Origin of the sequence: Pseudomonas sp. R11-23-07 (assembly GCF_003852295.1) — a bacterium.
GTDB lineage: Bacteria > Pseudomonadota > Gammaproteobacteria > Pseudomonadales > Pseudomonadaceae > Aquipseudomonas.
Map to the genome: position 1 here is coordinate 2162309 of NZ_CP027761.1, position 115343 is coordinate 2277651.

A 115343-nucleotide genomic window follows, 5' to 3' on the forward strand; every position below is an offset into this window, starting at 1 on the left:
CGATGAAATGCTGAAACAGTCCATGTTATATAAATCCGTACTTCCCAAGGGTGAAACAGGTCCTCAAGAGCGGGAGGTTTATCAACATGCAGCGTCGTCGGCCACGAAACTCGCAAGCATGGTAGATGCTCTTATGGACCCAGGGTGGACAGATATAAGTAGTCAGGCGTCGTCCGCTTTTGTTGATGCTAATATAGTGCCTGTTGCAGAGGAGCTGCAATCTGCCGCAGATTGACTGGTCAATATAAACGAGGATCAAGTAACCGTTTAGATGAGGCATCGTAAAACTCGTACCAAAGCGGCTTTATATTTATTGCGCTGATTATTCTCGCATCGGTTATTGCTACCGTTATTCTGGCGGTGCTGTTGACCAAGAGCAATCTTCGCCCTCGCTCTGAGTTTATTCTTTTAAATAACTGGATCGCCAGCGGGCTAGTTACTCTTTCAGGGAAAGACACTGGCTACCAAGTCGATGCAGGAAAGTTGCGATGGGGCCAAACACACCCTGAGCGCTGCGGCATCTGAGGAGCAAGCACAAGCCACCCGTTCCATAGACCACAATCTGGTCAGTATTCGGGATTTGTCCGTGCATAGTACCGACGGCGCCAATCAGACATCCGTCGCCAGTAACGGGCTTTCACGTCTTGCTGTAGAAATGAATGCGGTCGTTATACGGTTCAAGATGTGAGATAGCAGGGCAGGCATCGCAAGATCAGTCTACCGACGTTTGCAGCATCTCAATCCATAACGCACCCTTGCCCTACGGCGCTTCGCCGACACGTTTCAAGGCGCCGTTGTTGCTGACTGCGTAAGTGCCGACTGTGGCGCTTTTCTCGCCCGTCACCAGCAACCAGCGCCCGTTGGGTGAAAAAGCGATATTGCGTGGCTGTTGCTCTTGCACCGGATCGTTCGCAAGAAAGCTCAAGCCGCCTGTTGAAGGGTCAACCGCGAAAGCCGATACCGAGCTGCTGGTACGCTCGGGAGATTGCCCGCGTGGGCAAAACGGTTGTGGTGGGTAGGTCATCCTATGACTGTGCCTTAGCGACAGCAATCGCTGTTTGCTCAGAATTGAAAAATATGCCTTGGCTCAGGTGCAGCGTTTGCAGGACGTTGGCCGGGTTCAATGTTATCCATACAGCCCGACGCCCCACGTTCCGCTGGTGAAACATTTCTAAACACTCTCGTTCAAGAATTGTTGTACGACGTCGTATCTATCGTGTTCGACTGCGCTCGTTCTCACAAAAAAAATAAATGGAGATACCCTCTATGACGAGCATTCGTTCCGTCGAAGGCCAGGCCGCGGCGCCCGCGCAAAATCGATTTTCCCGAATACTCAAACTGCTGGGCCCCGGAATCATCGCTGTACTGTCATGGCTGGGCGCAGGTGACCTGATCACGTCGTCCGTGGCCGGTGCCAATTACGGTTACGCCATGATGTGGGTACTGGCGGTCTCGCTGCTCCTGAGATACCTGATCGTAAACATCATCGCGCGCTTCCAGCTGTGCAATAACCAGGGCATGACCATCCTGCAGGGCTATGCGCAACTGAATCCCTTTTTTGCCTGGTTCATGCTCGTGTACGCCCTGCTGATGGGGCACTTGATGAACGCCTACATGATCAAAGGGGCGGGTGAGTCGCTGGCAATGCTGTTTAAAAGCGACCAGCCACTGCTGTGTTCATTGGCGGTGGTACTCGCTGTGTGGATGCTGGTGGGGCGTAATATCTATTCGATGATCGAAGGCGTGATGAAAGTGCTGTTGGCGATCATGACCCTGGCCTTCATTGCCTTGGCCGTGATGTCGGGTCCTGATGTGGTCGGCATCGTCAAGGGCACCATCGGCTTCAGCATCCCGCCGGATGAAGGCGTGCACGGCGCGCTGCTGGTGGCGGTATCGGTTATCGGCGCGGTTGCAGGCTCCATCGCCAACTTCGTGCATCCGTATGTCATGCGCCAAAAGGGCTGGGTCGGGCCGCAGCACAAGCGTGTTCAGCGTAACGATTTGCTGTTTGCAGTGTTCGTCGGGATCGTCATCAATTTGGCCATCTGGATCGTCGGCGCGGAAATCCTGCGGCCCAACGGCATCGAGGTGAAGACCTTGGGCGATCTGGGCAAGGCCCTGGAAATGTTCTTCGGCCCGGTGGGTTGGTATGTGTTCTTCATCGGCGTGTTCGCCACCTTGTTTGCCAGCATTTCCGGCAAGACCACGGCGTTCCCGATGCTGATTACCGATGCCTTCCAGCACGTTCGTCCTGAACGTCGCGAAAAGTTCGGCAAGGAATTTCATCATGACCCGATGCATAAGTGGTTCATGCTGTTCATCCTGGTGACGCCGTTGATCTGGTCGCTGCCAGGCATGCCGGATTTCGTGACCCTGACCATTGGCGTCAGCGCGTTGAACATCATTGGCTTGCCGGTTATTTCCCTGGGCCTGCTGATCATGTCCAACCAGAAGTCGCTGCTGGACAAGCAATATCGCAACAACCTGTTTGAAAACATCGCGTTGCTCTTCGCTACAGGCCTTGCGCTGTGGGTTGCCTTCCAGTTGAGCGTCGATCTGTTTACCTGACAACGCGCCACCGGGGGGCGCAATGTCCCTCGGTGGCTAACCTACGCGCGCATGTGTGTAGCGAGCCAGGTAGCTACCCAACGCAGCCGCCTGATCGTTGGTAAAGAACCCTGCCAGATAGCCATCCGGCCTGATCAACACGGCGCAGCCTTCACCGAGGCCGTAGAACCGGGCGAACTGACCCAGGTGATCTTCGATCTCCAACCCGGGCCCGACGCTGTGAATGTGCAAGCCAGCCCTTGGCGCGAAGTTCGAGGGGCCATTGACCAGCAAGGTCCAATGGGTGCCTTGGAACAGGTTGAACAAACGCGTTGGGCTGCCGCTTGCGCCTCGCACGATGGCATCAGGTGCACGATCGCCTGGCGCGAGCGCGCTTTTGGCAACTTGCGACGCGAGCGATAACGGCGAGTGCGGATAACCGATATCCAACTGCTGAGCTTCACGGGGCCGTCGGTTGTCGCCAGTCTTGAAACCTGCAAGCAGCCGTGTGGACAGGCCGAGCACATCCGCCGCCACTGGCCGGCGCTCAGCTTCGTAGGTGTCGAGTAGCGTCTCTGGTGCGCCGGCCAAGACGGCGGCCAGCTTCCAGCCCAGGTTGTAGGCGTCCTGGATGCTGGTGTTGAGCCCTTGGCCGCCCGTTGGCGGATGGACATGCGCCGCATCGCCGACCAGGAACACCGGCCCATCCCGGTAACGCTCGGCGAGCCTGGCATTCATGCTGTAGGTGGAGGACCAGGCGACTGAACGGACCGTGATGTCTGTACGTCCGGTGTGCAGGGCAACGCGTTCGGTCAGCGCGGCCGCGCAGAGGTCAATCTCGCCCTCCAGGGGAACAGGTGCCTGGATCTGGAACAGGTCGGTACCGGCCAACGGGCAGATCGCCAATGGGCCTGAGCCCCCATCCCCAAACTGGTGCCACACGTCGCGCGACAGTCCAGCCAATTCCACATCGGCCACGATCGCTCGCACGCCCAGGGTCTTGCCCGCAAAGTCAATCCCCAAGGTACTGCGTACGAAGCTGCGCCCACCATCGGCGCCCACCAGGTATCGGGTCTGGAGTGTCTGCTCGCCATCCGGGGTTGCGAGTACGGCATTGACCCCATCGGTCCCGACCACCATTGCGGTCAGCTCGACCCCAAACGCTGGGGCATGCCCCAGTTCAATCAAGCGCTCGCGCAAGATCGCTTCGGTCTTGAACTGGGGAATCATCAACGCAAGGCAATACGGCTCTGCAGGTGTGGGCTCGGCAACGCTTGTTACCGGCTGGTCAGCGTGACTGCCATCGGGCGCGTATTTGCGAATAGCCGGGTAAATACCCCCTGCGGCCCTGACCCGGTCCAGGATCCCGAGATCTTCGAAGACCTCCTGGGTGCGAGGCTGTATGCCTTTGCCGCGGGAGCCCGAAAAGGGGGAGGGGCGCTTTTCGATGAGGGCAAAGTTCACCCCGCGCCGGGCCAAGTCGATTGCCAGGGTCAGGCCAGCGGCACCGGCACCACAAATCAGGACGTCAACAGAGTCACGCATTTCACTTCCCCTAAGAATGTGTAAGATGCACATAACAGGGAGCAGCTTATGACTACGAAAAATAAAGTGCAAGATACACATATATCAGTGCAAATGAAGGATCTGCACCGGTCCTTGATCTCGATCGTGAGCGTGATGAACCGCCCTCGCAACGACGAGCGACTGATCGCAGAAGCGGGTGTCCATCTGGATCAGGCGCTCTTTCGCCTGCTGGTGGTCATCGAGCGGGTAGGGCCGATTGGCGTCGTGGATCTGGCAGGTCGCCTGGGCCGGGACTACACGACCATCAGCCGCCAGGTCTCCAAGCTTGAACGCATGGAGTTGGTAATTCGGCATGAGAACTCTGAAGATCGCCGGATGCGCGAGGCTGTGGTGTCTGAGAAAGGCAAGGCAGTCACCGACAAGATCGACCAGGCGCGTGAGCGCCTGGCCCGGGAAATTTTTCAGGACTGGGCTGCCGAAGACATCACCTCCCTGGTGCGCCTGATGCGTCAATTCGCGCAGGCCCTGGAGCAGGGCACGGAAGCTGGCTAGCTTCGGCAGCTTACGACGTGCGTTGCCTCATGCGCTGCCGGTCTCACACGCCAGCGCTTGCTCCTGATGTGAAATCGGCAGCACCGCCAGGTGCGGCGATTCGCCGAAGTACTCGATCAGCAGTTCGGTGAGGACGCGTATTTTGCGGGCGGGATGCTCGCCCGGCGGGCGGATGAGGTAAGCACCGGCCGGGGGCGGGGGATGGTTGGTCATGATCGGCACCAGTGCGCCGATTGCGATGTGTTCATGGGTGAGGCAATCGGGCAGGTAGGCGACGCCAAGGCCTGCGGTCGCGGCGGCGAGGGCGGTGCCGTTGTGACGATCGACTTCGACACGCCGAGCCGCAGCGCCGCCTGTGAAATACCCCCCGCATCAGCCACTTCCACAAAAGTCTGCAGCTCTTCGATATCCATAGGTGCGTTCCCCTTTGCGCGACACAGCTCGCCTCGGGATGCTACTACTGCATCGAACATGGGAACAGCACAATGAATTTCCAGGCACGCATCCTTCGCGTGTGTTCTGGCATTCATACCCGCACGGGCTCCGTCGCGTTCACACACCAGCGTCACCCATAAAAAGGATTTACCCATGACAAGCGAGACTCTGCGCAACCCCGACACCGATCAGCTACTGACCTCGGAAAATTCGGCGTTGATCATCATCGATTATCAGCCTGTCCAGGTGTCCTCGATCCGCTCGATGCCGCGTGACGAACTCGTCTTCAACATCACCAGCGTCGCCAGGGCGGCGGTCAACTACAACGTTCCGATCATCCACTCTACCGTCAATGTCGCGACCGGCCGCAACAAGCCGCCGATCCAGGAACTGCAAGAGGTGCTCGGCCACCTGCCGACCTATGACCGCACCTCAATCAACAGCTGGGAGGACACCGCATTCAAAGAGGCGGTCAAGGCGCTTGGGCGCAAGAAACTCATCATGACGGCGCTCTGGACTGAAGCCTGCCTGACCTTCCCGGTGCTCGACGCTATCCAGGAAGGCTATGAAGTGTACGTGCCGGTCGATGCGGTGGGCGGCACATCGCTCGCCGCACACGAAGCGGCGTTGCGCCGAATGGAACAGGCAGGCGCTAAGCTCATCAGCCGCGTGCAGATGTACTGCGAATTGCAGCGCGACTGGGCGCGAGAAGCGACCGTGCCGGGCTTTATGGACGTGTTTGCGAACTTCGACGGCTTCAATGCTGAAAAAGCCCTGGAGGCGGCAGGCAAGAAGGCCTGATCAGTGGGCAGTTAATGAAGGTGGCGCTCGCGAAAGCGGGCGCTAAGAGGCCCCAAAAAAAGACTGCTACGCAGTCCAGCGGGAGCAGGCTCCCTCGCCAAAGGTTCCGTAACTTGTCGTACGCGCTGTCACTCGGAATGAGCAAGGTGCGGTATCCCGATAGTGCATGGCAGCTGGTCGTCGATGAAAAGATGCGACGACAAGACATCCACAGCAGGGGAACAGATATGAGTTGCGAAGGACCGATCAACGATGCAAACGCACGTGGCATTGACGTGTCGCGCTGGCAGGGCAACATCGATTGGGCGCGCGTGGCGGGCGCGGGTGTCACCCATGGGATAGCGAAGATGACGGAGGGTGGCGATTACACCGATCCCAAGTTCGTCGAAAACTTCCAAGGGATGAAAACGAACGGCCTGAAGGCCGGTGTGTACCACTATTTTCGTGCGCTGAGCAGCACGCCGTGCGAGCAACTGGCCAATATCAAGGGCCGGCTCGCCGAAGTGGAATTCAACGTCGGGCAGGACATCCTGGCCATTGATGTCGAGACCAATCGCAACGAAGGGGCCACCCCGGATCAGATGGCTGATGCCCTGTTCCAACTGGTGACGCTTGTCAGGGTGTCGCTGCTGGAGGGTGCGTATCCGCATATTTATGCGTCGCCCAGCATCTGGAGCAACAGGGTGGCCTGGCGCAAATATGACTTCAGCGAATGCCCGCTGTGGATTGCCCATTGGGGAGTCGCTGACCCCACCGTGCCGCAAACCTGGAGCACACACGGCAAGAGCTGGCAGTGGTGGCAGCACAGCAGCAAGGGTCAGGTCGAGGGTATCCAGGGCGCGGTGGATCTGGGTTGGGTCAAGCCTTGAAGGCAAGCAGCACAACGGCCCCGATTGGGCCGTTGTTCCAGGCGCGATACCCCTGCGCTGATAAGGTCGCTGGCATATTTTGGCCGTCAGCGTCGCTGCGATAGGACCTGATCCGTTACTGGCTACATTCCTGTTGCCAGCTCCGAAGGGTGGTGACTGCGCGTTGTTCAACAGAATTTCCAAACAACATCGCAATGAGGCAGGCGTATCAGCAACGGGTTCTCATCGAACTCAAACCCGTTGCCTCAAAGCCCTGTAGCGCTTTACTTGAGCGTGACGTCAAGCATCGGTGGGATGTAACCGTAGTCATACTCGGCGACCACGAATGTCTGCTGCCCCTTGATCTTGATGCCCACCGTTGGTGCCTCGGTGCCGCCGATACGCATCGTTGTCCCGCTTTCGCCGGTAGGTACGCTGTCGATAAAGGAAGTCACCAGGCCGTTGGGCATCACGCAGTGGGAGTAGGTCTGGAAGGGCTGGGAAGACGGGTTGCCCAGGACCAGGCCGGAACCGTTCAAGGGCACGTAAGGGCCGAACAGCGAGTCTGCGACAAAACCGTACACCCCGTCCGGCCCGGTTACCCCGTCGGCATAGGTGAAGGTGTGGCTGATGGTGAACAGGTAGTACTTGCCGTCCTGGAACACGAAGTGCGGACGTTCGGTCTGGTCATTGACGCCGACTGCGGTCAGCAGCGGCGGCAGCATTTCCCAGTCGTCTCCATCCTCATCACGGGCTACGGCGATACCGACGCAGGCCGTCTGGAAGCGCGAATTGCCGACGTCTTCATAACCCGGCGGCACATCGCCGATTTCCGCTTTACCCACCGTGTGCGAGCCACGCTCGCCAGCCACGTTGCCCTCGAACAGCATGTACAGCTTGCCATCCTTCGGGTCGCGGAACGGCCACGGATCGCGGAACCCCCAGAAAGCGTTCTGCGCTTCGGTCTGGTACATCTTGCCGTCGGCCTCGAACAGCGGCTTGACCTTCTCGAAGCCCACCAGGCTGACGCCATGCTCGGTGGTCACCACGCGGCCACGCACCTTGACGATGGTCGCGCCTGGCGTGACTGCGGTGTAGTACAGGTCCACTTCACCTTGTTCGTTCAACAGGATCGGCGTGCCGGCCCATTCACGAACGGTGGGCGAAACCCCTTCAGCCATGACCCGGCCGCCGAGTTTCCAGTCCTTGCCGGTGCGGGAGAACCAGTAGTACATCTTTGCCCGACCATGGCGATCGTTCCAGTCGCGGGTGATGTCGTAGTTGCCATTCTGATCGAGGTATTGCGGATCGGTAGGGTGGCGGTCTGCGGTCAGGGTGAAGATCACCGACCAACCATCGACGGAGGTGATGTTGCCGTCGATATCACGCAGCGGCATGGTGTCCCAGATAAACACCTTGTCGCTCAGTACCGGGAAGTCGGCACTCACCAGTGGCTGGGTGGTGGTGGGGTCGTCTGCGCGGACTTTCAGCGCATCGGCGCGGGTCCACAGGCTGGGTTGATGGGGCGTTTTGCCAAATTTTGCGGTGATGCTTTTCATAAGGTAAACCTCGTCCATGAAGGTAGATAAATACTGTATTCATATACAGTGATTTGACTTTAGAAGACTCTATCCTTCGGGTCAAGGAGAAAAATGCATTTATGCATAATTAAAGCTTTTAGGTGAGCTGATACGTTTCACCTGAAGGTTTTTATGGAAGTTTGGCGCTGTGTAGGCGCCCTTACGGTCCTGGGTTTAAATGGATGACGGTAATAAGCGCCGCACTTGCCACTACCATGAGCCAACGCTCATGCTCAGCGTTTTCCAATCACTCGCCGGACACCCACCCATGAGAGACCTGCCGCCGACCGCCACACTGCGAGCGTTTGAAGTTGCCACCCGGCACCCAACCTTTACGGCGGCCGCGCAGGAACTGCATGTCACCCAGAGCGCTGTCAGCCATCAGCTCAGGCATCTGGAGGCGTTGTGGGGGCTGCCGTTGTTCGAACGTGGCAAGGCATTACGCCTTACGGCGGCAGGGGCCACGCTGGCGCCTATCGTGCGGGAGTTCTTCATGAGCCTGGAGGCGACCCTCGGCGATCTGCGCGAGCAAAAAGGCAGGGTGCGCCTGAGTGTCAGCACCACCTACTCCTTCGCGTTGAAATGGCTGCTGCCACGCTTGCCGAACCTGGCTCGCCAGCACCCCGAGCTGTTGGTGTCGCTGCACACCACGGACGACATCATCCACTTTTCCGGCAACCAGGCCGATGTTGCGATCCGGCTGGGCAAGGGTAATTACCCGGGCCTGCATACAGAGTTTCTGTTTGGCGAGCAGGTGTTTCCGGTGGCCAGCCCCGAATTGCTGCGGCGTATGGGGATACCGCGCAGCCCGGAAGAACTGTTGCAGTTTCCGCTGCTGATCCGCGACGGCGCCGAGCTGGCGCCGAAATGGGAGGTCTGGTTTGAAAGTGTCGGGCTGGCTTTTTCGCCGCTCAAGGAAAGCGTCAGGTTTGGCGACACCAACATGACGGTCGAGGCCGCCTTGCTCGGCCACGGCGTGGCGTTGGTGCGCAGTCGGCATGTGGAGAACGAAATCAGCGATGGCCGCCTGGTGCGGCTGTTCGATGTGCCGTTCCCATCGCCGCTGGCCTACTATTTCGTGTGCCCCAAGGGCATCGAAGCGCAGCCGCATATCGTCAACTTTCGCCGTTGGTTGAGCAGTGAGGCGCTGAAAGTGCAATGAGCCGGGTCTGAGGATTTGCTCATGCTGCGATGAAGAGACTTCGCTGAAGGCAGGGCGTTGGATTGCTAGGATGGCGCATGCCTATTCATTTGATCTGCCTGGTGCTTTTCGCCGCGCTGCTGCATGCCAGTTGGAACGCACTGCTGCGTGGCGGTGCCGATCGACTCTGGTCAATGACGGTGATGTGCATCGCCATCGCCATCACCTGCCTCGTCGCCGCTGCGTTCCTGGTGCCGCCCGCTATTGAAAGCTGGGGCTATGCGCTGCTGTCGGCATTGCTGCATGTGGGCTACAACCTGTTTCTGGTGCGCAGTTACCGGGTCGGTGACCTCGGGCAGATCTATCCGATATCCCGTGGCTCGTCGCCGGTGCTGATCACGCTTGGAGCTGCCGTTTTCGCCGGCGAAAGCATCACCCCCGGCGAGTTGCTCGGTATTGCGCTGGTGTCAGGCGGGATTATTTCCCTGGCGTTCCGAGGCCGCAGGCTGTCGGTGCCCAGCTTGCCCTATGCGCTGGGCACTGGCTGCTTCATCGCCGCCTATAGCGTGGTTGACGGCATTGGCGCCAGGCTCTCCGGCGCGCCGCTCGGCTACACGGTGTGGATGTGCGCGTTGTGGGGCGTGCTGATGCCAGTGGTGTACATCGGCCTGCGCGACGCCCGCAGCTTGTTCCGCGTGCGGCCCGGCACAGTGACCGCTGTGGTCGGCGGGCTGGTCTCGTTGCTAGCCTATGGGATTGTCATCTACGCCATGAACGAAGCGCCGTTGGGCGCGGTGTCGGCGTTGCGCGAAACCAGCGTGTTGTTCGCGGCGTTGATCGGCTACCTGTTCCTCGGCGAGACGCTCACGGCACGGCGGGTTCTGGCGTGCGCAGTGATCGCCAGTGGCATCCTCATTATTGGTTGATAAGGCTGACGGCTCAGGCGTTTATTTCTAGTAAGTTAGGGCTATTAGATATAAATCGTTTGAGCACGAAGAGCTAAGGAACCCTGCACCGAAATGGGGATCATTGTTAAAAGGCACTGGCAGGAAAGTTTAAACTGATCGCACTAAGTCTTCAGCGTTGTTAGCACACCGATCAGCGAATGCCTGATTTGAAGGGGCAGCGAGGCTGCCCCTCCTTCTTTCACTCAAGAGCCCGACTTCCGGCCGCCGCCATGGCTGTTCTGCCCGCCTTTACGGCCCGCCTCGGACGCTTTGTCACGGTCATTGGCGAAGTTGCCGCCCGACGATTGGCCGCCTTTTTTCCCTGCTTCGGATGCTTTTTCGCGATCGTTGGCAAAGTTGCCTGGGTTTTTATTGCCTGTAGTCATGATAGTTCTCCAGTCGCTAAGTTAGCGTTTCGTTAGTTGCCCGTTATGGCAGCGGGCATCTATTCCGATAGCGACGCCAGCAGAAATGTTTTACTGATTTTTATAACAGGCGACGAACGGCAGATAAGCCGTGAAAGTTGTACAAGTTCGCCGTCTTGACGCCGCTTCGTATAAGTTTTTTCCGTTGCTGCATGCCGGCAATAACAGCGTTCACGCCATTCGTCTTTTTCGTTGCACTTGAACTCCATGGGCCGGCTCAAACGAGGTTCCCCTCTTTGTGAACTGGAGATTTTTTGCCATGAACCATGACCTATCCAACCCACAGCACCGACCAGTAGAACCGCTCGATAAGCCGAATGACGATGGTTGCGTGATCGGCACCGCCGGACGTGACGAAGACCCAAACGCAACCACTGACTGGGACCACCCCGACAGCCATGCGACCGCTGTCGAGGCCACCGTGACGCCGCCTAACGGCACGCCCGGGATCGACACCGTTCCAGAAGCGGATGATGCCAGCTGAGCAGCAGCGCCGCCGTTTCGCTTGTTGTGCAACGGTTAACCGCTCGTCGTGATGCGCAAATTAATTTTGAAATTTTTCACGCGCCGCTCGCTTCCCATGAAAGGTAGGCGCGCATTCCCAAGATGCCGCCACTTTCAGTAAGCCTGAGGAGATTTGTTGATGTTCCTACATAACAAGCGACTTCAATACACCGTACGTGTGGCCGAGCCCAACCCGGGTCTGGCGAACCTTTTGCTCGAGCAGTTTGGCGGAGCTCAAGGTGAGTTGGCGGCCGCATCCCGTTATTTCACCCAGGCCTTGGCTGAGGACGATCCAGGGCGCAAAGACCTGTTGATGGACATCGCCACCGAAGAACTCAGCCACCTGGAGATCGTCGGCTCGATCATTGTGATGCTCAACAAGGGCGCCAAGGGCCGAATGGCCGAAGGCGTGGAAGAGGAGGGCGAGTTGTATCGCTCACTCAACGGCGCCGGCAATGACTCCCACATCACCAGCCTGTTGTACGGTGCGGGGGCGCCGCTGATCAACTCGGCCGGGGTGCCCTGGACAGCGGCTTACATCGACACCATCGGTGAGCCCACGGCGGATATGCGCTCCAATATCGCCGCCGAAGCACGCGCCAAAATCGTTTATGAACGGCTGATGAACGTCACCGACGATCCAGGCGTGAAGGATGCCCTCGGGTTCCTGATGACCCGTGAAATCGCACACCAGATCTCCTTTGAAAAAGCGCTGCATTCGATTCAGCCGAATTTCCCCCAAGGCAAGTTGCCAGGCAAGCCGGAGTTCACTCAGGTGTACTACAACATGTCCCAGGGCGCGGAAGACCTGCGTGGTCCTTGGAACCAGGGCGATGAATGGGAGTTCGTGGAGAGCCCGCAACCTGCGGTCGATGGCGGTGATGGCACGGCCAGCGTGCAGTTGGACGCCGACGACGAAGCGCTGCTGAGCGCGATGAAAATCCGCACCGCCTCCGACCCTACCAGCGACCCCACCACCGGCGCTGACCTGGGCGCGGGCCTTCAGCCCAAGCCTGATCTTTGATGCGCGGCAGCCGCACGCTTTCGGGCGTGCGGCTCTTTTATTGGCTTGAAGAGGAGTAACAAGATGGCAACCCCACAGGAAAACCTGCTCGACTGGCTACGCGACGCCCATGCCATGGAGCAACAGGCCGAAAAAATGCTCAAGGCACAATCCGAGCGCCTGGAACATTACCCTAAGCTCAAGGCCCGGATCGACGAGCATATTCAGGAAACTCTCGGCCAGCAGGCGCTCATTGATGAATGCCTGGCGCGCCTGGGCGGCAGCGCGTCGACCTTGAAAGACATGGGCGGCAAATTGATGGCGTTCGGGCAGGCGGTTGGTGGCTCACTGATGAGTGACGAGGTGATCAAGGGCGCGATGGCCGGTTATGTGTTCGAAAATATGGAGATTGCCAGCTACACGGCGCTCATAGCGGCCGCGAAAGTAGCCGGAGACGCCGAGACACAAGCGGCCTGCGAAAAGATCCTGCCCCAGGAAATTGCAATGGCCGAGTGGCTGCTCGAGCATCTGCCCGAGCTCACCCAGGCATTTCTGGAGCGCTCTGCAGCGCCCGACACAGAGGCCAAACGCTGAGATTGCGCGCGGCGCCCCGTCGGCGCCGCGCGTGATTGGGCGCAGCCTCGCACTCCGCTGCATTTTCACGGTCAATGGATCACGCACCACTTATCTGGAGGTGAACCGTGGACACAAAGAAAAAGCCCACAGTCGGCGCTGAGGCGTTGGCGGTGCTGTCTTCCGACCGTAAAGATCTGTTCTTCGCCGCCATGCAAGCCAGCCACAGTGCAATGATCGTGACCGACCCCGCGCAGCCCGACAACCCGATCATCTTCGCCAACCCGGCGTTTCTTGCGCTGACCGGGTTTGAGCATGACGAGGTCATCGGACGCAATTGCCGGTTGCTGCAAGGGCCAGAAACCGACAAGAGTGCTCTGCGGCAGGTGCAGCGTGCGCTTGAGGGCCACCATGAGGTCTGTGTCGAGGTGCTTAATTACCGCAAGGACGGCTCGACCTTCTGGAATGAGATATTCATCTCGCCGTTGTTCAACGAGCGCGGCCAACTGGTGTACTTTTTTGCCTCCCAGCTGGACGTGAGCCGGCGGCACGACGCGGAACTGCGCGTGCGCCGCGTCCAGGACCTTGAAGCGCTGGGGCAACTGACGGGTGGCATCGCTCATGACTTCAATAACCTGTTGCAGGTGATGGTCGGGTACCTGGAGCTGATCCAGCAGAGCGCCAAGCGCCCCGGCAGCGACCCGCAGCGCATCGTCAACAGTGCCAGCCGTGCCCGGGCGGCCGCTGAAAAAGCGCAAACCCTGACCCAGCAATTGCTGGCGTTTTCGCGCAAGCAGCGGCTCGACAGCCGTGTGATCAATCTGAACAGCGTGTTGAGTCGGCCCGACTTCAGGAGCGTACTGCATGACGTCGAGCTGCACATAGAACTCGCCGACGATCTGTGGAACTGCTGCATTGACCCTGCCCAGGCAGAGCTGGCGGTGCGGCACTTGCTGTCGAATGCCCAGGATGCATTGCAAGGGTGCAGCGAGCCAGCAGTGACGGTTAAAACCCTCAACATCCAGGTGCCGGGCGAGGTTGGTGCTGAACGTGATGGACTGGCTGAGGGCCGCTACGTCAGCATCTCGGTGTCGGATAATGGCAGCGGCATCGCCGAGGGTATTCAGGATAAAGTCATGCAGCCGTTCTTCACCACCAAGGAAGAAGGCAAGGGCTCGGGTCTGGGACTGTCGATGGTGTATGGCTTCGTCAAGCAATCGGGCGGCACGGCGCGGATCCATTCCTATCCCGGTGTCGGTACCACCATACGTCTGTACTTTCCGGCCGATGATAGTCAGCCCTGGGTCGAGCAAACATCCGCCACCGCCTCACTGCAGGGCCACGAGAACATCCTGATCGTGGAGGACCGGCCCGACGTGGCCGAGTTGGCCCAAGTGATCTTGTCTGACTACGGTTACCGGACCGGCATCGCGCACACCGCCGCCGAAGCATTGAGCATGCTCCAGAGCGTCCCGTATGACCTGGTGTTCAGTGACTTGATCATGCCGGGCGCGATGAATGGGGCGGTACTCGCGCGTGAAGTATCGCGCTTGTATCCGCACGTCAGGATCCTGCTCACGACCGGCTATGCAAAAGACGCATTGGAGCGCGCGGAAATACAGGTGCATGAATTCGAGCTGATTCAAAAGCCCTATCAACCCACGGATCTGCCCCGAAAAATCCGCGCGGTGCTGGATGCCGGATCTACGGGGACAGCCGACACGGTCAGCGGAGTACTGCCAGCGACAGGTTGAGTACCAGCACCAGCAGAATCGAGCATCCAAATACCCTGCGCGCCCAGCCAGGCGGGTCCGTCAGGCGCGTGGCGCTGGCAGCGAGCGCCATCCAGTAACCCCAGAACCCGAGCATCAGCGCGAAGTACACGGCGTTCATCTGCGCAACCACGCCCAGCGCCATGGTGCTGGCGAGGAATGCCAGCATGTACGCGTGTATCTGTCGGTGGGCCTCGGGCAGGCTCAGCAGGGGCAAGCGCGCGGCGCGAAAGTCCTCGCGACGCATCACGGTGATGGCATGGGAGTGAGGCATCTGCCAACAGCAGAACACCAGCACCAGCAGCATCGCCGTGGCGTCGAACCGACCGCTTACCGCGCAATACCCGATCACCGGCGGCATTGCCCCGGAAAGGCTGCCAATCAGGGTTGCCCAATGGGAGCGCCGCTTCAGCCAGTAGGTATAAACGCCTGCATAAACGACCAGCCCAACCAGTGCCAGGGTGCAGGCCAGCATGTTGCTGCCAGCCCACAGCAAACCGAAGCCGGTGACACCCAGGGCGATGGCGTAGCTGACGGCGGCGGGCACGCTGATGGCGCGCAGTGCCAACGCGCGGTGGCAGGTACGCACCATGCGTCGGTCGATATCCCGGTCGGCACAATTGTTGATGACACAGCCGCAGCCGATCACCAGTGCGGTGCCAAGCAGGGTGGCCAGCAAGTGGGCGGGATTCGCCAGATGGCCGCTGCCCGCGAGGAAGTAGCCCCCCAGCACCGACGCGAGATTGCCGAAAATAATCCCCGGCTTGGTCAGTTGAACCCCTACATTGAACAGCCCCAGCCAGTGTTTCAGTGAGCCAGCATGTTGTGATGAATACTGTTCATGATCCATAGCGAAAGTCCTACCAGCAGAAGGATGATGACCGCCGAGAAAATCAGCGCAATCAGGTTCCAGCGTTGCTCCTCGGCGGTATCCAGATGCAGGAAGAACTTCAAGTGGACCACGATTTGTATCGCGCCCAGCGCCACCACCAGCCAGGCGGTGGTGGTGCGTGGCAGTGACGGGAACATCACCATGGCGAACGGGATCAGGGTGAGCAGCACCGACACCAGGAAGCCGACCAGGTAGGAGCGGCTGCTGCCATGGCTGCTACCTGCGCTGCTGTGAACCGAACTTTGTTTGTACATGTCACACCACCCCCAACAGATAGACCACGGTAAAGACGCAGATCCACACCACGTCCAGGAAATGCCAGAACAGGCTCAGGCAACTGAGCCGGGTGGCGTTGGTGCTGGTCAGGCCACGCTGGTGCACCTGCACCATCAGCACCGCCATCCACACCAACCCCGTCAACACGTGCGCGCCGTGGGTGCCGACGAGGGTGAAGAACGCGGTCAGGAAGCCACTGCGGTCCGGCCCATAGCCCTCTTCAATCAAATGATGGAATTCGTTGATTTCCATAGCGATAAACCCGGCACCCAGCACGAAGGTGAGCCCCAGCCAGCGCAGAACCTGGGGCTGCTGGCCACGGTTCATCGCCAGCATCGCGTAGCCGTAGGTGATGCTGCTGAGCAACAGCAGCATGGTTTCAGCCAGCACATAGGGCAGCTCGAAAATGTCCGCACTGGAAGGGCCGCCCGCGACACTGTCGCGTAACACCGCATAGCCGGCGAACAAGGTCGCGAACAGGATGCAGTCGGTCATCAAGTAGATCCAGAACCCGAACAGGCTCAGGGAACCGGCGTCTTCATGCCCTTGTTCGTGGGTGTGGGCGATGTCTTTTTCGATCACGATATTGGACATAAGAGTCAAGCCTCTGCCAGGTCTTTGAGACGGGCCGTTTCGATGCGCGCCACCTCTTCTGCGGGCACGAAGTAGTCAGTGTCTTCGTCGTAACTGCGCACCACGAACGCAACCACCGACGCCACCAGCCCGAACGCCGCCAACCACCAGATATGCCACACCAGGGCGAAGCTGCAGATCAGCGCGAACACACTGATAACCAGGCCCGAGGCAGTATTGCGTGGCATATGGATGCTGCGATAGTCGGTGTGGCTCAGGGTGCTTACGCCGCGCTCCTTCATGCCCCAATAGGCGTCCAGGTCGTCGACCTTGGGTTGCTCGGCGAAGTTGTACAGCGGCGGCGGAGAGGAGGTGGCCCACTCCAGCGTGCGCCCGTCCCACGGATCGCCGGTGAGATCGCGATACTGGGGGCTGTGGCGGTTGCGGATACTGACGAACAGTTGCAGTGCTTGAGCGGCTACGCCGCAGAGGATGATCGCCACCCCGACCAACTCCAGCAGCAACCAGGGCCGCCATTCCGGGTTGTCGAAGTGGTTGAGGCGCCGGGTCATGCCCATGAAGCCCAGCACGTACGACGGCATAAAGGCGAAGTAGAAGCCGATCAACCAGCACCAGAACGCGATGCGTCCCAGCTTGTCGTTCAAGCGGAAGCCGAAAGCCTTGGGGAACCAGTAGGTCAGGCCCGCCATGTAGCCGAAGACCGCGCCGCCGATGATCACGTTGTGAAAGTGCGCGATCAGGAACAGGCTGTTGTGCAGCAGGAAGTCGGCGCCGGGAACTGCCAGCAGTACCCCGGTCATCCCGCCGATGCTGAAGGTCACGATAAAGCCCATGGTCCACAGCATCGGGGTTTCAAAGCGCACTCGGCCACGGTACATGGTGAACAGCCAGGTGAAGATCTTCACCCCGGTCGGCACGGCGATGATCATCGTCATGATGCCGAAGAACGCGTTGACGTTGGCCCCCGCGCCCATGGTGAAGAAATGGTGCAGCCACACGATGAACGACAACACGGTAATCGCGATCGTTGCCCATACCAGCGACACATAGCCGAACAGCCGTTTACTGCTGAACGTGGCGGCAACCTCCGAAAATACCCCGAACGCCGGCAGGATCAGGATGTACACCTCCGGATGCCCCCAGGCCCAGATCAGGTTGACGTACATCATCGGGTTGCCGCCGGCTTCGTTGGTAAAGAAGTGCATGCCCAGGTAACGATCCAGGCTCAGCATCAGCAGGGTGGCGGTCAGGATCGGAAACGACGCCAGGATCAACACTGAAGTGCACAGCGCATTCCAGGTGAACACCGGCATCTTGAACAGGGTCATGCCTTGGGTACGCATCTTCAAAATCGTGACGAAGAAATTCACCCCCGTCAGTAGCGTGCCGATGCCGGATATCTGCAAGGACCAGATGTAGTAATCCACCCCCACACCGGGGCTGTACGCTAACCCGGATAACGGCGGGTAGGCGACCCAACCGGTTCGCGCAAACTCACCGATCCCCAGTGAGACGTTGACCAACGCGGCACCGGCCACGAACAGCCAGAAGCTCAGCGCGTTGAGAAACGGGTAGGCCACATCGCGTGCGCCGATCTGCAACGGCACCACAACGTTCATCAAGCCGACCACGAAGGGCATGGCCACGAAAAAAATCATGATCACGCCGTGGGCGGTGAAGATCTGGTCGTAGTGTTCCGGCGGCAGATAACCCGGCCCGCCACTGGCGGCCATGGCTTGCTGGGTGCGCATCATGATCGCGTCAGAAAAACCGCGCAGCAGCATCACCAGCGCAACGATGATGTACATGCAGCCGATCTTTTTATGGTCCACCGAGGTGAACCACTCGCGCCACAGGTAACCCCATTTGCGCTTCCAGGTAATGGTCCCCACCATCGCCACACCGATCAGCCCGATAATGGCCAAGGTGTACATCACGATGGGTTCAGTGGTTGGAATCGCGTCCCACGACAGTTTTCCGAACATTGTTACCGCTCCTCAGCCAGCAGACTCGGGTGTTGATCGGCGCGCGTTTCAACGCCGCTCACGGGCGCGCGCTTGGGTTTATTGGCCTTGTTCATGCCTTCGTATTTATCGACGATGTCCAGGAACAGCCGCTCCTGAACCGCCGAGTAGTAGGTCACCGGGTGCTTGATGGTTGGCTTGGCCAATTGCGCATAGCTCGTCTGGTCCAGCGGCGTTGCCGCGCCCTTGACCTTGCTCACCCAGCTTTGGAAGTCGGCGGGGCTCAGCGACAGGGTAGAGAAATGCATGTCGGAAAAACCGGGGCCGTTGTAGTTGGCGGCGATGCCCTTGAATTCGCCGGTCTCGTTGGCGATCAGGTGCAGCTTGGTCTGCATGCCGGCCATGGCGTAGATCTGCCCGCCCAACGCCGGGATGAAGAAGGAGGTCATGGCCGCATCGGACGTGATGGTGAAACTCACCGGCGTGTGCACCGGCAGGGCCAGTTCGTTGACGCTGGCAATACCCAGGTCGGGGTAGATGAACAGCCACTTCCAGTCAGTGGCCACCACTTGCACATTGATCGGCGGCGTGTCCGAGTCGAGCGGGCGATAGGGGTCGAGGGCGTGGGTGGTTTTCCAGGTCACCCAGCCCAAGGCGATGATGATCAGCAGCGGCACGCCCCAGACGACCGCTTCGATCTTGTGGGAGCTGGCCCAGCGTGGCGAGTAACGCGCCTTTTTATTGGTGGCACGGTAGCGGTAGGCGAATACGAACATCAGCACGATCACCGGCACCACCACCAATAACATCAGGCCTGTGGCGAGGATAATCAGGTCACGTTCATCGGTTGCAACCTGCCCCTTGGGATTGAACACCACGAGGTTGCAGCCGGTTAATAAGAAAGTGCTGGCGAGATAGGCCAGGCAATAACTCATCGTTCGTTTCATGCCTTGCTCCTGTTGTGAAAACATCCGTGATTGCGCTGTCGAACAATTTGAATGGGGCCCTCAGGGGTTGGTTTAACAAAATGTTACGTCGCCTGACGAACGGTTTAACAAGCGAAACGCCAATGAGGCTTTTATAAAGTTCGCCTTGGAAAAAACACGGAATCCCTGCTAAAGAGTTCAGGTCTTAGTTGAAAGACCAACCCCTAACGGTCTTGGAGAACAGCTATGTTCATTCGCGGCAATACCTATAACGCCTGGGCCGCAAAAGCACTGGACGAAGAGTGCTTTACTCAGGAAGTGGAAAACGGCTGCCATATCGAAGTCAGGGCCCGCGAGCGGGAGGATGCCGATATCGAAGTGCTGCTGTGCGTCTACACCGCTACGGGCCAATGTGTCGCTGAGCGCACCAAGCAGTTACCGGGCGCGGAGTGGACAGTGCAGGACGCGCTCAAGCGTGGTATCGACCAGGCCGAAAGGATTGCCGGGGGCGAATCCGGTCGATTGCCCTGCGCCGACGCACACGGTCACGACGACGACTGACGAGGTGCCTGCGCTGGATTCGCACGAATAAAGGAACTTTGCTGACGCGGGCATTTTCCATTGTAGATAGCCCTGCATCAGCCGGCCCACGCCGGCTGATCGCTGATCGTAAACTGCCGCCAGAGCCGCCCCATGACCGAATCCACGCTCAGCCACGCCGAACCTTCCAAGCCGTCCTTGCGCCGCGCCGTCACCGGCCCGATGTTGTTCCTGTTCATCCTGGGCGACGTGCTCGGCGCAGGCGTGTATGCGCTGGCCGGCACCATCGCCGGCCAGGTGGGCGGGGCGATCTGGGTGCCGTTACTGGTGGCGCTATTCTTCGCCATGCTCACGGCCGGCTCCTACGCCGAGTTGGTGACCAAGTACCCGCACGCCGGCGCCGCTTCGGTGTTCGCCGAGAAGGCGTTCAAGTCACCGCTGGTCTCGTTCCTGGTGGGCTTTTGCATGCTCGCAGCGGCCGTGACCAGTGCGGCCGGGTTGTCACTGGCGTTTGCCGGGGACTACTTGGCGACGTTTATCGACGTCTCCCCCCATGTGGCGGCGCTGGTCTTCCTGGTGGTGATTGCGCTGCTGAATGCCCGCGGGATCAAGGAATCGCTGGGGGCCAATATGGTCATGACGTGCGTGGAACTGTCCGGGCTGTTGTTGGTGGTTGTCGCTGCGGCGTGGTGCTTCCAGGCCGGTGAAGCCAACCTTGGGCGGGCGTTTGAATTCAAGCCTGGCGTCAATCCCATGCTGGCGGTGCTGGGGGCTGCGTTGTTGGCGTTCTATTCGTTTGTCGGCTTTGAGACGTCGGCTAACCTGGCGGAAGAAATCCGTGGGGTGCGCAAGATTTACCCGCGTGCGTTGTTCGCTGCGTTGATCACCGCTGGCATCGTGTATATGGCGGTCGGTGTTGCTGCATCGGTGGTGTTGCCGATGGATAAGTTGACGGCCACTTCGGCGCCGTTACTCGAAGTTGTGCGGGCCTCGGGCTTGAACATTCCACCCCAGCTGTTTGCCTTCATTGCCTTGGTAGCGGTGGCTAATGGCGCTTTGCTGACGATGGTCATGGCCAGTCGCCTGACCTACGGTATGGCGCGCATGGGCCTGCTGCCGGAGCCGTTGTCGCGGGTGCTGCCCAAGCGCCGTACGCCTTGGGTGGCGATCATCGCCAGCACTGCCGTGGCGATTGCGCTGACCTTGACCGGCACGCTGGCGGCGTTGGCTGAGACGGTGGTGTTGTTGCTGCTGTTTGTGTTTCTCAGTACCAACCTGGCGGTGCTGGTGTTGCGCCGTGACCGGGTGGAAGAACGGCATTTTCGCGTGCCGAGTTGGGTGCCGGTGTTGGCGATTGTGTCGTGTTTGATCCTGCTTAGTCAGCAGAGTCTGGATACTTGGCTGCGGGGTGGGGCGCTGATGGTGCTGGGGGTGGTGTTGTATGGGTGCAATCGGTTGGTGGCGCCTGCTGTTCAGGAGCCAAAGCCTCTCTAACTGACGCGCCGCGTTCCAATCATGCTGGATCAGAACGGGTCCATATCCGTTGCTGCGGTAACGGATATGGACTCAGTCAACCCCACCTCCCATCAGGGCCTGAACACTACCCGCATACATGCATCCGACTTCTCCTTGAACATCGCGTATCCCTGCGCGCCATCTTCCAGACTCATCGGATGGGTCAACAGATAAGCAGGATCCAACTCGCCTTTCTGAATATGCTCAAACAAGGTCGTCGCATAACGCTGCCCCGGCTGCTGCCCGGCTTTCAACGTCAGGGCCTTGTTGACGATCGCCCCCATGGGAAACTTGTCGAGCAGCCCCCCATACACCCCGACTACCGACACCGTGCCGCCTTTGCGACACGCACGTATGGCCTGCCTGAGCACACTGCCGCGTTCGGTGTGCAGCCTGAGCAATTGCTTGGCCTTGTCATAGGCATAGTCGATCTCGGTACCGTGCGCCTCCATGCCCACGCAGTCGATGCAGCGGTCCGGCCCACGGCCACCGGTCAGTTCCAGTAAGGCGTCATGCACATTGGTGTGCTCGTAGTTGAGCGGGATCGCCTTGCCGCGCTCTTGTGCCAGGCGCAGCCGGTCCGGATATCGGTCGATCGCGATCACCCGTTCTGCACCCAACAGATAGGCGCTGCAAATAGCCATCTGACCCACGCCGCCGCAGCCCCACACCGCCACGGTATCGCCAGGCTGGATGCCGGCATTGTCCGCCGCAAAGTAACCGGTCGGCGCTGCGTCCGACACGAACAGCGCCTGCTCGTCGCTGACCCCGTCGGGCACCTTGAACAGGTTGACGTCGGCAAATGGCACTCGCACATAGGTGGCGTGGCTGCCGGGGTAGCCACCGAAGGCATGGCTGTAGCCGAGGATGCCGCAGCACGGCTGGCCGTACATAAGGTCCGTCGCCGAAGGGTTGGGGTTGGAGTTATCGCAACAGGAGAAATCGCTGCGTTGGCACGGTTCGCAATTGCCGCAGCCGATGATCGAAATGGTGACCACTTTGTCACCCTGGCGCAGGTCCGTGATGCCTTTGCCCACCTCGACGACTTCCCCCATGAATTCGTGGCCGATGATATCCCCGGGCTTCATGGCCGGTACGTAGCCGCCGAGCAAATGCAGGTCGGAACCGCATACGGAAGACAGCGTGACGCGAATGATTGCGTCACGCGGGTTGAGGATCGTCGGGTCGGGAACGTTGTCGACTTGCAGCGTATTCGGTGCTTGCCAAGTGAGTGCGCGCATCAGTGATTTCCCCCTTCAATGGCGACGCCGGTTTTGACTGCCGGGTGATCGGTGGTCACCTGGTCGTCGGCGGCGTGTACGTAAAAAAAGTCGTCGTCCTGTTCCGGTCTGAGGCGGTTGTTGCTGACCTCGCCGGTTTCCAGTTGCTGTTTCACCGCCTGCAATGCATTGAGCAAGGTCTTGTCACTGAACAGGCTGATTGCACGAGCGACGCCATAGCCCAATTTGCCCATGGCCGGCTTGCAGACCACCACCGCTTTGACTTGCGTGCCACGGCCGGCGGGAGCGGGGGTCAGTGAGACGGTAATGTCGTGCGCCCAGCGCGCATCGCCTGGGGTTTTCCAATGCAACACGGCCGGCTCCTGGGTTTGGGTCTGGATCAACGTGCACTGCACGCGTTTGCCGACGGGAGCGCGGAACGTCCAGCGTGTGGTATCCGGCGCCAGTTGCTCGATGCTGTCGACCCAGCGCAGCAGCGGGCCAATCTGCTCGGGCCGGGCGAGGAAAGCAGACACCTCTTCGAGCGGGCGACCTATTGTGATACTGCGCGTGATCGCCTCGCTGATCGGCCAGTGATGCTCGCGACTGAACTGCTGTTCGAAGGGGGTTGGCGTCAGTGCCTGCTTCAGCGTGCAATGGCCGGCGGTACCGCGAACCAAGGCGTAGGCGCCTGCCGCGGTCTGCAATGCGCCGCCCAATCCGCCGGTGCGCCAGCCGTTCAGCAGCAGGGCAGCGCCGGCCGTCAGCGAAAGTCTGCGTTCGGCCTTGGTCAGCGTGCCGCGTCGATGGGTGTCTTCAGAGGTATGGTGCGCTATCAGTGGATGCTCAGTCATGTTGCAGTCCTCCAACGGGTGTGTGTGCGGTAGAAAATCCGCCGCCGTTTGAGGTTCCACAACATTTTGCGTAGGGGGATGAAAGGTGTCAGCGTCTAGGGAGGGTTCAGAAGTCCGCGAGGCGGCATGCGGCGACGCGCGAAGTCGTCCCAGCGCTCAGGCTCACGCTGTTCGTCACAGCGCATGCACACATATACATCCGGCTCGAGGCCCAGATAGTAGCCCTTGCGTATATAAGGATGCTCGCACGCAACTGGCCGATAGCCTTGGCCCGTCCGACTACACTGCTTAGTCATATAAACTGCCCTGAAAAAAAGCCCGCACTGAGTACGGGCAAGACAGGAGTTTTTACCAAGAGCCTGGAGTGAACAGACTCACTATTGAGAATCCAAAAAAGCCGACGCGGTTTTATTTTTTTTCGTAACTGCCGACGAATGGTCGTTGGCTTATACAAACAAGAAAACTGTGCAGGCTGGTCAGTTAGCCAAGAAAAATTCTGAACCTTCCTTCTGATCAAACAACAAAAAGATCAGAAGGAGCGGCTATGAAAAATTCTTTATATATCATCGAGTACGACTACCACCATGAGCCGAAGTCTTTCATTATAAGAGCGGAGGTCATGAACAATACGGAGGCATGGCATTGGGCATGTTGCGATGCAGGGATCGGCATTATTCCAAGGTCGCGCAATGAAAAGATCAAACGAATGAGCAAGCCACTTGCCGAGCGTTACGGCATTGAACATGTAAGGTGGCGTCCGTCCGGCAGTGTTCCGTTTATTGCACAGCCCTACGTGCCACCTCCGCCTGAATAAAAGCGAGCTTAATGGGACATCCAGTCGCCCTTTGTTCAGAACTTACTGTTTTCCTCGGCGAGTTTGCAGGGCATATAACTTTTGCACACTGCGTTGAAGTGCATCTTTCATAAGTTCGGCCGCGTACAGTTGCCTGCACGTCGGGCAGAGCATTTCAGAGGCTGTCGCCACCAGGTACTCAGGTTCGTCCGTGGTCGGTTCATAGGTTGTCTTGCATTGAACACAACGGCGGTTCGCTTGTAGATGGGGCACATCGATTCCTCCCTGAATGGAGTGCCACCATTCATCATCGGGCGGATGTTTTCAACCGCTAAACGGGAAAATTTCAAACAAGCGATTAGTTGATATTTTAATGCCAGTATCCTGAGCCGACAGCGCATCGTGTCCAGGCGAAAGGCTAGGAGTGGATGAAGCTGCTCACGAACTCCGCCTTGATGACCGGCAGTTCGATGCCGTGGATCAAGCCGGCGGCCAGCGCCTGATGAGGGTCGAGAATGCGCGGTGCGGCGATCAGGTACTTTTCCGTTTCCAACGGTTCGCTGGCAGCGGCGGTGCGTTCGGCCACGATGCGTGCATACAGTTGCAAGTCGTAATCGAGGCTCATCGCGTATTCGGACATGCGCGAATGGTCGACCGCGCCTTGCACGTGCCAATGAAACGGGTGGAACAGGAATTTGCTGTGGGTGCAGGCGGTGCGGCGTTCACCGGCGAGAAAAATGATATTGCCCATCGATTCCACCGTGCCCAGGTTATGGGTATGCACCGGGATCGGCAGCGACATCAGGAAGTTGTACATCGTAAAACCATAGCTGCATTCGCCGCCCATGGTCGCGATGTTCAATACCAGGCCCGAAGCATCTTGCTGCACGGCCAACGAGGCTTTTTCGATCAGTTGGCTGCAGGTCGAGGCGGTGACAGGGCCGGTAAAATTAATAATGTGTAAAGGCATGGTGTCCCTCATCAATGAAAGCAGGGGAGCACTGCTCCCCTGCGTCAAGCACATTAACTATTGCGGCCGCCACCATGGCTGTTTTCGCCGCCTTTACGTCCGGCTTCCGAGGCTTTCTCCCGGTCGTTGGCGAAATTCCCGCCACTGTTCTGGCCGCCTTTGCTACCGGCTTCAGCGGCGCGCTCGGGATCATTCTTGAAGTTGCCGCCGCTGTTCTGACCGCCTTTGCTACCGGCTTCAGCGGCGCGTTCAGGATCGTTCTTGAAATTCCCGCCACTGTTTTGGCCGCCCTTGCTGCCGATCTCTTGATAGAACTCTTTATCATGAGAAGCAGACGTGGCTTCGCCACCTTTTTTACCGGCTTCGTTGACACTCATTTGGCCTTTTTTGTCTTGAGTACTCATGTTCAGTTACCTCGTCGTTATGTCGGTTATACAACGTTCATTTCGATCTTGCAGGGAACTTGCACTCAGTCTGCGAGTGCGCTGGCTATAAGTTTCTCTCGCACAACGGTGGTGTTTGCGTCGCGCCGATAGTTGCTTCGGCTAGTTCGGAAACTTGCCGGCGTTCGTAACAGGGAGTTGTGCTTGAACGCGCAACGGTCTTTGCCTCAGTTCGCACTTCCATCACCGGCTGGCGATGGAGCTCGCCACGCTGATAATCAATTGACGCTCGCATGATTGATGCCCTTCGTTATGACTTGCGTCCACCACCATGGCTGTTCTGGCCGCCTTTACGACCGGCTTCCGAGGCTTTCTCGCGGTCGTTGGCAAAGTTGCCCCCTGACGACTGGCCGCCTTTTTTCCCCGCTTCCGAAGCTTTTTCGCGGTCGTTAGCGAAGTTGCCAGGGTTTTTATTACTCGTGGTCATAACAATACTCCTAGTTCAGTTGTCGTTTCGCTAGTTGCCCATTTATGCAACGGACATCTACTCCGATAAGAGCAGGCGGGCAGTGGTTTTGAAATTTTTTAGAAACGCCGATGAACGGTAGTGAGTAGCCAGAAACTTATACAAATCGTCGCTTGGCAAGCCGCTTCGTATAACTTTTCAGAGGGGTGGTTGATATTGAAATAATGGCGTTGCTGACCATTCAGCTTAGTTTCAAGTGTGTGTTTCTAAAGGCGGAATAAGCGTGACTGATCTTTGTCGGCGTTACTTCTTGCTTGGCGCCGTCTGCGGCCAATGCTGGCCTTTTCACACGCTGTTGCTGCAGCCCCGCCAGACTGCTTGTATGCTTGCCCCCGGAACCGGTGGCCGCTGTGAGTACCGACGTTCGAATGATGGCTGGAATGGAACCGGACTTCCTTTAAGGTGCTGACGTGAAGCGTGATACCCGCCTAGTGATGCTTTTGCTGTTGGTGATCGGCTGTTCCCTGACTTCTCTGACGATCTGGAAGGTCCTGTCTTCCCGTGAGCGTGCGCTGGCGGAAGTGAACGTGCATGGCTTGAACCTCACCCAGGCGCTCACGACGTACACCGAAGGTATCGTGCGCCAAAGCGCATTGCTGTTGCTGGGTCTGGTCGAGCGCCTGGAAACCGAAGGCAGTGGCCCGGCACAGATCCAGCGCATCAGCGCGTTGATACGTCGCCAGCAACCGGTGATGCCGCAACTCAGCGGCATCACCATCTATGACCGGCAGGGTGGCTGGTTGATGTCGTCCAACCGCGCGATTCCGGCAGGCGCCAACAGCAGCGCACGCGCCTACTTCATTCATCACCGCGACGATCCAAGCCGTGAGCCCTTCATCGGTCCGCCGATTCAGAGCCATACCAACCAGGAGTGGGTGGTTACCATCAGCCGCCGCTTCGATGACGCGGCCGGCAACTTTGCCGGGGTGGTGGCCGTGACCCTGGGCGTGGAGAACTTTCTGCGCGTGTTCGGCAAGCTCGACGTCGGCCAGGACGGTGCGATCGGTTTGTCGTACACCGACGGCACCTTGCTGGTGCGCTATCCCTTCCGCGAGCAGGACATGGGCCGCAACTTTTCCACCTCGCCGATCTATTCCCAGTATCTGGTCGACCGCTCCGTGGGCACCGCTGCGTACACCTCCAGTCTGGATGGGGTAGAGCGGCTGTATGCCTTTCGCAAAAGCGAAAGCCTGCCCCTGATTACCACCGTCGCCCTGGGCAAGCACGAAGCGCTTGCGGCCTGGCGCATTGAAGCCGCGTTGTCCGCTGTGGTGGTGGCGGGGCTGCTGGGGCTGACCGGTTTGATCGGTTGGTTTCTGATCCTTGATATCCGCCGGCGAACCGAGGCCGAAGAGGCGCTGCGTATCGCCCAGCAGCAGTTGCTCGACTCTAATCGGAAGCTAGAATTACTGGCGATGAAGGACGCGCTGACCGGCCTGGCCAACCGACGCTGTTTCGATGAAACCCTGGCCCTGGAAGCGCGCCGGGCGCAACGCGACGGCACGACGCTGGCCTTGCTGATGATCGACGTCGACTATTTCAAGCGGTACAACGATGCCCTCGGCCATGTTGCGGGCGACGCCTGCCTGCAGAGGATCAGCACACTGTTGGAAACGTGCGTGCGGCGCCCTTCGGACCTGGTGGCGCGTTACGGCGGAGAAGAAATAGCGGTCATCATGCCCGCGACCGATAGCGAAGGCGCGGCGGTGGTGGCGCAATTGATCCTGGATCGGCTGTCGCAGGAGAACATCGTGCATCCTGGCAGCCCGTACGGGCGTGTGAGTGTGAGTATCGGGGTGGCCGCGGGTGCAGGTGCTGAGCTGGAGCCTGCGCTCGGCTTGATCGAGGCGGCGGACAAAGCGCTTTATAACGCGAAGTCTGCAGGGCGTAATGGATTTGCGCTGCGCTGAGGAGCCCGACGCGAATTAACGGCCCGATCGCGACCCGACAGTGGAAGGGGGCTTGCTCCCGATAGCGGTGTATCAGCTGAGGCTGAGCTGAATGACACTCTGCTATCGGGAGCAAGCCCCCTCCCACAGGGTTAACCTCAATCGGCACCGACCAGCGCAGGCCGGCGACTGCCGAGTTTGCGCAGGCGCTCAACCGGTGTGTTCGCCATCGCCTCTTCATGCAATGCGGTTTCCAGCGCTTCCAAATGCCGCGACAGGATCTTGACCGATCCGCTCGGGTTGGCAGGGTCAAACGGGATCTTGCCATTGGCGACCAATACCATGGCCAGTTCCCAGGCCCGCTGTGAATTGTTCATCACGCCACCTCCTTTTTTCAACAGGTTCAGATAAGGCTGTGACCCGCCTGCAAGGAGACGGTATCAATTTGGTTGCTTCTGAAATATTGATCAATTCAACGATTCAGTTCCGTCGGAACTATCGTTTATTTAGATTCGGCGCCTCTCAGCGCAAAAATTCTGAACCCCGCCGCCGCCCCGCCAACCTAATGCTGCATAACCGGGAGGTGCACCATGGAACTGACGTATTTCTGGATTGGCTTGATGATCATCCTGTTGTTGCTCGACCTGTGGGTCCTCAACAGCGTGTGGCGTAGCGAAAACTCTTCGGGGAGCAAGGCAGGGTGGACCGCCGTGGTCGTCTTGCTGCCATTCCTGGGTGCGGTGATATGGGCGGTATACGGCCCGCGCGGCGTGACCAAGGGCCCGTCCTCGCCGGAGCACAGCAAGGGCTGAAAGAGGGTTGGCTATGCGCGAGTCAAAGCCTGATGACCTGCACAGCCGCAACTATCCGGTACGCGAAGACATGCCTTTGCAACGCAAAGTCTGGCGCTTCGAGCGGCTGGGCTGGTACGGGCTGGTCGTGCTTATTGTACTGACGCTGGCGGGGCTGTTTTCCAAGGGGCCGTTGAGCACCACCGAGGCACGCAGCGCCGACGGGCAGCTACGCGTCGAATACCAGCGCTTCCTGCGCAATGGTTCATCCGATGCATTGGTGATCCACCTGCAAGGCGCTGTGCGCAAGCCGTTGGAAGTCGAAATCAACGGCGAGCTGTTGCAGGGCTTCAATGTGGAGATGCTCCAACCGCAGCCACTCAAGGCCAGCGCGTCGGGAGAGGGCGTAAAGCTGTGGACGCTGAGCGACGATCAGGGGCGGGCCACGCTGTATCTGAGCTTGCGCAGTGATGGCGTCGGCAATTTCGACACTCGGGTTTCGCTGGCCAACGGCGCAACCGTGGACGTATCCCAGTTCATTTATCCCTAGGGAGCAAGCATGGACTCCGTCTTGCGGGCAGCCGCGATTTACCTGGTATTGATGATCCTGTTCAAGGTCGCGGGCCGACGCTCCCTCGCGGAACTCAACACCTTTGATCTGGTGCTGCTGATGGTGATTGGTGAGGCGACCCAGCAGGCCCTGCTGGGGGATGATTTCTCGCTGACCAATGCGGTGCTGGTCATCGTCACGCTGATCGCTATCGACATCGGCCTGTCATTGCTCAAGCAGCATTCGCTGTGGTTTTCACGGGTGCTCGATGGCGGGCCGACGGTGGTGGTCGAAGAGGGCCGAGTCCTTCACGAACGCCTCAAGCGCGCCCGCCTGGATGAAGACGATATCCTCGAGGCGGCCCGGTCGGCCCAGGGTATTCTCGAGATCAAGCACATCCGCTTCGCGATCCTCGAGCGCAACGGCAAGATCTCGGTGATTCCTTACCAATAACCGCGCCTAGCGCCGTGCGCGGCACAGGCTCTGGATCAAGCTGATCAACGCATCATGGGTCACGGGTTTGCTCACGTGGGTGCTGAAGCCCGAGTCGGTGGCCTTCTTCTGGTCACTGCTGGCACCGTAACCTGTCAACGCGATGGCGGGCACCTGCTGGAGGTGGCTGATCTGGCGCAAGTGCTGCATCAGCTCATGGCCGTTCATGTTCGGCATGCCAATGTCCGAGACAATCAGGTCGAAAGGCGTGTCGCCGGCCGCTTGCAGTGCAGCGAGCGGGTCATCGAACGCACTCACCTCGGCACCTTCCATCTCCAACAGCATATTCAACACTTCCAGCACATCGGCTGAGTCGTCCACCAGCAACACTTTGACCCCGGTCAAGCGCTCATCCGAAGCGTCCGCAGCGTTAGCGGGGGGCAGTCGGTCCTGTTGCCTGGAAAGCGGCAGCGCTATCGAGAAGGTGCAGCCAAAGCCCAGCCCCGGGGACTGAACACTGACCGTGCCACCGTGGGCTTCCACCAGTTGCCGGACCAGGGACAGGCCGATACCCAGGCCTTCGCGCTGATGGGTTTGGTGTTGGTTTTCCGCCTGGCCGAACAGGTCGAAGATCTTCTCCAGGCTGTCTTCGGCGAGCCCGGCGCCGCTGTCGATCACGTCCAACCGCGCGTACCCCTCGGTACGGCTGACCAGCAACTGCACGCGGCCGTCGCTGGGGGTGAATTTCAGCGCATTGTTGACCAGGTTCCAGATCACCTGTTCGAGGCGCGTAGGGTCGGCGTCGACGAACAAGGCTGCCGGCGTCGTCGGTTTTTGCAGGGTCACCTGGCACCGATGGCCATCGGCGAGCACCACCGCGTAGATATCCTCAAGCGTGCGGATCAGGTCGATCGGTTGCTTCTTCAGCTTGAGCTTGCCGGTGCGCACCCTGGCCACGTCCAGCAGGTCGTCGATGATGCGCGCCTGGCTCGATACCGCTTCGCAGATGGTGTTCACGGCCTTGACCGCCTGGCCGGTGGCCTTGGTCGCCGGCAGGCGTCGCAGCAATTCGGCATTCAGTTGAATCAGGTTCAACGGGTGCTTGAGTTCGTGGGACATCACCGCGAAGAACTCATCCTTGAGGTGACTGTTGGTCTGGGTCTCCATCAAGCGTTGACTCTGCTCATCCTGGGTGCGCTTATGGCCGGTGAGGTCACGGGCGATCTTGACGTAGCCCTGCAGGTTATTGCTGGTCAGCAGGGTGACTTCGCCACTGCAATAAAACCGGCTGCCGTCCTTGCGTACGTGCCAGCGTTCGTCTTCGCCGCGCCCGTGTTCGCGGGCGGCGCGCAGCTCGTTTTCGGGGATGCCGGCGGTGCGGTCTTCAGGGGAGAAGATCAAGTCGTAATAGGCGCCAAGCACCTCGTCCTTGGTATAGCCGAAGATCAACTCGGCACCGGTGTTCCAGTCGGTGATGGCGCCATGGTCATCCAGAATGATGATGGCAAAATCATGGGTGCTGTCCGCGACCAGGCGCATGCGCTCTTCACCCAGGCGCAGTTCTTCTTCGGCCTGGCGCCGCTTGGTGATATCGATAAAGGTCAGCACCGTGCCATCGATATGGTCTTCGCTGGAGCGGTACGGCAGAAGGCGTGCGATGTACCAGCGGTCGTCCTTGCTGCTGATTTCGCGTTCGATCATGCTCAACGATTCGAACACTGTGGTGGCGTCTTCGGTCATTTCCGGGTAGTTGAGCCGGTGAGTGATGTCCATCAACGAGCGCCCGGTGTCCACCGGCAGCATGCTGAAAATATCCGTGGCCCGTGGCGTGAACCAGCGAATGCGCATGTTGCGGTCGACGAAGACCGTGGCGATATCGGTGGAGGCGATCAGGTTGGTCAGGTAGTCATTGACCTTGTCGGTCTCTTCAACCTTGGTCTTGAGTTCGAAATTGACCGTCAGCAGTTCTTCGTTGATCGACTGCAACTCTTCCTTGCTGGTTTCCAGCTCTTCGGTGGCCGAGCGCAACTCTTCGTTGACCGCCTGCATTTCTTCGTTGGACGCCTTGAGTTCTTCGCTGGAGACCTCGGCCTGCTCGATGGTGTCCTGCAGGTGCAACTTGGTCCGCTGCAGTTCGCGCTCCAGGTTGCTCATCATCTGGTTTTCGGCTTGGCTGATGGCGGTTTCTTCGGCGTGCCGGGGGTCGACTTCAGTTTCCTGGAAAATCACCAGGACATAATCGCTCTCGGTGAGATCGTCCTGGTAGGGCAGGGCGGTGACATCGACCACGTAGGGCACGTGATCGCGCTCGATGCGCACTTTGCGCGACGTCACCGCAAGGCCCGACTGCTGGGCCTGGAACAGCGTCGTACGAATATCCAGGCGCAGGTCCGGGTGCACCAGGGCCAGCAGGTTGCGCGTCATCTCCCCGGCCACATGGCGCAGGAAGCGCGCCGCGCCTTCACTCATGTGCAGGATGTCGGCGTGTATATCCACGATGACACTGGGCGGCGCGGCCTTTTCCAGCGCGCGCAGGTGAATGTCGGCGAACGAGACCTTGTTCGGTACCTTGACCTGGGCGGCAGCGGTGGTGGCGCTGGACCGCAGGTAGCCACCACGCGGCATGCTGGGCGCGCGGCGCATGGCCGCTGAACCGGCCCGCACGCGGAAAATGCGGTTGCGCTTGTCCACCGGCACGAACAGGTCCAGGCAGCCGTCGGCCGACTCCGAGGAGCCCAGGAACAGGTAGCCGCCGGGGCGCAGCGCAAAGTGGAACATCTGCAGGATGTCGCGCTGCACCTCGCGGTCCAGGTAGATCAACAGGTTGCGACAGACGATCAGGTCGATCTGCGAGAAGGGCGGGTCGCTCAGCAGGCTGTGCTTGGCGAACAGGACTTTTTCACGGATCTCCTTGCGCACCCGATAGTGCTGGTTTTTTTCCTTGGCAAAGTGCTGGCGCAGGCGTGAGGGCGGCACGTCGGTAATGATCGCTTCCGGGTAAACGCCGTTACGCCCATGGTTGATCGCGCGCTCGTCGATATCGGTGGCGAACACCTGCATTTTTGCATCGCTGCCATCTACCGCCAGTTGCTCGGCGACCAGCATGCCCAGGCTATAGGCCTCTTCGCCGGTGGAGCAGCCGGCCGACCAGATGCGCACCTCTTCGCGTTTGGGCACGCTGTCTTCCAGTGACTTCACCAGGTTGGGCACCACATCGCGCTCGAGCGCTTCGAAGGCCTCGCGGTCACGGAAAAAGTTGGTCACGCCGATCAGCATGTCGCCGAGCAATGCCTTGGTTTCTTCCGGGTGCGCCTGGAGATATTCGTAGTAGCTGGCCAGATCCGGTTGGGCGGTGACCTGCAGGCGGCGTTCGATGCGGCGCAGTACGGTAGCGCGCTTGTAGTGCTTGAAGTCGTGGCCGGTGGTGAGCCGCAGTTGTATCAGGATATCCAGCAGCAACTGTTCGGCGACCGCCGCGTCACGTTCAGTTGCAGGCGGCGTGGTTTTGATCTCGGGGTCATTGGCGGTAGGCAGGGTGATGGAGCGGGCGTTGCGCCATAGCTCCAGCAATTTTTGCGGCATCTCCACCACGGGCAACACCAGGTCGACCATCTGGGTTTCGATGGCCGCCAGTGGCATGCCGTCGAATTCCGCGTCTTCCGGGGTTTGCACCAGGGTGACGCCGCCCTGTTCCTTGATACGCGAAAGCCCTACCGCGCCGTCCGAACCGGTGCCGGACAATACAAGGCAAAACGCGTGCTCTTTGTGGGCATCTGCCAGGTCGCGAAAGAACAGGTCGATGGCGATATGCGAGCCGCCTTCGCGCGCCGACGGCGAGACGGCCAGGTAGCCATCATTCATTGCCAAGTGCTGCGCCGGCGAAATCACGTACACCCGGTTCTTCTCGATGGGCGTCGTCTCGGTGACCTGCAGCACCGGCAGCCGGGTCGACTCCTGGATGATCCTGTCCGCGACGCTTTGATGGTCGGGAGACAGGTGCAGGATCACCACAAAAGCCATGCCGCAGTCTTGGGGCATGTGTTCGAAAAATGCCTTCACCGCCTGCAACCCGCCCGCCGACGCGCCGATACCCACCACTGGAAAATTCAGGGTGCTGGGGATCAGATCCTTGCGTTGCGGGACATTGGGTGACCGCGGGGGGGCAGACTTCATAAACACCAACCTTGGTTATTAACTGCGCAGGGCAAGAATTCGAAACGGGATGAGGGATAAACGAATAGCGGAATATAGCTGAAAAGCGATCTGTAACAGAACGCTTCGACACCACTCGATACCCCAACGGGCGTTCACCCTTCGGTTGAGAGGCGTACTTTGCAAAGGTTTATTCCATCGGACGAGCGGCGCAGCCGTGCGGGTACGGTCATCCGATTTTCTGAAAATTGCTCTGAACTATCGGGCGCGGCCGACCCTCGCAACACTAACCACACACAGGAGGGAATCCGATGAGTAACTACCCAAAACCACCCTTCAAGCCACAGCAGCAGCCTGTACCCGGCGACCAGCGCAAGATGGAGCCGATGCCCGATTGCGGTGAGCAGACCTACAAAGGCTCGGGCCGGCTCGCCAACAAGATTGCCTTGATTACCGGCGCCGACAGCGGCATCGGGCGTGCGGTGGCGATCGCCTTTGCCCGCGAAGGTGCGGACGTTGCCGTGTCGTATCTGGACGAGCATGAGGACGCCAAGGAGACCCAGCGCTGGGTCGAGGCAGCGGGGCGTCAGTGCCTGCTGTTGCCCGGTGACCTGGGCGACGCGGCGCAGTGCACAGCCATTGTCAACGACACGGTGAAGGAGTTCGGGCGTATCGACGTGCTGGTCAACAACGCCGCGTTCCAGATGACCTACAAATCCCTGGAAGACATTCCTGACGAGGACTGGGTCAAGACCTTCAACATCAACATCACCGCTATGTTCCGGATCTGCAAGGCGGCGCTGCCACACATGGCCGAGGGCAGTTCGATCATCAATACCACCTCGGTCAATTCCGACATGCCCAATCCGTCGCTGTTGCCTTATGCGGCCACCAAGGGCGCGATCGCCAACTTCACCGCCGGCCTGGCGCAGATGCTGGGCGAGCGCGGGATTCGCGTGAACAGCGTGGCGCCGGGGCCGATCTGGACGCCGTTGATCGTGTCGACGATGACTGACGACATGGTGGAGAGCTTCGGTGGCAACACGCCGCTGGGGCGTCCTGGCCAGCCGGTGGAAGTGGCGCCTATCTATGTGCTGCTGGCGTCGGATGAGGGCAGTTATATCTCTGGCGAGCGCTACGGCGTGACGGGGGGTAAACCGATCCTTTAAACAGACGCATGCCCCTGATATTCAGGGGCATGCTTCATAACTCAGGGGCATGCCTCATAACCATGTAGGAGCGAGCTTGCTCGCGAAAAACTCAGGCTCCCCGCGCTTATCCAGAATGAACGCGTTGCCTGGGCGTTCTTCGCGAGCAAGGGCTAGCCGCCCGCCTCGCTCCTACAAGAAGCCTCAACTGACCTGCCGTTAAGATCTACCTTTTCCTGGCGCGGTGAATGCGCATCCACTCTTGATAAGCGGCGGTCCGTTGCGCGTCCGCCAGCTTCTTCGCCTCGGTGAAGCGCGCCCAGGTCGCGGCATCGCCGCTGTAGTGTTCGATGATCTTATAGGCCTGGGCATCCAATCGGTCCGCTTCGTAGAACATCTGGGTGTTCTGCGCGACTTCGTCGTCCGACGTTTGCCTGGCTGTGTAATCCAGCACCTGACTGTTCATGATGTAATGCCCTCTGCCCACTGAATCGCTGCCGCGCCGCACCAGCGCACATCCGTAATGCCGTATTTTTCCGCCATTGGCTTGGAGACGCGCTTGAGGTTGTTTTGCCCGAACCTGGGGATGACCGCCACGCCGGCATCGCAACTGGCCCAATGCCAGGCTTCAGCGTTATTCATGCGCGCTGCACGCACGATGAACGACCTGGGCTCGCCGTGAAGTTGATACTTGATGGTGAATAACTCGTTGTTTTTCATGAGGACTCCCTATGCTCATGAAGTACAGATATTTGACGTCAAAAATAATTCAAATAAGTTGTCGGACAATGCGATGGCCTGCTCGCAGGCTCAATCGTCCACCGTAAAGGTGACCCAGCCTGGCCCGTCAGCCGGGCGTTCCAAGGCCACGATCACACCGCTGACAGACGTGCCGTCGGGCACGTTGACGGTGACGAAGTTGGGGTTGCCGGGCCAGGTCAGCGGGGTATCGAAATCCAGGCGAACGATGGTGGGCTTGCCGCTGCTGGTCATTTTTATATTGGCGTTTTCGTTCAGGCATTCGTCGTCTTCGGTGCCCAGATGGCGGGAAGCGGTAATGACGCTGGCAGGGCCTTGATGGTCGTAAGACATAGTTGAACTCCTCATGCGCGGGGCAGCTGATGCGCCCCTTTCCTATGTGGCAAGCGCCGGCAAATAATCGTTCAATCCAAATGACCAGCTGCCGCTGTCAGTGCTGGTGGGCCGCCTGGGTGGGGTCTTCAATCTGGATGATAGTGCCCTGGCGCCAGGCGTCCGCACCGGGTGCTATGGCCGGAGCGGCGATGTCGGCGCGCTCCTGCTTTTTCCTGGCGCTGTCGACGCCCAGCCGCTGGTCCCGTTCGGCGACCATCTTCGGATCGGCCTGGCCATCGGCGGTAAAGCCCATCATCAATTGCGGAACACCCAGCGGCAGGCGCTTGTTGAGGTCGGTGTGCCAGGTGTGCCAAGTCTTGCCGTAGGTATGCACCAGTTTTTCCATCAAGGCGTGTTCGGCTACCGCAGGAATACCAGGCGCTACCAGTTGACCCGACTTCACCTCATGCACATGGCTGTGCCACAACGCCTTCTCGGGCGCAGGCAGGCTGTTGAACAGCTGTTCGCTGATGATGTACTCCACGCCCATCAACTTGGCGTCCTTGCGGTTGCCGTCGTAGATCACGCACTGGATCACTTCCTCGTTGAGAATGGCGCAGTAGTGATGGGCTTCCATTTGCACGTCGGGATGGCCGTTGTAGAAGTGAAAGCCGTCCAGGTAGGCATTGAGCGCATCGATGGGCGGGCGCGATTGCAGCAGGGCGGCGCCGGTGTCGAGGGTGCGGGTGGTGGGTGTTTTGGCCTCACCGGGCGCGACGACGTTGGAGGCTGAGTCGTTGCCGGCGCAGGCGGTCAGCGCGGCCATCGACATCGCCAGGCACAGCGAAGGCAGGGCGGGTTGCAGGCGGTTGATGTTCATTGGGGACTCCCTCCATGGGGTGGTGTTGGAACACATCTAGAAAGCCTGCCGGAGTGGGTGTTCAACCGGATTTCGGTGCACGACGAAGAAGATTTGTGGAACAACCGTTCGACGTGTCGGGTCATTTTCATAAGTGTTCAATAGCGCGAATGGAGACCCCCGGATGCAACCCCAGCCAAACGATGCCCGACCCGATGTCCCCCAGTTGCTTCACCAACTGCTGCTCGCCCGTGGCCCTGGCGGCCAGGAGGATGAGGTGCGCGCCATTTGCCTCGAGCATTTGCGGCCACTGTGTGACGACACCTGGGTGGACCCTGCCGGCAATGTCATCGGCCTGGTCAAAGGCGCGCAGGGCGATGGCGAGCCCCGCCGCGCGGTGCGGGTCATGGCGCATATGGATGAGATCGCCATGGTGGTCAAGCATGTGGACGCCGACGGCACGTTGCGCGTGACCGCGTTGGGCGGTGCCAACCCGGTGAATTTCGGCATGTGCCCGGTGGACATACTCGGTGATCACCAATTCATTCCGGGGGTGCTGTCCTTTGGTTCGATGCATGCCACCGCCAACGCGCCCCAGGGTGCCGATGTGTTGTCAGGCGACGTGCACTGGAATGACGTACACGTGATCACCCGTTGCTCCGTCGAGACCTTGCGTGACTACGGCGTGCGCCCCGGCAGCCGCGTCACGCTGAGCCGCCATTGGCGTGCGCCGTTCCGGGTGGGTGACGCGATTGCCGCGCACTTCCTGGATGACCGCGCGCCCATCGCTGCGGTACTTCATAGCGTGCAGCGCCTGCACCAACGCCGACAGGCGCTGACGTGCGATGTGTATTTTGTCTTCACCACCCTGGAAGAAGAGTGCAACGCCGGGGCGATGTATGCGGCGCAGACGCTGCCGGGCGATACCACCATCGCAGTGGAAGTCGGCCCGGTGATGAGCGAGTACGGCACTCGCCTGAGCGTCGATCCGATCATCAATACCGGTGACCTCAAAGGCTATTACACACGTTCCGTGGTCACCGGCCTGGCAGACGCCGCACAGCGCTGCGGTTATGCGCCTCAATATGCGCTGCTGGTGGATTTTGCCTCGGATGCCAGTGCCGTCATGAGTAACGGCACCTCGGCGCGCGGCGGTTGCCTGGCGATTCCAACGGAAAACACCCACGGCTACGAGCTGATTGTGGACGGCGCAATTGAGGCCTGTGCGCTGACATTGGCCGACTACCTTGCAACCTTTTGAACACGGGAAATTGTCATCATGGATATAGCCGCAGCCACTATTGATTACCTGAAACAACACCAGCTCACCCTCACCAGCGCCGAGTCGTGTACGGCAGGCAAGATCATCACGCTGCTGTCGGAGGTCAGGGGCGGCGGGTCATGTATTGAAAGTGGTTATGTCGTGTACTCGCCCGAGGCCAAACAGCGCTTGCTGGGCGTACGCGCGTATACGATCGATACCTTCAACCTCACCAGTTGTGAAGTCGCTCGCGAGATGGCCGAAGGCGCGTTGCGTGACAGCCCGGCCGGGGTTGCCGTCGCCACCACCGGCCTGCTTGGCCCGGATGACATGGACGGCATTCCGGCTGGGACCATTTGTTTTGCCTGGGCTTATCGAATCGAAAACCGGCTGAGTATCTTCAGCCGAAAGGAGCGCTTCATGGGCTCCCGTGAGCAGGTGCAGCTGGATGCGACGCTGCATGCCTTGAAGTGGCTGGCGCATTTTCACCAGCGTGCGTTGGCGGGTGAACGGGGTTAATGACCAGCTGCGCCCGGCCGTTCCGGCTGAAGTTGAATGTTCAACACCAACTCATCGGTGCCCGATGCCTGGGCATCCACGAGGACGCCATGATAAGTGCGGTTCTCAACCTTGATCGATACGGTATGTGCCTTCGGCAGCTCCTTCGGCCACGGCCCCGGGATGTGCAGCGAGATGCGCTCGCCGGCCTGGGTAATCCGCGCCATGCATGCATGGGAGAGCGGGTTGACGCCGAGCAGTGTGTCTTGAAGGTAATCGATGGTGCAGCGTTGCGACGGTGCAGCGGTGGAATCCGGCATGGAAAGCCTCGTTCTGTTTTTAAGCGTATTTACCCCACGGAGGAAAGACGGGAGGTTTTCCGGGAAACCACCATGTCTTCCATGATTTCCCGTACGAGCCGGTTGATACCTGACTCGCCGTGGTAGCGGGCGCGGTTGATATTGGCGATGGTGAACTGATTGGCGTCAGGCGCGAGCACCGTGACTGACAGGCTGCTGTCTGGATTGATCGTGCAGGTAACACGGCAATTGCGCAGTCGCTGTGCAAGAGCGTGCTCGATTTGCGCTTTGGTCAACGTGTCCATGGGATCACCGGCTAACAGGCTTTAACGGGTCAAGGTTAGCCCAAATATGCCGTACGTAAATGCTAGCTAATTAATGGCAAACCATTCGTCAGCCTCACGGCCTGTGCAGGGAACGTTCGTGTCCGGAAACTGGCCACATGCAGCACAGGCTGACGAATCGGTTTAACAGGAGATCTTATGAAAAAGCTGTCTATGTGCTTGGGTTTTTGCAGTGTATTCCTGCTGCACGGCTGTTTCGACAACTCCGATAACACGACCAAAGACAACACCAGCGGCAGCAAGTCTTCGGTGCAGATGCAGGAAGGCAAGGGCGACGAGAGCAAGTAGGCCTAGCCTCGCCAAGTCGAGCAGGATTGGAAATGTGGGAGGGGGCTTGCCCCCGATGAGGGTGTGTCAGTAAACGCATGTTTAACTGATTCGCCGCCATCGGGAGCAAGCCCCCTCCCACATGTGATCACCTATACCAAAGAGACCGCGTTCCAGCCTCACCGCATATGCAAAATGATCGGGCTGCTGCTCGCCGGGTCGGTATGCCCGCGCAGTTTGCCCACTGCCTGTGCGTCCACCGCGCCACCCTGGTTGCCCCAGGTACTGCGCACGTAGGTCAGCACCTGAGCGATGTCCTGGTCGGACAATTGCTCACGGAACGCCGGCATACGGTAGGCATCCGGTATGCCTGCGGCCACCACCCGTTGCGAGCCGTTGAGGGTGATGTTGATCGCCGAGGCGCTTTCCTTGGCCAGTGCCGAGGTGGCGCCGGCCAGTGGCGGCATCCACTCCGGCTGGCCCTTGCCGTCCAGGCCATGGCAGGAGGCGCAGCGGGTCGCGTAGGTGTGGGCGCCGGGGGAATCCGCACGCGCGTCGGCGGCCACGGCCTGATACTGCCAAGGCGTGCCATCGCGCTGCGGGTCGCCGGGCAGGGACTTGAGGTAACGGGCGATGGCGGCCAAGTCGTCGTCAGCCATGAACTGTGTGGAGTTGTTGAACGCTTCGGTCATCGAGCCGTAGACCACCGCATGCTGGTTGCGCCCGGTCTTGAGGAACTGCACGATCTGCGCCTCGCTCCAGCGGCCCAGGCCAGTGTTGGGGTCTTGGCGCAGGCTCGGTGCGTACCAGCCGTCGAGCAGCGCACCGGCCAGGAACGGCGCGCCGGATTGGTCCAGGGCTTTCTCGTTGAAGGCCAGGCCGCGCGGCGTATGGCAACTGCCGCAGTGGCCAGGACCTTGCACGATGTAAGCGCCACGGTTCCACAGGGCATCCTGGCTCGGGTTGGCGGCGTAGGCGGCGGTGGGCGCAAATACACCATTCCACAGGGCGATGGGCCAGCGCAGGTTCAGCGGCCAGGGAATATCACTGGGAATGTTCGGCTGGTTGGCCGGCTGCACGCCCTTCATGAAGAACGCATACAGCGCCTTGATGTCGTCGTCGCTGAGTTTTACGTAAGACGGGTAGGGCATCGCCGGGTACAGCCGCCGCCCACCCGGCGCCACGCCGTGGCGTACGGCGCGGTCGAAGTCGGCAAGGCTGTAGTTGCCAATGCCATGCTCGCGGTCGGGGGTGATGTTGGTGGCATAAATCGCCCCCAGAGGCGTGGCCATTTCCAGGCCACCGGCAAACGGCGCCTTGCCCGCCAGGCTGTGACAGGCCACGCAGTCGCTCAGACGCGCGACATACTCGCCGCGACTGACCAGTGCCGGGTCGACACTGGCGGTGTTTTGTTCTGCGAACGGCGAGGCGGGCTCGCGGGTGACGTACCAGGCCAGCAGGCCTGCCACGACCAGGCAGGGCAGCGCCAGCCAGCCTGCGGTTCTTGCGAATCGGCGGTTGTTCATGGGCGTTCCCTGTGGGTTAACTGAAGGTGTAGCGGCTCAACGGCAAGCTGCGGATGCGCTGGCCGGTCAACTGTGCCACCGCGTTGGCCACTGCTGGCGCCACGGCGGGCAACGGTGGTTCGCCAATACCGCCCATTTTTTCGCCGCTCTCGACGATCTTCACGTGTACCCGTGCCATCCGCGAGGGCGGCAGGATCGGGTACAAATCGTAGTTGCGCGCCCGTGGCTTACCGTCCACGTAGACCGCTTCCTCCAGCAAGGTTTGCGACAGGCCCAAGGCCACGGCGCCGTTGACCTGGGCTTCAATGATCGCCGGGTTGACGATGCTGCCCGGGTCGATGGCTTGCCAGATGTCATGCACCTTGACCTGGCCGTTGTCGATCGACACTTCGGCGATCACCGCCGCGTGGGAGCCAAACGGTGAGGCCATGGCCACGCCACGCGCCCGTCGGCTGCCGTCTTCGGCGGTGAACGGCCCGCGCTTCCAGCCGCCGGACAGCTCGCCCACCGCTTGCAGCAGAGTGGTCAGCCGCGCATTGTCGCGCAGCAGGTGCAGGCGCAGTTCGTACGGGTCATGGCCGCCCTTGTCGGCCAGTTCATCGAGGAACGCTTCATAGAAGAAGTCGTTCAACGAATTGCCCACCGAACGCCAGTAACCGAGCATGGCCGGGCCCTTGACGTAAATCTGAGCGATGCGCTTGTTGGGGATCGCATAACTTTTGCCGGACAGGCCTTCCAGGGCCGTGGGGTCGAGGGCATCGCCTTGCTTGCCGGCAATCGCTTCGGTGGGGCCTTCGGTGGCGCTCACCGCTTCAATGGCCAGCGGCAGGCCCTTGTCATCCAGCGCGGCGCGGAACTTGACCACCGCCACCGGGCGCAGCACATCGCGCACGAACTCTTCCTCGCGACTCCAGATCAGCTTGATCGGCCGGCCGACAGCCTTGGCCAGGGCGATAGCCTGCGGGTAGGGGTTGGCCGAGTCATACAAAAAATGCCGCCCGAAAAAGCCGCCGAGCAGCGGCGAGTGCAGGGTGATTTGCTCAACGGCCAGGCCGGTGCGCTTGGCGATGTCGGCGCGGAACATATCCGGCGCCTGGTTCGGCAGCCACACCTCCAGCGTGCCGTCGCGGTTATAGCGCGCCAGCGCCGAGGGCGGCTCGAGCTGAGCGTGGTTGAGGTATTGGTTGTGATAGGTGGCGTCGACGCGGGTCTTGGCGTTGGCCAGCGTGGCGGCCACGTCACCCTGGTTTTCGTCGTCGCGGGCCGGGCCTTGCTGGGCGGCGAGAAAGTCGCGGTATTTATCGCTGGAAAAGTCCGCCGGCATTGCGCGCACAGTGGAGTCGGCGGCAGCTTCGAGCCATTCCACCTGGATCGCTTCCACGGCCCGCTTGGCGTGCCACCAGCGTTCGGCCACCACCGCCACGGCGCCGGGCAAGGTGTGCACCGAATGCACGCCCTTCATGGCCTCGACCTGGGCCTGGTTGCGCAGGCTGCCCACCGTCATGCCCAGGCGCGGTGCGTGCTGCACTGCGGCGTGGAGCATGCCGTCGACTTTCAGGTCGATGCTGTACTGCGCTTTGCCGGTGGATTTGTCATAGGCATCCAGGCGTTTGACCGGCTTGCCGATCCAGCGGAACTGGCTCGGGTCGCGCAGGGTGATGCTGGCCGGGTCGGGCACGGGCATGTCCAGGGCGCGGCCGGCCAACTCGCCGTAACCCAGCGAGCGGCCCGACGCGGCATGCACCACCCGGCCCGGTTGCGTGGTCAGTTGCGCCACGGGCACACCGAGCTGTTCGGCGCCAGCCTGCATCAACATGGCGCGGGCGAGGGCGCCGAGGCGGCGCATGGTCGGGTAGCTCATGCGCACCGACATGCTGCCGCCGGTGATGCGCAGGCCATTTTCCATCACCACGTAGGCTTCACCGGGCGGTGCCGCTTCGACCACGAAGGTTGCAGGGTCGGCATCCAGCTCCTCGCCGATGATCTGCGCCATGGCGGTGTGCGTGCCCTGGCCGCCTTCCATGAAGGGGCTGAGCAGGCGCACGCTGCCGTCCGGGCGAATCTCCAGGAACGCCGGCACCTGGGTGCCGCGTTCAGCGGCGTTGCCCGTGGCAGCCTGCACCCTGGAAGCGCCGAGGGGCAGGCCGAAGCCGATGACCAATGCACCGACGGCGGTGCTCGCCAGAAAGCGTCGACGCGACAGGTTGATCGGTGCGTCCAGGGTCACGCCGGGCAGAATCTCGGACGTCTTCATCATGCGGTCTCCTTGCCGGCGGCCAGGTCATCCATGGCGGCGTAGATGGCATTGTAGGTGCCGCAGCGGCACAGGTTGATCATGGCCGCGTTGATCTGCTCTTTCGACGGTGCAGGGGTGTGCTTGAGCAGCGCCGTGGCCGCCATCACCTGCCCGGACTGGCAGTAACCGCATTGCGCCACCTGGCGCTCGACCCAGGCCGCGACCACGCGCTTGCCCACGTCATCGGCTTCAATCGCCTCGATGGTGGTGATCTCGCGGCCGACCAGCGCCGCCACCGGCGTGACGCACGAGCGCACCACGTTGCCGTCCACCAGCACCGAACACGCGCCGCACTGGGCCAGGCCGCAGCCGTACTTGGTGCCGGTCAGGCCCAGGTCGTCGCGGATCACCCACAGCAACGGCGTGTCGGCGTCGGCATCGACCTGATAGGCCTGTTGGTTAATACGTAATTCCATGGCGGCTCACCTGCTGATCATCGGTTGGTGGTGCTGAGTTCTTAGAGTTCTTATAAGAGAGGTGCGACCGCAGGTCGCCCATCGTCGAACTCTAGACCAGCGCGCAAGGGCCATCTATGCAATAGCCCACAAGTTCAGAGGATCAGGCAAGTATTCAACAGGATTGGGTCAATGGGGCGCCAGCAAGCTCGCTCCCGCAGCGCTGCGGATACCTTCCAGGAGCATGGTGAACGCCGGGTTGTCGTTGTGCTCGCGCCAGATCAGGTGCAGCTCGCTCTGCGCGCCTTCGCCCAGGTCGATATCGCGGAACACCACATTCTTGAACACCACGCTGCTGGCGCAACGCGGCACCAGGGCCAGGCCCATGCCGGCGTTGACCAGGGCGAGGATGGTCAGGGACGAGCCGAGCCACTGCACATACTCCGGCGCGACACGGGCCGAGCGCAGCAGGCCGGTGAGCAATTCGTTGAACGGCGGGTAGGCGGAATGGGCGTACATCAGGAACGGCTGCGCATCCAGGTCTTGCACGCTGACGGTCTCTGCCTGGGCCAGCCGATGGCTGCTCGGCACCGCCAGCACAAACGGCTCGCGCACCAGGCATTCAGTGGCGTAGCCGGGCTCCAGCAGCGGCGCGCGGACGATGCCCAGGTCGATGCGTCGGGCGCGCAGAGCTTCGTATTGCTGGTAGGTGTTCATCTCGGACAGGTCGATCTTGACGTGGGGCTGCTTGAGGCGCGCCTCGGCAATCACTTTGGGTAAAAACTCATACACCGCGCTGCCGACGAAGCTGATATTGACCGTACCGATATCGCCCTCGGCAAAGCGTCGCGCGGTGACGGCCGCTTGCTGGGCACGCTCGAGCAGGTTCTGCGCCTCGATGAAAAAAGCCCGGCCGGCGGCGGTCAGGGCGACGCTGCGGGTGGTGCGGGTAAACAGCTCCACGCCCAGGTGATGCTCGAGCAACTGGATCTGCCGGCTAAGGGGCGGCTGCGTCATGTTCAGCCGTTCAGCCGCCCGGCGGAAATTCAGTTCGGTGGCCACGGTGGTGAAGCAGCGCAGTTGGGTCAGTTCGAACATTGATCTAATTCCAGTATCAATCGAATGCCAGGTTAGATTAGACGGGAACAATCCTCGGCGTCCATCATCGGTCTGCCCCTAGAAAAAACAATCCCTAAAAAAACGATCCCTAAAAAAACAATGACTGGGAGTTGCCCGTGGATACCCTTCACAATCCGCCAGACCCGAGCGTGCTCGCCCGCGCTGCTGCCAAGGTCAAGCGCCATGTCCTGCCGCTGTTCGTGGTGATGTTCATCGTCAACTACATCGACCGGGTCAATATCGGCTTCGTGCGCAGCCATATGGAAACCGACCTGGGCATTGGCGCGGCGGCCTACGGCTTGGGCGCCGGGTTGTTCTTTATTGGCTATGCGATTTTCGAAGTGCCATCCAATTTGCTGCTGCAACGCTACGGCGCGCGGGCCTGGCTGACGCGCATCATGTTCACCTGGGGCGCGGCCGCGATGGGCATGGCCTTTGTGCAGGGGGAAACCAGTTTCTACGTGTTGCGCTTTGTGCTCGGCGCCGCCGAAGCCGGGTTCTTTCCCGGCATCATCTACTACTTCACCCAGTGGCTGCCGGCCAGCGAGCGCGGCAAGGCCATGGCGGTTTTCCTCAGCGGTTCGGCCATTGCCTCAGTGATCTCCGGGCCGGTGTCGGGCGCGCTGCTGAATGTCAGCGGGTTCAGCCTGCATGGCTGGCAATGGATGTTCCTGATCGAAGGCTTCGCCTCCATCGTGCTCTGCGGGTTTGTGTGGTTCTGGTTGCAGTCCCATCCCCATCAGGCCAAGTGGCTCAGTGACGAAGAAAAACACGCGCTGGTCAGTGCCATTGCGCTGGAGCAGCAGGCGCGCGAGGCGAGCCAGTGCGTGCGGCCGTCGATGTTCAAGCTGTTGGCCGACAAACAGATCGCGCTGTTCTGCTTTATCTACTTTTCCATCGCCCTGACCATCTACGGCGCCACCTTCTGGCTGCCGAGCATGATCAAGAAAATGGGCAACCTGGGTGACTTCCAGGTGGGCTTGTTCAATGCCATTCCGTGGTTGATTTCCATCGTCGCCATGTACGGCTTCGCGGCGCTGGCCAGCAAGTGGAAGCACCAGCAAGCCTGGGTGTCGCTGATGCTGGTGATCGCGGCGTTCGGCATGTTCATGTCTACCCTGGGCGGGCCGGTGTTTGCGTTCGTCGCCATCTGTTTTGCCGCGATTGGCTTCAAGGCCGCGTCGGCGCTGTTCTGGCCGATTCCCCAGGGTTACCTGGATGCGCGGATCGCGGCGGCGGTGATTGCGTTGATCAATTCGGTGGGCAACCTGGGCGGGTTCGTCGCGCCTACCACCTTCGGTTTGCTGGAGCAGACCACCGGGTCCATCGAGGGCGGGCTCTACGGCCTGGCCGCCACTTCGCTGGTGGCGGCGGTGGTGGTGTTCTTTGCCCGCACCGCACCGCGTGGCGGTACACCGTCCAACCCATCCACCGCGCCTCACCCTTTGTCTTCAGATCCACAGGGAGCCGTCTCTTGAAAATTATCCGCGTCACCGTCACCCCGATTGCCTTTCGCGACCCGCCGCTGTTGAACGCCAGCGGCATCCACGAGCCTTTCGCGCTGCGCTCGATCATCGAGATTGAAAGCGACACCGGCTACATCGGCCTCGGCGAAAGCTATGGCGATGCCCCGGCGCTGGCGATCCAGCAACAGGTACAGCAACAGCTGATCGGCCTGGACCCGTTCAACCTCAATGGCCTGCGCGCTATCGTGCAGGCCACCGTGGCCGCGCATAAACCGCTGAGCGTGGCCGGTGCGGAACTGGCGCCGGGCTCCCATGCCAGCAAAGCCGTGAGCAATGCCTATTCGGCGTTCGAAGTGGCGTTTCTCGACCTGCAGGCGCATTCGCTGAATGTACCGCTGGTGGACCTGCTCGGCGGCGCGATCCGTGACCAGATCCCGTTCAGCGCCTACCTGTTTTTCAAATACGCCGAACACATTGATTCGCCCTACAAGCCCGACAGCTGGGGCGAAGCCCTGACTGAAGCGCAGATCGTCGCCCAGGCCCGGCGCATGCTCGAGACCTACGGTTTCAAAAGCATCAAGCTCAAGGCCGGCGCACTGGAACCCGAGCATGAAGTGCGCTGCATCAAGGCGCTGAAAAAGGCCTTTCCCGGTGTGCCGCTACGCATCGACCCGAACGCTAACTGGTCTCTGGCCACCTCGATTCGCATGGCCGAACTGCTCGGCGATGACCTGCAATATTACGAAGACCCGACCCCCGGCCTGGAGGGCATGGCCGAGCTGCACAAGCGAACCGGCTTGCCCCTGGCGACTAACATGGTGGTCACCGATTTTGACGAGTTCCGCCGCAGCGTGGCGTTGAACAGCGTGCAGATCGTGCTGGCCGACCACCATTACTGGGGCGGCCTGCGCGACACCCAAGTGCTGGCGAAGATGTGCCACACCTTTGGCCTGGGCGTGTCGATGCACTCCAACTCACACTTGGGCATCAGCCTGATGGCCATGGCCCACGTCGCGGCGTCGGTGCCCAACCTCGACTATGCCTGCGATACGCATTACCCGTGGCAGGAGCCGGATGAAGAGGTGATCAAGGGCGGCAAACTGCCCATCGTCGACGGCTGCGTGAGCATCACTCGCGCGCCGGGGCTGGGCCTGGAACTGGACCACGATCAGTTAGGCAAGCTGCATGACCAATACCTCAGTTGCGGTATCCGCCAGCGTGACGATGTGAAACAGATGAAGCGCTACCAACCGACGTGGAAAACCGTCAAGCCACGTTTCTGAAGCCGGTCGCTTCGCTTTGCCCGGTGACGCATCCGCGTGCGTCGCCGGGCCTTTTTTTGTGCGCCGCCTCAGCCCTCGAATCGAAACCCACCCGCCAACTGCGCCTTTAAAAAACCTACCAGCGCGCTCACTGCCTTCGGCACATGGGGCGAGTAGGGGCGGATCAGGTAGATTTCATCGGCGAATGCGCCCTTGAGCGTCCACCCCTTCAATACCTGCACCAGCTTGCCCTCGGCCAGCGCCGCATGGGCGCTGAAATCCGGCAGCAGGGCAATGCCCAGGTGATTGAGCGCCGCGTCGCGCAGGGCTTCGCTGTTGTTGGTGGCGAAGCTGCCGGCGATGGGCACGGTCAGGCGTTCGAGGTGTTTGCTGCCGCGTTCGAAGGTCCAGGCCGGCTGGTCGGCCCCCCGTGGGTAAAACAGACAGTTGTGCGCCGACAGATCACCCGGCTCGCGGGGTTCGCCATGGCGCTGCAGGTAATCGCGGGTGGCGACCAGCACCGAGGCGGTGTCGCAGAGCTTCCAGGCCACATGGGTCTCGGGGATCTGGAAACCATGGCGCACGGCCAGGTCGTAACCTTCGGCGGCCAGCGAACTCAAGGCGTCGGACACGTCCAGCTGAATGCGCACCTGCGGGTATTGGCGCAGGAATTGCGGCAGATGCGGCACCAGCTGTTGCCGGGCGAACGCTACCGGGGCGGTCAGCCGCACCAGGCCACGCACTTCGCCGGCCAGGTCACGCACCGCAGAGAAGCTGCGAGCGATGTGTTCATAGGCGCTGCGCACCTCGCGGGTCAACGACAGCCCCGCATCGGTCAGCCGTACGCTGCGCGTGGTGCGCGTCACCAGGCGGGCGCCGGTGGCCTTTTCCAGGTCGGAAATCCGCTGGCTCACCGCTGACTTGCTCACCCCAAGGCGCGCGGCAGCGGCGGTGTAGGTGCCGTGTTCTTCCAGCACTGAAAGCCAATGGATGTGGGTCCACAGCCCTTCGATCTCTGCTTTTTCCATGGGAGTATTGTTCGCCAGGATGCACAATAAGTTCAAGATTCTGCTCTGGTTCGGAACAAAGCGAAAGCCTAAGGTGTGTACCAACGCCAACCACCTGGATCGCCTGCCATGCCGATTACCCTTGAGCACTACATCAACGACCAGCGCGTGAGCCGCGATGATCGCTATCAGGACGTCTACAACCCGGCCACCGGCGCAGTCACCGCGCGCGTGGCCCTGGCCAGCCGCCAGACCGTGGCTGAAGCCGTCGCCGCCGCCCAGGCCGCCTTTGCCGGTTGGGCCGACACCCCGCCGATCCGCCGAGCCCGTGTGCTGTTCGAATACCTGCACCTGCTGCGTGAACGCAAGGATGACCTGGCACGCATCATCGTCGCCGAACACGGCAAGGTGTTTACCGATGCCCAGGGCGAAGTCGACCGTGGTATCGACATCCTCGAGTTCGCCTGCGGCATTCCCAACCTGCTCAAGGGCGAACATTCCGACCAGGTTTCCCGTGGCATGGACAACTGGACAATGCGCCAGCCGCTGGGCGTGGTGGCCGGCGTCACGCCGTTCAACTTCCCGGTGATGGTGCCGATGTGGATGTACCCGATCGCGATTGCGGCGGGTAATACCTTCATTCTCAAGCCAAGCCCCACCGACCCGAGCGCCTCGTTGTTCATGGCCGAGCTGCTGCGCGAAGCGGGCCTGCCCAAGGGCGTGTTCAACGTGGTGCAGGGCGACAAGGAAGCGGTGGACGCGCTGATCGAACACCCGGACGTCAAGGCCGTGAGTTTTGTCGGTTCCACGCCGATTGCCCAGTACATCTACGAAAGCGGTGCGCGTAACGGCAAACGCGTGCAAGGCCTGGGCGGCGCGAAAAACCATATGGTGGTGATGCCCGACGCGGATATCGAACGCACCGTCGATGCCCTGATGGGCGCCGCCTACGGCAGTGCCGGCGAGCGTTGCATGGCAATCTCGGTGGCGGTGCTGGTGGGCGATGTGGGTGACAAGGTCATCGCTGCCTTGACCGAACGCGCCAAGCAACTGCGCATTACCGATGGCCGCGACCTCAAGGCCGAAATGGGCCCGATCGTGTCCCGCGCTGCCCTGGAGCGGATCAGCGGCTATATCGAGCAAGGCGTGCAAGCCGGCGCGCAACTGCTGCTTGATGGCCGCGACTACGTGCCCACCGAAGCGGGTTTGGAAAACGGCTTCTGGCTTGGCGCGACGCTGTTCGACCACGTCACCAAGGAAATGAGTATCTACCGCGAAGAAATCTTCGGCCCGGTGCTGGCCTGCGTGCGCGTGGATGATTTCGCCGCCGCAGTGAAACTGGTCAACGACCACGAGTTCGGCAACGGCGTCAGCTGCTTCACCCGCGACGGCAACATTGCCCGCGAATTTGCGCGGCGCATCGAAGTGGGCATGGTCGGCATCAACGTACCGATCCCGGTGCCGATGGCCTGGCATGGGTTTGGTGGCTGGAAAAAAAGCCTGTTTGGCGACATGCATGCCTATGGCACCGAGGGCGTGCGTTTTTATACCAAGCAGAAATCGATCATGCAGCGTTGGTCGGAGAGCATCGAGCAGGGCGCGGAGTTTGCGATGCCGGTGTCGAAGTAAGGTTTACCCCTGCACCACAAAACCTGATGTGGGAGGGGGCTTGCCCTAATGCCAGTCAGTTAAGAAGTAGAAAGGGTAAAAAGTAACCTGTGGCGAGGGAGCTTGCTCCCGCTGGACTGCGCAGCAGTTCCATTTTTGGGGCCGCTTCGCGGCCCAGCGGGAGCAAGCTCCCTCGCCACAGGTACAGTGTTCGTCCTTAACTGACTGGCATTAGGGCTTGGCCCAGATGCAGTGTGTCAGCCGGCTCAGTTGTAGCTGATGCATCGCCATCGGGGGCAAGCCCCCTCCCACAAAAAAAATGCGCCCAATCGGGCGCATTCTTTTGTTCGGTCAGCTATCGCCGGTCAGGCAATCGCATCCCAGGCGCGATCACCGTGCTCGTCTTTGATCCGAGTCGGCAAGCCCATCACGTCCAGCGCTTTGAGGAACGGCTCAGCCGGCAGTTCCTCGACGTTGGCCATGTGTTTGACATCCCACTCGCCGCGCGCCACCAGCAGCGCAGCGGCTACCGGTGGGACGCCTGCGGTGTACGAGATGCCTTGGCTGTCGGTCTCGGCAAAGGCTTCTTCGTGATCAGCCACGTTGTAGATGAACATCTCGCGCGGCTGGCCGTTCCGGGTGCCTTTGACCAGGTCGCCAATGCAGGTTTTGCCGGTATAGCCCGGTGCGAGCGATGACGGGTCAGGCAGTACCGCCTTGACCACTTTCAACGGCACCACTTCCAGGCCTTCAGCGGTTTTGACGGGCTTCTCGGAAAGCAGGCCGAGGTTTTTCAGTACGGTGAATACGTTGATGTAGTGTTCACCGAAACTCATCCAGAAACGCACATTGGGCACGTCGAGGTTTTTCGACAGCGAGTGCACTTCATCGTGGCCGGTGAGGTAGAGGTTCTGCGAACCGACTACCGGCAGGTCGTCGGTGCGTTTGACTTCGAACATGGTGTTGCTGGTCCACTGGCTGTTCTGCCAGCTCCACACCTGTCCGGTGAACTCGCGGAAGTTGATTTCCGGGTCGAAATTGGTGGCGAAGTATTTGCCGTGGGAGCCGGCATTGACGTCGAGAATGTCGATCGAATCAATGCGGTCGAAATGCTGTTGCTGCGCCAGCGCGGCGTACGCGTTGACGACACCCGGGTCGAAGCCCACGCCAAGGATGGCCGTGATGTTCTTCTGTTTGCATTCTTCCAGGTGGTTCCATTCGTAGTTGCCGTACCACGGCGGGGTCTCGCAGACCTTGCCCGGCTCTTCGTGGATGGCGGTGTCGAGGTAAGCCACGCCCGTATCGATGCAGGCACGCAGCACCGACATGTTGAGAAACGCGGAACCCACGTTGATGACGATCTGCGAGCCGGTCTCGCGGATCAGGGCCTTGGTCGCTTCCACGTCTAGGGCGTTCAGCGCGAAGGCCTGGATGTCGGCGGGTACCTTGAGGCTACCCTTGGCCTTGACGCTGTCGATGATGGCCTGGCATTTGGAGATGTTGCGCGACGCGATAGCAATACGACCGAGTTCGTCGTTGTGCTGCGCGCACTTGTGGGCCACCACCTTGGCGACACCTCCTGCACCAATGATAAGAACGTTCTTTTTCAATTGCTTTATTTCTCCTATATCCGCCAGCTTACGAAAGGCTGGACAGGTAGTCGTCGTAACCAAATTCACGAACCACTTCGACTGTACCGTCGAGTTGTTTCACTACGATGGACGGCATTTTCAGGCCGTTGAACCAGTTTTTCTTGACCATGGTGTAGCCAGCGGTGTCGATGAACGACAGCCGATCGCCGATGGCCAGCGGACGATCAAATTGATACTCGCCGAAGATGTCGCCGGCCAGGCAGGATTTGCCGCACACCATATAGGTATGCTCACCCTCGCTCGGCGCCAGCTTGGCGTTGAGGCGGTAGATCAGCAGGTCCAGCAGGTGGGCTTCGATGGAGCTGTCGACCACGGCGAGGTTTTTACCGTTGTAGAGCGTGTCGAGCACGGTGACTTCCAGGGACGCGCTGTTGGTGATCGCCGCTTCGCCGGGCTCCAGGTATACCTGCACGCCATACTTTTCGGAGAATGCCTTCAACCGTGCGCAAAACGCATCCAGCGCATAGCCTTCACCGGTGAAATGGATGCCGCCGCCGAGGCTGACCCATTGGACCTTGTGCAGCAGCGCGCCGAAGCGTTCTTCGATGGTGCCGAGCATGCTGTCGAACAGGCTGAAATCGCCGTTCTCGCAGTTGTTGTGGAACATGAAACCGGAGATTTGATCGATCACGCCGTCGATCTTCACCGGGTCCCACTCGCCCAGGCGGCTGAACGGACGCGCCGGGTCGGCCAGCAGGTAATCGGAGCTGCTCACCTGTGGGTTGACGCGCAGGCCACGGGTCTTGCCTTCGGAACGTTCGGCAAAACGCTGCAGTTGGCTGATGGAGTTGAAGATGATCTTGTCGCAGTTCTCCAGCATCTCTTCGATTTCATCGTCGGCCCAGGCCACGCTGTAGGCGTGCGCTTCACCTTCGAACTTCTGGCGACCGAGCTTCAACTCATACAGCGACGACGAGGTGGTGCCGTCCATGTATTGCTGCATCAGGTCGAACACCGACCAGGTGGCAAAGCACTTGAGCGCCAGCAGAGCCTTGGCGCCGGACTGCTCGCGCACGTAGGCAATCTTCTGCATGTTGACCAGAAGCTTCTGTTTATCGATGAGGTAGTACGGCGTTTTGATCATTTTTGAGAGCCTGCGGCGGTGCCTGCCAAAAAAGGACACGCATTGTGCCCGCACTTGGATCGAATCGAAAGGTTAGCCGGCGGATTTTGCTGCGCCGGTTTTACGATCTTAACCACTGAGTATGACTACTGATCGTTCCCACGCTCTGCGTGGGAATGCATCCCATGACGCTCCGCGTCACCTCACAAGCGGGACGCAGAGCGTCCAGGCGGCGTTCCCACGCAGAGCGTGGGAACGATCAACGCTGTGTAGCCAGGCTTCACTGACATCAAACCGTCATCTCCCCACCACCTTCCTGCCACATTCCCCCGTTACTGTCCTCGCCAATGAGATCGATCTCAAGCGAGTGACGATGACTGACCTGAAAGACGTTGCGCAGCTGGCTGGCGTATCCCGCGCCACTGCCGCCCGCACCTTTGCCTCCCCCGACCAGGTGCGCCCGGCCACCCGCGAGCAGGTGTTTGCCGCTGCCCGTGAGTTGGGCTTTCGGCCCAACTTGCTCGGTCGCCAACTGCGCCTGCAAACCACCCGGTTGATTGGCGTGGTGGTGCCCAACTTGCTCAATCCGGTGTTCGCCGAACAGTTCCAGGCCATGGAACGTGCCGCGCGGTTGCGCGGCTACAGCCTGGTGCTGGCGACTACCGACTACAGCGCTGAACGCGAAAGCATGGTGGTGGAAGAACTGCTGCGCCAACGTGTCGACGGCCTGGTACTGACGGTCACCGATGCCGAGAGCAACAGCGTGCTCAACAGCCTCGCCAGCGAACAGACCCCATTCGTGCTGGCCTACCACCAACCGAGCAACCCCAGCTACAGCGCCGTGTCGGTCGACAACCGCGCCGGCATGGCCATGGCCACCCGATATCTGCTGGAAGCAGGGCACCGGCGCATCAGCATGGTTGCGGGCCCCGCGTTGCAGTCCGACCGTGCGCGCCTGCGTTACGCCGGTTACTGCGACGCGATGCAAGCCTACGGTCTCAAGAGCCGCCCGGTGATCGAAATGCCCGCGCACACCCAGGCTGAATTCGTCGCCATCCAGCCGTACCTTGAAGGCCCCGCGGCGCCCACGGCACTGGTGTGTTCCAACGACTTCCTCGCCATCAGCCTGATCGCCGAACTGCGTCGCAACGCCTGGCACGTATCCGAGCAACTCTCGGTGATGGGCTTTGACGGCATTGACCTCGGCACCCAGATGCACCCAACCCTGTGCAGCGTGGTGCAGCCCATCGCGCTGCTCGCCAGCACAGTGATTGACCAATTGCTGGCGCAGATCGCCGGCAACGCCCCGATTTCCCATTGCCTGCCTTGCCATATCCGGCCGGGCGAAAGCACTCAACCCCACGAGGAATCCCTTGATGCGCGCATTGCGTAAAACCCTGGCCGCCGTGCTGCTGTGTGGTATGGCCAGCCTGGCCCAGGCCGCCGACACCGCGATTTGCTACAACTGCCCGCCGGACTGGGCCGACTGGGGCACCCAACTCAAGGCCATTGCCGCCAGCACCGGCGTGCAAGTGCCGCTGGATAACAAGAACTCCGGCCAATCGCTGGCGCAACTGGTGGCCGAAAAGGCTGCACCCGTCGCCGACGTGGTGTACTACGGGGTGACCTTTGGCCTGCAGGCGCAAAAAGCCGGCGTGGTCGACGGCTACACACCCAAGGGCTGGGAGCAGATCCCCGCCGGCCTGAAAGACCCGGCGGGCCAGTGGTTCGCAATTCACTCCGGCACCTTGGGCATCATGGTCAACGTCGATGCATTGGGTGGCCTGCCGGTGCCGCAAAGCTGGGCCGACCTGCTCAAGCCGCAATACAAAGGCATGGTCGGCTACCTGGACCCGTCCAGCGCCTTCGTCGGTTACGTCTCTGCCGTGGCGATCAACCGCGCAATGGGCGGCGACCTGGACAACTTCGCCCCGGCTATCGACTACTTCCAGAAACTGGCGAAAAACGCGCCCATCGTGCCCAAGCAGACCGCCTATGCGCGGGTGCTGTCCGGCGAATTGCCGATCCTGGTGGACTACGACTTCAACGCCTACCGCGCCCGCTATAAGGACAACGCCAACGTTGCCTTCGTGATCCCCAAAGAGGGCAGCATCAGTGTGCCCTACGTGATGAGCCTGGTGGCCAACGCGCCGCACCGCGCCAATGGTGAGAAGGTGCTGGACTTCGTGCTGTCGGATCAAGGCCAGGCACTCTGGGCCAAGGCTTACTTGCGTCCGGTACGCCCGGTGCAGATGCCGGCTGAGGTCGCCGCGCAGTTCCTGCCCGACAGCGACTATGCGCGCGCCGGCGTGGTGGACTACCAGAAAATGGCCGCCGTGCAGGAAGCCTTCGCGGCCCGTTATCTGAACGAGGTCAAGTAAGTGGCCACATCGGCAAAACGTGCGGCCTGGGCGCTGGCTCCGGCCTTTGCGGTGCTGTTCGCATTCTGGATGCTGCCGCTGGCGCACTTGATCGTGCTCGGCGGCGAAAGCCGCGACAGCCACGGCAGCGGCTATTGGCAGGTGCTCAGCAGCGCGCAGTACCTGGGCAGCCTGGCGCAGACCTGTGTGCTGGCCATCGTCGTGACGTTCACGGCGTTATTGATTGGCGGCATCAGCGGCGTGTTTCTCGCGCGCCAGCGGTTTTTCGGGCGCTCGGCGTTGGTGGCCTTGCTCACGTTTCCCCTGGCGTTTCCCGGGGTGGTGGTGGGCTTCCTGGTCATCCTGTTGGCCGGGCGCCAGGGGCTGCTGGCGTCGCTCGGCCTGCAATTGGCCGGTGAGCGCTGGATCTTTGCCTATTCGCTGGCCGGGTTGTTTGTCGGCTACCTGTATTTCTCGATTCCACGGGTAATCCTCACGGTGATGGCGGCCTGCGAAAGCCTCGACCGTAGCCTGGAAGAAGCCGCGCATTCACTGGGCGCCGGGCATTGGCGCGTGGTCTGCGACGTGATCGTGCCGGGCCTGGCGCCGGCGCTGGCGTCCTGCGGGGCAATCTGTTTTGCCACGTCCATGGGCGCCTTCGGCACGGCCTTTACCTTGGGCACGCGGCTGAACGTCACCCCGGTGGCGATCTACAACGTGTTCACCAATTACGCCAACTTTGCCGTCGCCGCCGCGTTGTCGGTGGTGCTTGGCGCGGTGACCTGGGCGGTGTTGTTGCTCACGCGACGCCTGGTGAAAAACGCGGGGACGGTCTTGTGAAGCGCTCATCGCTGTTTGTGATTCAACTGCTGTTCACCTTGCTGGTGTGCGCGTTCATGTTGGTGCCGGTGCTGATGTCGTTGCTGGCCGGGTTGACGCGCAATTTCTTCGTCGGCGTGTCCAGTGGACTGACCTTCGATTGGCTGGTGCAGGTATGGCAGGCCTATTCGCCGACCGTATGGCTATCGTTGCAACTGGCCCTGGCCTGCGCGGTGTGCGTCTGCGTGATCGGCGTGCCGGCGGCCTACGCCCTGGTGCGCATGAACAACCGCTTCAGCCGCGCCTTCGAGGAACTGATGGTGCTGCCGGTGGCGATGCCGGGCCTGGCCAGTGCGCTGGCCTTGCTGCTCACCTACGGCCAGTTCGGCACGTTTCGCAGCAGTTGGTTGTTCATCCTGGTGGGTCATGTGCTGTTCACCTTGCCGTTCCTGGTGCGCCCGGTGATGGCGGTGATGCAGCGCCAGCATCTGCCGGTGCTGGAAGAGGCGGCGGCCAGCCTTGGCGCCGGGCCCATCAAACGCTTTTTCAGCGTGGTGGTGCCCAACAGCCGGGCAGGGATTCTGGCGGGTGTGCTGATGGTGGTCACCTTGTCCCTGGGTGAGTTCAACCTGACCTGGATGCTGCACACACCGATGACCAAGACCTTGCCGGTCGGCCTGGCCGACAGCTACGCCTCGGCGCGCCTGGAAATCGCCAGCGCCTATACCCTTATCTTTTTGCTGATGATCGTACCGCTGCTGATTGCATTGCAGGCCATCAGTGCCCGTTTATCCCGTGGAGAGCGTCGATGACCGCTATCACTATCCGCCTGCAAGGCTGTCGCAAGGCATTCGCCGACGGCACCGTGGCCGTGCATGACCTGGACCTGACCGTCGAAGGCGGCGAAACCCTGGCGATTCTTGGCCCATCGGGCTGTGGCAAAACCACCACCTTGCGCCTGATCGCCGGGCTGGAGCGCCCGGATGTGGGCCAGGTGTTTTTCGGCAACGACGACGTCACGCGCCTGCCCATCGAGCGTCGCGACGTGGGCATGGTGTTCCAGAATTACGCGCTGTTTCCCAACCTGGATGTGGCCGGCAATATCGTCTACGGCTTGAAGATTCGCGGGATGTCGGTGCTTGCGCGCAACAAGCGCTGCGACGAATTGCTGGAGCTGGTGGGCCTGCAACAGCATGGCAAGCGCAGCATCCACGAATTGTCCGGTGGCCAGCGTCAACGCGTGGCCCTGGCCCGTGCCCTGGCGCCGCGCCCGAAGGTCCTGTTGCTGGATGAACCGCTGGCAGCCCTCGATGCGCAACTGCGTGAGCGCCTGCGCAGTGAGCTCAATGAATTGCTGCGTGGCCTGGGCATCACCTCGGTGTTCGTCACCCACGACCAGGGCGAAGCCATGGCCCTGGGTGATCGCATCCTGGTGATGGAGCACGGCCGCGTCGCGCAACTGGCCAGCCCACGGGACATTTACCAGAAACCGGCGAATGCATTTGTCGCCGGTTTTGTCGGCAACCTGAATGCCTTTCACGTGCTGGACCAGTCGGTCCATGGCTTGAAGGTGAGCGGCGGTGTGCTGCCGTGGCACGCGGCCAGTCAACCCACCACGGTGTACTGCCGCCCCGAACACCTGCGGGTCATGGAAGGCGAAGGGCACCTGCACGGCCATCTGCTCGCACAGTTTTTCCAGGGCGCGCAAAGCCGCCTGCTGGTGGAGGTGGGGGGTCGGCAACCGCTGCTGGTGGACAGCAGCGACAACCAGCTGTACGCCGTCGGCGCGCCGATTGCCCTGGCGATCGCGCCGCACATGTTGTTCACCCTGAATGCGTGAGAGTCTGTTTGTGAATCGTACGTTTCTTGTTGCACAGATCAGCGACCTGCACCTTAAAGCCGGCGAGCGCCTCACCTATGGCGTCGTCGATACCCTGGGCGCGCTGCGTCGTGCCGTCGACCACCTCAACGCCAGCCATCCACGGCCCGATATCGTGGTGGTCAGCGGCGACCTGGTGGACTTCGGTCGCCCCAATGAGTACGCCGTGCTGCACCCCGAACTCGCACGCCTGCACATGCCGTGCTACTTGGTGCCAGGCAACCACGACACACGCGGTCCGTTGCTCGAAGCATTCCGTGATCACGCCTATTTGCCGACGTCGGCAGAGGGCCCGCTGGACTGGGTGGTGGACGAGCATCCGCTGCGTTTGATCGGCCTGGACTCGACCATCCCCGGTGGCCATGGCGGGCAATTGCTGGACAGCCAGTTGCAATGGCTGGACGAGCAACTGGCGCGACGCCGGGATGCGCCGACCTTGCTGATTCTGCACCACCCGCCGTTTATGAGCGGCATCGGCCATATGGACCGCGAACCATTTATCAATGCCGCCGCCCTGGAAACAGTCGTGGCGCGCCACCCGCAAGTTGAACGCCTGCTGTGCGGGCACCTGCACCGGCCGATGCAGCGACGCTTTGGTGGCAGCTTGAGCTGCGTGTGCCCCGGCACCTCCCATCAGATCGTGCTGGATTTGCAAGACGCCGCGCCCGCGCATTTCAACCTGGAGCCGGCGGGATATCTGTTGCATCGCTGGGACGCGCAACAGGGGTTGCTCAGCCACAACGGCGTGTTCGGGGATTACCCCGGCCCGTATCCGTTCTATGACGCTCATGGGTTGATTGACTGATCCGATTGACTGATCACTCCCGGTTTAAACATGAGTGGAACTTGTGATCATCTAAAATAAAATGAGTTTGTCTCACTATCGGCATCTGCCGACAATGGCTGCCATTGAATACCTACAGTGGAGTTGTAAGTCATGGCAGTCGCTCATTCCCTCGGATTCCCGCGCATTGGACGCGACCGTGAACTGAAGAAAGCGCAGGAAGCGTTCTGGAAGGGCGAACTCGACGAAGCCGGCCTGCGTGCCGTGGGCCGTGACTTGCGCAAGGCCCACTGGGCGCTGCAAAAACAAGCGGGCATTGAGCTGCTGCCCGCAGGTGATTTCGCCTGGTACGACCAGGTGCTGACCCACTCGCTGATGTTTGGCGTAGTCCCCGAGCGTTTTCGCCCAGCCGATGGTCAAGCCACGTTGCAGACGTTGTTCGGCATGGCGCGTGGCGTCAGCGATAACTGCTGCGGCGGTGCTCACGCTCAGGAAATGACCAAGTGGTTCGATACTAACTATCACTACCTGGTGCCGGAGTTCAGCGTCGACCAGCAATTCCACCTCGGGTGGGAACAGTTGTTCGAAGAAGTCCAGGAAGCGCGCGATCTCGGGCACAGCGTCAAGCCGGTCGTCATCGGCCCGCTGACCTACCTGTGGCTGGGCAAGGCCAAGGGCGCTGACTTCGACAAGCTCGAGCTGCTCGACCGCCTGCTGCCGCTGTATGGTCAGATCTTCCAGCGCCTGGCCGAGCTGGGCGTGGAGTGGGTGCAGATCGACGAGCCGATCCTGGTGCTCGACCTGCCGCAGGCCTGGAAGAATGCTTTTGAGCGCGCCTATAACCTGATCCAGCGCGACCCGCTGAAAAAGCTGGTCGCCACCTACTTTGGCGGGCTGGAGGAAAACCTCGGCCTGGCCGCCAACCTGCCGGTCGATGGCCTGCACATCGATCTGGTGCGGGCGCCGGAGCAATACCCGACCATCCTCGACCGCCTGCCGGCGTACAAGGTGCTGTCCCTGGGCGTGGTCGACGGTCTCAACCTAGGGCGCTGCGACTTGGAAAAGGTCCTGGCGACCTTGCAGCGCGCCCACGAAAAACTGGGCGATCGTTTGTGGGTGGCGCCGTCTTGCCCGCTGCTGTACAGCCCGGTGGGCCCGGAGCGTGACGACCGGCTGAACGTCGGGCCGGGCAGTTGGCTGACCTGCGCCTTGCAAACGTGCGCGCAAGTCGCAGCGCTGGCCGAGGCCGTCGACCCTCCTCAGATGCCAAGCGCCTGCGGAGCTGGGTTGACGGCGAAAACTGCGCGGCTGGCCTTCGCGTAGTAGGTCATACTGGCGCCATGACTTTCGACTCGCCGCTCGCCGCTTATCAAGATGCCATCGCCCAGCAGGGTTTCGTGCCCGACGACGCCCAGCACGCGGCGGTGCAGGCCTTGCAAACCTGTCACCAGGCGTTGCACCAGGGCCATTCGCCGATTGCCGGCGTTTACCTGTGGGGGCCGGTGGGGCGCGGCAAGACCTGGTTGATGGACCAGTTCTTTCAAAGCCTGCGCGTGCCGGCGCGGCGTCAGCATTTTCATCACTTCATGGGCTGGGTACACCAGCGCTCGTTCCAGCTCAGCGGTATCAAGGACCCGCTGCAGGCGTTGGCGCGGGAACTGAGCCGGGACGTGCGCGTGCTGTGTTTCGATGAGTTGTTCGTCAATGACATCGGTGACGCGATCATTCTCGGCCGCCTGTTCCAGGTGATGTTCGAGGAGGGCGTAGTGATGGTCTGCACCTCCAATCAACCGCCTGAGCAGCTGTACGCCGAGGGTTTCAACCGTGAACGGTTCCTGCCGGGGATCGCGGCGATCAAGCAGCATATGCAGGTGGTGGCGGTGGACGGTGGCGAGGATCATCGCTTGCACGCCGGTGTGGGCCTGCAGCGCTACTGGGTGAATCAGCCGGAGGCACTGGCCACGGTGTTCAAGCAACTGAGTGCGGGGCAAACGGTCAGTGAGGGGAGGGTGGTGAACGTGGGCCATCGCACGATGACGGCGGTGCAGGCCAGTGACACGGTGCTGTGGTGTCGCTACGCCGAGCTTTGCGAACAGCCGCTGGCCGCGATGGATTTCATGCTGCTGTGTGATCGCTTCAAGGCCATCCTGCTGGCGCAGGTGCCCAACCTCAGCGCACCGCAGCGCCCGGGGCGGATCGCCCGTGGTACCGAAGACGGGGCCGAGCGCGTTGTCGCAGGGGACCGTCACTTGCCGCAGCTGTCGGTGCACGATGACAGCGTGCGACGCTTTATCGCGCTGGTGGATGAATGTTACGACCGCAAGGTGCCGTTGTTCATCGAGGCTCAGGTGCCGCTGGAGCGTCTGTATACCGAAGGCTACCTGGCGTTTCCTTTTCGGCGCACCTTAAGCCGCTTGCGAGAAATGCAGCTGCAGCGCTTCGGCGCCTGACCTCGGCCAGGGCTTTGGATGCCTGCAGCCTGGGCGTTTTCTGTCAGGCATTTGTCGTTAATCTCCTTCATCTGCTGCCGACTCCATGCCTACAATCACCCCTCTCAAAGGGATTCGATTCCCTGGTTGTCGTTATCGAGGACGGAAATGGACACCCCTGACATCCTGGTGCTGCTAGCCAGCTACACCAACGCCGTGCACGCCGACGCCATCGGCTCGTTGCTCAACCACTATGCTGAAGATCCAATGGGCGGCGGGCACACCTTGCAAGCCGACCTGTTGCAGCAACTGCCTGGGGAACTGGCCAAGCGCCCTTATGCGTTCAGTGTGCTGGCGTTCGTCGGGGGTGAGCCAGCCGGGCTGGTCAATTGCTTCGAGGGCTTCTCGACATTCGCTTGTCGGCCCTTGGTCAACGTTCATGATGTGGTGGTGGCGAAACAGTTTCGTAGCTTGGGCTTGAGCCAGAAGGTGCTGCAGAAAGTCGAGGAAATCGCCCGGCAGCGCGGATGCTGCAAAATCACCCTGGAAGTGCTTGAAGGCAATGAGTTGGCACAGTCGGCGTATCGCAAGTTCGGTTTCGACGATTCGGTATTTGATCCCGCCCATGGCCGCATGTTGTTCTGGAGCAAGGCGCTGTAATAAAAGCAGGATAAAAAAAAGCGCCATTGAATGGCGCCTGATAAACCTTTGCCAAGGGAGCGGAATGGCAGAGGGTGTTGCGGATTAACTCAACATTAATTAACTATTGGGTTGTGCTGTTTCGGCAGTGGTGGCTTTAACCGGTTTACCATCGGCGGACGCAACTTGTTGTTCAGCCTTGCCGTGGGTTTTTTCCTGAATGAAGCTGAAGTTATTGTAGAACTCTTTCGAACGCTCTGAGCCGCCTTCTGCAAAGGCGGCGGCAGAGGTCAGGGTCATCAGGCTGGCGAGCATCAAGGTCGAAAGTTTCATGGCGGTATTCCCATTTAAATTGATAGGTGATCGGTCACTCCCTGATCTGATCGTGGGGCGACTATGGCGTTATCCTATTAAGTGGGAATTAAGGAAGTTCACCTGCGAAGTTAACAATTTTGTTAACTTCGCGAGGGGGTGTTATAGCCGCCAGTCAAGTGCCAGCGTGACTGAACGTGGATCGCCCCAATACACGCCGTTATAAAAGCCAACGCGTTCGTAATATTTCTTATCAAATAAATTGTTGACGTTAACCGACGCCGTAACATGTTCATCGAACTGGTAGCGCGACATCAGGTTGACCACGGTGTAGCCCTGTTGCGTGATTTTCTCCCGCGTGGTTATCGGTCTGCCTTCGCTGTTGCGCGCCCCCGTGGGCCGGTTGCCGAAGTCATACATCTCGCTTTGCCAAGTCACCGCGCCGCCCACGGTAAGGTTGCGCCAGGCCCCCGGCAGGCGGTAAGCGCTGGATAACTTCAACAGGTTCAACGGCTGGCCGGTGTTGTTGCGTGTGCCTGCACCATTCACCGAATGGGTGTAGGTGTAGCCCGCAGTCAGGTTCCAGTCCGGGGTGATTTCCCCGGCTGCTTCCAGCTCGAAACCCTTCACCTTATTGCCCTTGCCGCCGGACTTGTAGTACTCCTCGCCGGTGACCGGGTTGGGCGGCACCGAGTCGTCCCGCTCGGCGACGTTGTCCTGGGTGCTCCAGAAATACGCGGCGGCCAGGTTCAGACGCTCGTCGAGTACGCTGCCCTTGAGCCCCACCTCATAATTACTGCCCACCACCGGTTCCAGGTATTTCTTGTTGGCATCACGCGCATCCTGCGGCTTGAAGATGTCGGTGTAGCTCGCGTAGACGGTGTATTGCGGCGTGATGTCGTAAAGCAGCCCGGCGTAGGGCGTCCACATGTCGTTATGGGTTTGCCCGGTTTTGCCGGACGCGGTCAGTTGATCGTTGGCGTCGTATTTGGGGGTAGCGCTTTGCAGCTCCCAACTGCCGTAGCGACTGCCGAGTACGGCGTGCAAACGTTCGGTCAGGCTCAGTCGAGTCGCGAGGTAGCCGGCCTTTTGTTGTTTCTTGCTGTGCTCACCCTTGAGGTCGGTGACGTAATCGCTGAACTTGCCGATGCCGCCCATGTGTTTCCAGTCCTCGATGGAGTAGTAGCTGGAGGGCAGGTCGGTGCGCATGAAGGGCGAACTGTCCCGCTGCGCGGCCTCGCCATAACCCATCATCAGCGCGTGTTCACGGCCCAGCAGCGCGTAGCTGCCGGCCAGGTTGAGGTCGATGGCTTCCATTCTCGAGGTGCCGCGCATATGGCTGGCCCAGGCCGTCATGCCGCTGCGGTCGGCATTGGGGAACCCCGCGCCGCCGTAATACACCTTGCCATCGATATCGCTCTGGCGATGGGTGTAGGCCGCCTTCAGATGCCAGTCGCCGCCCAGCCGATGATCAAGGGTGGCGAAGGTGGTTTTGTCGGTCAGTGGCCAGGAACTCCAGTGCGCGGCCATGTTGGTGGAGCGCGACAGCCCAGCCTTGCCGCCCTGGCTGTTCCAGTACGGCACGGTGCCCCAGGAGGTGCCTTGTACCTGCTTGTCCTGGTAATCAAAGCCTACGGCCAGCACGGTGTCGTCGGAAAGGTCACCCTCGAGAATGCCGTAGCCGACCGCCCGCTGCAGGGCATAGTTGTCGCGAAAGGATTTGCTGTCACGGTAGGCCAGGACGCTGCGCCCGCGCAGTTTGCCGTCGAAGGCCAGCGGGCCGCCGACGTCGAGGTAGCTGTAGTAGTTGTCATGGGTAGCGCCGCTGATCCCGGTTTTCGCCTGCCATTGGGCGGTAGGGCGCTTGCGTACCATGTTGACGGTGGCCGAGGGGTCGCCCGCGCCGGTTGTCAGGCCGGTGGCGCCACGCACCACTTCGATACGGTCGTAGATGATGGTGTCGGCGTCGCTCTTCATGTAGCCGAAGGTGTTGAGCATTCCGTCAATCTGGAAGTTGTTGATGCCGTAGCCACGGGCGGTGTAGGACACGCGGTCTGAATCGTAGTGCTGGGCGTTGACACCGGTGGTCTGGCGCAACACATCGGTCAGGGTGTTGAGATTGAAATCGTCCATCTGCTGGCGCGTGATCACCGAGATCGATTGCGGGGTTTCCTTGATCGACAGGTTCAGGCGCGTGGCGGTGTTCATGGAGCCGGTGGTGTAGGCGCCGGTGTGTTCGGTGGTCGCACCCAGGCCTTCGGCAGTGACAGTGGTGGCGCCCAGTTCGAGAGCGTTGGCGGGGGCGTGTTCGGGATCGGTTTCGGCCAGCAGTTCAGGGCTCAGCGCAAGGCTGAACAGGCCAAGGGTAAAGGTGATGGAACGGGTAAACGGCGCGAGCATCGCGGCAAACTCCTTGTCGTCTTTGAGCCGCCCCGGATGGGGTGGGCATGGCTCAAAGACGAAAGGAGGCGCGGATCTTTAGGTTTAAACGAGAATGATTGTTATCTTCTTGTTACGAGCCGCTGGTTACTTGACCACCACGTCGGTGCTGTCGGCCTTTTTCGGCTTGATCAGACTGAAATCAATCAACGCCTTTTGCTTGGTCTCGTAAGGGTTGCCGATCAGCAAGGGGCGTGGTTTGAAGCTGTCGCTGACCAGGCTTTTGCTGTGGTCCAGTTCATCGAAACTCAAACCTGCCAGGTCCGCCCAGGTGTGGATCAACTGCGAACTGCTGTAAGGCCGTTGCAGGTCGCCGGCGAAGCTCCAATCGTGGCTTTCGCGCCACTTGGGCGAGGCGTAGGCCATGAAGGGAATGGTGTACATCGGCGCGGTCGGCTTGCCTTCGTTACGGCCCAAGGTGTCATGGCCGGCCGAGTCGAACACGTCTTCGCCGTGGTCCGACAGGTACAGCAGGAAGCCGTTGGGGTCGGTCTTGGCGTAGTCCTTGATCAGGCTCGACACCACGAAGTCGTTGTACAGCACCGCGTTGTCATAGCTGTTGTACGTCGGCAGCTGTGCATCGCTGACACCGGGCGGCACGCCCTGGCGGTCGGTGAACTTGTCGAACGTCTGCGGATAACGGTACTGGTAGCTCATGTGCGTGCCCAACAGGTGCACCACGATGAACTTGCGCTCGGCGGTATCGGCCAGGGCCTTGGAAAACGGGGCCAGTACATCGCCGTCGTATTGACGGGCGTTCTGGTTCCGGTTGTTGTTGAGGTACACCTGCTCGTCGGCCTGTTCGGAAAAGGTCGTGAGCATGGTGTTGCGCTTGGTCATGGTTTGCTGGTTGGTGATCCAGAAGGTCTTGTAGCCGGCCTGTTTCATCACGCTGACGATCGACGGCGTCTTGAGGTACAGGTCCGGGTTTTCTTCGTCGGCGAAGGTCAGTACCTGCTGCAGCGCTTCAATGGTGTACGGGCGCGGTGTAATGACGTTGTCGAACACCGCCAGTTGGTCGCGCAGCTTGTCCAGTTCCGGCGTGGTGTTACGCGGGTAACCATACAGACTCATGCGCTGGCGGTTGGTTGACTCGCCGATCACCAGCACCAGGGTGGACGGCTGGCCGGCCATGCTGTCCTTGAGGTTCTTCAGCGGCGGGATCTGGCTGGCACTGGTCAGCATGCCTTGCATATTGTCCAGCTGTTCGGTGTAACGGCGGTAGGCGACGATCATCTGCCACGGCACGGCCGGTTCGATCCGGGTTTCGAAGCGGTCGATGGCCAGTTCCATGGTTTCGCTGGTGGCGATCTGCTTGACCAACGGGTAGCCGACCACGGCCAATACAATGGCGATCGCCGCCACGATCGACTGACCGCGAGGCAAATACACCGGGCGCAGGCGTGTCCACAGGAAAACCGCGAAGGCGGTGTGAGCGATGAACGCCAGCACGATCCACCAGGCAAAGTACTGGGTGGCGTATTCGCCCGCTTCAGAAATGTTCGACTCGAACATGATGAAGATGACGCTCTGGGAAAATTCCTGCTGGTAAATGAAGAAATAACCCAGGCTGGCCATGGAACAGGCCCACAGCACCACGCCGATCAAGGCAGCGAGCAGGCGTGTTTGCCGGGGGAACAGCAACATCGGCGCCAGCCACAGCGCACTCATGAAGAACGCCTGGCGGAAACCACTGAAGCCGGACGTGCCGGTCAGTTGGATAAGAAGTTGGGTAATCCCAGAGAAATACCAGAAAAACAGGAATAACCAGCCAAGGCCGGCCCAATCAAAGCCTTTCGCAGTCGTCGTGCTGCGTTTGAACATCGCCATCCAGCGCCCCATCAGAAAATAATCGTCGCGCACAGGCGCGCGACATCGGGCCGCCCAGAAAGTGAGCGGCATCGCGGGCGGGAGTATCGGGATAAGTGTGTGAAAACTTTGTGAGTTTTCTGTAGGTATTGCCTTACGGGCTCGCCAGGGCGGCTCAGCAGAGCGCGGGCTTGGCGCCGGACGGCAGTTCAAGCTGGGCCTGCAGATGTGAACGCAGACGCAGGACTTCCTGTTGCAACTGATCGCGCTCGTCCTTCAACTGGCGCAATTCATCGCGGCGGATGCTGACGTAGAGGGTCTGAGGCGGTCGGGTCATCTGTGCTGTGCTCATTGCTTACCTCGCAAATAGCGGTCAACGGCGCTGCCGAATCGGTTCGCGGCAACAGTCGGAGGTAAGTCTGAATTCTTTTTCACATCAAGGGAACTTTTTTATTTTTGGTGGTCGTGTGACTTTTGCAGGGGTGATGGTGAAATGATGGCAACTTTTTTGCCATGAAACTACACGGATCCGCTCTGGACTAACCCTCATTAGCCTCATTGCGCTATAAACTATGTCACACATTTTTTTGCAGTTAGGAGCATCAGCACATGCAACTGGGGATTATCGGACTAGGCCGCATGGGCGGTAATATTGCGCGGCGCCTGATGCTCAATGGGCATTCCACCGTTGTTTATGACCGTAATGAAGCATTCGTAAAGGGCTTGAGCGAGGAGGGCGCCACCGGCGTCGCCGGGCTGGAGGCCCTGGTGGCCGGCCTGCAAAAGCCGCGCGCGGTATGGGTGATGCTACCGGCGGGCGCGCCGACCGAAGACACCATCAATGAACTCAGTGAGCTGCTGGAAAGCGGTGACGTGATCATCGACGGCGGCAATACCAATTACAAGGACGACGTGCGTCGCGGCAAGGCCCTGGCGGAAAAGGGCCTGCACTATGTTGACGTCGGCACTTCCGGCGGTGTCTGGGGCCTGGAACGTGGTTACTGCATGATGATCGGCGGCGACGTTGAAACCGTGCAGCGCCTCGACCCGATCTTCAAGAGCCTCGCTCCCGGTATCGGCAGCATCCCTCGCACCAAGGACCGTTCGGCCTCCGCCGACCCGCGTGCCGAGCAGGGTTATATCCATGCTGGCCCAGCGGGCTCCGGTCACTTCGTCAAGATGATCCATAACGGCATTGAATACGGAATGATGCAGGCGTTTGCCGAAGGTTTTGACATCCTCAAGACCAAGAACTCGGAAAACCTGCCGGAAGATCAGCGCTTCGACCTGAACGTGGCCGACATTGCCGAAGTCTGGCGCCGTGGCAGCGTGGTGTCGTCGTGGCTGCTGGACCTGACCGCCGATGCCCTGGCCACCGACCCGAAACTCGACGGCTATTCCGGCTCCGTGGCCGACAGTGGCGAAGGCCGCTGGACCATCGAAGCGGCCATGGAGCAAGCGGTGCCGGTACCGGTGCTGTCCACCTCGCTGTTCGCCCGTTTCCGTTCGCGCCAGCAGAGCACCTACGGTGACAAAATGCTCTCGGCCATGCGCTTCGGCTTTGGCGGCCACGTGGAGACTTCCAAAAAATGACCGCCAACGGCAAGAAACCCAAGGCCGAGCCCGCTCCACCCACTACGTTGTTCCTGTTTGGCGCCCATGGCGACCTGGTCAAGCGCCTGCTGATGCCGGCGCTGTACAACCTGAGCCGCGACGGGTTGCTGGGCGATGGCCTGCGTATCGTGGGCGTTGATCACAACGCCGTCAGCGACGCGGACTTTGCCAAGAAGCTCGAGGATTTCATTCGCACCGAGGCGGCCAGCAAAGTCCGGGGGAATGCCGACAATGCGCTGGACCCACACCTGTGGGCCCAGTTGGCCAAAGGCATCAGCTACGTCGAGGGCGACTTCCTCGACGACAGCACCTACGCGGATATCGCGCAGAAGATTGCCGACAGCGGCACCGCCAATGCCGTGTTCTACCTCGCGACCGCACCGCGCTTCTTCAGTGAAGTGGTGCAACGCCTGGGCAGCGCCGGGTTGCTCAATGAAACCGAGGACGGCTTTCGCCGCGTGGTCATCGAGAAACCGTTCGGTTCCGACCTGGCCTCCGCCGAAGCCTTGAATGCGTGCCTGCTCAAGGTGATGAGCGAGAAACAGATCTATCGCATCGACCATTACCTGGGCAAGGAAACGGTGCAGAACATCCTGATCAGCCGTTTTTCCAATGTGCTGTTCGAAGCGTTCTGGAACAATCACTACATCGATCATGTGCAAATCACCGCCGCGGAAACGGTCGGCGTGGAAACCCGCGGCAGTTTCTTCGAAAAAACCGGCACCCTGCGAGACATGGTGCCCAACCACCTGTTCCAGTTGCTGGCCATGGTTGCCATGGAGCCGCCGGCAGCCTTCGGTGCCGACGCGGTGCGCGGGGAGAAGGCCAAGGTGGTGGGAGCAATCCGCCCCTGGTCCCTGGAGGATGCGCGGGCCAATTCCGTTCGCGGCCAGTACACCGCCGGTGAAATCGCCGGCAAGTCGCTGCCGGGCTACCGTGAAGAAGCCAACGTTGCGCCCGACAGCAGCACCGAGACCTTCGTCGCGCTGAAGGTGATGATCGACAACTGGCGCTGGGTCGGCGTGCCGTTCTACTTGCGTACCGGCAAGCGCATGAGCATCCGCGACACCGAGATCGTGATCTGCTTCAAACAGGCGCCTTACGCGCAATTTCGCGACACCGAGGTCGACGAGCTCAAGCCCACTTACCTGAAGATCCAGATCCAGCCGAACGAAGGCATGTGGTTCGACCTTTTGGCGAAAAAGCCTGGGCCGACCCTGGAAATGGCCAATATCGAACTGGGCTTCGACTACAAGGACTTCTTCGAGATGCAACCCTCGACCGGTTACGAGACGCTGATCTACGACTGCATGACCGGCGACCAGACTTTGTTCCAGCGCGCCGACAACATCGAGAACGGTTGGCGTGCGGTGCAGCCGTTCCTGGATGCCTGGAAAGAAGATGACGGTATCCAGACCTACAAGGCCGGCGAAGATGGCCCTGCGGCGGCGGACACCTTGCTGGCCCGTGATGGCCGCACCTGGCACAGCCTCGGATGAGTGATGCAGCGATTCATCCCATCCGCTTTATCCTCAGTGACGTGGACGGCACGTTGCTGCACCCGGACCACAGCCTGAGCCAGCGCACCGCCGATGCGGTGCGCGCGTTGCGTGAGGCCGGGGTGTTTTTCAGCCTGGCCAGCGGGCGGCCACCCAAGGCCATGCTGCATTTGATCGAGACCTTTGGCATCGACGTGCCGGTGGCGGGTTTCAACGGCGGTACGTTGATCAACCCGGATGGCAGCATTCTGGTGGCCCACCATCTGCCGGCGGAAGCAGCCCTGGTGACGTTGGCGCTGTTTTCCGCCGAGCCGGACGTGGAAGTGTGGGTGTTCGCCGACGGCGATTGGCTGCGTCGTGACCCGCCGGGGCCGATGGTGCAGCGCGAAGCCGATGGCCTGGGGTACGGGCCGGTGGTGGTCGAGAGTTTCGAGCCGTACCTGGACCGGGTCGACAAGATCGTCGCCGCCAGCAACAACACGCAATTGCTGGTGGAGCTGGAGGCGCAATTGCAGCCCAAGGTACAGGGCTTGGCCCAGGTGTCACGTTCGCAGCCGGTTTACCTGGATGTGACGGCGATGCTGGCCAATAAGGGCGAGGCCTTGAAGACCATTGCGGCGCACCTTGGGGTGCCGCTTGCGCAAACGGCGGCCATTGGTGACGGCGGCAACGACCCGGCGATGTTCCAGGTGGCCGGTTTATCGATCGCCATGGGCCAGGCGGAAGAAACCGTCAAGCGTCAGGCCAGCGTCGTCACCGGCAGTAATGTCGAAGACGGCGCTGCTGAAGCGTTCGAGCGATTTATTCTGTCCGCGCAATAAGTAAGTCCAACTTCCGATCACGCGAGTGCCGTGATCGGAAGTTGCCGTGTCGACTTACTTGGGCATTGCCCACTGCTGCAACTTGTAGCCATCTTTGTCGAGCTCGGCACGCGCCTGCAACAACAGGTTTTCCAGTTGCGCCGGGTCGGTGTAAGTGTTCGAGGACAGCTGTTTGCTGCCGATGCGGGTATTGGTGCGGTCGATGACGCTCAGGCTGAGGGCGCCATTGCCATCGTGCCAGGCCACGCACTGAAAGGGTTGGAAAGCGCGGTCTGCAATCAAAAGAGCTTCGTTGATGCGCAGCGGAGCGTTCATGTGGGTCGTCTCTCTCTATGCCCATTCAAGTGAGTACCGGCGGTTGGGCTGACCGTGCGGTGGGTTACTTGTACTGATGCGCGATGGTGGGGTACGGGTCACATGCTAGAGCAACAAATTTTAATGTTTCCTGACTAACGTCATGTAAGTGGCTGTTTTAAAAGCTTTACCCAGACGTTAACCGTTCAAAGATAGGTGGCTTTTTGCCCGCCCTTATAGCGAATGGTTACAAAGGCTGCGTCAATATTTTGATAAGGTTCCTGTCAGTCATCACAAACTGTTGTTTCTAATAACGTTAATGTTCTGACGCCAAGGAATATTCATGATTGTGTCCCCCGTCCAACGCCGCTTGCTGGTGGTCGACCCGTGTGCGGATTGCCATGGGTTGCTACCGGGCTTACGCACGGTCGGATGGGATGTGGACAGCTGTGCCCTGGAAGCGGTGGGGGATAGGTCCTGCGATGTCGGCCTGCTGCGGCTGCAGCCGTGTCATCTGGAACGCCCCGAAGCGGTCAAGGAACTGATTGGCCGTAGCGGCACCGAGTGGATCGCGGTACTCAGCCAGGATGTATTACGTCTGCAGAACGTCGGCGATTTCGTCTGCGAATGGTTCTTTGACTTCCACACCTTGCCGTTCGACGTGTCGCGGGTGCAGGTCACCCTGGGACGCGCCTTCGGCATGGCGCGTCTGCGCGGCAAGGGCAACACCCCCGTGGGTGGGCCTGGGGATGAGCTGCTGGGCGACAGCCGGCCCATTCGTGAACTGCGCAAGTTGTTGTCGAAGTTGGCGCCGACTGAATCCCCGGTACTGATTCGGGGCGACAGCGGCACCGGCAAGGAACTGGTGGCCAAAACCCTGCACCGGCAATCCCAGCGGCACGCCAAGCCGTTTGTGGCGATCAACTGTGGGGCGATTCCGGAACACCTGATCCAGTCGGAACTCTTCGGCCATGAAAAGGGTGCCTTCACTGGTGCGCACCAGCGCAAGGTCGGACGCATCGAGGCCGCCCACGGTGGCACGCTGTTCCTCGATGAAATCGGCGATCTGCCGATGGAACTGCAAGCCAACCTGTTGCGCTTTCTCCAGGAGAAACAGATCGAGCGCGTCGGCGGCAGCCAGCCTATCCCGGTGGATGTGCGGGTGCTGGCTGCTACCCACGTGGATCTTGAGGCCGCTGTCGAGAAGGGCACTTTCCGCGAAGACCTGTATTACCGCCTGAACGTCCTGCAAGTGGTCACGGCACCCTTGCGTGAACGCCATGGTGACGTGGCGATGCTGGCCAATCACTTTTCGCGCTTCTATAGCCAGGAAACCGGCCGCCGCCCGCGCAGCTTCAGCGAAGATGCATTGGTGGCGATGGGGCAGCACCTGTGGCCAGGCAATGTACGTGAGTTGGCCAACCGCGTGCGCCGTGGCCTGGTGTTGGCCGAAGGGCGCCAGATCGAAGCGGTGGATCTGGGGCTGCAAGGCGAGCAGGCGGCTTCACCACCGATGGCGACACTGGAAGATTACAAACACCGCGCCGAACGTCAGGCGTTGTGTGATGTGCTCCATCGGCACAGCGATAACCTCAGCGTCGCCGCCCGCGTGCTGGGCATTTCGCGGCCGACGTTCTACCGGTTGCTGCATAAACACCAGATTCGCTAGGGCCATCGGGAGCAAGCCCTAATGCCAGTCAGTTAAGGCGACACCGAACCTGTGGCGAGGGAGCTTGCTCCCGCTGGACTGCGCAGCAGTCCCATTGTTTTGGGCCGCTTCGCGCCCCAGCGGGAGCAAGCTCCCTCGCCACAAGTTAATTCTCGCTCCTGCTACTTCTTAACTGACCGGCATTAGGGCAAGCCCCCTCTTATCAAACTTAAAATAACTCGCTGATTTTAAAGGATTATTTTTCAGTTAAAAACTGAAATTTCCCATTCAAAGATCGTTCCCACGCTCCTGCGTGGGATTGCAGCCCGTGACGCTCCGCGTCACCTGTGCGCAATCGCCGAAACTTGCAGCGCTTGGCGGGACGCGGAGCGTCCCAGGAGGCATTCCCACGCAGAGCGCGGGAACGATCACCTCAGCGCCAAGAATATTTGTAGGCGCCCCCAGTTTGCTGCGCGACAGCGCTACGTCGAAGAGGTAGTGGGGCCTCCCACATTTAAAAGCGCACGGCTCTCAATCAGAAGTAATACGGGAATTTCAGGCTGAAGGTAAAGTCCGGCGCATCATCGGTCATCCCGATCGCCAGGTTCGGCACGATGGTCAGGTTATCCGATGCGGCAATCGTCATGCCCACGTTGAAGTAGCCGGCGTTGGCATCGCTGGAGACCACCGACTGCCAGTCGCCGCCGTCGGGCTTGAGTTTGCTTTTGCGCTGTATCAGGTCCGATACCGAGAACGACATACTCATCTTCTCGTTAAGCGCAAAGGCTACGCCGACGCCGAGTTGGAAGCTGTCACCCAGGCGCACCTTGCCGCCGACCTTTTGATTGACCTCACCGCTGATGTCATCGAACGAGTCTTCGAAGTTGTGGGTGTACGACAGCGAGCCGAACAGCACGGCAGGGTCGAAGGTCTTGACCAGGGAAATGCCCGGTGTGATCGACCAGACGCCATTGCCCGTCGGCAGGCTTTCCGGTATGTACAGGTTGTCGTTGTTGGGCTGCTTGACCAGTTTGATGCCAAACGGCTCTTTACCCGTCGGCGCCTTCACCCGTACCGATACCACCGCATCCGGCAGGGTGGGGGTTTCATCAAGGAATTTGTACGCCACGCCGAAGTTGACGTCGCCGATGGTCGGGTCGCGGGTGACAGAACCTTCCGAGGTGGCCGTGGCATCGTTGCCGGCGCCGCCGGACTGATAGGTCGAATCGCGGTAGACCACCGGCACGTTGAGGTCGAACTGCCAGCGATTGTCGACGTTGTAGCGCCCGGTCAGGTCCAGGGTCCAACTGTCGGATTTGATTCGGTCCAGGTTGATGTTGCCGAGGAAGATCGAATCCAGCGCGAGGAAGCCGTTGAGGGTCAGCTGGCGGGCGTCATAACGGGCATAGGTGATGCCGGTTTCGAGGCTGAACTTGCCATTGCCGAAAAAGCCGCTGGCCTCGTTGTAGAGGTTGCTCACGCTTTGCGCGGGGGCGGAGTCGTCTTTGAGTGACTGGCCGTAGGAGCTGCCGCCACCGCCGGCACCACCCGATGCCGCAGCCGCGCCCGTGCCGGCGACGACGGTGCCGCCTTTCTTGAAGTCGGCGGGGGATTTGGCCAGGCGTCTGGGCGCTGGCGTCTGCGGTTGATCTTCCACCTGGCGCACGCGTTGTTCCAGCACGGCCAGGGCCTTTTGCTGCACGTCGTAGCGTTGCTTGAGTTCCAGGAGTTCCCGCTTGAGGGTTTCGATATCGGCATCCGGTGCGGCATACAGCACGGAGGCGGGCAAGAGCGTACTTAAACAGATCACCGCGCGGAGCGATATCGATCTATGCATGAAATAAGCCGTCCTTTTTGATGCGTAAGTGTCGAGGGTCAGCGTAGTTCAATAACCGAGCGTGCGTAGGCCTTTGAGTTGATCCAGGTTGCAGTTCAACGCGCCGTTGTTCAAACCGTTATTGTTCATCACGACGTTGAGTTGGGTCATGTTGTTGACGAAGTTGCTATTGCCGGTCAGCACCGTCCCTTGCAGCACATTCCCGCCGCCGATCTGCTGCAGGCTGTTGCCTTGGTTGTGGTTGGCCTGGATCGCCATCTGCAAGCCGCCTTGGTTGGCCGACACGCTGACATGACCTGCCGGGCTGTCGCCGCTGACGGTGCCGCCGGCCACCAATACCTGCCCGGACTGCACGATGTTGGCAGGGGCAAAGCCGTCCTGGGTGACGTTGATGCCCACCGTGTTGTGGGCGGTGTTGCCATCGCCAGCGGTGCGCACGCTCTGGATCACACCCTGGCCACTGCCAAGGCCCGCGCCGCCGACCACATTGCCGGCGCCGATGTCCTGGTTGCTCCCAGCCCCCGCCGAACCGGTGGTTTGTACGTAGAACTGCGGGGTGATGGTGGCCTTGTCGAGCTGCAGGCTGGCCTTGCCGGTGATGCTGTCGCCCACGGCATTGGTCCAGGTGCTGCTCATGACAATGCCGAAGCTGATGATTCGCCCCGGCATCACATAGCGGCCGCGCAGCTCGGCCATTTCCGAATCCTTGAGTTCGATCGGTTTGAAACCCGATGAAGCATAAGCGGGCATCGAGGCTGCCAGACACAAAACCGTCAGCCAACGGGAAGTGTTCATCTTTTGCTCCTGGAGCGTCCTGCTCCTTATTGCGCTTCTAGAAGAAGTCGCTCTGGATAAAACCGAAATCCATCAGCTCGGCGTCGCCTACGGGCCGGAACTCGTTCAACTGGTTCTTGGCGGTCAGCGGCGCAGGCGGGTCGAGCAACACGTTGGTCTTGTCGTAGCCTTCGCCCAATACGGCGAACACGATGCCATTCCAACCCTTGACGAAGTCATCCCGCGAATAGCGCTTATGGCCCAGCACCGGGTCGCCGATATACACCCAATCCTTGTCGGCCCGCTGCATCACCACGAAGTGCTTGTAGCCACGGATTTCCAGCAACACCACCACCGGGATTTTCACGGTTATCAGGGTGTCTGGCGCGATCTTGTAGCCCCGGGCACGCATGCCGATGCTTTCGAGGTAGCGCTTCATGTCCAGCATGGAAAAACCCTGGGTACGCACCAGGTCCTGATCGGCAGTGAGCAGCATGCCTTTGATGAGGTGATCTTCGTCGACGTCCAGCCAATAGGCCTGGCGCAGGATGGTGGCGAGTGCCGCGGCACCGCAGCTGAAATCGGTTTTCTGTTCCACCAGGTTGGCGAACCGGCGTTCACGGATGCTCTCGACCTTCTTGAAAATCACCGCACCGCCAGGCATGGCGGAGATCGCCATGGTGCCTGCCCACGCGGGGCCGGTGAGTAACATCAGGAGGGTGAGGGTCGCGAGGCGCATGATCGAATGACCTGTTGGACACTGGAATAAAAAGGGGCCTTGTTGCCAAGGCCCCGTTGGATCAGAAGCGCACGCCACTGGCGCAGACGCTGCAACCTTGGCCGATCGACAGGCTGTTGCTGCCTTGGTTGCCGGCGCCGGATTGCAGGTTCACACCCACGTTGCCGGAGTTGCGGTTAACCGAATTGTCGAGGCTGGCGTTGTTGGACACGTATTGCGGTTTGCCATAGCCATGACTGCTGGTGGCGCTATTGAGGTAGCTGTTGTTGAGCGAGCTCTGCTCGGTGTTGGAAGCCGCTGCGATGTTCTTGCCGTCAGCGGTGGTGATCGCCAGGTTGTTTTTACCCTGGTTGCCTTGCCCGGCCTGGCCGTTGTAACCCACGTTACCGGAGTTGCCGTTGACCGAGCTATCCAGTGAAGCGTTGTTTTGCGTGCCTTTGTTGACGAAATTGTTGTTGCTGCTGCCTTGATCCACATCGATCACCGCGAACACCGTGGCAAAGTCGCCTTTGGCACTGGAGATGGCACCGGCGTTGTCAGCCTGGTTGCCGGAACCCGACTGCACGTTCACGCCCACGTTACCGCTGTTGCCGGTGACCGAACCGTCAGCAGAGGCGTTGTTTTCGGTGTTGGTGTCGTCGAATTTGTTGTGCTGGCTTTTTTGCACATCAGTGACCACAGCGGCAACAGTACCGCTAGGTTGAGGCGCCGGATGCCAGCCACCCCCTGCTTGAGCGGCGGCAGCCATGAGCGCGGCGAGAGCGAAAACCAATGGTTTCAGAGCCATTTGAGGTTTCATGGTGTTTCTCCTTGCTTCTAATTAGTTGGGTTAAGTGTTGGTACGGTCCAGCCAGTGCTACCAAGCGTTCACTTGATAGTGATACCCAGGGTGTTAGCCACTCGGTTCCCCACCCCGGCACTCTGGTTCACCTGAATCACTCCTCGGCTGCCGGTGAAGGCCTGGTCGCTGGTCACGACCTGGCGGCTGCCAGTGGTGGGGGTGAGCCCTGAGTCGGTCAACTGCGTCGTGTTCTGTTGCAACAGGACGCTGTCATCGATGCTTTGCGGGCCAGGATTGAGACTGATCCGCACGGCATTGATCGATTGGTTATTGGCCCCGGCCGACTGGTTGATGCCCAGTACGCCGTTGCCGTTGCTGAAAGAGGTGCCCAGGATCGCCGCCTTGGCGTTCAAGGACGGGTCGACGTTGCCGTCGAGTTTCTGGATGTTGAGGTTGGTGGCCTGGCCGCCGAGGACAATGGCGCGGCTGTTGGACATCTGTTGCTGGTTACCGGCCGCCTGGTTGATCGACAGCACGCCTTCGTACTGGTTACCGCTGCCTTGGATCACGGCGGTGTTGTCAGCCATCGTCGACGCACTGCCCAGCAGCGCCACCATCAGCACGAGGCGCTTCATCACTTGCCTCCCATCATGCTGCCGAGGTTATTCAAGGGGCTCATGCCGCGCTGGATCGAATCACTGATCTGCCCACCCATGCCGCTGCCCGCGCCGTGGCCGGCGGCTGCGCCGGTGCCCAGGGTCGACATGCCGTTTTGCGTGGCGCTCAAGCCCGCCTGATTAGCGCTGGGCTGGAGGGAACGCGCAAGGCTCGAACCGCTGCGAATACCGCCGATGTCTACATCGCTGAGTTCGCCGGAAATGGCGCTGTTCACTTCTTTGCTGGGGTTGGCGTTGGCGGTGTTGGGGTAGGGGTCCGGAAGGGAGGTGCGCCCGTACATATGACCTTGCACGGTGCGCCCTGTGACGATCACGCCATCACCCGCCTGGCTCGGCAGGCTGATGCCAGCACTGAGCACGCAACTGATCAGCAGTGCGTTTATCGAGGCATGAGTGAATGCGTTCACGGCGGCAGTCCTTGTTATTCACGCTGACCCTAAACAGCGCTGTCAGGGAAAGAGCAGAAGGCGTGCCGCTTTTTATTTTTCTTCTGGATTCAATGTATTGCGAGTTGCGCTGGAGGATTGACCGGCTGGGGTGTTTCACGCGTGAGACAGTCGCCCTGCGGCGCGATATGCTCCGCCGCTCGCGCCAGCTGTATCACTGATGAAACAGTGCCCATGACAAAACCGTGAATCCGCAGCCACTGGGCGATTCAGCGCAGTTGGGTGTTTCAAAAATGGACAGGTGGCCGCAGGCTCAGCCTTTGGGCGTTTTACGCGGAATGGAGTTGAGTACAGGGTTGCCATCCTGGTTCTGGGTCAGGTAGACCGGCAGCACCTTGGGCAGGGAAGGGATGAGGTTGTTGACCTCACTGAGGTTATAGATACCGCCAATGCGAATGGTCCCGGTGCTCGCGTCCGCCAGCATCGCGGGTTTGTCCAGGTAGCGGTTGATCAGCGGCAGGGCGTCGGCCAGGGCCAGGTTATCGAGCACCAGCTTGCCCGTGCGCCACGCCAGCGCGCTGTCATTGGGGTTGAACGCCTGGACCTCGGGCGTGGTGTCGCCCTGATGATAGCTGGCCTGCATGCCAGGGCTCAGTTGCACGCCGGGGTGCAGGTTATCACTGGCGATCTGCACCGAGCCTTCGAGCAGCATCACCCGGACCTTGTCTTCGTATTTCCACACGTTGAACTGAGTCCCGGTCACCCGCACCTGGCCTTCCCCTGCGCGCACGATGAAGGGGTGGGCGCTGTCATGGCTGACCTTGAAAAATGCTTCACCCTTTTTCAGCGTAACGCGTCGCTGGTCCTTGTAGTCGCTGTAGACCAGTTCGGTGCCCAGGTTCAACTCCACCTGGCTGCCATCGCCGAGGGTGATGTTGCGCAAACCGTTGACCGCTTCGAAACGCTTATAGGAACTGGGCAACCAGCCGGCTTCCCAGCCAGTGAACGCGGCCAGGGGTAACGCGGCGAGGCAAATCGCGGCTGCGGCCGCGTAGGTGCGCCAGCGCGAGCGTGGCTTGAACGGTAACACCAGCGGCGGCGCCGGGCTGCGGGGCAGGTGGTCAGCGACTTCCCAGATTTCCAGCATGGCGGCGTATTCGAAAGCGTGCAGCGGGTGCGCATCGTGCCATTGGGTAAAGGCTTGACGTTCCGCCGCCGTGCAGTCGCCCGCATGCATGCGCATGCACCAATGCGCGGCGGCGTCGGTGATGGCGTCATATTCGGCTTCTGTAAGGGACTTTTCGCTCATTAACTCATCCTGATTTCGCACATTCTAACCTCCCGAGGCGGACAGCGAGAACAGCCGTCATGGCAATTGCATATCAATTGGAACTTGTTCTCGTTTGGCGTGACCTGAAAATCAGCACATTCCTGCCGGGAGCCTGTTCAGGCGCCTATATCCAGCTTTCGGCCGAGTTCACTGATCATGTAAGTGACGGAGTCGGCATTGGCCAGGATCGTGTCGATACGTTTGTCGGCATTACTCATGAAGATCGACCGGGCGTCATCCAGCGTTCGGCCACCGGTGGTGCTCAGTACCTTTGCCTTTTGCGCCGACGTAGCGTCACTGCTGCCGAAGTCTTCCCATGCCTGACTGAAATCGTCCCATGTCTTGAACAGCAGCCTGACCGGCGTCATGAGGGACAGCGCGTTTAAGCGCAGGTCCGAAAGGTCGGTCTGCATCAGCTTGGTACGCGGGGTACTGACTTTGATCAGGTCTGGGAACGGCCGCATGCTGTCCAGGTAGGCCAGGTCCTCGGTCTGGGATTTGAGATGGGTGATCTCGTGAATCAATATGGTCGCTCGTGCATGGGCCGAGATGTCGAAGGGGATGTTCAGATGATTTTGATAGATATCCATGGGCGGGTCGAAGAAGCGGTCCAGCAAATAGATCTTCTGGGCCGCATCCTTGGGAATCACGAAAGCAAAGGATTGTCGCGGATTGTAGCGATGGGTGCCGCAGACAAAACGCTGTGAGTCGGGGTTGATCAAGGTGTGGTTGGTCAACTCGTTGAGAACCTCATCGATGCGCCGCTCGATTCTTCCCACCTGATCGAGCGTCAATGTGACCACGCCGAACAACTCACCGAAAATCCGCCCGAGCCGGCTTAGGGGATCCAAGTGTGTTGCGTAGTGGAGGAGGTTGCGTTTACAGGTGACCGTGTAATAAGTCGCCACGTTGAGCGCTTCATCAATGCACTGTGCTTTCCAGCTGGATAACGCGGCAATTTGCCTCATCCCCACCGCTTGGATATTGATGGAGTCGCGTTCGGCTCCTCGCGTCTGAACCTTGTCTGAGAAGCGACTCAACGTTTTGCCGTAAAGTGGATGATGCCGGTCGAGATCCAGCACCCATGCGCCCTGGGCGTCGCGTTGTATATAGGGGCCGTGCAGCTCGCCCTGGTTCAGGCGCCAACGCTCACCGGCACTTTTCACCGGGTACACCTTGCCCGCCAACGGCACGAAATGCTGGATGTCCGTCTTGCCCCGATAGAGGTGGCTTTGCGCGCTCAGCTCCAGATCGCGCAAGGCGATATCGTGCTGTTCAAAGGCTTGCAGCTCTGTGCGCCAGGGTGCCGTCAAATCCACCACATCCAGCTTCACGTCTGCCTTTGGGGCGGGCGTTTGCGGCAAGAGTTGGTCCAGGCCCTCGCGCAGGGAGGCTAATGCAGCCACGCCTGCGATGAAGGTTTTGAGCGCATGTTGCCAGCGGTGTTGCTGCAAGTCTTCGGCGGAGGTTTTGAACAGTTTGTGGCTGCGCCACACCGCCAACGGGTAGGCCAGCTTGCCGGCCAGGAACTGCAGGCTTTTGGGGATTTCCTGGGTGAGCAGGCTGGTCACCGCATCCCATGCTGCCTGGCCTGATCGCGAGAACTGGGAGGCCAGCATTCCCAGGAGCATCTCGGCATTGTCTTCAAACAGCCGCTTGAGCAGGTTGCCGGTGATAGGCGTAGCCCCAAAACTGATCTCCGAGCGCTCATGGCGCGGTTTTTCGTTGAGCAAATTGCGGTAAGTGGCTTGCTCGGGCGCCTCCAACTGGCCGACTACCCAGTCCTGCAGCGCACCGGGCGTGGTCAACTCGTTGAGGAACGCCGCTTCATTGGCATATTCCTTCAAGCCATGTGTGGGGCTGTAGGGGGCGTACAGGATCAGGGGGCCCGAAGCGCCGGCCTTGGGACCGATCAAGTAGCAGCCCTGCGCCTTGACCCGCGCCGCACCTGGGGTAGCGACCAGTTCCAGGGGCCGAATGATCGCCGTTACGCCCGCCATGGCGGCACGCGCCAGCGCGTCGGGCATATCGAAGATGTGCTGGATGAAGCCCCAGGCCGACGCGGACAGCCGCTCATCCAGGGTTTGTTGATGGGCATAGTGCAGCAACTGCCAGGGCAATTGCCGACAGAACAATTGACGACGCTCGCGGCTATCCTCGGTCTGGTCTTTGAGGTGAGTGGTCAGTAGCTTCTGGAAGGTACTTTTCAAATCCAGTTGTCGAACCAGTTGCACGATGGCATCGCCGTCCAGTCCCGCCGGTAGCTCGGTGGCTGTACGCGACAGTGGCTTGATGTCTTCGGCGTGCAGCTCGGGCAAGTGCCGCAGGGCGAAGTCGGTCAGGGTCTGCGCGCTGCCCTTCAAGTCGATACGACTCGGTATCAGTACGTCGTCCGGGTTGATCGATTGCCCTGGAAAACGCTTATCGAGCAAGGTTGAAAGGGTGCTCCTGGCCGCGTCGCGCAGAGGCGTGATGCTGTGCAGGTAGTCACGCTCGTCCGGCGCGCTGATGCGGTATTGCTCGAGCAGTTCGGCGTGCAGGCGTTGCTCGCGGGGGCTTGCCATGCCCAGCCATACCGGCAGCGCTTGCAGGTTGATCAGGGCCCGCGCAATGGCAATGGACCTGGGCAGGTTGGTTGGTGGTGCCCGGCGGATGATGCTGTCCATGCAGTCCTGAAAGCGCTTTGCGTTCAGTTTCATCGAGAATAAGTGGTCTATCTCGTCTCGCGTGAAGTCGCTGTAGCTCTGTTGCCGGTCGTGCAGCAGGTGGTCGTCGATACGCCGCAGTGGGCCGAACTGCCAGGCCTGATGGGGGACACGCTTGGAGATCGGCAGGTTCTCCAGCAGGGTTAATCGCTTCAGGGGGTCTTGCAAGCCTTGCTCCACTGCTTGGCGCAGGGCCTTGATCGACCCATAGGCCTCGTAGCCGTTACGTGGCGTCCACAGCAGCGCCGTTCCTGAATGAATGGGGTCCGTGCCGCCACGTTCGGTCAGCACAAAACAGTTAGCCAGGGCCTGAGGCGTGCTCTGCGCGCCGGTTTTGAGGGTCAGGCCAAAGGCATCCGGTATGAACCCGTTCAGGCCGTGACGGGTCATCCGGGTCATGCTGTTGGCGTTCAGAACGCTGTCCAGCAGGGCGAGGCTTTGGGCCGGCAAACTCTTGTGCAGCCGTCTCAACTGCGCCTCACCGCTCAAACCCTGCAACATGCCCAGGCTCAGGTGCGCCTGGTTATTCTCCAGGAGAAGATTGGGCAGTGCACGCAGGTCGTCACGTGCAAACGTGCCCAGGACTCGCTCGATGATCGAATTGAAGGTCGCGATGCTCAGGTTATGCAGCTTATAGGCGACACCGGCATGGCGGTCGCCGTAGAACCAGGTCAGGCTGGACTCGCTCAGCGCATCGGTTTGCCGGGCCAGGCGGGCAATGAAGTGCTCGACCATGCTCGATGAGGCCAGGGGCGGGCGGATTTCGCGCTCCAGGGCCTGGGTGGGGTAGGTATTGATATGAACCTCGTCGGCCTTCAGCGCCAATTGGCGCTTGGCCAACTCGGCGTCCAGTGCATGGGCCGCCAGTTCGCGCAAGGTCAGATACCGGCTGCGCTCCTCGGCCATTGCCGCCTCGATCGCCTGCAATCGTTGCAGGTGCAACTTGGACTTTTCCGCCTGGACCGTGGTGGGGCGGCCACTGTCAGTGGTGATGGGATGGACGCTCCAGCGCCCGTCCGTCTCCTGCTCCAGCAAACGGCTGTCGAGCATGGTCCGTACGTCCAGGGCACTTTCGACTTGTGCGGCCAGGTCGACGCCGCCCGCGCTGCGCCGAAACAGCCCCAGCGCCGTTTCCAGGTTGTCGAATTGCTTGGCAATGATGTCCTCGATGATTTCCTGGAACACATCGCCAGCGACGGGCTTGCCGGTCACCTGAATGTGATCCATGCCGACAAACACACTGCGCTCATCCACGGACAGGAAATTGAGCAGCTCATCTTCGTGTCCTGCGGTTTTGAGCATGCTCAACAGGGCATCGTTAAGGTCGTTCAGGTCTGCGAGTACCTGCAAACCCCGTGATTGGGTGTAGAGGTAAGCTTGGGAATTGCTGATCATCAGGGTGCTGGCCAGATCGACGTAATGTTGAAACGGCGCATGTATGCGCACCTTTTCTACGCTCAGCCGACTGTCGGAGGCGGTACGCGCGGCTTGGTCGGGAAGGAACAGCGTCCTCAGTTTTTGACTTTGATCGGCGGACAGAATCATTTCCTGTTGCTTGAACAGCAGGTCAACGCGGCATTTGTCACTGATAACCCGGCTGAAGAAGCGTCGGCGTGACTGGCGGCCGTTGAAGTCCTCGTTCCAGTAGGTCTGCAACAGGCTGTTCAATAACGTTGAAAGTATGCCGCTGGTTTGTTCGATCACGCTGTCCCAACGCTGCTGGTCTTGAGCCTGTTGCTCCGGGGTATGGGCGGCGGTGTCGAGACCGATATTGGAAAAAGTATGCGTCTGCTCCGTCGGCCACGCGTGATTCACATAAAAACGCAACAGCGCATCGCGCAGGGGCTCGGAGGTGACCCATCGACGGTCTTCTGCGGCCGACTCTCGGCTGAAGAAGCTCACCCGTGTATCGCGCTGGTTCAGGCCCGGGAAATAGGGGCGGGCCATGATGCCGAGCAAGGTGTCGAGCATCCCGTGCAGGCTTGGGAGTTTGCGCAACTCGTCGAGCATGACTGCTACGTTTTTCTGCTGGCCGTCCAGGATGGCTTGCTGCTGGTCCTCCATCACCGCACCCTGGATGACGGAGGTGGTCGCGGTCAGGCGCACCGCCAGCGGCAGCGCATCCTGCTCGTCGATAGACAAAAAGCGCAGCAAATCGCTGCGTTGTGCAGGTTGCCTCAGCCGCTCGTCCACTTCATTGAGCAGGGCGGTGTGGCTGTCGAACAACTCCAGCCCTGTGTACGGGGTGTAGAGCACGGCCTTTGCCTCGTCCGGCGTCGGGCTGATGACAAAGGCGCCTGCCAGTGGGGTGGGGTGTTTGCCGGTGGGGTTGATCAGCAACCTTTCCACCAGTATGGGGTACTCGTTTAAGGCCGTGTCCCTGCGTGCCGTGTCAGTGGCGTAGTACAGCGTGTGCAGCCAATTCAGATCTTTCACCGTGAAGCCCAGCGCACGCTCCCGTGGCGTGGGCTCCTTGCGGCTGACAGGATGCAGGAATTCATCGAAAAAGTAGGGCACGGTCACATTCGCCATCCGGCATCTCCATTGTTGCGCGGTTATGAACCGTCAACGTAGAGGGCGGCGGCGGGCGTGCTGCGGTAGATAACTGGCTCAGACGTCAAGCGCCCGTTGACAGCAGGCACGGAAGGCGTTGTTTAATCGTCGGTCTGGATTCTTGTTGCCTCTTCCAATTACAAAATCGGAGCTACAGATGTCTGCCCAGTCCCCGATAGTTGACAACGCGACAGCGCTCATCGGTTTCAACGACCTGGTGGGGTTGCTGCAAGCGGTGTTCGTGAAGCACGGCACCTCGCCACAAGTAGCTGCGATCCTGGCGCACAATTGCGCCAGCGCCGAGCGCGACGGCGCACATAGTCACGGCATTTTCCGCATCCCCGGTTACCTCAGTAGCCTGGCCAGTGGCTGGGTCAATGGCCAGGCCGTGCCGGTGGTGACCGATGTCGCGTCCGGCTTCGTGCGGGTGGACGCCGGCAACGGGTTTGCCCAGCCCGCCCTTGAAGCGGCGCGAGCGTTGCTGGTGGACAAGGCCCGTAGCGCCGGCATCGCGCTGCTGGCGATTCACAATTCCCATCACTTTGCCGCCCTGTGGCCGGATGTCGAGCCCTTCGCCGAAGAAGGGCTGGTGGCCTTGAGCGTGGTCAACAGCATGACCTGCGTGGTGCCCCATGGTGCCGACCGCCCGTTATTCGGCACCAACCCCATTGCCTTTGCCGCGCCGCGTGCCGACGGCCCGCCGATCGTGTTCGACCTGGCCACCAGCGCCATCGCCCATGGCGACGTGCAGATCGCCGCGCGCAAGGGCGAACGCCTGCCTCCGGGCATGGGCGTAGACAGCCTGGGCCAGCCGACCCAGGACCCTAAAGCCATTCTGGAAGGCGGCGCACTGTTGCCGTTTGGCGGGCACAAGGGCTCGGCGCTGTCGATGATGGTCGAGCTGCTGGCGGCCGCGTTAACGGGCGGTCATTTTTCGTTCGAATTCAGTTGGGCTGATCATCCGGGGGCGCGTACACCGTGGACAGGCCAGCTGCTGATCGTGATCGACCCGAGCAAGACCGCCGGGCAAAGCTTTGCGGTGCGCAGCCAGGAACTGGTGCGACAGATGCATGCGGCGGGGTTGCGGCGGTTGCCGGGGGATCGGCGGCATCGCGCACGGGCGAAGTCGCAGGAAACGGGGATTGAACTTGAGGTACAGGACCTGCAGCAGCTGCAAGCGTTGGCGGCGGTTTGAAGGGGCTGCGCCCTGGGCGCAGCCCCTACTTATCAGTGACGGCGACCGAGCAGCAGGCCTACCACCAGGCCAAAGCCTGCGGAAATCGCCACGGTCTGCCAGGGGTGACCACCGATATAAGTCTCGGTGGCATCGACTACCGGCTTGCTGCGCTCACGAACGTTGGACACTGAGTCCAGGGCTTGCTTGAGTTTGATGGCGACCTGCTCGCGCAGGGTTTCGCCTTCCTCACCCACCAGTGATGCACTGCTCTTGAGCAGTTTGTCGGATTCTTCAATCAGCGAAGTCAGTTCGCTGAAGGCTTGATCCTTGATTTGATCTTCGACGGATTGGGCGGCGGTTTTGCGGGCCATGTGTGACTCCTTGCAAGTGTAGGTGACAGTGAACAATGGAGTATCGGGCGCTGGCAAAAGTTGCAGTTATTTTGCGGGCTGCCCATTTGCGGCAAAATCGAAATCGGGTCTTTTCGACCTACAGTGTAAGATGTCACCTATTTGTGCAGCAGGTAATTCAACATGAGCTTCAATCTCGCCAACAAGACTCTCGCCGAACGCGCCGAGCTGGAAGATGAAAAGTCCCGTCTCTACGACCTGTGGCAAACCAACCTGGGCAAGGCCAAGGGCGAAGCCGCGCGCTTGTTCGGCGAGCGCGCCAAGCGCAAGGGCAAATGGGCCGAGTGGGTGCGTGCGGAACTGGACGGCATGTCGCCGCCGGAGTTTTCCAACATGGTGCGCAGCGAAGTCAACAAGCTGATGGCGGCGGCTAAATAAAGCACGCCTCGATCGCCTCGCGCACCTTCAACAGCAGGGGGTCGAGCTGGGCCTGGGTGCGCCAGCCCAGCTCGACCGGATAGCGGGGCAATGCCAGTGGGCAGGGCAGTACGCGCAAGCCGGTCAGGCGGGCGATGGCCTCTGCGGCATGCCCAGGGATCGTCGCCACCGCCGCGCTGCCCTTGAGCAGAAACGCCAAGGCGGCAAAGTGGCTGGTGGACGCGCACACCTGGCGGCTCAAGCCGTGCGCCGCCAAGCCTTCATCGGTAATGCCGATAAACCCACCCGACGACACAAGCACATGTTCGCGCGCGACGAACCCCGTCAGGTCGAGCTGTTGCTGGCCGGGCGCCAGGCTGTCCGGATCCACCAGGCAGCGATAGTCACCTTCCCCGAGCACTTGCCGACTCAGGCGCCGCTCGGCAAACCCGCCGGCGGTGATCGCCAGGTCCAGGCTGCGGTCGAGCAGGGCGTCGGCGACGATCTGGCTGTGGGTCTGGCGAAAGATCACCCGCAGCTTCGGCAGACGCTGCCGCAGGCAGCGTGATTGTCGGGCCGATGGGAAACATTCTGGCCGGGCCGCTGGTGGGTAAGGCGGGCCTGCTGACAGCGCGGATCGATACCGATGAGTTGGTGCGGGCACGGTATGACTACGACGTGGTGGGGCATTACGCCAGGCCGGATATTTTTGAGTTGACGGTGGACGAACGCGCCAAGCCGGGTGTGCGCTATATCGCTGACTAAACGCGGTTAAACATGTGGGAGGGGGCTTGCTCCCGATAGCGGTGGGTCAGTTGCAGATAGGCTGACTGGTACACAGCCATCGGGAGCAAGCCCCCTCCCACATTGGATCTTCAGCGTTTGTCGCCCGCCGTTCACCAAGTGGCGGTGTTGGGCAAATCCAGCGTGCCCCGCTCGACAAAGCGCATCGTCCCAAACAGCCCACCCGCCAGTTTGCCCCGCAGTACATAGGGCAGGTTGTTCAGGCTCTGGGTCTGGCTCAGGCCCAAAGTCTGGCGCAATACGGTGAACGCCGAAACGCTGACCGGCACCATCAGCACGGCTTCGGAAAAGCGCGGGATGCTGCCGGCCTGGTCGCTGACGCCCGAGGCCAATGGTCGGCCGTTGACCTCCAGGTCCAGGGCCACGCCGTTGTAGTCGATTGGCGTTTCATTGGGGTTCTGCACCCGCAGCTTCACGGCGAAGCGTACTTCCAGGTCCTGGCTTTGCAGGGGTTCGATGCCGACCACGTTGATGTTGACCGGATCGCGATGGGGGAACAGCGCGCAGGCGCTCAAGGTCAGTAGCAACAGCGATAGAACCATGAGCTTGCGCATATAAAGGTGCTCCTAGTGTTTGGTGACGTCCGGGTCCTGCATGACCTTGAGGGTAGAGGACTCCGGATCGAATTCGTCTTCTTGCAGCTCTATGAACTCTTCCGGCAGGAAAATGTTCAGCAAGATTGCACAGAACGCCCCTACGGTGATCGGTGATTCGAAAATGTTGTGCAGCGCCTTGGGCAGGTCGCGCAGCACTTCCGGCACGGCGGCCACGCCCAGGCCCATGCCTAGGGAAATCGCCACGATCAGCACATTGCGTCGGTGCAGCCCGGCTTCGGCGAGGATCTTGATGCCGGCCACGGCCACGGTGCCGAACATGATCAGGGTCGCGCCGCCCAGCACCGGCTTGGGCATCAATTGCAGCACCGCGCCGATCATCGGGAACAGTCCCAGCAGTACCAGCAGGCCGGCGATGAAGTACGTCACGTAGCGGCTGGCGACGCCGGTCAGTTGGATCACGCCGTTGTTCTGGGCGAACGTCACCATCGGCAGGCTATTGAAGGTGGCCGCCATGGCCGAGTTGAGACCGTCGGCCAACAGGCCGGACTTGATGCGCTTGATGTACAGCGGGCCCTTGACCGGCTGCTGGGAAATCATCGAGTTGGCCGTCAGATCTCCGGCGGCCTCCAGCGGCGAAATCAGGAAGATCACCGCCACCGGGATAAACGCCACCCAGTCGAACGAAAACCCGTACTTGAACGGCACCGGCACGCTGATCAAGGGCACCTGGGGCAGGGCGGTCATGTCCACCCGGCCCAGCCACCACGCCACCACAAAGCCCAAGGTCAGGCCGATCACGATCGAGCCCAGGCGCAGGAACGGGTTGTCGAAGCGGTTGAGCACCACGATGGTCAGCAGCACCAGCGCCGCCAGGCCCATGTTGCTGGCGGCGCCCAGGTCGCCCGCACCAAAGCCGCCGGCCATGTCAGTCACCGCTACCTTGATCAGCGACAAGCCCATCAAGGTGATGATGGTGCCGGTGACCACCGGGGTAATCAGCTTGCGCAGCTTGCCGATGAACTGGCTGAGCACCACTTCGATGAAGGCTGCAAAAAAACAGATGCCAAAGATCGTCGAAAGAATCTCATCAGTGCCGCCGCCGCGGGCCTTGACCATGAAGCCGGCACTCAGGATCACGCTGATAAAGGAAAAACTGGTGCCTTGCAGGCATAACAGCCCGGAGCCGATGGGGCCGAAGGTACGTGCCTGTACGAAAGTGCCGAGCCCCGAGACAAACAGCGCCATGCTCACCAGATAAGGCACTTCGCTTTCCAGGCCCAGCACACCACCGACGATCAGGGTCGGCGTGATAATGCCGACGAAGCTCGCCAGCACATGCTGCAAGGCGGCAAATATCGCCGCCGTGAAGTGCGGACGGTCTTCCAGGCCGTAGATCAGGTCGGATTTATAGCGCGGGCGGGGGGCTTGAGCGTCAGACAAAATGAGGGCTCGGGTCAGAAAAGGGAGGCGCAGGATGCCAGAAACGGCCAGTCGTCAGAAGTGTAATAAATTATTTATAAAGCGCCTGCATAAAACGTCGACATCAGCCGATACCCCGTATAGGCCCACCTATCCACTACACCAGGGGTGGCCAAGGTCTGGTAGCGCGTTGGCGCTGACGGATCGATTCGCGGCAGGTCGCTGGCGAACATCACTTCTGAGAGCCCCCTTATGTCCCTGCGTCATCTGAATATTGCCCCTCGCGCATTTCTCGGATTTGCCTTCATTGCAGTGCTGGTGGTCATTTTGGGGGTATTTGCGGTCAACCGCATGACCCTGATGCGCCAGGCTTCGCTGGACATGAGCACCAATCAGCTGCCCAGTGTGACGTACCTGGGGCATATGACGGAAAACGTGTTGCGCATGCGCATCCTGTCCTTTCGCGTGCTGGTCAACCGTGAGCCGGCGGCCCTGCAGGAAGCCGAAGCCCGCATCGGCGTGTTGGTGGACAAGGCCAGGGTCGCGCAGACCCATTACGCCGCGTTGCCGGCAGGTGCCGAGGAGGCGGTGTTGTATAAGGCATTCGCCACCACCTTGGACAACTACGTCAAGGCCCAGGCCGACATGATTGCCCTGTCCAAGCAAGACAAGGTCGATGAAATGCGCGCCCTGATCAACAGCCGTATCAAGGAAGGCACCGACCAGATGGGCGAGCAGTTGAACAAACTGATCGCCCTCAACGCCGCCGGCGCCAAGGCTGCCGATAGCCAGGCAGAGCACAGTTACGAAGGCGCCATTACCGGCGTCATCGTGGTATCGGTCGCCGCTGCGTTGCTGACGGTGTTGCTGGCCTGGCTGCTGACCCGCAGCATCGTCACGCCGTTGCGCAAGGCCGTGCAAGCGGCTGAAAGCATCGCCGGCGGCAACCTGACGACAACCATCGAGGACGACGGCAAGGACGAACCGGCGCGCCTGATCAGTGCCTTGTCGACCATGCAGGCCAACCTGCGCCAGACCATCCAGCACATTGCAGGCTCGGCCACGCAGCTTGGGTCGGCTGCCGAAGAACTGAGCGCAGTCACCGAAGAAGCCTCCCGTGGCTTGCAACAGCAGAACAATGAAATCGACCAGGCGGCCACGGCGGTCAATGAGATGACTGCAGCCGTGGAAGAGGTGGCGCGCAATGCGGTGTCCACCTCTGAAGCGTCCGGCCAGTCCAACCAGGCGGCGCGGGAAGGGCGCGACCGGGTGGTGGAGACGGTCGGGGCAATCCAGACCATGACCCAGGATGTGCAGAACACGGCGGCGATGATCGAAGGGCTGGCAGCGCAAGGGCGTGACATCGGCAAGGTACTGGACGTGATCCGTGCGATTGCCGAGCAGACCAACCTGTTGGCGCTCAACGCCGCGATCGAGGCGGCGCGTGCCGGTGAAGCCGGACGTGGCTTCGCCGTGGTGGCCGACGAAGTGCGGGCGCTGGCCCATCGCACCGCGCAGTCCACCCAGGAAATCGAGAAAATGGTCGCCGGCATCCAGAACGGCACCGGTGAAGCCGTGCAATCCATGCAGCAGAGCAACCAGCGCACCCAACACACCCTGGAACTGGCCCGCGCCGCTGGCGTGGCGCTGGAGCAGATCACCCAGTCGATCAGCCTGATCAACGAACGCAACCTGGTGATCGCCAGCGCCTCGGAAGAGCAGGCTCAGGTGTCGCGCGAAGTGGACCGCAATCTGGTGAACATCCGTGACCTGGCGACGCAGTCGGCAGCGGGCGCCAACCAGACCAGCGCGGCCAGCCATGAGCTGTCGCGGTTGGCGGTGGATTTGAATGGGATGGTGGCCAAGTTCGTTATCTAGAATCTGAAATGCAATCCAAATGTGGGAGGGGGCTTGCCCCCGATGGCAGTGTGTCAGTCAGTCTATTTTTAGCTGACCCACCGCTATCGGGAGCAAGCCCCCTCCCACATGAGTTCACTATTTCCAGGCGCCTGGGTTCACCAGGTTCTGCGGCCGCTCTCCGGCCAACGCCTGCAGCAGATTATCCACTGCACATTTGGCCATCGCCTCGCGTGTCTCATGGGTCGCCGAGCCTATGTGCGGCGTCGCCACCACATTGTTCAACCGCAGCAGCGGCGATGCGTGGTCGAGCGGTTCTTTCTCGAACACATCCAACCCGGCCGCGCGAATGGTGCGCTGTTGCAAGGCTTCGACCAGCGCCGCTTCGTCCACCACCTTGCCCCGCGAAATGTTGATAAAGATCGTCTCCGGCCCCATTAACGCGAACTCTTCAGCGCCAATCAGCTTCTCGGTTTCAGCCGTCAGCGGCAAGGTCAGGCAGACAAAATCGGCCTCTTTGAGCAGTTCCGGCAAGCTGCGGTACTGCGCGCCAAAACGCGCCTCTACCGCAGGCTTGGGCGAATGGCTGTGGTAGATCACCGGCATGCCGAAGCCAAAATGCCCACGCTGGGCCAAGGCTTCGCCGATACGCCCCATGCCGATGATGCCTAAAGTCTTGCCGTGTACATCGCTGCCGAAGTGTGCCGGGCCGATGTTCTTGTTCCATTGGCCGGCGCGCACCATGTCGGCCAGTTCCACCACGCGTCGGGCGGTCGCGAGGATCAGCGCAAAGCCGGTGTCGGCGGTGGTTTCGGTGAGCACATCCGGGGTGTTGCTGAGCAGGATGCCGCGCTGGGTGAGGTAGTCGATGTCGTAGTTGTCCACCCCCACGGAAACGCTCGCCACCGCTTCCAGCTTCGGCGCAAGTTCAAGCAGGCCGGCATCCAGGCGCAGGCTGGCGCCCAACAGCCCGTGGGCGTTGGGCAGGGCGCTGCGCAGTTGGGCCAGGCCGGCCTCGTCCAGTGAGTCGATCAGGGTCACGTCGGCCTGCTCATGCAGGCGGGCCATCAGCGGCGCGGAGAGTTTCTTGTATAAAACCACGGATTTTTTCATCAGGAATTGGCCTTCATTTCGAGGGTAGCCACGGGCTCGCGTACGCGGTCGCTGGCGCCGGGCTTGAGGAAAATCGTCAGCACCACCGACAGCATCAACGCACCGCTCATCAACAGGTACGAAGCGCCCGGCGAACCGGTGCTGCTATTGAGGTAACCCACCAGGTACGAACCGCCGAACGAGCCCAGTGCGCCCATGCTGTTGATCAGCGCCATGGCGCCGCCGGCGACGTTGGCCGGAAGGATTTCCGGAACGATGGCGAAGAACGGACCATAAGGCGCGTACATGCACGCCCCGGCGATCACCAGCAGGGTGTAGGACCACCAGAAGTGTTCAGCCCCGAGCGCGTAGGAGGCATAGAACGCGATGGAGGCAACCAACAGCGGCGGCCAGACGAAGCGTTTACGCTTCTGCAGCTTGTCCGAACCCCAGGACACCACCAGCATGCCGATCACCGCTGCGAGGTAAGGCAGGGCTGACAGCCAGCCGGCTTCGACCATGTCCATCTTCAGGCCGGCCTTGAGGATCGACGGCAGCCACAGCACGAAGCCGTATACGCCAATGCTCCAGCAGAAGAACTGCAGCGCCAGGATGATCACCTTCGGCGAGCGAAAGGCCTCGGCGTAGTTTTTCACCGCCTTGATCCCGACTTGCTCGGCGGCCAGGGCAGTTTCCAGGCTGTGCTTTTCCGTGTCGCTCAGCCACTTGGCGTCCTTGGGACGCTCGTCGGCCAACTTCCACCAGATAAATGCCCATAACACCGCCGGCAGGCCCTCGATGATAAACATCCAGCGCCAGCTGAAATGCTGCACCAGATAGCCCGAGACCACCGACATCCACAGCATGGTCACCGGGTTGCCGAGGATCAGGAAGGTGTTGGCCCGCGAGCGTTCCGCACGGGTGAACCAGTGGCACAGGTACACCAGCATCGCCGGCATCACCGCAGCCTCGACCACCCCGAGCATGAAGCGGATGACGATCAGCATGTAGGCGTTGGAGACCACCCCGGTCAGGGTAGCCAGGCCGCCCCACAGGATCAGGCTGACGAAAATCAGCTTTTTGACGCTGCGCTTCTGCGCATAGATCGCCCCTGGCACCTGGAAGAAAAAGTAGCCGAGGAAAAACAGCGCGCCGAGCAGGGACGACATCCCCGGCGTGATCATCAGGTCTTCGGCCATCCCCGAGGCGGCGGCGAAGCCGTAGTTGGCGCGGTCCAGGTAGGCCAGGCTGTAAGTGATAAACACGATGGGCATGATGTACCACCAACGGCGGGTGGCGAGTTTCACGGTTTCCATAAGGTTGCTCCTGAGCTTGTTGTAGTTGTGGCAACAGGGAGAGTGGGTAATGGGTCAAGCAACGGATCGGCTGGGTAATTCGGCGCGGGTGGGCAGCCCTTCCATGTCGCCGCGGCTCTGTACGGCGCGGCTGCCGATCCAGTTGCCGCGTTGTACCGCCTCGGGAAAGCTGGCGTTTTCCAGCAGGGCGCTGATCATGCCCACGGCAAAACCATCGCCGGCGCCCACGGTGTCGACGACCTTGTCCACGCGCACGGCGGCGACAAAGCCCTGGTCCATCTGGGTGCGGTAATACGCGCCATCGGGCCCGAGTTTGATTGCCACCGCTTCGGCGCCCTGGTCGAGGTAGAACGCGGCAATATCCGCCGGGTCATCGAAGCCGGTGAGCAGTTGGCCTTCGCTGAGGCCAGGCAATACCCAGTCAGCCAGGCCGGCCAGGGCGTTGATTTCGCGGATCATCTGCGCCTGGCTGGCCCACAGGGATGGACGCAGGTTCGGATCGAAGGACACGCTGCGCCCGGCCTTGCGCATCTGTGTCATCAACTCCACGGACAATTCGCGGGTGGCCTCGGACAACGCTGGCACAATCCCGGTGGCATGCAGGTGACGAGCTTGCAACAGAGCCGGGCTGATGGCCGCAATCGACAGATGGCTGGCCGCCGAACCTTTGCGGAAGTACTCCACCTGAGGATCGGCGCCAGCTTCTTCGCGGGACTTGAGCTGAAAACCGGTGGGGTGCAGCGGGTCGATGGCTACGTGGCTGCAGTCCAGGCCTTCGTTGACCAGGGTGTCGACCACGAAGCGCCCGAGGGAGTCGTTACCCACCCGGCTCAACCACGCGACATTGAAACCCAGGCGCGACAGGCCAATCGCGACATTGCTGTCGGCCCCGGCAATGTGCTTGTGAAACTGGCCGACCTGGGCCAGGTCGCCGGTCTGCTCGGCGACGAACATCGCCATGGTCTCGCCAAACGACAGGATATCGATCTCAGACATGGGCATTCTCCACGCGGGGTTGGCCAAGGCGGGCGAGGGTGGCGACCTGTTGCGCGGTGACCTGGATCAGGTCGTCGCCCTGCAGCGGAAATTCCACCGCCCGGGTAATACCTTGGGTCATGTGCGTGAGCAGTTGTTCCCACAGATGCAGGTCGGTGGCGCCAGGCGGCTGGGCTATCAGCTTGCCGTCCGGGCGACGCGCCACGGCCTTGCAGTGCAAGTAGTCCACGTGCCGGCCCAGCAGGCGCGCGGCGGTGAGCGCGGATTGGTCCTGCCATTGCCAGTTGCCGATGTCGAAGGTCATCCTGACCGGCAGGCCCAGGCGGTCGACCTCGGTGAAAAACCGTTGCATCGGCTCGATCCGTCCACCGTGCAGGGTCTGGTCATTTTCTACCAGCAGCTTGACCGAGTGGCGATTGAGCAGGGCGTGCAGGCTTTCGAGGTCGTTGGTGTCGGTGAAGTAACCCAGGGACACTTTCAGCCAGCGCGAACCGAAGGCCTGGGCGCGGTCCAGGGTCGCGGCCAAGTCTGCATTGGGCTGGGCACGGCCGGCGACCCAGAGTTCCAGGGGCGAGGAAAATACCGATTCCAGGCCTTGCTCGGCGGCGGCCTGGGCCAGGGTGCCAGGCGGTTCGGTGGTCAGCAGTTCTTCACGCCATTCGATGCGCCGGGCACCGGCGGCGTGCAGCAGCGCGACAAAACTCAATTGGCCCTGCTGGCGGACCAGCTCGGCGCCGTAGCTGGAAAGGCTGATAGAGACGGGATATTCATGCATTGTTGTTTACCTCTGAAACCGGTTTCAATTTTATGCGCAGAACAAAATGTGGGAGGGGGCTTGCCCCCGATAGCGTTGGGTCAGCTACAGCTAAGCTGGCTGATATACCGCAATCGGGGGCAAGCCCCCTTCCACAAGGAGTTGGGTCGAGCCTCGGATGATCAGTTGGGGCAAAAAATCCAGGGTACGCGTGGGGGCTGTATCGCCACGCAAACGCTTGAGCAGGCAGTCGAACGCGCTGGCACCAATCGCCTCGGTCGGCTGGGCGAGCGCTGTGATGCCACTGCCTACCAGCGGATACCAGTCGAGGTCATCCAGGGCAATCAGGCCGATATCGTTGAACAGATGGCAGCCCGACGCCTTGAGCGCACGGCTGCACGCCAGCGCGGCCACGCCGTTGGCGCAGAACAGCGCTTTGCGCGCGGGTTTGGCCAGGAAGATGCGCAGGTGATTTTCCAGCGCGTCGTTCAACTCGAGTACGGCGCCGTTCATGTCCGGGCGGTTGGCGACTTCAGTTTTGAAACTGTGCAGGCGTTCGAGCCGTGAACTGGTGCCGTCAGGCGCCTCGCTCACCAGCAGCACCTCGCGATAACCCTGCTGCTCAAGATGCTCCAGCGCCATACGCACCGCCGCCGGGTTGTCCAACCCCACCAGGTCGCTGTGCAGCGGCTCGACCTTGCGGTCCACCAGCACCAGGGGCATTTCCCGTTGCAGTTCCAGCAGTTGGTCGAGGTGATGGCCGAGGGTGTTCACGATCAACCCCTCGATGTTGTACGAACGCAGCGCCGCCAAGTGCTGGCGCTCTTGTTCGTCATCGCGGTCGGTGTTGCATACCACCAGGCTATAGCCGTGCTGGCGGCAGGCGGTTTCGACGCCGTGCATCACGGCAATGGAATAGGGGTTGCGGATATCAGCCACCAGCATGCCGATCAGGCGCGTGCGCCCACGTTTGAGGCCACGGGCCATCTGGTTGGGACGGTAGCCAAGTTCATCGATGGCTTGCTCGATGCGCAGCGCGATGGCATCGGAGAGCAGGGCGCGGTCATCGCCGATAAAACGCGACACGCTGGCCTTGGACACACCTGCGCGCTCGGCGACATCGAGCATGGTCACGCGGCTGCGCTGGGCGGCGGAAAATGAACTCACGGTGGCGGGCCTTTCTTATTGGAATAGAAAATTTGGGGTCAGGCTGAAACCGGTTTCAGAAGACACCACACCGTGCGAGTCGTCAAGAAAAAACCTAATGGATTTGCGTTTCTGACCGGCTGAAATCCGACGAATGGATAGCTGCACCTGTGAGTTCTGACAGTATCGAACGGGTGTGATTGAGGCTTTAATTTCTTCCACCCAGGCCGGCTTATACGGTGATCGCTGGTTATTCCCGGCTGCAATGTTGAGGAAATATTTATGTCCGATACCGACGAACCAGCTATCACCGCCGACAGTTCCAGGCTGTATGACAACGGGCCTCTGGCATTGGCCCCGATGATTATTCCCGGGGTGGACCCGCTGGATCCGGAGGGCCTGATTCCGGCGGCGCTGATGCTTGCACCGCTTGAAGTGCTTATTCCCCAGTGGGGGCCGCCACCAGAACCGCTGGATACACCCCATATCCTGACGCTGTTTTGGGCACGGGGCGGTGCGGTGGTCTATCGCGACTTCCTGACGATCAATGCGCCGCCCCCCCCGTTGCCGATCGAGCATCAGATGTTTGTCCCGCTGGTGGTACTGCGCGCCTTATCGGGCCCCGTTGAGCTCTATTACTCAGTCACGGACTCATTTGGCGGCGAGACTGTGCTGGACCCCAAACGCACACTCACTGTGGATATGGATGAGCCGCAGTTGTTGGATCCGGCGGATCATCTGGAATTCGTGGTGCCCCCTTCACCTGTGATGGACGAGGCTTATCTGCTCGCCAACCCTCTGGTGGCGTTTCATGTGCCGGCTTACAGGGGGCGCAGCGATGGCGACGTCCTTCACTTTTACACCTCCAATCTGGCCAACCCACCGGTCGCGCGTGAGGACGGCGTGTACGAGTGGGTATCGAGTGGCGAGCCCCTGATCGCGTATCTGCCCGCCGACGTATTTCGGCATCTGGCCAATGGTGCCGCTTATATCTTTTTTCGCATTTTCGACAAGGCCGGCAATTTCAGTGATCGCAGTGCGGGCCTTCCGTTTCAACTGGGCCTGATCCCTTTGCCTTCTGATCTGCCGCCTCCCGAAATCTATCCTCCAGAGCTTTACACCGACTTGTTGATCAATCGCGAAGACGCCAGGGCCGGAATTTTTGTGCGGATCGGCAGCTATACCGGCTGGGCGCCGGGCGATCAGGTTGTGGTGTATTGGAAAGGCAGGCCCACATCGCTCCATCCCGTTGACGGCTTCCCCACCGATGTGCCGATTCCATGGCCGGTGTTGCGCGGACCTCTGACGGATACGCTGGCGCCGGAAACGGTGCCGGTACGCTATGAGATTATTCGCGGCACGCTGCCCGCCTTTCCTTCGTTTGCCATTCGCGTGAATGTGAACCTGACCATCGCCGGGCAGGACCACGCCAATGCGCCGGCACTGCTGAATCCGGATTTACCCCTGGCAGAGGTCCGCGGGCTGGTGTCCAACCTCCCGAATGTGGTCAACCATGATGACAACCCTGCCGGCGCACGGGCCCGAGTCTTCCTGTATGAAAAGCCGGAGCCGGGGCAAGTGCTGCGGTTTTTCTGGGACGGTGTCGGGCCGGTTGCGTCCTACACGGTGCAAGCGGGGGATGTGGAAGGGCAGTTGGTGTTTTCCACGGTCATTCCGTGGGCAGTCATGGCGGGTTTTATTCATCCTGCCTTGCCCGTGTACTACACCACCAGTAATGGTGTGAATGAGCAACAGTCTGAAAACACCTTCGTCAATGTCAATACCGGCATGCTGATCTCATTTCCAGCGCCGATCCTCAAACATACCCTGGTGGGCGGAGCCGGTTATTTAGCCTGTTGCTCAAAGCCCGAGGTGTTTCATGGCGTGCATTGGCATATAGCCAATGATCAACGCTTTGAACTTAATGATGTCGTGAGATTTTTTTGGGCTGGATACCACACGAATAATTGGGAGGGGCCGGTGATTGAAGAATCTCGCTATGCTGAAAGTAAATCCTTTGATAGCGATTATGACTTGATCAATGGATTGGACTTTACGGTAGCGCCCTATGAAGAGAAAGTTGTACCGATGCATGACTTTGGTTCCGCTCAAGTGTTTTATCAAGTCAGGCGTCATGGCCTATTGATCGGCGAGTCCGTGCCCAGAAAAATTCGTATCGATTTAAACTATTCCGCCGGCGGCTATTGTAAGGCGGGTGACATTATTAGCTGTTCAACGACGGGGCAAGCCACCCGCGTCCTGCCTGAATAAGTTAAAGCTACTGCAGTGTTTTATAGGTTGAAGTTCAGGCCGCTGTTATTGAGCGAGTGCTAGACATTTTCGCAATGTTGTAGGGCGCGGATTCTCTCGCCTCGAAGTTACCCTTACCTGAAGAGTCATGGAGATATCATGAAAAGGCAAACGTTGGACGCTATTCGCAATTTCCAAAATGAACGCAAAGCCAACCCTAGCTTGCTTGCCTTGCCTGACGCCAGGCTGGAGGGGGAGGTGCCCGGATTTCCCGGGTTGATCAGCAAATCCGTCGCTCTCGCCGAAGACATGATGGTAAGCATTCCGCGGCCGGATGATTTCAGTACCAATCCGCTGGAACCTGATGTCTATACGCTGTGGGTCCAGCCCAACGACCAGGCGGACTGGGCAAACCCTATCATCGTTCCGGCGGCGAATGTCCCGGCCACCGGGCTGGAAATAAATGTTGTACGCGGGCGGCGCCCTGTCGGTATCAATAAGCTGAAATATAGAATAGATGTTTTCAGTGTTGGCAACAGTACCGAGTCCAGCCCGCAATTGCTCATCATCGATCTTGAACCGCCCTATGCAAGTTGGGTGGGTACCATCCCCGCGCCTGTTCCCCCGGTTGATTTACCCGAAAGCGTAGATGCCGATTATTTCTTGAGCAAGCCCAATCAGACGGCAATCTTCAGATTCCCCGATTATGTGGGGCAAGGTAAAGCCCCAGGGGACAGGGCGCTGCTCTACTTTGCAAATTCGGATGAACCGTACTTGCCGGTACCCGGTAACCCGGACCCGTTTTGGACGATCCCCGCAGACCTCAGTTTGCCTTTACCGCTGTCGGTAGTTCAAAACCATCCGGATGCCCTGCATAGTTTGCGCTATGTGATTGTGGATGCGGCGGGTAATGAATCGAGGTTGTCTGGCGCGTTTAACCTGGATGTGAGCCTGTTTCCCAGACCCGGCAATTTTCGGGAGCCTACCATCGACTTGGCGGTTCCCGGCGATGGTTTGATCAACCGTGCTGATGTGGCGGCACTTAACGGCGCGATAGTGCGTATTCCCCAATACGATAATGTGCTGCGCGCGGACGATGAACTGATTATTACCCTCACCACCAGCCTGGGCACGCAAACCTTGCCCGGCTTTCCGGTTGGAAGCGCAATTTTTCCGATTCCCGTGCATGTCGATTACGCGACGCTGGTCGCACTCTACGGGGCCACGCTAGGGTTGCTGCCATTGACGGTTTCTTATGCGGTCAAGCGCCGCTCGGTCAGTTACCCGGCGGGCTTGACGGCGACGACGGACCTGGACCTGTTTGTCGTAGGCCCAACCCCGGAAGGTCCCGATCCGATCAACACCAAACTCAATCCGGTACGTGTGATAGGTGTGCGGCTGGACGGCACTGAAGGGCCGGATGACAACCAATTGACTCCGGCGCATGCGTCCAGAGATGCCATCGCGCGAATCAGACTGTGGGATGAACCACCGACACCTGACGCCAGAGACTTTACGATCAAGCTTTTTTATAACGGAAATATGGTTGATTCCCGCTTGATAACCGGTGGTGTCGCTAACGAAGAGGTCGATATGGTTATTCCGTGGGCCGCCATCTTCGACGGTAAAAACGGTACCAACAAATTGGCGTATTACACGATTGAGTCGACAGGCACTACCAATTCGCAGCAGTCGCCTCTCACACCCGTCAATGTGACTGCGATCGTTATCTCGCTGGACGCACCGCGGGTGAGAAACCTCAACGCAGCCGGCTTCATCAATTGTGACAGTTTCAGGCCTGTCGGGCCGCCCCCTGGCGACCTGGTGGTGTTTATTCCACCCAGCAATGAGTTCCGAATCAATATGGTGGTGACGCTGCATTCGCAGGGCTATAGCGATGACCTCGGAACAACGCCCGTTGGCGCTGCTGTTGGCCTGGCTACCAGGACCATCCTGACGGAAACTGACATAAACCTCGGGTTCGAAATGAATCTGGGACCTTACGCGACCATCTTCAAAACCATTCAACCAAACGCTGCTGCGCGCCTTATGGGATCGATGAAACTCTGGTACAGCATCCCAGGTCCCTTGGACTCCGATGAGACGCTCCATCGTGCCCGTGGTCACAGAGCTGGGGCACCAGGCACTCCCGGAACTTTCTGTGATGGAACTGCCGTACCCGCCTAGTTGGGTGTAACAGTCCAGACCTAAGAGCGGCAGACCGCTCTTAGGTTTTTTTTGACAAAGAAACTATGTATTGACTCCTGGCTCAAACCCGCATTCATACGGCCGCTTAAGACTAATCCTACATAAAATGGTAACCGCTCTGGATACCTTGGCACCGCTCGATCGGCTGGCTCCCGCGCACTTTGGAACCGGCCAGATTTTTTCCGTGAAGGAATGCCAACCCAGAGGTCCATTCAATGTCAACTGTATTCAATTTCAAGCCATCGCCTTTAAGTCTGGCGTTGAAAGTCAACGCTGTCACCTTGTTGATGCTTGTAGCGCATGCCGCCGATGCCCGTGTCATCACCAAGCCTGACGATTTCGTCGTGCCCAGGCCAACTCCGGACGCGTTTGAGTTAAAACCAGGCTCCGGCTTTACCGTCAAGGGTGCCGTCACCAAGAACATTACCAGTCAGTCCGCAACCTTGACACTCGAGCCGGGCAGTTCTACCCAGGACATTACTGCCTATGCGTCCACTGTTCGTATCGACGGTTCCGATGTCATTGCGCGTAGCACCGCGAATGCCGCCGTGCAGTCCAGCGACAGCAATGTGTTGATCACCAACAGCAATATCCTCAACAAAAACGGCAGCGGGCTGGTCGCCGGCCGGCAAGACGGGTCCAAAGTGGGCTCTAAAATCAGAGTGGTCAACTCCACCATCACCGGCACGCAGCGCGGCGCCAGTGCCAGCGCCTACAGCGTACTTGACCTGGTCGATACCAAGGTTGAAGCCACCGGTGCGACCGGTGTGGGGATTGCCCTGTTCAGCGGTCAGGCCTATGCCACCAACAGCCAGATTGTCGGCGGGCAGAACGGTGTGCAAATGGGTATAGACGGCACCTCCGGCGTACTGGGCAACAGCCTGGTGCTGGACGGATCGAGCATTGAAGGCAAAAGCGGCGCGGCCATTCTCACCCGGCAAGGCAGCAACGCCGACATCCAGGTCCGCAATGGTTCCAACCTGATCGGCGGCAATGGCAATCTCCTCGAAGTTACCGGCGGCTCCACAGCTAACCTGAACGTGGACAGCAGCTCGTTGTTCGGCGACGTGGTGGTCGAAGACGGCAGCCAGGCAAAAGTGCAACTCAATAACGGTGCCTTTCTGACCGGCCAGTTGAAGAACGTCGCCGAACTGAGCGTGAACGAAGCGTCCAAGTGGGTGCTGGTCGGCAACAGCAATGTTGACGCCTTGAAAATGGGCGGTGGCTCAGTGGAATTCGGCGCGCCGAACGAGTTTTACCAACTGGATGTGAAGAGCCTGGACGGTAACGGCACCTTCATCATGCACACCGACTTTTCCACCAACCAGACCGACTTCCTCAACGTGCAAGGCAAGGCTGAAGGCAACCACAGCCTGCTGTTGGCGGCCACCGGTTCGGAGCTGGCCAAGGGCGAGCCGATCAAGGTGGTGCACACCGAAGGCGGTGATGCGCAGTTCGCCCTGGCGGGCGGCACCGTTGATATTGGCGCCTATGATTACGGCTTGAAGAAAGAAGGTACCGACTGGCTGCTCGACCCCTCTCGTCGCGGCACCAGTACTACCGCCCACTCGGTACTGGCCTTGTTCAACAGCGCGCCGACTGTGCTGTATGGCGAGATGAGCATCCTGCGTACGCGCATGGGCGAATTGCGCTTCAGCGAAGGCGCGGGCAACGGTATGTGGATGCGCAGCTACGGCAACAAATTCGATGTGGCGGCCAACAAGAACGGTGCGGGCTACACGCAAAACCAGAAGGGCTTCACCATCGGTGCCGACGCGCCGTTGTCCGGAGGGGACGGCCAGTGGATCGCCGGTATGATGGCCGGTCACAGCGTCTCCGATCTAAGCCTGAACCGTGGCAGCAGTGGCGAGGTCAAGAGCTACTATGTGGGCGGTTATGCCACCTGGATGGACGCTGAAAGCGGTCTGTACTTCGACGGTGTGGCCAAGCTCAACCGTTTGCACACCGACAACAATGTGACCATGAGCGATGGCAAGAAAGCCAAAGGCAACTACGCGCAAAACGCCGTGGGTGCCTCGGCTGAGTTCGGTCGCCATATCAAGCTGGACGACGGCTTTTTCGTCGAGCCTTATGGGCAATTGTCGGCCACCATCACCCAGGCGCAAAGCTACGACCTGACCAATGGGCTGCACGCCAAGGGTGATCGTTCCAGTTCGGTGGTCGGTAAGCTGGGTGTGACTGCGGGCAAGAACATCCAACTGGAGAGCGGCGGTGTCCTGCAGCCTTACTTGCGTACTGCGGTCGCCCACGAGTTTGACCAGAGCAACAAGGTGTTCATCAACGACCAGAGCTTCAACAACGACCTGTCCGGCTCGCGCATCGAGCTGGCGGCCGGTGTAGCCATGGCCGTATCGGAGAACGTCAAGCTGCATGCCGACTTCGAAACCAGCCAGGGCAAGAAGATCGACCAGCCTTGGGGCGTCAACTTCGGCGTGCGGTACGACTTCTGAAGTTGTCGTTCGATTGAACAGGGGGGAAGCTATGGCTTCCCCCTTTTTTTTACATTCAGATCACTACACTCAGCCAGGTCGAACCCAGCAGAAGCAGGGCCATACAGCGGTTGAAGCGTTGCATGGCACTTGGCGAACGCAGGAACTGGCTTGAGCCCGCACCCAGCACGGCCCAGGTTGCCAGGCATGGCAAAGAAATCAGGAAAAAAACCATCGACAGGGTCATTACCTGGCTCTGGCGTTCTGCACCATTACCCGCAAATACACTGACCACTGCCAGCGCCATCATCCAGGTCTTGGGGTTGATCAATTGCAGGCCGGCGGCACCGCTGAAACCCAGTCGCTTTTGCGCTGACTGTACGTCCAAAGCCTCCACTGGCGCGCTGAAAATCTGCCAGGCGAGATAGCTCAGCCAGGCCACGCCGGCCCACTGCATCGCACTTTGTACCTTGGGCAAATGCACCAGTGACTGGCCCACACCGGAGCCCACCAACAGCACGATGCCTGCTGCACCCAGGCAGGCGCCGAGGATGATCGGCAGTGCGGCCTTAAAGCCATACCGTGCGCTGTTACTCAGCACCAGGATATTGGTAGGACCCGGGGTGATGGAGGCGACAAAGGCAAACAGGATAAACGGCAACATGGCGGGCGACTCCCAACAATCAATCGATGGAGTCGATCTTCACCGGCCTGAACGCTACCTGTCTGGAACATTTGAGCAACGCTTGCGGTACGCGGCGGGCGTGAGGCCGTAGGCGCGCACAAACCAGCGGCCCAGGTGGCTCTGGTCGGCAAAACCCAGGGCCATCGCCACATCCGCCGGTTGCTCGCCCTTGCCCAGCAAATGCCGAGCGTGAGCCAGGCGCAGTTGCACCAGGTAGGCGTGAGGCGGCAGGCCGAACGCGCTCTTGAAGGCGCGACTGAGGCGGAAGCGGTCGACACCGCAGGTCAGAGCCAGTTCGTCCATGCCGATGTCTGCGTGCAGATGGGCATGCAGGTATTCCCTGGCCTTGTGCGCCACCTGCGGCAATCGCGGGTCCTCGCGGTAGCGGATGCGCCAGTAGAGGTGGCCGGTGAGGCGCTCCAGCAATTGGTCCATGGCACGTTGCCGCACAATGCGCAGCTCGCCGCTGTGCAAGGTTTGAAAGGCCTGGCTGGTGGCCAGGGCCAGGCGCGGATCGCCGGTCAAGGTGCTGGCGAAACTCAACTGGCTGTCCAGCGGCGCCTCTTCGAACACAGCGCTCACTTCACGCGCCAACCAGTGCGGGTCGAGGTACAGCATGTGATAGGTGAAGCCGTCCGGGGTGGGCGCGTCGCCGTCGTGCAACTCACCGGGTTCCACCAGGAACACTTGGCCCGGTACGCTGTTGTGGCGCGTGCGGCGGCAGTTGAATTGCTGTACGCCTTGCTCGGTGACGCCGATCAGGTAGCTGTCGTGCCAGTGGGGATCGTAGGCGTGGCCCTCGAAATGCGCGCGCAGGGTCTCGATGCCGGTGTCGGCGTCCTGGGACAGGTCGATCCAATTGTGCGCGGCCATAAAACACCGAGGATGAATGTGTAATGCCATTAGCGCCCAAGGGCGACCAGGCGTCTAGAAGGTTTGTGCAGCCTCAGCCAAACAGGCCCGCAGCGATATTGATCGAGAAACCCAGGATCGCCGTGTTGAACAGAAAACCGATCAACGATTGCCCCAGCACTACCTTGCGCAAGCCACGGGTGGCGACACCCACATCGGACGTCTGCACCGCCACGCCGATGGTGAAGGAGAAATACAGGAAGTCCCAATAGTTGGGCGTGAGCAAGCCTTCGGCAAAGCGCAACGCCGGCTCCTTGCCGTTCCAGGTGTAATAGAGCCGGGCGTAGTGCACGCTGAAAATCACCCCGATCAACAGCCATGAACCGATCACCGTCAAGCCAGTGAAGCCGTAGTGCAACAGACGTTCGGTGGGCGCCAGGTCTTTGCTGCCGACCAGTTCGAAGGTGATGGTGGCCAGGCTGGCGATGGCGGCGATGCACACCGTGAACAGCACCAGGCCGGCGTTTTCGTCCTCGACCTCGGCGATGCGCTTGACGTCCTCTGCCTTGGCACGGCTGGTCAGCCACAGCATCAGCACCAGGTAGGTCCAGACCCCGGCGTTCCAGCCGATCAAAATTTTGCTGGCCAGCGTATCGGCGGGTACCAGGATGCCCACGGCGAGGCCGAGCACGGCGGCGGCTGAGAGGCGAGGGTGGGTGCGGGCGAGGAAGGGCATGGCGACTCACAATAGGCAGTAGTGAGCACCATAGCTTATTCGGTTGTACTTGATCATGAACTTGATCGATAACCCCTGTAGGAGCGAGCTTGCTCGCGAAAAACGTCCAGCCAACGCGTTCTGTCTGAATAAACGCGCAGGCCCTGAGTTCTTCGCGAGCAAGGGCTAGCCGCCCGCCTCGCTCCTACAAAAAGCTTAATCTGCCGTGTGGCGCTTGCGCACCAGTTTCATCACCACCACAAAGAACACCGGCACGAACACCACCGCCAATGTCGCGGTGATCATCCCGCCGATCACCCCCGTACCAATCGCCTGCTGGCTCGCCGAGCTGGCACCGGTGGCAATCGCCAGCGGCACCACGCCGAGGATGAACGCCAGCGATGTCATGATGATCGGGCGCAGGCGCAGCCGCGCCGCCTTCAAGGTGGCGTCGATCAGATCTTCACCCTGCTCGTACAGGTCCTTGGCGAACTCAATGATCAGAATCGCGTTCTTCGCCGACAAACCGATGATGGTGATCAAGCCGACCTTGAAGAACACATCGTTGGGCATGCCGCGCAGGCTCACGGCTATCACCGCGCCGAGCACACCCAGGGGCACCACCAGCAACACCGAGGTCGGGATCGACCAGCTCTCATACAAGGCCGCCAGGCACAGGAACACGATCAACAGCGACAGGCCCAGCAGCAATGGCGCCTGGGAGCCGGACAAACGTTCCTGCAACGACAACCCCGTCCATTCCTGGCCCAGGCCCGCCGGCAACTGGCTGACCAGGCGCTGGATTTCGTCCATCGCCTCGCCGGTACTGTGCCCCGGCGCCGCTTCGCCGCTGATGGCGATGGCCGGGTAGCCGTTGTAGCGGGTCAATTGCGTCGGGCCCTGGGTCCATTTGGCTTCGACAAAGGCAGACAACGGCACCATCTTCCCGGCGTTGTTGCGCACGTTGATCTTCATCAAGTCCGCCACCTGGCTGCGCTGGTCGCCTTCAGCCTGCACCACCACACGCTGCATGCGGCCCTGGTTGGGGAAGTCGTTGATGTAGGCCGAGCCGATGGCCGACGACAGCACATTGCCCACATCGGCGAACGACACGCCCAGCGCATTGGCCTGCTTGCGGTCCACTTCCAGCTGTACCTGCGGCGCTTCGGCCAGGGCGCTTTCGCGCACGTTGGCCAGGACCGGACTTTTCCCGGCAGCCTCCAGCAGCTCGGTGCGCGCGGCCATCAACCCCGCATGGCCGACGCCGCCACGGTCCTGCAGACGGAACTCGAAGCCGCTGGAGGTGCCCAGGCCGTCTACCGGCGGCGGCAGGATCGCAAAGGCAATCGCATCCTTGAGCCCGCTGAAGGCCATGTTCGCGCGGTCGGCAATCGACGCCGCGGAGTCATCGCTGCCGCGCTCCGACCAATCCTTGAGCGTGGTGAACGCCAGCGCCGCGTTCTGCCCGGAGCCGGAGAAACTGAAACCCATGATCATGGTGGTATCGCCCACCCCCGGCTCACCGGCGTTGTGCGCCTCGATCTGCTCGGCCACCTGCACCGTGCGGTTCTTGCTGGCACCCGGTGGCAGCTGGATATCGGTGATGGTGTAGCCCTGGTCTTCCACCGGCAGGAATGAGGAGGGCAGGCGACTGAACAGCAGCCCCAGGCCCACCAGCAATACCAGGTAGATCAGCAGGTAACGCCCGCTGCGCTTGAGCGCATAGGCCACCCAGCCTTCGTAGCGGTCGGTGAGCTGTTCAAAGCGTTTATTGAACCAGCCGAAAAAGCCGCCCTTGGCATGATGCTCGCCCTGGGCAATCGGCTTGAGCAAGGTGGCGCACAGCGCTGGCGTCAAAGTCAGGGCCAGGAAGGCCGAGAACAGGATCGAGGTGGCCATCGACAACGAGAACTGCTGGTAGATCACCCCCACCGAGCCTGGCATGAACGCCATCGGCAGGAAGACCGCGACCAGCACCAGGGTGATACCGACAATGGCGCCGGTGATCTGGCCCATGGCCTTTTTCGTCGCCTCCTTGGGTGACAGGCCTTCAGTGGCCATGATCCGCTCGACGTTCTCCACCACCACAATCGCATCGTCCACCAGGATGCCGATCGCCAGCACCATGCCGAACATGGTCAGCACGTTGATCGAAAAACCCAGCAACAGCATGGTGGCAAAGGTGCCCATCAGCGCAATCGGCACCACCAGCGTGGGGATCAGGGTGTAGCGCACGTTCTGCAGGAACAGGAACATCACCGCGAACACCAGCGCCATTGCCTCCAGCAAGGTGTAAACCACCTTGGTGATCGAGACTTTGACGAACGGCGAGGTGTCGTAGGGGATCTTGTATTCCACGTTGGCCGGGAAATAGCGCGACAGTTCGTCCATCTTCGCCCGCACCAGGGTCGCGGTGTTCAGCGCGTTGGCCCCCGGCGCCAGCTGCACGCTGACGGCGGTGGACGGTTTGCCGTTCAGGCGTGTGGAGAACTGGTATTCCTGGCTGCCGACTTCGACCCGCGCCACATCGCCGATGCGCACGGTGGAGCCGTCAGGGTTGGCCTTGAGCACGATGTCGGCGAACTCCGCCGGCGTCGACAGTTGGCCCTTGACCAGAATGGCGGCGGTGATTTCCTGGGTGTGGGTGCCCGGCAAGTCGCCGATGCTGCCCGCCGACACCTGGGCATTCTGCGCGCTGACGGCGGCATTCACGTCGGCCGGGGTGAGGTTGAAACCGATCAGCTTCTGCGGATCGATCCAGATACGCATGGCGCGCTCGGCGCCATACAACTGGGCCTTGCCTACCCCGTCCAGGCGCTTGAGTTCGTTCATCACGTTGCGCGCCAGGTAATCGCTGAGCGCCACATCATCGAGCTTGCCATCGCTGGACGTCAGGGTGACCAGCAGCAGGAAGCCGGCCGAGACTTTCTCCACCTGCAAGCCTTGTTGCGTCACTGCTTGCGGCAGGCGCGGCTCTACCGCCTTCAAGCGGTTCTGCACATCCACCTGGGCCATTTCCGGGTTGGTGCCCGGCTGGAACGTGGCGGTAATGGTCGCCGAGCCGAGGCTGCTCTGGGACTCGAAATACAGCAAATGATCGGCGCCGTTGAGCTCCTGCTCGATCAGGCTGACCACGCTTTCGTCGAGGGTCTGGGCCGAAGCGCCAGGGTATACCGCGTAGATTTCCACCTTTGGCGGCGCGACGTTGGGGTATTGGGCCACCGGCAATTGCGGGATCGCCAGGAAGCCGGCCAGCAAGATGAACAGGGCCACCACCCAGGCGAAAATCGGGCGGTCGATAAAGAACTGCGGCATGGCGGGTTATTCCTTTACGAGCGGGCTGTCGTCCACTTCAACTTTTTCACCGGGGCGCGCATGTTGCAGGCCCTCGACGACAATGCGGTCACCGGGCTTGAGGCCGCTGCTGACCACCCAGCGATCGTTGATTACCGCGCCCAACTCCACCGGCTGCTGGCGCACGCTTTGCTCGCCGTCCAACAACAGCACCATCGGGATGCCGGCGCTGTCGCGGGTGATGGCGCGCTGCGGCACGCTGAGGCCTTGCTGGTCGACGGCTTGTTCCAGGCGCACCCGCACGAAGCTGCCGGGCAGCAGGTCGAGGTCCGGGTTGGGAAATTCGCTGCGCAGAATGATCTGCCCGGTGCCCGGGTCGACACTGATCTCGGCGAACAGCAACTTGCCCGGCAGCGGGTACAGGCTGCCGTCATCCTGGATCAGGGTGGCCTTGGCCTGGTCCTGGCCGACCTGCTGCAGGCGACCGGCGCGAAACGCGCGGCGCAGGTCATTCAGCTCGCGGGTCGACTGAGTGAGGTCGGCATGGATCGGGTCCAGTTGCTGGATGATCGCCAGCGGCGTGGCTTCGTTCTGGCCGACCAGGGCGCCTTCGGTCACCAGCGCACGGCCGATGCGCCCGGAAATCGGTGCGGTTACCGTGGCGTAACCCAGGTTCAATCGGGCCCGCTCGACGGCGGCCTTGTTCGCGGCGACCTCGGCGTTGGTCTGGCGCAGGGCGGCGCGGGCGTTGTCGTATTCCTGGCCGCTGATGGCATTGCCTTCCACCAACTGGCTGTAGCGCTGTTCCTGCAGGCGCGCCTGGAACGCATTAGCCTCGGCTTTGCTCAGGTTGGCCTGGGCGCTGTCGAGGTCGGCCTTGAACGGGGCCGGGTCGATGCGAAACAGCACGTCGCCCTGTTTCACGTCATGGCCTTCGTTGAAGACCCGTTGCATTACCACCCCGGCCACCCGTGCGCGCACCTCGGCCATACGCGGCGCAGCGATGCGTCCGCTCAATTCGCTGGTGATGGACAGGGGCTTGGCCTGCAGCGTCTCGATGCGCACTTTGGCCAGGGGCACGTGCGGCGCCTCGGCTGTGGAGTTGTCACACGCGCTCAGCGCCAGGGTGAGCGCCAACAGGCAAAACGGCGCAAACAGATTCTTCGACATGCTCTTATCCCAATATTGACTGGCGCATCCTAAGGTCACCTGCGCCGTGGTGCTGTGAAGCTGTGTAGTGCGTCTGTGAAGAAATGTAAGGGTCGGGGCGCTTGGCCTCGGGGGCGTATATCCTTGCACAACCTCGCTGACAACAAAGACCAAATGTGGGAGGGGGTTTGCGTACGACTTATCATTGTATTTTCTGGAAACACCTTCATGCCCAACATCCTGCTGGTGGAAGACGACGCCGCGCTCTCCGAGCTGATTGCCAGCTACCTGGAACGCAATGGCTATCACGTCAGCGTGCTCAGCCGTGGCGACCAGGTGCGCGAACGCGCGCGCCTGAACCCGCCGGACCTGGTCATCCTCGACCTGATGCTGCCCGGCCTCGACGGCCTGCAGGTCTGCCGCCTGCTGCGCGCCGACTCGGCGGGCCTGCCGATCCTGATGCTCACCGCCCGTGACGACAGCCACGACCAGGTGCTGGGCCTGGAAATGGGCGCCGACGATTATGTGACCAAACCCTGCGAGCCACGCGTATTGCTCGCCCGTGTGCGCACCTTGCTGCGCCGCAGCAGCCTGTCGGAGCCTCAGGTGGCCAGCGACCGCATCATCATGGGCAACCTGTGCATCGACCTGTCCGAGCGCACCGTGACCTGGCGCGAGCAGGCGGTGGAGCTGTCCAGCGGCGAGTACAACCTGCTGGTGGTGCTGGCGCGACATGCCGGTGAAGTGCTCAGCCGCGACCAGATCCTGCAGCGCCTGCGCGGTATCGAATTCAATGGCACCGACCGTTCGGTGGACGTGGCCATCTCCAAGCTGCGCCGCAAGTTCGACGACCACGCCGGCGAAGCGCGCAAGATCAAGACCGTGTGGGGCAAGGGCTACCTGTTCAGCCGTTCCGAGTGGGAATGCTGAGCCATGTTTCGAGTCCTGCTGCGCCTCTACCTGATCACCATCGTCACCTACAGCGCGGCGATCTACTTGATCCCCTCCCTGGTGATCCAGCTGTTCGAACACCGTTACATGAACTACAACATCGAGCAGACCCGCGGCCAGCAGAAGCTGATCGTCAAGCAATACGTGCGCGCACCGGTGGAGCGCTGGTCACAGGTCACCGAGCAGTTGGGCCGCGATTTTGCGCCGTTGAAGGTGCAATTGCTGCTGCGCCAGGATGCGCGCTATACCCCGGCGGAAGAAAAACTGCTGGAACAGGGCAAATCGGTGGTGCGCCTGGGGGAGTGGGGCTGGATGGAGGAAATCAGCTCGCCGATCAATGAGCAATTCGTGGTCAAACTGACGGTACCGCCCGATCCATTGGACATGAACGTGCTGTATTGGGCGATCAACGTGTTGATCGTCGCGGCGCTGCTCGCGTGCCTGCTGGTGTGGCTACGCCCGCATTGGCGCGACCTGGAACGCTTGAAAAGCACCGCCGCGCAATTGGGGCGGGGCAACCTGGCCGAGCGCACGCTGATCCCCGCCAGTTCCAGCATCGGCAGCCTCGCCTCGGTGTTCGATACCATGGCCAACGACATCGAACACCTGCTCAATCAACAGCGCGACCTGCTCAACGCGGTGTCCCATGAACTGCGCACGCCGCTGACCCGCCTGGATTTCGGCCTGGCCCTGGCCCTGGCGGAGGACTTGCCTGCGGCCAGCCGGGAGCGCTTGCAAAGCCTGGTGGCGCATATTCGTGAGCTGGATGAGCTGGTGCTGGAGTTGCTTTCCTACAGCCGCCTGCAAAACCCGGCGCAGGAGCCGGAGCGCGTGGAGGTGGTGCTCGACGAATTCATCGACAGCGTATTGGGCAGTGTCGACGATGAACTGGAGAACCCCGAGATTGTTATCGACGTGGCGCTTGACTGCGCCGTGGAGCGCTTCAGTCTCGACCCGCGCCTGACCGCCCGCGCCCTGCAGAACCTGTTGCGCAACGCCACGCGTTACTGCGACAAGCGCATCCAGGTCGGCGTCAGGGTCTGCCCCAACGGCTGTGAAATCTTCGTGGAGGATGATGGCATCGGCATTCCGCCGGACCAGCGCGAGCGCATCTTCGAACCGTTCTACCGTCTGGACCGTAGCCGCGACCGCGCCACCGGTGGTTTCGGCCTGGGCCTGGCCATCAGCCGGCGGGCCCTGCAAGCCCAGGGCGGCAGCTTGACCGCCGAGGCTTCACCCTTGGGCGGCGCGCGGTTTCGTGTGTGGTTGCCTGCCGTCGATCCAGCGATTAGAAAATAACCGCGGGACGGCGCACACTGTGGCCCCCGCTTTACCCGAAGAGAGATTGGCAATGACTGGTGTCCACACGTCCGCTCAGCAAGGTTTCTCTACCCAGGCCCGTACTTACGCGCAAGGCCGCCCCGGCTACCCGCGACAACTCACCGGCTGGCTGGCCGACGCGCTGGGCATCGATGCCCACTCGACCGTGATCGACCTGGGGGCCGGCACCGGCAAGTTCACGCGCTTGCTCAGCAGCCTGGCGCCGACGCTGATCGCCGTCGAACCGGTGATGGAAATGGGCGCCCAGTTGGTCAAGCTGCTGCCGGGCGTACGGCTGGTCAATGGCACGGCCGAGTCCATGCCTTTGGCGTCGGCGAGCGCCGATGCGGTGGTCTGCGCCCAGGCCTTCCACTGGTTTTCCAGTGAGGCGGCGCTGGCGCAGATCCACCGTGTACTCAAACCCGAAGGGCGCCTGGGGCTGGTGTGGAATGTGCGCGATGAGTCGGTGGACTGGATCGCTGCGATCACGGCCATCATTACCCCCTACGAGGGCGACACCCCGCGTTTTCATAGCGGACGTTGGCGCGAGGCCTTCACCGGTGAGTATTTTTCCGCCCCTGAACTGACCTGCTTTGCCTATCACCATGTCGGCAGCCCGAAGGAAGTGATCATGGACCGCATCCTGTCGGTCAGCTTTATCGCCGCATTGCCTCCTGCAGAAAAAGCCGGCATCACGGCGCAATTACAGCAACTGATCGACACTCATCCCGCCTTGAAGGGCCGTGACACCGTGGCCTTTGCGTACCAGACCCAGGCGTATGCCTGCCAGCGATTAGCAGAAAAGGCATAAAGTCAGATCATATTGATATAAGTGGTTATAAGAAAAATCGCTATCCTGCCGCCAGAATTTTATAAGGCCGCAGGTAGCTGTAATGGATGTGGGTAATGTGGGTTTCGTGGTTGCCGGCCTGATCGTAGGATTTATCGTGGGCATGACCGGCGTGGGTGGCGGCTCGCTGATGACGCCGATCCTGTTGTGGTTCGGCATCAACCCGGCCACCGCCGTGGGCACGGACCTGTTGTATGCCGCCATTACCAAATCCGGTGGTGTGCTGGTGCACAGCAAGAACCGGAACATCGACTGGACCATCACCGGCTGGCTCACCCTGGGCAGTGTGCCTGCGGTGTTGCTGACCCTGTGGTTCCTCGCCAGCCTGCACACCGACCCCAGCGCCATGAACGCGGTGATCAAACAGGCGCTGGGTGTGGTGTTGCTGCTGACCGCCCTGGCGATCCTGTTCAAGCAACGCTTGCTGGCGTTCGCCCAGCGCCATGCCGGTGACGACTATCACATGCGCCCGCGCAACCTGAATGCGCTGACCGTAGTGACGGGCGTCGTCCTCGGCACCATGGTTGCGCTTACCTCCATCGGTGCCGGCGCGCTGGGTACCGTGGCGCTGTTCATCCTGTACCCGTTCCTCGCCACCCGCCGCCTGGTGGGCACCGAGATCGCCCATGCCGTGCCGCTGACCCTGGTGGCGGGCCTGGGCCATGCGAGCATGGGCAATATGGACTGGCACCTGCTGGGCTTTTTGCTGATGGGCTCGCTGCCGGGCATTTACCTGGGCAGCCACATGACCGGCAAGATTCCGGACGCGGTGCTGCGTCCGTGCCTGGCGGTGATGTTGATGGCGGTGGGCTACAAACTCGCGTTCTAAGAGGGGCGCGGTCCCGCGACAGCTCGGGAGCCGAAGCCTTTCTGACTGAAGCCCCGCGTTCCAAATGTGGGAGGGGCTTGCCCCCGATGAGCATAGGTATCTACACAACTTTGTAGCAGCAGCCTACGGTAACCACGATGCGAAGCGAGTCGCTCTTGATCTTGCTCTTGATCTAGGCGCCCCGTTAAACCACGCTGGCCGGAATTCGACAGTGATTTGGGGGGTAAACCGGCAGGGATGCCGGTTTAGCCGCCCCGCGCCATGGATGGCGCGTGGCGGCGGCCCCCCAAATCACTGTCGGATTACGGGCACACCGAGCCTAGGCGAGGTGCCGAGTGGTGGGGCAAGAGCGTTTTGCTTACTTTTGCGCTTTTCAAAAGTGAGACGCCGTAAGGGCGGAACCCTAAGCCGCCGTTACCGCAGCAACGGATATGTACTCGCTCAGATCCAACATCCTGGTCGGCTGTCAGGCCGCCATCGGGGGCAAGCCCCCTCCCACATTTGGATCGCGCGGCATCAGTCAGATAGCTATAGACCGCCAGGTCGCCACGGGAGCAAGCTCCCTCGCCACAGGTTCAGGGCTACGCGAAAGTTGTGTAGATACCTATGCCCCGATGAGGGGATGTCAGCAACACACCCATGACTGACCCACCGCTATCGGAAGCAAGCCCCTCCACATGTGGAACCGGCCTCAGGCCTTGGACGGGCCGTTGCCGATTTGCCAGACAAACGGCGGCTCAGTGCCGTTGATCACCCAGTCACCGACGATCCGCGCCTTGTAGATCAGCGGATTGTGCGACGCCACCGTCCGCGCATTGCGCCAGTGCCGGTCCAGGGCCTTGCCTTGGCGCACATCCGAGGCTCCCAACGCGTTGAACAGTTGGCTGGTGGCACGCTGGATCAGCTCCGAGACCACCACCTGGGCCGTCGCCGATTCGATCTCGGCCGCCACGTTGGCCTCGCGCTCGGCCACCTCATCCCCACCGAAACGTGCCAGATAAGCCCGTTGCGCCGGCAGCGCGGCTTTCAACGCACTGGCCTGGGCGGCGTAAACCAGCGCAGCGACTTCGCCGACTACCTGTTGAACCTGCGCGTCCTGGCTGACGTGCGGGGCATTGCCGTGGCTGTAGATGCGCTTGCGGCTGCGTACCTGCTGGGCCACGTCGTTGAGCGCCGCGCGGCCGATGCCGGCCAGGGTGGCCAGCAACACCAGTTGATAGAACGCGGTCTGGTATTTGAAGCGCTCGGCAAAGTCGATCACGTTGTGCGCTTCGACCACCGCATCGGTAAAGCGCGTGGTGCCGCTGCCGGTGGTGCGCTGGCCGAAGCCGTCCCAGTCATCGCTTTGCACCACGCCTGGCTGGCGGGTGCGGGTGGCGGCGATCACGTCGCCGCCGGTGTCGCTGCGCCGGGCGTACACGTCGATCCAGTCGGAAAAGAGGCTGCCGGTGCTGTAGAACTTTTCACCGTTGAGGGCCCAGTCGTCGCCGTTGGGGCTGACCTGGGTCACCACGTCGCCGATCGCGACAATGCCGATTTCTGTCCAGGCACAGCCGACGAGATCGCCGTCGACAAAGCGCTTGAACCACAGGTCGCGCCCCGCGCCCGGCGGCGCGTTCAGGCGGTCTTCGGCAAACGCGAAATGCCCGCGCAGGGCCTGGGGCACGTTGGAGTCGGCGGCGGCGAGTTCGATCAGCAGTTCGAACAGCTG

Annotated in this window: 101 protein-coding genes and 5 pseudogenes (1 of these 106 cut by a window edge); 48 read left to right on the forward strand and 58 right to left on the reverse strand. The window is 60.6% G+C overall.

The genetic code is table 11. The features are described from left to right. Positions 1-760: 760 nt before the first annotated feature. Positions 761-979, reverse strand: a pseudogene (locus tag C4J84_RS09990) (beta-propeller fold lactonase family protein); the annotation flags it as partial. A 287-nt stretch (positions 980-1266) separates the two neighbouring features. Here C4J84_RS09990 and C4J84_RS09995 point away from each other — a divergent pair. Continuing rightward, positions 1267-2568, forward strand: coding sequence for an Nramp family divalent metal transporter (locus C4J84_RS09995; RefSeq protein WP_124409530.1), 1302 nt, complete (start codon positions 1267-1269; stop codon positions 2566-2568). A 36-nt stretch (positions 2569-2604) separates the two neighbouring features. Here C4J84_RS09995 and C4J84_RS10000 read toward each other — a convergent pair whose 3' ends face one another. Further along, positions 2605-4092, reverse strand: coding sequence for an FAD-dependent oxidoreductase (locus tag C4J84_RS10000; RefSeq protein WP_124435246.1), 1488 nt, complete (start codon positions 4090-4092; stop codon positions 2605-2607). A 48-nt stretch (positions 4093-4140) separates the two neighbouring features. Between C4J84_RS10000 and C4J84_RS10005 the strand changes: the two genes are divergently transcribed. Then, positions 4141-4626 carry a MarR family winged helix-turn-helix transcriptional regulator gene (locus C4J84_RS10005; protein WP_124406870.1) on the forward strand — a complete coding sequence of 162 codons (486 nt, stop codon included), beginning with the start codon at positions 4141-4143 and terminating at the stop codon, positions 4624-4626. 27 nt (positions 4627-4653) lie between these two features. Here C4J84_RS10005 and C4J84_RS10010 read toward each other — a convergent pair. Continuing rightward, positions 4654-4941, reverse strand: a pseudogene (locus C4J84_RS10010) (LysR substrate-binding domain-containing protein); the annotation flags it as partial. A gap of 273 nt (positions 4942-5214) precedes the next feature. Between C4J84_RS10010 and C4J84_RS10015 the strand changes: the two are divergent. Together C4J84_RS10015 and C4J84_RS10020 are read left to right on the forward strand one after the other, a co-directional pair. Continuing rightward, complete coding sequence (locus C4J84_RS10015; protein WP_124435247.1) at positions 5215-5862, forward strand: hydrolase; 648 nt, start codon at positions 5215-5217, stop codon at positions 5860-5862. Positions 5863-5975: 113 nt separating this feature from the next. Continuing rightward, complete coding sequence (locus tag C4J84_RS10020; protein WP_256681402.1) at positions 5976-6731, forward strand: glycoside hydrolase family 25 protein; 756 nt, start codon at positions 5976-5978, stop codon at positions 6729-6731. Positions 6732-6994: 263 nt separating this feature from the next. On the opposite strand, the gene C4J84_RS10025 is transcribed toward C4J84_RS10020, so the two are convergent. Beyond that, a complete protein-coding gene (locus tag C4J84_RS10025) occupies positions 6995-8269 on the reverse strand; it encodes a glycoside hydrolase family 68 protein (RefSeq protein ID WP_124362326.1) in 1275 nt (424 codons plus the stop codon). 289 nt (positions 8270-8558) lie between these two features. Here C4J84_RS10025 and gcvA point away from each other — a divergent pair, with 289 nt between their 5' ends. Further along, complete coding sequence (gene gcvA, locus C4J84_RS10030) at positions 8559-9452, forward strand: transcriptional regulator GcvA (RefSeq protein ID WP_124370311.1); 894 nt, start codon at positions 8559-8561, stop codon at positions 9450-9452. Positions 9453-9529: 77 nt separating this feature from the next. Further along, entirely contained in the window at positions 9530-10357 is an 828-nt protein-coding gene (locus tag C4J84_RS10035) for a DMT family transporter (protein WP_124366592.1), read from the forward strand. Between the two features lie 224 nt (positions 10358-10581). Here the strand turns inward: C4J84_RS10035 and C4J84_RS10040 are convergent, their stop codons facing one another. Beyond that, the gene (locus C4J84_RS10040) at positions 10582-10764 is read right to left on the reverse strand and encodes a general stress protein (protein ID WP_124366593.1); all 183 of its coding nucleotides are present in this window, start codon (positions 10762-10764) and stop codon (positions 10582-10584) included. 298 nt (positions 10765-11062) lie between these two features. On the opposite strand from C4J84_RS10040, the gene C4J84_RS10045 reads away from it, so the two are divergent. From C4J84_RS10045 to C4J84_RS10060, 4 genes are all read left to right on the forward strand, one after another. Continuing rightward, entirely contained in the window at positions 11063-11287 is a 225-nt protein-coding gene (locus C4J84_RS10045) for a hypothetical protein (RefSeq protein WP_124366594.1), read from the forward strand. A 159-nt stretch (positions 11288-11446) separates the two neighbouring features. After that, positions 11447-12331 (forward strand): manganese catalase family protein, encoded by an 885-nt coding sequence (locus C4J84_RS10050; protein WP_124370313.1) that lies wholly within the window; start codon positions 11447-11449, stop codon positions 12329-12331. A 63-nt stretch (positions 12332-12394) separates the two neighbouring features. Then, positions 12395-12904 carry a ferritin-like domain-containing protein gene (locus tag C4J84_RS10055; protein WP_124362333.1) on the forward strand — a complete coding sequence of 170 codons (510 nt, stop codon included), beginning with the start codon at positions 12395-12397 and terminating at the stop codon, positions 12902-12904. A gap of 107 nt (positions 12905-13011) precedes the next feature. Continuing rightward, positions 13012-14637: a histidine kinase famiy protein gene (locus tag C4J84_RS10060; RefSeq protein WP_124435248.1), complete on the forward strand. Its 1626-nt coding sequence runs from the start codon at positions 13012-13014 to the stop codon at positions 14635-14637. Here C4J84_RS10060 and cyoE read toward each other — a convergent pair. The 5 genes from cyoE to cyoA are packed head-to-tail and all read right to left on the reverse strand — an operon-like array spanning position 14609 to position 19328. Next, positions 14609-15505, reverse strand: coding sequence for a heme o synthase (cyoE, locus tag C4J84_RS10065; RefSeq protein WP_124435249.1), 897 nt, complete (start codon positions 15503-15505; stop codon positions 14609-14611). The genes C4J84_RS10060 and cyoE overlap by 29 nt on opposite strands. After that, positions 15463-15801: a cytochrome o ubiquinol oxidase subunit IV gene (gene cyoD / locus C4J84_RS10070; RefSeq protein WP_124366599.1), complete on the reverse strand. Its 339-nt coding sequence runs from the start codon at positions 15799-15801 to the stop codon at positions 15463-15465. The genes cyoE and cyoD overlap by 43 nt, the downstream gene beginning before the upstream one ends. Position 15802: 1 nt before the next feature. Then, a complete protein-coding gene (locus C4J84_RS10075) occupies positions 15803-16417 on the reverse strand; it encodes a cytochrome o ubiquinol oxidase subunit III (protein WP_124429309.1) in 615 nt (204 codons plus the stop codon). A gap of 5 nt (positions 16418-16422) precedes the next feature. Beyond that, a complete protein-coding gene (gene cyoB / locus C4J84_RS10080; protein WP_124419720.1) occupies positions 16423-18402 on the reverse strand; it encodes a cytochrome o ubiquinol oxidase subunit I in 1980 nt (659 codons plus the stop codon). Positions 18403-18404: 2 nt separating this feature from the next. Continuing rightward, positions 18405-19328 (reverse strand): ubiquinol oxidase subunit II, encoded by a 924-nt coding sequence (cyoA, locus tag C4J84_RS10085; protein ID WP_124362339.1) that lies wholly within the window; start codon positions 19326-19328, stop codon positions 18405-18407. A gap of 225 nt (positions 19329-19553) precedes the next feature. On the opposite strand from cyoA, the gene C4J84_RS10090 reads away from it, so the two are divergent. Then, entirely contained in the window at positions 19554-19868 is a 315-nt protein-coding gene (locus C4J84_RS10090) for a hypothetical protein (protein WP_124403811.1), read from the forward strand. A gap of 132 nt (positions 19869-20000) precedes the next feature. After that, positions 20001-21341 carry an APC family permease gene (locus C4J84_RS10095; protein WP_256681403.1) on the forward strand — a complete coding sequence of 447 codons (1341 nt, stop codon included), beginning with the start codon at positions 20001-20003 and terminating at the stop codon, positions 21339-21341. A 92-nt stretch (positions 21342-21433) separates the two neighbouring features. On the opposite strand, the gene C4J84_RS10100 is transcribed toward C4J84_RS10095, so the two are convergent. After that, the gene (locus C4J84_RS10100; protein ID WP_124435250.1) at positions 21434-22603 is read right to left on the reverse strand and encodes a zinc-dependent alcohol dehydrogenase; all 1170 of its coding nucleotides are present in this window, start codon (positions 22601-22603) and stop codon (positions 21434-21436) included. Further along, entirely contained in the window at positions 22603-23436 is an 834-nt protein-coding gene (locus C4J84_RS10105; RefSeq protein ID WP_124435251.1) for an SRPBCC family protein, read from the reverse strand. Before C4J84_RS10105 ends, C4J84_RS10100 begins: the two co-directional genes overlap by 1 nt. Positions 23437-23980: 544 nt before the next feature. On the opposite strand from C4J84_RS10105, the gene C4J84_RS10110 reads away from it, so the two are divergent. Next, positions 23981-24250 (forward strand): DUF6555 family protein, encoded by a 270-nt coding sequence (locus tag C4J84_RS10110; protein ID WP_124362343.1) that lies wholly within the window; start codon positions 23981-23983, stop codon positions 24248-24250. A gap of 397 nt (positions 24251-24647) precedes the next feature. Here C4J84_RS10110 and C4J84_RS10120 read toward each other — a convergent pair whose 3' ends face one another. The 3 genes from C4J84_RS10120 to C4J84_RS10130 form a co-directional block, all read right to left on the reverse strand. Continuing rightward, the gene (locus C4J84_RS10120; RefSeq protein WP_124366605.1) at positions 24648-25199 is read right to left on the reverse strand and encodes an ATP-dependent Clp protease proteolytic subunit; all 552 of its coding nucleotides are present in this window, start codon (positions 25197-25199) and stop codon (positions 24648-24650) included. A 53-nt stretch (positions 25200-25252) separates the two neighbouring features. Beyond that, complete coding sequence (locus C4J84_RS10125; RefSeq protein ID WP_124362346.1) at positions 25253-25603, reverse strand: general stress protein; 351 nt, start codon at positions 25601-25603, stop codon at positions 25253-25255. A gap of 289 nt (positions 25604-25892) precedes the next feature. Then, the gene (locus tag C4J84_RS10130; protein WP_076954923.1) at positions 25893-26069 is read right to left on the reverse strand and encodes a general stress protein; all 177 of its coding nucleotides are present in this window, start codon (positions 26067-26069) and stop codon (positions 25893-25895) included. A gap of 449 nt (positions 26070-26518) precedes the next feature. Between C4J84_RS10130 and C4J84_RS10135 the strand changes: the two genes are divergently transcribed. After that, positions 26519-28018 (forward strand): sensor domain-containing diguanylate cyclase, encoded by a 1500-nt coding sequence (locus C4J84_RS10135; protein ID WP_124435252.1) that lies wholly within the window; start codon positions 26519-26521, stop codon positions 28016-28018. Positions 28019-28155: 137 nt separating this feature from the next. On the opposite strand, the gene C4J84_RS10140 is transcribed toward C4J84_RS10135, so the two are convergent. Beyond that, entirely contained in the window at positions 28156-28374 is a 219-nt protein-coding gene (locus C4J84_RS10140) for a hypothetical protein (protein ID WP_124370327.1), read from the reverse strand. A gap of 213 nt (positions 28375-28587) precedes the next feature. On the opposite strand from C4J84_RS10140, the gene C4J84_RS10145 reads away from it, so the two are divergent. The 3 genes from C4J84_RS10145 to C4J84_RS10155 are packed head-to-tail and all read left to right on the forward strand — an operon-like array spanning position 28588 to position 29791. Next, a complete protein-coding gene (locus C4J84_RS10145) occupies positions 28588-28809 on the forward strand; it encodes a PLD nuclease N-terminal domain-containing protein (protein ID WP_124403820.1) in 222 nt (73 codons plus the stop codon). Between the two features lie 13 nt (positions 28810-28822). Further along, a complete protein-coding gene (locus C4J84_RS10150) occupies positions 28823-29338 on the forward strand; it encodes a hypothetical protein (protein WP_124435253.1) in 516 nt (171 codons plus the stop codon). Between the two features lie 9 nt (positions 29339-29347). Next, a complete protein-coding gene (locus C4J84_RS10155; protein WP_124435254.1) occupies positions 29348-29791 on the forward strand; it encodes a DUF421 domain-containing protein in 444 nt (147 codons plus the stop codon). A gap of 6 nt (positions 29792-29797) precedes the next feature. On the opposite strand, the gene C4J84_RS10160 is transcribed toward C4J84_RS10155, so the two are convergent. Continuing rightward, positions 29798-33943, reverse strand: coding sequence for a CheR family methyltransferase (locus C4J84_RS10160; protein WP_124435255.1), 4146 nt, complete (start codon positions 33941-33943; stop codon positions 29798-29800). A gap of 290 nt (positions 33944-34233) precedes the next feature. Between C4J84_RS10160 and C4J84_RS10165 the strand changes: the two genes are divergently transcribed. Then, positions 34234-35091 carry an SDR family oxidoreductase gene (locus C4J84_RS10165; RefSeq protein ID WP_124362353.1) on the forward strand — a complete coding sequence of 286 codons (858 nt, stop codon included), beginning with the start codon at positions 34234-34236 and terminating at the stop codon, positions 35089-35091. Positions 35092-35296: 205 nt separating this feature from the next. On the opposite strand, the gene C4J84_RS10170 is transcribed toward C4J84_RS10165, so the two are convergent. From C4J84_RS10170 to C4J84_RS10185, 4 genes are all read right to left on the reverse strand, one after another. Next, positions 35297-35536, reverse strand: coding sequence for a hypothetical protein (locus tag C4J84_RS10170; protein WP_124435256.1), 240 nt, complete (start codon positions 35534-35536; stop codon positions 35297-35299). Continuing rightward, positions 35533-35790, reverse strand: coding sequence for a DUF6555 family protein (locus C4J84_RS10175; protein WP_124362355.1), 258 nt, complete (start codon positions 35788-35790; stop codon positions 35533-35535). The genes C4J84_RS10170 and C4J84_RS10175 overlap by 4 nt, the downstream gene beginning before the upstream one ends. A gap of 90 nt (positions 35791-35880) precedes the next feature. Then, positions 35881-36162: a hypothetical protein gene (locus C4J84_RS10180; protein ID WP_124362356.1), complete on the reverse strand. Its 282-nt coding sequence runs from the start codon at positions 36160-36162 to the stop codon at positions 35881-35883. A gap of 97 nt (positions 36163-36259) precedes the next feature. Next, on the reverse strand, positions 36260-37024 hold the full coding sequence (locus C4J84_RS10185) for an OBAP family protein (RefSeq protein WP_124409544.1): 765 nt from the start codon (positions 37022-37024) through the stop codon (positions 36260-36262). A gap of 163 nt (positions 37025-37187) precedes the next feature. Here C4J84_RS10185 and C4J84_RS10190 point away from each other — a divergent pair, with 163 nt between their 5' ends. Continuing rightward, complete coding sequence (locus C4J84_RS10190) at positions 37188-38264, forward strand: M42 family peptidase (protein WP_124435257.1); 1077 nt, start codon at positions 37188-37190, stop codon at positions 38262-38264. Positions 38265-38282: 18 nt separating this feature from the next. Further along, positions 38283-38783, forward strand: coding sequence for a CinA family protein (locus C4J84_RS10195; RefSeq protein ID WP_124366614.1), 501 nt, complete (start codon positions 38283-38285; stop codon positions 38781-38783). Here C4J84_RS10195 and C4J84_RS10200 read toward each other — a convergent pair. Both C4J84_RS10200 and C4J84_RS10205 read right to left on the reverse strand, forming a co-directional pair. After that, the gene (locus C4J84_RS10200) at positions 38780-39082 is read right to left on the reverse strand and encodes a hypothetical protein (protein ID WP_124370335.1); all 303 of its coding nucleotides are present in this window, start codon (positions 39080-39082) and stop codon (positions 38780-38782) included. The two genes, C4J84_RS10195 and C4J84_RS10200, sit on opposite strands and share 4 nt — an antisense overlap. Positions 39083-39111: 29 nt before the next feature. Beyond that, positions 39112-39366, reverse strand: coding sequence for a hypothetical protein (locus C4J84_RS10205; RefSeq protein WP_124362361.1), 255 nt, complete (start codon positions 39364-39366; stop codon positions 39112-39114). 177 nt (positions 39367-39543) lie between these two features. Between C4J84_RS10205 and C4J84_RS26260 the strand changes: the two genes are divergently transcribed. Next, complete coding sequence (locus C4J84_RS26260) at positions 39544-39693, forward strand: hypothetical protein (protein ID WP_164487530.1); 150 nt, start codon at positions 39544-39546, stop codon at positions 39691-39693. A gap of 158 nt (positions 39694-39851) precedes the next feature. On the opposite strand, the gene C4J84_RS10210 is transcribed toward C4J84_RS26260, so the two are convergent. From C4J84_RS10210 to C4J84_RS10225, 4 genes are all read right to left on the reverse strand, one after another. Continuing rightward, positions 39852-41198, reverse strand: coding sequence for a cytochrome c (locus C4J84_RS10210; RefSeq protein WP_124370336.1), 1347 nt, complete (start codon positions 41196-41198; stop codon positions 39852-39854). Positions 41199-41214: 16 nt separating this feature from the next. Further along, on the reverse strand, positions 41215-43452 hold the full coding sequence (locus C4J84_RS10215; RefSeq protein ID WP_124372415.1) for a molybdopterin cofactor-binding domain-containing protein: 2238 nt from the start codon (positions 43450-43452) through the stop codon (positions 41215-41217). Further along, positions 43452-43910 (reverse strand): (2Fe-2S)-binding protein, encoded by a 459-nt coding sequence (locus C4J84_RS10220; RefSeq protein WP_124370337.1) that lies wholly within the window; start codon positions 43908-43910, stop codon positions 43452-43454. Before C4J84_RS10220 ends, C4J84_RS10215 begins: the two co-directional genes overlap by 1 nt. A 168-nt stretch (positions 43911-44078) precedes the next feature. Continuing rightward, positions 44079-44987: a LysR family transcriptional regulator gene (locus C4J84_RS10225; RefSeq protein ID WP_124362365.1), complete on the reverse strand. Its 909-nt coding sequence runs from the start codon at positions 44985-44987 to the stop codon at positions 44079-44081. A 137-nt stretch (positions 44988-45124) separates the two neighbouring features. Between C4J84_RS10225 and C4J84_RS10230 the strand changes: the two genes are divergently transcribed. Together C4J84_RS10230 and C4J84_RS10235 are read left to right on the forward strand one after the other, a co-directional pair. Further along, positions 45125-46486 (forward strand): MFS transporter, encoded by a 1362-nt coding sequence (locus tag C4J84_RS10230; protein WP_124362366.1) that lies wholly within the window; start codon positions 45125-45127, stop codon positions 46484-46486. After that, positions 46483-47757: a glucarate dehydratase family protein gene (locus tag C4J84_RS10235; protein WP_124370338.1), complete on the forward strand. Its 1275-nt coding sequence runs from the start codon at positions 46483-46485 to the stop codon at positions 47755-47757. Before C4J84_RS10230 ends, C4J84_RS10235 begins: the two co-directional genes overlap by 4 nt. Before the next feature lie 68 nt (positions 47758-47825). On the opposite strand, the gene C4J84_RS10240 is transcribed toward C4J84_RS10235, so the two are convergent. Further along, positions 47826-48764, reverse strand: coding sequence for a LysR family transcriptional regulator (locus C4J84_RS10240; RefSeq protein ID WP_124370339.1), 939 nt, complete (start codon positions 48762-48764; stop codon positions 47826-47828). A gap of 108 nt (positions 48765-48872) precedes the next feature. On the opposite strand from C4J84_RS10240, the gene C4J84_RS10245 reads away from it, so the two are divergent. Further along, complete coding sequence (locus tag C4J84_RS10245; RefSeq protein ID WP_124370340.1) at positions 48873-50372, forward strand: CoA-acylating methylmalonate-semialdehyde dehydrogenase; 1500 nt, start codon at positions 48873-48875, stop codon at positions 50370-50372. 344 nt (positions 50373-50716) lie between these two features. On the opposite strand, the gene C4J84_RS10250 is transcribed toward C4J84_RS10245, so the two are convergent. Together C4J84_RS10250 and C4J84_RS10255 are read right to left on the reverse strand one after the other, a co-directional pair. Further along, a complete protein-coding gene (locus tag C4J84_RS10250) occupies positions 50717-51961 on the reverse strand; it encodes a saccharopine dehydrogenase family protein (RefSeq protein ID WP_124370341.1) in 1245 nt (414 codons plus the stop codon). Positions 51962-51989: 28 nt separating this feature from the next. Then, positions 51990-53087, reverse strand: a complete 1098-nt coding sequence (locus C4J84_RS10255) for a carboxynorspermidine decarboxylase (protein ID WP_124370342.1) — start codon at positions 53085-53087, stop codon at positions 51990-51992. Positions 53088-53439: 352 nt separating this feature from the next. On the opposite strand from C4J84_RS10255, the gene C4J84_RS10260 reads away from it, so the two are divergent. From C4J84_RS10260 to C4J84_RS10300, 9 genes and pseudogenes are all read left to right on the forward strand, one after another. Next, positions 53440-54459, forward strand: a complete 1020-nt coding sequence (locus C4J84_RS10260) for a LacI family DNA-binding transcriptional regulator (protein WP_124370343.1) — start codon at positions 53440-53442, stop codon at positions 54457-54459. Continuing rightward, positions 54443-55447: an ABC transporter substrate-binding protein gene (locus tag C4J84_RS10265; RefSeq protein ID WP_124370344.1), complete on the forward strand. Its 1005-nt coding sequence runs from the start codon at positions 54443-54445 to the stop codon at positions 55445-55447. Before C4J84_RS10260 ends, C4J84_RS10265 begins: the two co-directional genes overlap by 17 nt. Further along, positions 55448-56266, forward strand: a complete 819-nt coding sequence (locus tag C4J84_RS10270; RefSeq protein WP_124370345.1) for an iron ABC transporter permease — start codon at positions 55448-55450, stop codon at positions 56264-56266. It abuts the gene before it with no gap. Further along, positions 56263-57057, forward strand: coding sequence for an ABC transporter permease (locus C4J84_RS10275; protein ID WP_124366629.1), 795 nt, complete (start codon positions 56263-56265; stop codon positions 57055-57057). Before C4J84_RS10270 ends, C4J84_RS10275 begins: the two co-directional genes overlap by 4 nt. Then, positions 57054-58085 carry an ABC transporter ATP-binding protein gene (locus C4J84_RS10280; protein ID WP_124370346.1) on the forward strand — a complete coding sequence of 344 codons (1032 nt, stop codon included), beginning with the start codon at positions 57054-57056 and terminating at the stop codon, positions 58083-58085. Before C4J84_RS10275 ends, C4J84_RS10280 begins: the two co-directional genes overlap by 4 nt. A 10-nt stretch (positions 58086-58095) precedes the next feature. Continuing rightward, positions 58096-58929: a phosphodiesterase gene (locus tag C4J84_RS10285; RefSeq protein WP_124370347.1), complete on the forward strand. Its 834-nt coding sequence runs from the start codon at positions 58096-58098 to the stop codon at positions 58927-58929. A 132-nt stretch (positions 58930-59061) separates the two neighbouring features. Further along, positions 59062-60192, forward strand: a pseudogene (locus C4J84_RS10290) (5-methyltetrahydropteroyltriglutamate--homocysteine S-methyltransferase); the annotation flags it as partial. A gap of 56 nt (positions 60193-60248) precedes the next feature. Next, positions 60249-61358, forward strand: coding sequence for a cell division protein ZapE (zapE, locus tag C4J84_RS10295; RefSeq protein ID WP_124406903.1), 1110 nt, complete (start codon positions 60249-60251; stop codon positions 61356-61358). A gap of 147 nt (positions 61359-61505) precedes the next feature. Then, positions 61506-61997 (forward strand): GNAT family N-acetyltransferase, encoded by a 492-nt coding sequence (locus C4J84_RS10300; protein WP_124435258.1) that lies wholly within the window; start codon positions 61506-61508, stop codon positions 61995-61997. 99 nt (positions 61998-62096) lie between these two features. On the opposite strand, the gene C4J84_RS10305 is transcribed toward C4J84_RS10300, so the two are convergent. The 4 genes from C4J84_RS10305 to C4J84_RS26265 form a co-directional block, all read right to left on the reverse strand. Then, positions 62097-62309, reverse strand: coding sequence for a hypothetical protein (locus tag C4J84_RS10305; RefSeq protein WP_124362381.1), 213 nt, complete (start codon positions 62307-62309; stop codon positions 62097-62099). 141 nt (positions 62310-62450) lie between these two features. Further along, entirely contained in the window at positions 62451-64688 is a 2238-nt protein-coding gene (locus C4J84_RS10310; protein ID WP_124435259.1) for a TonB-dependent siderophore receptor, read from the reverse strand. 126 nt (positions 64689-64814) lie between these two features. Further along, positions 64815-66557 (reverse strand): phosphoethanolamine transferase CptA, encoded by a 1743-nt coding sequence (locus C4J84_RS10315; protein ID WP_124435260.1) that lies wholly within the window; start codon positions 66555-66557, stop codon positions 64815-64817. A 154-nt stretch (positions 66558-66711) separates the two neighbouring features. Then, positions 66712-66888 carry a DUF6026 family protein gene (locus C4J84_RS26265; RefSeq protein WP_163003427.1) on the reverse strand — a complete coding sequence of 59 codons (177 nt, stop codon included), beginning with the start codon at positions 66886-66888 and terminating at the stop codon, positions 66712-66714. 257 nt (positions 66889-67145) lie between these two features. Between C4J84_RS26265 and gnd the strand changes: the two genes are divergently transcribed. The 3 genes from gnd to C4J84_RS10330 are packed head-to-tail and all read left to right on the forward strand — an operon-like array spanning position 67146 to position 70470. Beyond that, positions 67146-68129: a phosphogluconate dehydrogenase (NAD(+)-dependent, decarboxylating) gene (gnd, locus tag C4J84_RS10320; RefSeq protein WP_124362384.1), complete on the forward strand. Its 984-nt coding sequence runs from the start codon at positions 67146-67148 to the stop codon at positions 68127-68129. Continuing rightward, positions 68126-69649, forward strand: a complete 1524-nt coding sequence (gene zwf, locus C4J84_RS10325) for a glucose-6-phosphate dehydrogenase (RefSeq protein WP_124435261.1) — start codon at positions 68126-68128, stop codon at positions 69647-69649. The genes gnd and zwf overlap by 4 nt, the downstream gene beginning before the upstream one ends. Further along, positions 69646-70470 carry an HAD family hydrolase gene (locus C4J84_RS10330; RefSeq protein WP_124403851.1) on the forward strand — a complete coding sequence of 275 codons (825 nt, stop codon included), beginning with the start codon at positions 69646-69648 and terminating at the stop codon, positions 70468-70470. The genes zwf and C4J84_RS10330 overlap by 4 nt, the downstream gene beginning before the upstream one ends. Positions 70471-70524: 54 nt before the next feature. Here the strand turns inward: C4J84_RS10330 and C4J84_RS10335 are convergent, their stop codons facing one another. Further along, entirely contained in the window at positions 70525-70785 is a 261-nt protein-coding gene (locus C4J84_RS10335; protein WP_124362387.1) for a hypothetical protein, read from the reverse strand. Positions 70786-71107: 322 nt separating this feature from the next. Here C4J84_RS10335 and C4J84_RS10340 point away from each other — a divergent pair, with 322 nt between their 5' ends. Then, on the forward strand, positions 71108-72433 hold the full coding sequence (locus tag C4J84_RS10340; protein WP_124370354.1) for a sigma-54 dependent transcriptional regulator: 1326 nt from the start codon (positions 71108-71110) through the stop codon (positions 72431-72433). A gap of 514 nt (positions 72434-72947) precedes the next feature. Here C4J84_RS10340 and C4J84_RS10345 read toward each other — a convergent pair. From C4J84_RS10345 to C4J84_RS10380, 8 genes are all read right to left on the reverse strand, one after another. After that, a complete protein-coding gene (locus C4J84_RS10345; RefSeq protein ID WP_124435262.1) occupies positions 72948-74249 on the reverse strand; it encodes an autotransporter outer membrane beta-barrel domain-containing protein in 1302 nt (433 codons plus the stop codon). 48 nt (positions 74250-74297) lie between these two features. Next, positions 74298-75044, reverse strand: coding sequence for a hypothetical protein (locus tag C4J84_RS10350; RefSeq protein ID WP_124435263.1), 747 nt, complete (start codon positions 75042-75044; stop codon positions 74298-74300). A gap of 37 nt (positions 75045-75081) precedes the next feature. Beyond that, complete coding sequence (locus tag C4J84_RS10355) at positions 75082-75762, reverse strand: C39 family peptidase (protein ID WP_124366640.1); 681 nt, start codon at positions 75760-75762, stop codon at positions 75082-75084. 61 nt (positions 75763-75823) lie between these two features. Further along, complete coding sequence (locus C4J84_RS10360; protein ID WP_124435264.1) at positions 75824-76561, reverse strand: hypothetical protein; 738 nt, start codon at positions 76559-76561, stop codon at positions 75824-75826. A 68-nt stretch (positions 76562-76629) separates the two neighbouring features. After that, the gene (locus tag C4J84_RS10365; protein WP_124362393.1) at positions 76630-77178 is read right to left on the reverse strand and encodes an adhesin; all 549 of its coding nucleotides are present in this window, start codon (positions 77176-77178) and stop codon (positions 76630-76632) included. Continuing rightward, entirely contained in the window at positions 77178-77627 is a 450-nt protein-coding gene (locus C4J84_RS10370) for a hypothetical protein (protein ID WP_124435265.1), read from the reverse strand. The genes C4J84_RS10365 and C4J84_RS10370 overlap by 1 nt, the downstream gene beginning before the upstream one ends. A gap of 292 nt (positions 77628-77919) precedes the next feature. Further along, positions 77920-78915, reverse strand: a complete 996-nt coding sequence (locus C4J84_RS10375; RefSeq protein ID WP_124435266.1) for a FecR family protein — start codon at positions 78913-78915, stop codon at positions 77920-77922. 137 nt (positions 78916-79052) lie between these two features. After that, the gene (locus tag C4J84_RS10380; RefSeq protein ID WP_124435267.1) at positions 79053-84173 is read right to left on the reverse strand and encodes a dermonecrotic toxin domain-containing protein; all 5121 of its coding nucleotides are present in this window, start codon (positions 84171-84173) and stop codon (positions 79053-79055) included. Positions 84174-84351: 178 nt separating this feature from the next. On the opposite strand from C4J84_RS10380, the gene C4J84_RS10385 reads away from it, so the two are divergent. After that, positions 84352-85389 (forward strand): Ldh family oxidoreductase, encoded by a 1038-nt coding sequence (locus C4J84_RS10385; protein ID WP_124435268.1) that lies wholly within the window; start codon positions 84352-84354, stop codon positions 85387-85389. A gap of 32 nt (positions 85390-85421) precedes the next feature. Here C4J84_RS10385 and C4J84_RS10390 read toward each other — a convergent pair whose 3' ends face one another. Next, complete coding sequence (locus C4J84_RS10390; protein ID WP_124362397.1) at positions 85422-85742, reverse strand: YqjD family protein; 321 nt, start codon at positions 85740-85742, stop codon at positions 85422-85424. 162 nt (positions 85743-85904) lie between these two features. Here C4J84_RS10390 and C4J84_RS10395 point away from each other — a divergent pair, with 162 nt between their 5' ends. Further along, a complete protein-coding gene (locus tag C4J84_RS10395; RefSeq protein WP_003190904.1) occupies positions 85905-86159 on the forward strand; it encodes a hypothetical protein in 255 nt (84 codons plus the stop codon). Here the strand turns inward: C4J84_RS10395 and C4J84_RS10400 are convergent. Next, a pseudogene (locus tag C4J84_RS10400) lies at positions 86152-86688 on the reverse strand (LysR substrate-binding domain-containing protein); the annotation flags it as partial. The gene C4J84_RS10395 and the pseudogene C4J84_RS10400 overlap by 8 nt on opposite strands. A 2-nt stretch (positions 86689-86690) precedes the next feature. Here C4J84_RS10400 and C4J84_RS10405 point away from each other — a divergent pair. Further along, a pseudogene (locus C4J84_RS10405) lies at positions 86691-86903 on the forward strand (carbon-nitrogen hydrolase family protein); the annotation flags it as partial. Between the two features lie 131 nt (positions 86904-87034). On the opposite strand, the gene C4J84_RS10410 reads toward C4J84_RS10405, so the two are convergent. Further along, positions 87035-87496 (reverse strand): LEA type 2 family protein, encoded by a 462-nt coding sequence (locus tag C4J84_RS10410; RefSeq protein WP_124362399.1) that lies wholly within the window; start codon positions 87494-87496, stop codon positions 87035-87037. Between the two features lie 12 nt (positions 87497-87508). Next, positions 87509-88939 carry a nucleobase:cation symporter-2 family protein gene (locus tag C4J84_RS10415; protein WP_124435269.1) on the reverse strand — a complete coding sequence of 477 codons (1431 nt, stop codon included), beginning with the start codon at positions 88937-88939 and terminating at the stop codon, positions 87509-87511. A gap of 231 nt (positions 88940-89170) precedes the next feature. Between C4J84_RS10415 and C4J84_RS10420 the strand changes: the two genes are divergently transcribed. Next, positions 89171-90796: a methyl-accepting chemotaxis protein gene (locus C4J84_RS10420; protein WP_124435270.1), complete on the forward strand. Its 1626-nt coding sequence runs from the start codon at positions 89171-89173 to the stop codon at positions 90794-90796. A 117-nt stretch (positions 90797-90913) separates the two neighbouring features. On the opposite strand, the gene C4J84_RS10425 is transcribed toward C4J84_RS10420, so the two are convergent. The 5 genes from C4J84_RS10425 to C4J84_RS10445 all read right to left on the reverse strand — a co-directional run bounded on the left by C4J84_RS10425 (position 90914) and on the right by C4J84_RS10445 (position 96100). Beyond that, positions 90914-91888 (reverse strand): NAD(P)-dependent oxidoreductase, encoded by a 975-nt coding sequence (locus C4J84_RS10425; protein WP_124435271.1) that lies wholly within the window; start codon positions 91886-91888, stop codon positions 90914-90916. Next, positions 91888-93183 carry an MFS transporter gene (locus tag C4J84_RS10430; RefSeq protein WP_124362403.1) on the reverse strand — a complete coding sequence of 432 codons (1296 nt, stop codon included), beginning with the start codon at positions 93181-93183 and terminating at the stop codon, positions 91888-91890. Before C4J84_RS10430 ends, C4J84_RS10425 begins: the two co-directional genes overlap by 1 nt. Before the next feature lie 54 nt (positions 93184-93237). Continuing rightward, on the reverse strand, positions 93238-94179 hold the full coding sequence (locus C4J84_RS10435; protein ID WP_124435272.1) for a sugar kinase: 942 nt from the start codon (positions 94177-94179) through the stop codon (positions 93238-93240). Beyond that, the gene (locus tag C4J84_RS10440; RefSeq protein WP_124435273.1) at positions 94172-94954 is read right to left on the reverse strand and encodes a sugar phosphate isomerase/epimerase; all 783 of its coding nucleotides are present in this window, start codon (positions 94952-94954) and stop codon (positions 94172-94174) included. Before C4J84_RS10440 ends, C4J84_RS10435 begins: the two co-directional genes overlap by 8 nt. A gap of 90 nt (positions 94955-95044) precedes the next feature. Then, positions 95045-96100 (reverse strand): LacI family DNA-binding transcriptional regulator, encoded by a 1056-nt coding sequence (locus C4J84_RS10445; RefSeq protein WP_124435274.1) that lies wholly within the window; start codon positions 96098-96100, stop codon positions 95045-95047. Between the two features lie 261 nt (positions 96101-96361). Between C4J84_RS10445 and C4J84_RS10450 the strand changes: the two genes are divergently transcribed. The 3 genes from C4J84_RS10450 (at position 96362) to C4J84_RS10460 (ending at position 103008) form a co-directional block, all read left to right on the forward strand. Continuing rightward, positions 96362-98350 carry a hypothetical protein gene (locus tag C4J84_RS10450; protein WP_124370370.1) on the forward strand — a complete coding sequence of 663 codons (1989 nt, stop codon included), beginning with the start codon at positions 96362-96364 and terminating at the stop codon, positions 98348-98350. A gap of 138 nt (positions 98351-98488) precedes the next feature. Continuing rightward, on the forward strand, positions 98489-100516 hold the full coding sequence (locus C4J84_RS10455; RefSeq protein WP_256681404.1) for a hypothetical protein: 2028 nt from the start codon (positions 98489-98491) through the stop codon (positions 100514-100516). Positions 100517-100752: 236 nt separating this feature from the next. Then, on the forward strand, positions 100753-103008 hold the full coding sequence (locus C4J84_RS10460) for an autotransporter outer membrane beta-barrel domain-containing protein (RefSeq protein WP_124435275.1): 2256 nt from the start codon (positions 100753-100755) through the stop codon (positions 103006-103008). A gap of 55 nt (positions 103009-103063) precedes the next feature. On the opposite strand, the gene C4J84_RS10465 is transcribed toward C4J84_RS10460, so the two are convergent. The 5 genes from C4J84_RS10465 to C4J84_RS10485 all read right to left on the reverse strand — a co-directional run bounded on the left by C4J84_RS10465 (position 103064) and on the right by C4J84_RS10485 (position 109703). Beyond that, positions 103064-103651 (reverse strand): LysE family translocator, encoded by a 588-nt coding sequence (locus tag C4J84_RS10465; RefSeq protein ID WP_124435276.1) that lies wholly within the window; start codon positions 103649-103651, stop codon positions 103064-103066. A gap of 54 nt (positions 103652-103705) precedes the next feature. Then, positions 103706-104545: an AraC family transcriptional regulator gene (locus C4J84_RS10470; protein ID WP_124435277.1), complete on the reverse strand. Its 840-nt coding sequence runs from the start codon at positions 104543-104545 to the stop codon at positions 103706-103708. Positions 104546-104618: 73 nt separating this feature from the next. Next, positions 104619-105260: a DUF1345 domain-containing protein gene (locus C4J84_RS10475; protein WP_124362412.1), complete on the reverse strand. Its 642-nt coding sequence runs from the start codon at positions 105258-105260 to the stop codon at positions 104619-104621. Positions 105261-105455: 195 nt separating this feature from the next. Continuing rightward, on the reverse strand, positions 105456-108554 hold the full coding sequence (locus C4J84_RS10480; RefSeq protein WP_124435278.1) for an efflux RND transporter permease subunit: 3099 nt from the start codon (positions 108552-108554) through the stop codon (positions 105456-105458). A 6-nt stretch (positions 108555-108560) separates the two neighbouring features. Further along, the gene (locus tag C4J84_RS10485; RefSeq protein WP_124435279.1) at positions 108561-109703 is read right to left on the reverse strand and encodes an efflux RND transporter periplasmic adaptor subunit; all 1143 of its coding nucleotides are present in this window, start codon (positions 109701-109703) and stop codon (positions 108561-108563) included. A gap of 207 nt (positions 109704-109910) precedes the next feature. Here C4J84_RS10485 and C4J84_RS10490 point away from each other — a divergent pair, with 207 nt between their 5' ends. The 4 genes from C4J84_RS10490 to C4J84_RS10505 all read left to right on the forward strand — a co-directional run bounded on the left by C4J84_RS10490 (position 109911) and on the right by C4J84_RS10505 (position 113632). Further along, positions 109911-110612 carry a response regulator transcription factor gene (locus tag C4J84_RS10490; RefSeq protein WP_124435280.1) on the forward strand — a complete coding sequence of 234 codons (702 nt, stop codon included), beginning with the start codon at positions 109911-109913 and terminating at the stop codon, positions 110610-110612. 3 nt (positions 110613-110615) lie between these two features. After that, the gene (locus C4J84_RS10495) at positions 110616-111932 is read left to right on the forward strand and encodes an ATP-binding protein (RefSeq protein WP_124370376.1); all 1317 of its coding nucleotides are present in this window, start codon (positions 110616-110618) and stop codon (positions 111930-111932) included. Between the two features lie 52 nt (positions 111933-111984). Beyond that, entirely contained in the window at positions 111985-112764 is a 780-nt protein-coding gene (locus C4J84_RS10500) for a class I SAM-dependent methyltransferase (RefSeq protein WP_124435281.1), read from the forward strand. Between the two features lie 82 nt (positions 112765-112846). After that, on the forward strand, positions 112847-113632 hold the full coding sequence (locus C4J84_RS10505) for a sulfite exporter TauE/SafE family protein (protein WP_124370378.1): 786 nt from the start codon (positions 112847-112849) through the stop codon (positions 113630-113632). A 691-nt stretch (positions 113633-114323) separates the two neighbouring features. Here the strand turns inward: C4J84_RS10505 and C4J84_RS10510 are convergent. Further along, positions 114324-115343: the 3' portion of an acyl-CoA dehydrogenase family protein gene (locus C4J84_RS10510; RefSeq protein WP_124435282.1), read on the reverse strand. It continues 219 nt past the right edge of the window; only the last 1020 of its 1239 coding nucleotides appear in the window; its start codon lies off the right edge, out of view; it ends in the stop codon at positions 114324-114326.

Excerpts from the sequence above, each read along its gene's own strand:
- C4J84_RS09995 (WP_124409530.1), top strand. The coding sequence starts at position 1,267 with ATGACGAGCATTCGTTCCGTCGAAGGCCAGGCCGCGGCGCCCGCGCAA.
- C4J84_RS10000 (WP_124435246.1), bottom strand. The coding sequence starts at position 4,092 with ATGCGTGACTCTGTTGACGTCCTGATTTGTGGTGCCGGTGCCGCTGGC.
- C4J84_RS10005 (WP_124406870.1), top strand. The coding sequence starts at position 4,141 with ATGACTACGAAAAATAAAGTGCAAGATACACATATATCAGTGCAAATG.
- C4J84_RS10015 (WP_124435247.1), top strand. The coding sequence starts at position 5,215 with ATGACAAGCGAGACTCTGCGCAACCCCGACACCGATCAGCTACTGACC.
- C4J84_RS10025 (WP_124362326.1), bottom strand. The coding sequence starts at position 8,269 with ATGAAAAGCATCACCGCAAAATTTGGCAAAACGCCCCATCAACCCAGC.
- gcvA (WP_124370311.1), top strand. The coding sequence starts at position 8,559 with ATGAGAGACCTGCCGCCGACCGCCACACTGCGAGCGTTTGAAGTTGCC.
- C4J84_RS10035 (WP_124366592.1), top strand. The coding sequence starts at position 9,530 with ATGCCTATTCATTTGATCTGCCTGGTGCTTTTCGCCGCGCTGCTGCAT.
- C4J84_RS10040 (WP_124366593.1), bottom strand. The coding sequence starts at position 10,764 with ATGACTACAGGCAATAAAAACCCAGGCAACTTTGCCAACGATCGCGAA.
- C4J84_RS10045 (WP_124366594.1), top strand. The coding sequence starts at position 11,063 with ATGAACCATGACCTATCCAACCCACAGCACCGACCAGTAGAACCGCTC.
- C4J84_RS10050 (WP_124370313.1), top strand. The coding sequence starts at position 11,447 with ATGTTCCTACATAACAAGCGACTTCAATACACCGTACGTGTGGCCGAG.
- C4J84_RS10055 (WP_124362333.1), top strand. The coding sequence starts at position 12,395 with ATGGCAACCCCACAGGAAAACCTGCTCGACTGGCTACGCGACGCCCAT.
- cyoE (WP_124435249.1), bottom strand. The coding sequence starts at position 15,505 with ATGGATCATGAACAGTATTCATCACAACATGCTGGCTCACTGAAACAC.
- cyoD (WP_124366599.1), bottom strand. The coding sequence starts at position 15,801 with ATGTACAAACAAAGTTCGGTTCACAGCAGCGCAGGTAGCAGCCATGGC.
- C4J84_RS10075 (WP_124429309.1), bottom strand. The coding sequence starts at position 16,417 with ATGTCCAATATCGTGATCGAAAAAGACATCGCCCACACCCACGAACAA.
- cyoB (WP_124419720.1), bottom strand. The coding sequence starts at position 18,402 with ATGTTCGGAAAACTGTCGTGGGACGCGATTCCAACCACTGAACCCATC.
- cyoA (WP_124362339.1), bottom strand. The coding sequence starts at position 19,328 with ATGAAACGAACGATGAGTTATTGCCTGGCCTATCTCGCCAGCACTTTC.
- C4J84_RS10090 (WP_124403811.1), top strand. The coding sequence starts at position 19,554 with ATGTTCATTCGCGGCAATACCTATAACGCCTGGGCCGCAAAAGCACTG.
- C4J84_RS10095 (WP_256681403.1), top strand. The coding sequence starts at position 20,001 with ATGACCGAATCCACGCTCAGCCACGCCGAACCTTCCAAGCCGTCCTTG.
- C4J84_RS10100 (WP_124435250.1), bottom strand. The coding sequence starts at position 22,603 with ATGCGCGCACTCACTTGGCAAGCACCGAATACGCTGCAAGTCGACAAC.
- C4J84_RS10105 (WP_124435251.1), bottom strand. The coding sequence starts at position 23,436 with ATGACTGAGCATCCACTGATAGCGCACCATACCTCTGAAGACACCCAT.
- C4J84_RS10110 (WP_124362343.1), top strand. The coding sequence starts at position 23,981 with ATGAAAAATTCTTTATATATCATCGAGTACGACTACCACCATGAGCCG.
- C4J84_RS10120 (WP_124366605.1), bottom strand. The coding sequence starts at position 25,199 with ATGCCTTTACACATTATTAATTTTACCGGCCCTGTCACCGCCTCGACC.
- C4J84_RS10125 (WP_124362346.1), bottom strand. The coding sequence starts at position 25,603 with ATGAGTACTCAAGACAAAAAAGGCCAAATGAGTGTCAACGAAGCCGGT.
- C4J84_RS10130 (WP_076954923.1), bottom strand. The coding sequence starts at position 26,069 with ATGACCACGAGTAATAAAAACCCTGGCAACTTCGCTAACGACCGCGAA.
- C4J84_RS10140 (WP_124370327.1), bottom strand. The coding sequence starts at position 28,374 with ATGAACAATTCACAGCGGGCCTGGGAACTGGCCATGGTATTGGTCGCC.
- C4J84_RS10145 (WP_124403820.1), top strand. The coding sequence starts at position 28,588 with ATGGAACTGACGTATTTCTGGATTGGCTTGATGATCATCCTGTTGTTG.
- C4J84_RS10150 (WP_124435253.1), top strand. The coding sequence starts at position 28,823 with ATGCGCGAGTCAAAGCCTGATGACCTGCACAGCCGCAACTATCCGGTA.
- C4J84_RS10155 (WP_124435254.1), top strand. The coding sequence starts at position 29,348 with ATGGACTCCGTCTTGCGGGCAGCCGCGATTTACCTGGTATTGATGATC.
- C4J84_RS10160 (WP_124435255.1), bottom strand. The coding sequence starts at position 33,943 with ATGAAGTCTGCCCCCCCGCGGTCACCCAATGTCCCGCAACGCAAGGAT.
- C4J84_RS10165 (WP_124362353.1), top strand. The coding sequence starts at position 34,234 with ATGAGTAACTACCCAAAACCACCCTTCAAGCCACAGCAGCAGCCTGTA.
- C4J84_RS10170 (WP_124435256.1), bottom strand. The coding sequence starts at position 35,536 with ATGAACAGTCAGGTGCTGGATTACACAGCCAGGCAAACGTCGGACGAC.
- C4J84_RS10175 (WP_124362355.1), bottom strand. The coding sequence starts at position 35,790 with ATGAAAAACAACGAGTTATTCACCATCAAGTATCAACTTCACGGCGAG.
- C4J84_RS10180 (WP_124362356.1), bottom strand. The coding sequence starts at position 36,162 with ATGTCTTACGACCATCAAGGCCCTGCCAGCGTCATTACCGCTTCCCGC.
- C4J84_RS10185 (WP_124409544.1), bottom strand. The coding sequence starts at position 37,024 with ATGAACATCAACCGCCTGCAACCCGCCCTGCCTTCGCTGTGCCTGGCG.
- C4J84_RS10190 (WP_124435257.1), top strand. The coding sequence starts at position 37,188 with ATGCAACCCCAGCCAAACGATGCCCGACCCGATGTCCCCCAGTTGCTT.
- C4J84_RS10195 (WP_124366614.1), top strand. The coding sequence starts at position 38,283 with ATGGATATAGCCGCAGCCACTATTGATTACCTGAAACAACACCAGCTC.
- C4J84_RS10200 (WP_124370335.1), bottom strand. The coding sequence starts at position 39,082 with ATGCCGGATTCCACCGCTGCACCGTCGCAACGCTGCACCATCGATTAC.
- C4J84_RS10205 (WP_124362361.1), bottom strand. The coding sequence starts at position 39,366 with ATGGACACGTTGACCAAAGCGCAAATCGAGCACGCTCTTGCACAGCGA.
- C4J84_RS26260 (WP_164487530.1), top strand. The coding sequence starts at position 39,544 with ATGAAAAAGCTGTCTATGTGCTTGGGTTTTTGCAGTGTATTCCTGCTG.
- C4J84_RS10210 (WP_124370336.1), bottom strand. The coding sequence starts at position 41,198 with ATGAACAACCGCCGATTCGCAAGAACCGCAGGCTGGCTGGCGCTGCCC.
- C4J84_RS10215 (WP_124372415.1), bottom strand. The coding sequence starts at position 43,452 with ATGAAGACGTCCGAGATTCTGCCCGGCGTGACCCTGGACGCACCGATC.
- C4J84_RS10220 (WP_124370337.1), bottom strand. The coding sequence starts at position 43,910 with ATGGAATTACGTATTAACCAACAGGCCTATCAGGTCGATGCCGACGCC.
- C4J84_RS10225 (WP_124362365.1), bottom strand. The coding sequence starts at position 44,987 with ATGTTCGAACTGACCCAACTGCGCTGCTTCACCACCGTGGCCACCGAA.
- C4J84_RS10240 (WP_124370339.1), bottom strand. The coding sequence starts at position 48,764 with ATGGAAAAAGCAGAGATCGAAGGGCTGTGGACCCACATCCATTGGCTT.
- C4J84_RS10245 (WP_124370340.1), top strand. The coding sequence starts at position 48,873 with ATGCCGATTACCCTTGAGCACTACATCAACGACCAGCGCGTGAGCCGC.
- C4J84_RS10255 (WP_124370342.1), bottom strand. The coding sequence starts at position 53,087 with ATGATCAAAACGCCGTACTACCTCATCGATAAACAGAAGCTTCTGGTC.
- C4J84_RS10260 (WP_124370343.1), top strand. The coding sequence starts at position 53,440 with ATGACTGACCTGAAAGACGTTGCGCAGCTGGCTGGCGTATCCCGCGCC.
- C4J84_RS10265 (WP_124370344.1), top strand. The coding sequence starts at position 54,443 with ATGCGCGCATTGCGTAAAACCCTGGCCGCCGTGCTGCTGTGTGGTATG.
- C4J84_RS10280 (WP_124370346.1), top strand. The coding sequence starts at position 57,054 with ATGACCGCTATCACTATCCGCCTGCAAGGCTGTCGCAAGGCATTCGCC.
- zapE (WP_124406903.1), top strand. The coding sequence starts at position 60,249 with ATGACTTTCGACTCGCCGCTCGCCGCTTATCAAGATGCCATCGCCCAG.
- C4J84_RS10300 (WP_124435258.1), top strand. The coding sequence starts at position 61,506 with ATGGACACCCCTGACATCCTGGTGCTGCTAGCCAGCTACACCAACGCC.
- C4J84_RS10305 (WP_124362381.1), bottom strand. The coding sequence starts at position 62,309 with ATGAAACTTTCGACCTTGATGCTCGCCAGCCTGATGACCCTGACCTCT.
- C4J84_RS10310 (WP_124435259.1), bottom strand. The coding sequence starts at position 64,688 with ATGCTCGCGCCGTTTACCCGTTCCATCACCTTTACCCTTGGCCTGTTC.
- C4J84_RS10315 (WP_124435260.1), bottom strand. The coding sequence starts at position 66,557 with ATGGCGATGTTCAAACGCAGCACGACGACTGCGAAAGGCTTTGATTGG.
- C4J84_RS26265 (WP_163003427.1), bottom strand. The coding sequence starts at position 66,888 with ATGAGCACAGCACAGATGACCCGACCGCCTCAGACCCTCTACGTCAGC.
- gnd (WP_124362384.1), top strand. The coding sequence starts at position 67,146 with ATGCAACTGGGGATTATCGGACTAGGCCGCATGGGCGGTAATATTGCG.
- zwf (WP_124435261.1), top strand. The coding sequence starts at position 68,126 with ATGACCGCCAACGGCAAGAAACCCAAGGCCGAGCCCGCTCCACCCACT.
- C4J84_RS10330 (WP_124403851.1), top strand. The coding sequence starts at position 69,646 with ATGAGTGATGCAGCGATTCATCCCATCCGCTTTATCCTCAGTGACGTG.
- C4J84_RS10335 (WP_124362387.1), bottom strand. The coding sequence starts at position 70,785 with ATGAACGCTCCGCTGCGCATCAACGAAGCTCTTTTGATTGCAGACCGC.
- C4J84_RS10340 (WP_124370354.1), top strand. The coding sequence starts at position 71,108 with ATGATTGTGTCCCCCGTCCAACGCCGCTTGCTGGTGGTCGACCCGTGT.
- C4J84_RS10345 (WP_124435262.1), bottom strand. The coding sequence starts at position 74,249 with ATGCATAGATCGATATCGCTCCGCGCGGTGATCTGTTTAAGTACGCTC.
- C4J84_RS10350 (WP_124435263.1), bottom strand. The coding sequence starts at position 75,044 with ATGAACACTTCCCGTTGGCTGACGGTTTTGTGTCTGGCAGCCTCGATG.
- C4J84_RS10355 (WP_124366640.1), bottom strand. The coding sequence starts at position 75,762 with ATGCGCCTCGCGACCCTCACCCTCCTGATGTTACTCACCGGCCCCGCG.
- C4J84_RS10360 (WP_124435264.1), bottom strand. The coding sequence starts at position 76,561 with ATGAAACCTCAAATGGCTCTGAAACCATTGGTTTTCGCTCTCGCCGCG.
- C4J84_RS10365 (WP_124362393.1), bottom strand. The coding sequence starts at position 77,178 with ATGAAGCGCCTCGTGCTGATGGTGGCGCTGCTGGGCAGTGCGTCGACG.
- C4J84_RS10375 (WP_124435266.1), bottom strand. The coding sequence starts at position 78,915 with ATGAGCGAAAAGTCCCTTACAGAAGCCGAATATGACGCCATCACCGAC.
- C4J84_RS10380 (WP_124435267.1), bottom strand. The coding sequence starts at position 84,173 with ATGGCGAATGTGACCGTGCCCTACTTTTTCGATGAATTCCTGCATCCT.
- C4J84_RS10385 (WP_124435268.1), top strand. The coding sequence starts at position 84,352 with ATGTCTGCCCAGTCCCCGATAGTTGACAACGCGACAGCGCTCATCGGT.
- C4J84_RS10390 (WP_124362397.1), bottom strand. The coding sequence starts at position 85,742 with ATGGCCCGCAAAACCGCCGCCCAATCCGTCGAAGATCAAATCAAGGAT.
- C4J84_RS10395 (WP_003190904.1), top strand. The coding sequence starts at position 85,905 with ATGAGCTTCAATCTCGCCAACAAGACTCTCGCCGAACGCGCCGAGCTG.
- C4J84_RS10410 (WP_124362399.1), bottom strand. The coding sequence starts at position 87,496 with ATGCGCAAGCTCATGGTTCTATCGCTGTTGCTACTGACCTTGAGCGCC.
- C4J84_RS10420 (WP_124435270.1), top strand. The coding sequence starts at position 89,171 with ATGTCCCTGCGTCATCTGAATATTGCCCCTCGCGCATTTCTCGGATTT.
- C4J84_RS10425 (WP_124435271.1), bottom strand. The coding sequence starts at position 91,888 with ATGAAAAAATCCGTGGTTTTATACAAGAAACTCTCCGCGCCGCTGATG.
- C4J84_RS10430 (WP_124362403.1), bottom strand. The coding sequence starts at position 93,183 with ATGGAAACCGTGAAACTCGCCACCCGCCGTTGGTGGTACATCATGCCC.
- C4J84_RS10435 (WP_124435272.1), bottom strand. The coding sequence starts at position 94,179 with ATGTCTGAGATCGATATCCTGTCGTTTGGCGAGACCATGGCGATGTTC.
- C4J84_RS10440 (WP_124435273.1), bottom strand. The coding sequence starts at position 94,954 with ATGCATGAATATCCCGTCTCTATCAGCCTTTCCAGCTACGGCGCCGAG.
- C4J84_RS10450 (WP_124370370.1), top strand. The coding sequence starts at position 96,362 with ATGTCCGATACCGACGAACCAGCTATCACCGCCGACAGTTCCAGGCTG.
- C4J84_RS10455 (WP_256681404.1), top strand. The coding sequence starts at position 98,489 with ATGAAAAGGCAAACGTTGGACGCTATTCGCAATTTCCAAAATGAACGC.
- C4J84_RS10460 (WP_124435275.1), top strand. The coding sequence starts at position 100,753 with ATGTCAACTGTATTCAATTTCAAGCCATCGCCTTTAAGTCTGGCGTTG.
- C4J84_RS10465 (WP_124435276.1), bottom strand. The coding sequence starts at position 103,651 with ATGTTGCCGTTTATCCTGTTTGCCTTTGTCGCCTCCATCACCCCGGGT.
- C4J84_RS10470 (WP_124435277.1), bottom strand. The coding sequence starts at position 104,545 with ATGGCCGCGCACAATTGGATCGACCTGTCCCAGGACGCCGACACCGGC.
- C4J84_RS10475 (WP_124362412.1), bottom strand. The coding sequence starts at position 105,260 with ATGCCCTTCCTCGCCCGCACCCACCCTCGCCTCTCAGCCGCCGCCGTG.
- C4J84_RS10480 (WP_124435278.1), bottom strand. The coding sequence starts at position 108,554 with ATGCCGCAGTTCTTTATCGACCGCCCGATTTTCGCCTGGGTGGTGGCC.
- C4J84_RS10485 (WP_124435279.1), bottom strand. The coding sequence starts at position 109,703 with ATGTCGAAGAATCTGTTTGCGCCGTTTTGCCTGTTGGCGCTCACCCTG.
- C4J84_RS10490 (WP_124435280.1), top strand. The coding sequence starts at position 109,911 with ATGCCCAACATCCTGCTGGTGGAAGACGACGCCGCGCTCTCCGAGCTG.
- C4J84_RS10495 (WP_124370376.1), top strand. The coding sequence starts at position 110,616 with ATGTTTCGAGTCCTGCTGCGCCTCTACCTGATCACCATCGTCACCTAC.
- C4J84_RS10500 (WP_124435281.1), top strand. The coding sequence starts at position 111,985 with ATGACTGGTGTCCACACGTCCGCTCAGCAAGGTTTCTCTACCCAGGCC.
- C4J84_RS10505 (WP_124370378.1), top strand. The coding sequence starts at position 112,847 with ATGGATGTGGGTAATGTGGGTTTCGTGGTTGCCGGCCTGATCGTAGGA.